We start from the raw sequence: 115343 nt of genomic DNA, 5'->3' as shown, positions 1-115343 counted from the left end.
CAGTAAAAGCATTTTTTTTATCGGCATTCATAATGATGGCGATAATTAACCCGACGAATGTAATATGACTAATAATAGCCATGGTTTTTCCGTTTTTTATTGTTGTACTATCCATAGTTCTATTATTTTAAAGCGATAATATTATTGGCAATAATACCGTAAACTTGTCCTTTTAAAGTTTCGTTTTCAAAAATAGCGTTGTTCGATTTTGAAATGATATGGTTTTTAGAAAATACGTATTCTATATTAGGATTGAATAACGCTGCATTTAAAGCATTTCCAACCGAAATTGAACTGGTTTCAATACCAAAGCGCCCTTTACCTTGGGTTAAAAGCTTAACGGTTTCTTCCGTATTAAAGATGGTTTGTAAAGCTCCAAAGGCAGATTCTAAACCAATGGTTCCGTAAGCCGCATGGTCGAATTCTACTTTTTTGTGTTCTACATCAAGTGGATTGTGGTCGCTGGTAAGCATATCGATGGTGCCGTCATGTAAACCTTCTTTTAGAGCATCAATATCGGTTTGAGTGCGTAAAGGTGGTAATACTTTAAAATGCGTATTAAAGTCGGTTAAGGCTTCATCGGTAAAGTATAGGTTATGTATAGCAACACTACAGGTAATGTCTAAACCTTTTGCTTTTGCTTCGCGAATTAATTCTACCGATTTTTTAGTTGAAATGGTAGGGATGTGTAATTTACCACCTGTATATTCCAATAAAAACAAATCGCGTACTATCTGTAATTCTTCTGCTAAAGCAGGAATTCCTTTTAATCCTAATCGCGTACTTGTAATATGCTCGTGCATCACCCCGTGACCAACAACTTGGTCTTCCTGAGGAAAAGAGAAAACTAATCCGTTGAAATTCGATGCATATTGCAAGGCAATTTTCATAAGGTTCGGATTAGAAATCGATTTTTTATAATCGTAAAATGCTACGGCACCTGCCATATTCATATCGTATAATTCGGCTAAATCAACACCTTTGCTTCCTACAGTTAAAGCACCAACAGGCAATAAAGTTGTAGCATGATTTGCTGCTTTTGCTTTTGCAAAAGTAACGTCGGCATTACAGTCAATTACCGGATTGGTATTGGCGTTCATAGCTACTGTCGTAAATCCTGAAGCTGCTGCTGTTTTTAGTCCGTTTTCAATAGTGTCGCGTTCTTCAAAACCAGGTTCACCAAAACAAACGCTACTATCAAACCAACCTTGTGAAATATGAAGGTTGTCTAATGTTATTTCTTGGTAATTTCCGGGATTTGTAAGGTTACTTTCAATCTTGGTAATGACACCATTTTCAACTAATATATCCTGAGTTGTATTGTGAAACTCGCTTTGAGGATCTATAATGGTGGCAGATTTTATAAGTATGTTCATTTAAAGTATTTTAAGATGCCCATTTCGATAATCAAAAATGCTAATGCAAAAATAACAAACCATTTCCATAAGGCATTAACTTTTGTGTCACTTTTTATGCTATCGAAAATTTCGGTAATCGAATCGCTCACTGTTATGTTTGCAGATGGTGTTAAAGTCATGTAAGTCAGATTACTTTCTTTTCGGTCGTAATTGTAACTTACGTTTTTTATGGTTTCTTTTTTATTCATAACCCCATAAATATTCGCGATATCGGGTGTTTCGGAAGTGCTGATAACCACCTTTGAGTTAAAATATTGCTGTTTCGGGATGATGTTGATATTATCTTTCACCAACGATAAAATGGCATCCTGCTGAAGTGTCGTTGCAACAGCGAATGTATTGTTCCTTCCAATCGTATAATAAAGTTCGGGTAGTTGTAAGCTGAATTTACCGATGTTGTATAAGCTAGGAACGATGAGCGGTGAATTTTTAAAATTAGAAATGTCTTTATTTAATGGTGATGTAAATACATAAGCTGATTTGTTTTGATATAGGAATGGTTTGCCATCTTCAAATTGTAAAGCAGCGGAAGTATTATTTAACGATACATCATAATAGCTTTCTGTTTTCGGATATTGAAAATTATCGACTTGCTTCTCAAAAACACCATTATTGTACAGCGGATGTGAGTAGTTAATGGTGGTTATGCGCTTTTCTGTTTTAGTTTCTGAATTAAAATTAGAACCATAATTGGCTAATAAAGTGTTATAAGAATTAAGGTTGGCTTCTTTGGATGGAATAATAAGCAAAGAACCGCCTTGGCTGGTAAATGACTTTAGAGCTGCTACTAAAGCATTAGGAATATCTTTTAATTCATTCAGTACAATTAATTGTTGCTGCTCAATATCGTTATAGTTTAACTGATTTTCTAAAACCGAAGTATATATGAATTCATCTTTGGTGTAGATACGTTTTAAAAAGTCGTCGTCACCAGCATTTATCGCTAATACTTTAATTTTAGACGTTTCGTTAATATTAAAATATAACGCGTTGTCGAATTGCAGACTGGAATCATCAATGGTGATTTTTCCGTTAATGATTTCATTCACCGGAATTGAAAAGGTCGTTTCTGCTGTATCTTCAATGGCGACTGAAGTTTTCGCTATTAATTTATCATCATTAAATAATGAAATAGGTAAGTTCTCTATAGCATCACCACTATTTTTCAATGAGACTTTAAGTGTAATAGCCGTGGCACTGGTTTCTGAAATATAAGCACTATCAATAGCTACATTATTGGTGTTTACCGAATTTAGTTTAACGAGGTGAATATTGGTTAGACTATCAGTTTCCGGAGTAAAAGTGTTTTTGGTTTCTTGAAAATCTGAGATAAACACCAGATCTTTTAAAATGCCCTTTTGTTTACTAAATAAAGTTTTGCTTTTTAGCAAAGCGGCTTCTGGTGTCAAGGTGTTTGCAGTGAAATTTAATTGCAGTAAATCGTTTTTTATTGCTTTAATCGTCGTATTTCTAAAAGTATTATCGTTGGTTAAAACCGATACCGTTTCATCTTCAGGAACATTACTGATAATATCCTGAACCGCACGCTTTAAAAGTTCGCCATTATTACCCTTAGCCTGCATACTAAAGGAGTTATCTAAGTAAATAACAGTTTCCTTTTTTGTTTTAAAATTGTCGTAGTTTGAAGTAAATGGTTGCGCAAATGCCAAAACAATACAAGCCAAAAGCAGTAACCTTGTGAGTAATACCAACCACTTTTTTATCTGTGAACTTTTACGGGTTTCAATGGTGACGCGTTTTAAAAATGCCACATTGGTAAATTCAACTTTTTGAAACTTACGAAGTTGAAATAAATGAATAATAATAGGAATGAGCAGTAAAAATAAAGCGTAAAGAAGTTCGGGGTGTTTAAACTGCATACTTGTCTATATAGGTTGAAAAGTACATAAAAGTACATGAATTTTTTGTAATTGAAAATTCAAGGAGACAAAACTAAATTAACAGAAGAAAAAATAATCGGTCATAGGGAGCATACTCTGATTTTCGAAATAAGTCTTAATCTTAATTTGCGCTTTTGGGTTGGCTACAGTAACAATGCTTTGCGACTGCTTAATGGTTTCCAAGTGTGTAAAGGGTTTCATTTCCTGTTTATAAATATGTTTCCCAATTTTTTTTGGGTTGTCGCAAATCCATTCAAAAGGGATGTTATTTTTAATAAGTGTTTTGGCAATGGTTTTTCCTTTCCACCCGGCACCCCAAACTACCAGTGGTCTGGTTTTGTCGTAATCTAACTCCAGGAAATAATGCATTTTTATGTCTAAAAAGGTATTCTCGGCATAATTATCATGTGTTCTGGAAGTCCGGGTTTGATAATCGCGCCAGTAATGCAGGAGTTTATCGCATGGAATAATTTTGTAGTTGTGCTTGTAAAATCGGAAAGTTAAATCGTAATCTTCAGGGTATCTGTTTGGGGTAAACCCGTCACAGTTTATAAAATCCTCCCTATGAATCATCCAGCAAGGTGAAGGAATCACACATTCTTTATAAATTTCAGAGTAATTATCTCCGGTTTTGGTTAATCCGTTAAGCCACGCTTCATATTTATTATACCCGTCGCTAATGCCTTCTTTAGAAAAATAATTAACCAAACCTGTAGCAACGTGCTGTTTACCGTGTTTTAAAAGATTGTTTAGTAACACCTCAAGTTTGTTTTTCGGCATAATATCATCACTATCCATGCGTGTGATATAGTCACCAGAACTTTCATTAAAACCTAACCGTAGTGCATCAATAATACCACTGCCATCATTTTTAAAGAGTTTAATTCTCGTGTCCTTTTCGGCGAACGATTTTACCAGATTATAACTGTCATCGGTAGAAGAATCATCTATAATTAATAATTCCCAGTTTGTATAACTCTGATTTATTATAGATTCAATGCAGTTTGTAAGGTATTGTTCTGTATTTTTGAAAGGCGTTAATATACTTATCAGTGGATTATGCATTTGGCGAATATACGTAAATCATCATTTTAACAAAACCTTATGAGCCGATTGTGTAACAGAAATAGTAATTTGGACGTCACTTATAAGAATTAAATAAAATCAACTTAATGAATACAAAACCTATAACCGCCTTATTAGCGGGTATTTTGATGGCAAGTTGTAGCACATCAAAAAATTCAAGTAACGATTTAGCTATAAACACCCCAATTGAATCATTCATCAATTTATCGCACGTGGTTAACGATAAAGCGCCGGTAACTATAAATCCGGGACGTTTTACAACGCAAACCGTAACCTACAGATTACCAAGAGTCGTTCAAGGAACCTATTCTGTGAGTAACTTCGGAAAATATGTAGACGATTTTAAAGCCTTCGATTATGATGGCAACGAAATGCCTGTTGTAAAAACAGATATGAATACCTGGACCATTGATAATGCAAAGAAGTTAGATAAAATTACGTATTTAGTTAATGATACTTTTGATATTGAGGAAGTAGGGGGAATAGGTGAAGAACAACCGTTTTCGCCAGCAGGAACCAACATTGAACAAACAAACGATGTATTGAATTTACACGGCTTTATAGGGTATTTCGATTCATTAAAGAATAATCAATACAAGTTAGATGTTACGGCTCCTTCTAACTTTACCAGAAGCTCAGCATTACCCGAAGTGTCTTCAAAAACCAGTGAAGACGGACGCTTTGTAACAACAAGTTATTTTGCGACGCGTTATTTCGATATTACAGATAACCCGATGTTTTATGGAAATTTAAGTGTTGAAGAGTTTCAGGTTGGTGACATTAAAATCGTTTTAAGTGTATATTCACCAAACAAAATACATTCGGCTACATCTTTAAAAGATGCGATGTATAAAATGATGAAGGCACAAAAGGCGTTTTTAGGAGATGTTAATTCGACACCGCGTTATGATATTTTTCTGTATTTATCTGAAGGTTTAGCAGAGTCTCCAAAAGGTTATGGTGCTTTAGAACACCATACATCAACAGTCGTGGTTTTACCTGAAGCATCAAGCGAAGGGGAATTGGCTGAAAGCATGGTTGATGTGGTATCTCATGAGTTTTTTCATATTGTAACACCGTTAAGTGTACATTCTGAAGATGTACATTATTTCGATTATAATACCCCAACATTTTCAAAACACCTGTGGATGTACGAAGGGGTAACCGAGTATTTTGCAACTTTATTTCAGGTAAATCAAGGCTTGGTTAGTGAAGCTGATTTTTACAATAAAATCATGCAGAAAATTCAAGGCGCTAAGAATATGGATGACGCAATGAGTTTCACAATAATGAGTGAAAACGTATTGAAAGCTCCTTATAAAGACCAGTATTTAAACGTGTATCAAAAAGGAGCCTTAATAGGTATGTGTATTGATATTACGTTAAGAGAAGAAAGTAACGGCCAGCGTGGTATTTTATCGTTAATGAAAGAATTATCTAATAAATATGGAAAAAACAAGCCGTTTGAAGATGATAAGTTAATTGATGAGATTGTGGCTATGACGTACCCGTCGTTACGTTCATTTTTCGATACCCATGTTATTGGAGATACACCAATTAACTACAACGAGTATTTTAATAAAGTTGGTTTGGAAATCGGAGAAGGCCAAATTGAAACGAACTATGTATTTAATGGAGGTTCTTTAATTTTTGCAGCCGATCCACAAGCAGGAAAAATATTTTTCAGTGAGGCAGTAACAGAAAACAGTTTCTGGAATGATAATGGTGTACAACCTGGAGATGTGTTAAAAGCAGTAAACGGTACAGAAATGACTATGCAAAATGCCAATCAGTTATTACAACTAATGTTTGGATGGAATCCAGGAGAAGACATTGAAGTAACTTTAGAAAGAAATGGTGAAGATGTTGTGGTTAAAACAACAACAACACAATCGTATACCTTTGGAGAAGGTATTATAGAGAAGCCAGATGCTACAGAGGCACAGAAGAAACTTCGTGAAGCCTGGTTAAAAGGATAATCACGATAATTAATGAATAAAAAAGCCTGATGAAATCGTCAGGCTTTTCCTATTTTATATGGATTCGTTATTGTCTTGCTGGTCGGTAAGACTATTTAAAAAAGCAATAATATCCTGAATTTCTGAGGTAGTGAGATTTAAAGCATCGGGAGGAAGTGTTTGGTTTTCTAAAGTAATGCCTAAACCTGCACCTCCGCCTTTATTATAAAAGTTCAGAACTTCTTCTAAGCTCTTAAAGACACCGTTATGCATGTACGGACCCGTTTTGGCAACATTTCTAACGGTTGTTGTCTTAAAAAAGTGTTTGCGTTCAGGGGTATGAAACAAATAATAGCGTCCTAAATCGTCGTCAATTTGGGCGTTAATAGAATCGTTGGTTTTTGGTACCCCAATCAATTCCATTTCGGTTTCTTTAAACGTGGTTGGTACCGTCCCGTTAAATAGTGGTGCAAAATGACAAGTCGCACATTTGGCTTTTCCGGTAAAGAGATTAAAGCCGTTAATTTCTGAAGCGGTTAAGCTGTTTTCTACATCATTAATATTATTGTCGAATTTAGAATTGAATGGCGACAGACTGCGAATAAAACTGGCTATGGCGTGCCTTATATAGTCTTGCTTAATAGAGTCATTAAAGGCTGTTTTAAAAGCTTCAATGTATTCAGGGTTGTGTTTTATGGCATTTTCAAATCCTTTTAAATCACTGTGAAACTCATTTTCATTATTAATTACTGAAACGATTTGCCCCTCTAAACTTCCGGCACGATTATCGTAGAAAAATCCTTTTTGTAATCCGGCATAAAGTAGGGTAGGACTGTTTCTGGTAACACCTTTTGAAATGGCTAAGCCATCGGTATAACCTTTTTCAGGAATGTGACACGTGGCACAACTTATAGATTTGGAAGCAGATAATTCCGTTTCAAAAAATAAGGTTTTACCTAATGCAACTTTAGCTGAAGTTAGACTGTCATTATAATCTGAAAAATGGTTAAGGTTGAATGTGTTTTTAGAGAATAATGAAGCAGCATCGTTATTTATAGCCTTAGTAAATGGAAATTTTACCTTCCAGTCGCTTACTGTTTTATTCCAAAGCTCCAGATTTTTATGCGTGTTAGATTTAATGAAGGCATAACGATTAAAACTATTGAAGTCTCCTGTTAACTCGCTAATGGCTTTTTCAATAGCCTCATGCCATGCCTTATAAAGTGTTTCGTCGTTAAATTCATCTTTATATATACTTAAATATGTTTCTAAAGCTGAATATGTTATTTGTCCTTCGGTAAGTGATTGTTCTAAAACGGGAGAATCAAAACCTGTAATACCTGTTAAAGCGGTTCTTATTATCTGGTCTCTAATCATCCATAAAACATGATAAGGTTTTATGTAATTAAAATTCAGATTTTTTTCAATAAGTTCTAACCTGATTTTTGTTTTTACAGCGTGATCTGTAATGGATTTAAAGTCTGGTGTTTCAGTAAAAATTTCTTCTTCTAAAACTTGAAAACCTGTTGGGTTATTAATTTTTATGTCGGTAGCATCCTCTTCTTCAACTTTTAAAATATTCGGCTGATTTAAAAACTTGTAATTTTCAGAATCAACAAAAGCTAATACGGGTTCGGCTTTTTTAAAATGTAATCTGGCATTTAAATAATGCTTTTCAGAAGCTTTTATATTATCAGATTCCGACAGACTGTCTAAACAGGCAATTGTTGATATAAGCTCATTTGAAAAAGCTTTTTGAAGTGTTTCGTTCTTGTTATTATCCCTGGCTAAATAAGCAGTTTTTTGTTCTTGTAAGCAGGAAGTGAATAACAGGGAAAAGAGGCCTATGAAAACATAAGCCTCTTTTTTAATTATAAATTTCATAAGATTCTATCTCTTTAAACCTTGAACTACATAAAGCATACTACCTTCGTTTGAAGCAGGATTTGGATTTGCTAAAGGATCTGTAAAGTTAGCATCTGTCCAACCATGGTTTTGCGTGATTAATAAAAATGTTCTGTCTACACCAACAGTCTCAGAAATATCAATCATACCTGTAATTTCCCAGTCGTTACTTGTAGAACCGTAACCAGCACCAGCAGCTAATTCCTGATCACATTCTAAAACGGTTTTTAGGTTTTTAGAAACAATATTATACTCGTATAATTGAGCAAAATGACTTTTTTCTGGAGTGTCAGGATATCCGTTTGGATCTTCCTGAATGTAAACGTAGTTTTCAGTAACAACTAAGTTGTCTGGACTATGGAATTCTTTAGCTTTTCCGTCTAAAATATCACCGTCTAAAACACAAGTGATAGTTCCAGATAACGGATTGTTTTCATCTAAAATAACGTGGTAAATTCTACCGTAGAATGATCCTTTGTTTAGTAAAGCATCTTTTTTTCGACCTGTAACAGCAAAGAAAAATTCTCTGTTATTTTCAGATGAACCTTTTCTCCAGTCAATATCTTCAACTCTCGAAAAGCCCATAATACCTTTAGCTCTTGATTCAGTTTCTAACTCGTCTAAAGTTCTTTCGCTGTATTCTTCGAAAGTAATATCGTAAGATACACCTTCTTTCATATCCATTTCAAAGTTGACACCTTCAGTAAGAACTTTTAATCCATAAAGGTTTCCGTTTTCTAAATCGGCGTGATCACCAACATACATGGCTAATTGTCCAGAAGGGATGTTGTTATCACTTGTGTCATCTCCAATTAAAACAACAGTTTTTCCAGGAAATGCATTTTTATGCATGGCTACAGCATTTTCGGTAGACCATTGTCCTAAAGCTGGTAATAAATTAGCAACCGATGCTTCGCTAGCATCTTTAAAAGGATCTGTAGCAAACACCCCTTTTGAAGCGCCTCCCCATTCTCCTCCAGAAAGGTATAAAGGACCAAATCCGTGTTCTTCAGGCGTTATTAAAGAACCTGAGCATTGTGCAGTATTAGCGGTAGCTGCGGCATTTAGAATATATTCTCCATGAACTGGCTTAAACGTTTCGTCTAAAGTAATTCTTGCAATAGAATAATCGGCTTCTATATTATTAATAAGTGTGAATGTACCGTCTTCATTTTTCATCAAAGCAGCACCATCGGCCATACTTCCGTAAACGAAATTTGGAGATTCAACTAAAACGTCTTCTGAAGATAAAATTGGATAAACAGAAAGATTTTTAAATCCTGGTTTTAACTTTAAAAAGTTAGGTGTTACTGAGTGCGCTTGTAATGCTACCTTGTTTCCTTTTAGGGACATTGATGCATTGGCTGTAGTTAAAGCTTCTTCCTGAGTTGTTAAATCGTTGTTGCAACTAAACAGAGAAGTTGCTACAACCGATGCAAGTACTAATTTTTTCATTGGTTTAATGTTTGATTAATTAACAACGTAAAATTAGGTGGATAAACCTCTGAATATGTTAATTGTACATTGGCTTTAAATGAAGATTTGGTTATAGCAACGTTACCAATGTAAAGTAAACTTCAATATTTAAAATGATTCTATATAGAGTTGTGTAAGGTGATGATTTATAGTTGATTTAAAATAAAAAAAGCGATTGATAATTTAAACCTTATCAATCGCTTTTAAATTGTTTTCTAACTTTTTTAGAAACTAATCTATTTCATATTTGGCAGCTTTTCCGTTAGATAGGGAGTTGCTGATAAATTCGCGTAAATCGTCGTTTGCAGTTTTTAAATCTTCATTTCTAATGTACATCATATGGCCACTTCGGTAACCTTTAAAAGCAAAACGGTCTTTCATTTTTCCACTTGGGTCTATTTGCCACATGGTGTATTTTGCCCCGAAATATGTTGTAGCACCATCATAATACCCCGATTGTACCAGAACTTTTAAATAAGGGTTTTGTGCCATGGCCTGGCGTAAACCGTCGCGAGTATTATCGTTACTGTCATCCCAAGGATGTACATCGCCAAACATATTGTATTTAATGTCGGTTTTAAATTTAAGATGTTCTCTTATGTAATAGTTAATAGCAGGGGTAAAGGCATGGTTCCATGTCGTTAATTCCGGGCTATAATCTGGCTTAACACCAATGTCTTTTTTGTCTAAACCAAGGTATCTGGAATCTAAACGACCAATAATGTGTCCGCTTTCATCACGAAGTAAGTCTTTCCAAAAGAAGTTTGTAGGTACATCTAAGTTATTCTGAAGGATGGCTGTTTTGCTTAATCCTGAGTATTTCGCGTATTGTTCGGCAATATTATTTTTTTCAGTTTCTGAAATAAATCCGCCTTTAGCAATGGCAGGCATTAACTTGTTGATTGCAAAATTTTCAACCTCTGGTAAAACGTCAGATAAATCTTTTTGTTGTAAATCTGAAGGTAGTTTGTCGTGATACCATGCGGTTGCCGCATAATAAGGTAAATTTAAAGCAGAGTATTCTGGTTGTCCCGTATTGTATTGTTTGTAATCGGCTGGCGATACCATAATGACACCGTTTAAGTACATCCACTGGTTGTTTTGTAAAGCATTGGCTAATCCCATGACGCGGGTACCACCATAGCTTTCACCTATAAGATATTTAGGAGATTCCCAACGGTTTTTACGAGTGACGAAGGTGTTAATCCATTCTGCAAGATATTTTATGTCTGCATTAATTCCGAAGAAGGTTTCTCTGTTTGGTAGTTTTCCTTCTTTATTTTTAATCATCCTCGAATACCCTGTGTTTACAGGGTTTACATATACAATATCAGCCACATCAAGAATAGAGTGTGGGTTGTTTTTTATACCATAAGGTTGAACCGGATAGCCTTCTTTATCAAGATTTAAAACCTTAGGTCCCGTGTAAGCAATATGCATCCAAACCGAAGCCGATCCTGGACCGCCATTAAATGAAATAACTAAAGGTCTGTTAGCTCTGTCTTTTACATCATTACGTTCATAATACGTGTAAAATAAAGTAGCAATTGGTTCGTCATCGTTGTTCCAAACGGGTTGTGTTCCAGTAGTTGCTGTGTATTGGAAACTTTTTCCGTTAATGGTAGCTGTATCAGTTGTTACAACGGTAGTATCTGTGGGTATTTTTCTGTTTTGAGCAAAAACAGTAACTATAGAAACCGAAAGAATCAGGGTAAAGAGTTTTGTCATAGATTTTAGTTTTTATTATGATTGATTATTTTTAAAAGCCTTCAAAGACTCCCAAACCGAACAAGGCAAAGTCGTATTTCACTGGATCTTTAGGATCTAATGTTCTAAGGGCTGTATCTAATTCCAGAAGGGCTTTAGCATCGTTTTGCTTTCGAGTTAATAACCCTAATTTTCGAGCTACATTTCCGGAATGTACATCTAACGGACAAGATAATTGAGCGGGTGTAATGCTTTTCCAGATACCCAAGTCTACACCGGTGTTATTTGGTCTAACCATCCATCTTAGATACATATTTATTCGCTTTGCGGCCGAATTTTTTAACGGATCGCTCACATGTTTTTGTGTGCGTTGTAAGTGGTCTATTTCAAAAAATGTCCTTTTAAATTCCGAGATGGATTTCTGAACTGAATATGGTTCGGCGTGTAAAGCAAACAGTGTTTCAAGTCCGTTATGCTTGGTGTAAATATGTTTTAAACACTTGATAAACTGAATAGCATCTTCGCCGTTAAAGGTGCGGTGTACAAAAGGTTGTAGTTGCTCTAAATCGGTTTCAGAATGGTTTATAACAAAGTCGTAGGGTGTATGGCCCATCATATCCATCAATTTATTGGCGTTATTGATGATGCTTTTTCGGTTTCCCCAGGCAATAGTTGAGGTTAGGAAAGCTGCAATTTCAATATCTTCCTTTTGAGTAAATAAATGTGGGATTTGTATGGGGTCGCTCTCAATAAATTTAGGGCTGTTGTATTCTTCAACCTTGGCATCGAGAAATTCTTTAAGTTCTGAAGGGCTCAATATTTAAAATTTGAGATTAATTATTTTTAAATGAATTCAAAAATACCAATAAATACAAAAAAAGGTTATTATAAATATGTTAAAAGCTATGGCCTTTATAAGATAAATCGCTATAAAATATCGATAAAATGCATAAAAACACTTTAAAATGTAATATTATGACGTGTTTGTATATTAAAAATGAAATTTATAACGTTAATTAGTCCATCAAAACATTGTATTATGAAAAAAATTATAGCCCCAATTTTGGCCATTTTATTAGCTAGTTGTGATGGAGAAACTGTTAAGAATACTATTGACACCGCAACAGCTATAGATGCTTTAACAGAATATTCAACGGTGAATAAGGTGTTTCAGGATGTTGGAAATAACAGTGGAGATGCTGTTTTAAGCTCAGAAGGCACTGCTTCATCTACAGCAAAATTAACCGCTACAAAAGCAGAGGGTCCCGTTATTACTATTGATCCTTTGGATTTAACAACTTTTCCAAAAACGATTACTATTGATTATGGTACAGGTGTATTATGTAAAGACGATATCACTCGCAAAGGTATTGTAACAATTGTTTCAACCAATTGGTATGGCGTAGAGGGGAGTGTTCATACTTCTACATTTACCAATTATTATCATGAAGATTATAAAGTTGAAGGAACACACATTGTTGAAAATTTAGGAGAAAATACGGATGGTAATTTAGAGTATAGTGTAAAGATTACCGATGGAAAAATTACAACAGCAACAGGTGCGACTATTAATTATACAGAAGATTCAACTAGAACGTGGATTGCTGGTAATGATACGCCTTTAAATATCTGGGATGATGAATATTTATTAGATGGTATTCAAAACGGTACCAGTTCTAAAGGTGTGGATTATACTTTAACTGTTGAAGAATCACTGCATTTTGTATTATTACCACGAAGTATTGAAGCTGGAATTTTAGATATTGATGTAGCAGATATTGAAGACATCAAATTGAATTACAATACTAAAATGGTGACTATTTTAGGTAAAAATATCCCTTTCGGGTATTAAATTAATTTTTTAAGTTATTTTAAGAAAAGGGCTTATAGAAAATTCAATAGGCCCTTTTTAAATGTTCTATTTTCAGAGTTTACTGATTTGTAATATTTCCATCAACCATAACCAGTTTTCTGTCTGCCAGATTGGCTAATTCTTCGTTGTGTGTTACAATCACAAAGGTTTGACCGAATTCATCACGCAATTTAAAAAACAGAGTATGAAGATTCTCGGCAGTTTCGCTGTCTAAATTTCCCGAAGGTTCATCCGCAAAAATTAAGTCCGGATTATTAATTAAAGCACGAGCTACTGCTACACGTTGTTGTTCTCCTCCGGAAAGTTCATTTGGCTTGTGGTCGTAACGATGCGATAAACCCAAAAAGTCCAGTAATTCTTTAGCGCGTTTTTCGGCATCTGCTTTTTTTGTTCCTTTTATAAATGCTGGTAAACAAACATTTTCTAAAGCTGTAAATTCAGGAAGTAATTGGTGAAACTGAAAAATAAACCCAATGTGTTCGTTTCTAAATTTAGCCAAGGCTTTATCTTTAAGATTGCCAATATCAATACCGTTAATAGTTAATTGATAATCTTCTTTTGATGAAGCTTTGTCTAAAGTGCTTAATATTTGTAAAAGTGTGGTCTTCCCAGCACCGGATGCACCAACAATAGAAACCACCTCGCCTTTTTTAATATGTAGGTCAACACCTTTTAAAACTTCTAAATCGTTATAGAATTTATGTATGTTTTTCGCTTGAATCATGTGTTTGAAATAGGAGCCGTGAATTTACTACTTTAAGCTGTGCTGTACAATTAAGAATTGTTTTTTATTGCCAAATGCGATTTAAGCTATATCTTTATTCTTCTAAAAAAAATTGAAATGCATTACAAATCATTCGAAGAATATAACGACGAAGCAACCGAAGGAATTAAAGATAATTACAATAAAATTATTAGCGATTTAGGTGAAGATACTGAACGTGACGGGCTTTTAAAAACGCCGGAACGCGCCGCAAAAGCCATGCAGTTTTTAACTCAGGGCTATCATCAGGATCCGGTAGAGATTCTTAAAGGCGCCATGTTTGAAGAAAGTTACAACGAAATGGTTATTGTTAAAGATATTGAGTTGTATTCACTTTGTGAGCATCATATATTACCTTTTTTCGGTAAAGCGCATATTGCCTATATTCCAAACGGACATATTGTTGGACTAAGCAAATTACCTCGAGTGGTCGATGTTTTTGCCAGACGATTACAGGTGCAGGAACGCCTAACTGAACAAATTTTAGATTGCATAAATGATACCTTAAAGCCACAGGGTGTTGCTGTCGTTATCGAGGCTTCACATATGTGTATGATGATGCGCGGGGTGCAAAAACAAAACTCTTTAACAACAACCTCAGGTTTCCGCGGACAGTTTGAAAAAATTGAAACGCGAAACGAATTTTTAAAGCTGATAGGAAAGTAATTTAGGTATGTTTTTTGTGCTTTTTCTGATATAAATTTTAATTAATGGGTAAATACAAAATATTAGTTTTAGGCATTTTATTTGATGCCATTGGTTATGTGTCATTTATAATTCCTGGAATAGGGGAGTTTTCAGATATTGTCTGGGCACCACTTTCTGGCTGGTTAATGACTAAGTTATATAAAGGAAAAGCGGGTAAAGTGGCAGGGGTTATAACCTTTGTGGAAGAAGCACTCCCTGGTTTAGATGTAATTCCAACTTTTACTTTAATGTGGTTGTATACTTATGTTCTGAAAAAGGAACCTAAAGATTTAAAATAAAAAAATCCCTTTCTGTTTAGAAAGGGATTTTTTGTAGGTTATAATTGATATTTTAATCCAATATTAATATTTCTTCCCATATTAAAAATACCGTCTGGTTTTAAACGCGACAGGTGATTGATATAGGTTTTATTCGTTAGGTTCGTACCAGAAATACTTAAAGTAGCTTCATTTTTAAATAAATTAAAACTTCCGCCAAATCCTGCACTTAGTAAGTTGTAACCATCGGTTGAGGTTTCAAAGGTGCTTACGTTATTTTGATTAAAGGTACTTGCTAATTTTACAAAGGTATATCCATTTTTAAGCCAAGGTTTTTCAAACTCAACTCTTAAAACATTGCTTAAAGAGTTCGCTGGAATTAACGGTAAATATTCGTTGTTAGCCTGTTTTCCTGTTACTGTTTCAAAGCTTGATTCTATGTGTAGCCAGTGTATAGGGTGCGGGTGAATATGTACACCTACTTCACCACCATATACCTTGGCATCATTCTGAATATAATCGTAAACCGGGGTGTCGTCTATTGTATTTCCGTTTGGCGATAAGTAAATATAGTCATTTACCTTGTTGTAAAATCCGTTTACAAAAAACTCAACGTGTTCGTTTTTAAATTCCAGTGCAATATCGGTTTGAAAATTTTGCTCGTTGTTTAAATCGGCATTACCAACTTCGTAACGATTGGATCCATGGTGAATACCATCGGAAGTTAATTCGGCTAAATTAGGCGCTCTAAACCCAGAAGCGAAATTAACGCGTGCGGTCAGGTTTTTAAAGATGTTAGTTTTAAATCCTAAGGCACCATTAAAACTATTAAAATCTCGGTTTAATCCGGAAACAACGTTAATGTTTCGGTTATCGTAACGTGCACCAAGCTGAATATCGATAGCTTCAAAATGAATATGAGAGGTTCCCATAACACCAAAATCGTTGGTTGTTGCATCTGGAATTAATTGCTCTTCACCGTAGTTGGTGTTTACCTGATTCATGCCTTGTACACCCACGATGGTTTCAAACTTACCCAACTGAGGTAAGGTGTATTTTACATCGTAATTGGCCGTTTTTAATTTCATTTGAAGCGACGGCACTAAAATTTCATGGTCTTCTTCATGTTCATCTTCGTGGTGTTCTTCTTCTTCATGTTCTTCGTGTCCTTCCTCATCTTCATCATGATGGTGCTCGTCTTCAAATTCTTTTCTGTCGTTGTAAATATAACCTAAATTAATATCTAACTTCGAGTTGTTAAGGAAGATGGTAGATTTAGAACTGAATACATGATTCGTTATATTTTGGTATCCAAGCATTGGTGTTTTTAGAGTAGATTGTACACCTATTTCTTCCGGAATACCTAGCTTAGAATTGTTTGCATTGTATCTGAATTCCGTTTTAAAGGTATTAACCTGATAACCAATTCCGGCTTTAAAATCCTGCTCTCTAAAACGTGTATTGGTTACACGATATTCGTCTGTATCGTAATCGGAATGTTCAGTAAGACTTCCTCTAAATAACAATTTAAAATTATTTTCAGATGATTTGTATCCGGCACTTGTGTTAAATCCTTGTGTGTTGCTGTAATAGTTACCACTAAAATCTCCACTTGATGTATTGTCTTGAGCAAATTTTTCTGGGTTTAAATATAAAACACCACCAAGGGCATCACTACCATAAAGTAAGGACGCCGGGCCTTTAATAACCTCGACACTTTCCACACCGTTACTGCTAACTCCAAGACCGTGCTCGCTACCAAATTGCTGATTCTCCAGACGAACACCTTGGGTGTACACTAAAACGCGGTTAGAACTTAAACCACGAATTACAGGTTTACCAATGCTTAATCCGGTAGTTACACTTTCAACGCCAGCAATATTGCTGATGCCCTCGGTTAAATTTACAGCGCCATTGGCATTTAAATTTTCAACAGAAGCACGTTCAACTTTCATAACGTTTTCACTTTGTAACTTATGAAATGGCGTAGAAATAATAATATCTTCCATTTCAATAGCTGAATATTCCAAACGTATTTCAATGTATTGCAGATTTGGGATATTAACAGTTAAGGATTTGGTCTCATACCCTAAAATAGAAACCACCAATTTATAGTTTCCTGATGGTAGATTCTCTAAGCTAAATTGTCCGTTTTCGTCTGTAATTGTTCCTTTTTCAAGGTCTGATAGGTATATGTTTGTAAATGCTAAACTTTCGTTTGTTTTGTTGTCTACAACAAGACCTTTTAACGAATGTTGTGCATAAATATTAGTCATTGCTAAAAGCAGCAATGTATTTAATAATAATCGCATGTAAAGTATGTTTTAAAAACCAATTAAGGCTTTTGTAATTTAATAATATGTTGACACTAATTTCTTTGTTAGTGTGTTAGGTTCATTATTAAATAAGGGCAGGAGGACCACGTAAAGCGGTTTGTAAGCGTTGGTAATCACTTAGAAAATGGTATTGAGAAACAATTTCTGGTGATTGTTCTTTTGGAGTAAAAATAGTGTACTCAAAAAGATTAAATGTGTATTGATGGTGAACTTTATACTTGTAAAAGTCACAATCGGTATCCAGTTTGTGAAGGTGGGTTGTTTTTTCACCTTTACAAATATCGTGTTCATGATGTGCAAAAAGATGAGCGAACTCAAATACAGCAGGCTTCAATAGCGAAATAGCCAAAAGCAATGCCATGGTTTTAAAAATAATATTTGCTCTAACTTTTTGTTCCACTAGCTTAAAAAACGCTTAAACCCGATACGTTTCAATAATTTTTTTACAAAGGTCCAAAAAAAGTCGAATTGACCAAAAATCCAACCGATAGAAACTAATAAAATCTGATAAAAAATTAATCCGATGATGATATAAAGTATCCAATAAAGAACTGAACCCAGATTTTCTTTAGTGATTCCAATAAGTTTCATTAAGGGTTTGCTGACATATAAGGAAGACGACCCGGTAACAGCAAAAACAATATAAATTCGAATAAATTCCCAACGGTAATTTATTTTCCATTTATTTTCCAGTTTTTTAAATGTAAAGAGCACAAACTTTACAAGTAGAAAATAAATAACCACGCTCAATAAAATATTGAAGATAATATGAGATTCTTTAATGAAAATATAAGATAATTTAAACGCCGAATACGCCAGAATAAGAACTCCTAAAACAGGGAAGAGGAGCTGCCAGTTATGTTGTATTTGCCAACGTTCTTTAAATTTTTGCACCATAAAAGTCTTGTACAACAAATGTAGTTAAAGCATTTAAATTCTGGGAACAAAACCTGCTAATTGTTGCTTGTAGGTTAATTGAAAATAGATGAAATAATTATAGAGTTTGTAATTTACATCATAACCGTAATCGATTTGAGGTTGGTAGTCGATTTGCATTTCGTATAAATTGGGATTATAGCGTTGAGGTTGTATGACTCTGCTATTCCATTCGGTAACGTAAATACGATTTCTGTTTTCTAAATATTCTTGAGAATAGAAGCCTTCCGGTTTTGCTCTGCTGGCTAACCAGAAATTAAAACCTGGTTCAATTATGATAATTTCATATTCTAAATCGTCATTGGCTATGGTAACGGTATCGCTGAGTTTCGTCGCATCCAATTGTTCATTGGTATTTGCAGTCGCAGCAGGTTTTGAAGTATTACATCCAATAATGAATCCAAAAGTAAGCAGTATGTATACTAGTATTCTCATAAGATGTTAATTGTTACCGTTTGTGTAATAGTCTGAATTCTTTCATTAAAATTACAAAAACTGAAAATTTAAATAGCTATAGTTTCAGGTTTTAACAAAATAAAAAATGCCAGAATATTTTATCTGGCATTTTTTATTTTCAATGAGAAATGGCTATTTATTATTTTCCGAAAAGCCCGCCAAGCATGCCGCCAAGACCACCTTTCTTTTTGTCACCACCTAAAATCATACCAGCAACATCGTCAATCACACTTCCGTCACCATCGGCATCTAAAATAGTCGTTAGAAAACTTTGCTCACTTTCAGCAGAATTTCCTCCAATTAATCCGCCTAATAGGCTGTCTAAACCACTTGAATTATTAACGTTTTGTTTTTTCGCTTGATTACCCAACATGCCCATTAAAATAGGAGCAGCTACTTTTAATATTTGTGCAACCGAACTTGCATCAATTCCGGCTTTAGCACCTAATGCATTTTCCACAGTTTGTTGCTTGTTGCCTAACACGTGGCTTAAAATTTTTCCTCCATCCTGAATGATATTGTCGTCTACGCCACCTTTAAACAAATCGCCCAGATTATCTAAAATACTACCGTCGTGTTTTCCACTGTTTAAAGCACCTAATAAACCTTCTGCACCTTGTGGAGTAGAAGCATTACGTTTCATAGCTTGCATTAAAACCGGTAGAGCCATAGTTAAAACGTCTTGTGTTTTACTTTCTGACTGATTGGTTTGGTTTGAGACACCGTTAATAATCGTTTTACCTATATCGCTGTTTAGTAAGTCTAAAATACCTGACATGTTTTTAATTTTAATATTAATAGTTATTTGGTTTTTGAAGGTACAAAAAAAAGTCCCATACATATGTATAGGACTCAGATATAACCTAAAGGTCACATTAAATTTTAACCAAGAATACTGATGATTTGCTCAGCTAACTCAGTTCCAATTCTATCTTGCGCTTCGCTAGTCGCTGCACCTGTATGAGGAGTTAACGATAAAGAAGCATTCATTAATAACTGAATTTCCGGAGTTGGTTCTTTTTCAAAAACGTCTAAAGCAGCACCAGCAACTTTACCAGATTCTATAGCGTTTACTAAAGCAATTTCATCAACCACACCACCACGAGCAGCATTAGCAATAAATACACCATCTTTCATTAATTCGAATTCTGGAGCACCAATAACGTATTCTTTTTGAGAAGGTACGTGTAAAGTAATGAAATCGGCTTGTTTTAAAACGTCTTCCTTAGAAATTGTATTGATTTCGAAGTTTACTTTTTGTCCGTCGAAAAACTCTAATTCTAAGTTCGCTTTTTCCAGGAACGGATCGAAAGCGATTACTTTCATTCCAGCTCCTAAAGCTACTTTTGCAGTTGCCTGACCAATACGACCGAAACCTAAAACACCTAATGTTTTACCTTTTAACTCAACACCTTTACCATAGGCTTTTTTTAGCGCTTTAAACTTAGTGTCTCCTTCAAGAGGCATTTCTCTGTTAGAGTTGTGTAAGAAACGTGCTAAACCATAGAAATGTGCAAATACTAATTCTGCTACAGAGTGAGATGAAGACGCAGGTGTATTGATTACAGAAATACCTTTTCCTTTAGCGTATTCTACATCAATATTATCCATACCAACACCGCCACGACCAATAATTTTAATACTTGGACAAGCATCAATAAGGTCTTTACGTACTGTTGTAGCACTACGTACTAATAAAACACTAATTTCTTTTTCGTTAATATAGTTTATTAACTGTTCTTGAGCTACGGTAGTAGTAATTACTTCAAAACCTCCTTTTTCAAGAGCTTCAATACCACTGTTTGAAATACCGTCGTTTGCTAATACTTTCATTTTATTTATTTTTTGTTTCCTTACAATCGGAAACCTTAATTGTTCGGTTTATTAATTGTTAGTCGGTGTTTATTTAAAACTTAAGCTTTGTTTTCTAATTCACTCATTACTTCAACAAGAGCCTGAACACTCTCGATAGGTAAAGCGTTGTACATAGAAGCTCTGTAACCTCCAACACTACGGTGACCATTAACGCCGCTAATACCAGCTTCTTTAAGCATAGCATCGAAAGTTTCTTTTAAATCTTCGTTTACCAGGTTAAAAGTAGCGTTCATAGGCGAACGATCTTCTACAGCAGCGAAACCTTTAAATAAAGGATTAAGATCTATTTCAGAATACATTAATGTAGCTTTCTTCTCGTTAGCTTCTTCAATAGCAGCAATACCACCTTCATTTTTAAGCCACTCTAAAGTTAACATAGATGTATAAACGGCAAAAACAGGAGGGGTGTTAAGCATACTATCAGCTCCAATGTGTTTTTGATAATCTAAAATAGCTGGAATATTACGAGATACTTTTCCTAAAAGATCTTCTTTAACAACGACTAAAGTTGTTCCTGCAGGCCCCATATTTTTTTGAGCTCCGGCATAGATTAAATCGAATTGAGTAAAGTCTAATACACGAGAGAAAATATCACTACTCATATCGCATACTAAAGGCACATTTGTAGTAGGGAACGATTTAATTTGTGTACCAAAAATGGTATTGTTAGACGTTAAGTGTAAATAATCTAAATCTGAAGGAACGTTGTATCCTTTTGGAATATAGTTAAAGTTAGCATCTTTAGAAGATACAACTTCGATAATGTCACCAATTTTTTGAGCTTCTTTAATAGCCTTTTCACTCCAAGCACCAGTATTTACATAACCCGCTTTTTTCTCTAAAAGATTCATTGCAGTCATTAAAAACTGTAAACTTGCACCACCTTGTAAAAATAGTACTTGATACCCTTTACCTTCTAAGCCTAATAATTCTAAAACTAAGGCTCTTGAGTGTTCCATAATGTCAATAAAAGCTTTACTTCTATGAGACATTTCAATTAAAGATAAACCTTCGTTATTATAATCAATTACGGCTTTGGCAGCCTTTTGCAACACTTCTTGTGGTAAAATGCTTGGTCCAGCACTAAAATTATGTTTTTTCATTTCTGTTGTAGAGTTGTTGATTTTAAGGATACAAAGTTGCTAATTAATTGATGATTTACTACTGAAAATTCAATAATTTTTTCATTAAATTGATAATAAAAATTCAACAGAATCGACACTATCCGCATAATCCCAAAGTTCCGGTTTTTGAGTCGCTCCAAAAGCAATTTCGTTTTCACTGAATCCTTTAGCAACAATACATTGAATTTGCTTTTCGTCGGCTTCTAATTTTTCCTTCAATTGTTCCAGACTCTCGTAATATTCATAAAAGACCGTAGCAATTGGCGAAGCATAACTTTGGTCTTCTTTAATCATTAAAAAACCATTTTCAAGCATATCAAACTCACTCATCAAATACACGGCTTTATTATAGTCATAATTATTAGCGTATTTTGCCTTTTCTATAATGGGATGCCAGTTGTACATGGCATTAAAAAAGGCATCAAAATCATAACCTTTTGGGATGAATAGTTTTGATACATTTCTGCAGCCTAATCCATAATATCTAAAAATGTCTTCACTTAAGCTCTTAAGTTCCTCCTCAGTTTCATTTCCAGTTAGTACGGCAACAGAATTACGATTGTTGCGAATAATAGACGGTTTGTCTTTAAAATAGTATTCAAAGTATCGCGCTGTATTATTGCTTCCGGTAGCAATAACCGCATCGAAATTTTCAACCTTTTCTTCTGTGAAAGAGATTAAACCTTTGAAATCAGGTTCAACGAATTCTAAATATTTTGACAAATAAGGAAGCAGGTGTTTGTCGTTGCTGGATTGCTTTACTAATACTTTATGACCAGTAATTAAAACCGAAATAAAGTCGTGAAATCCTACTAACGGAATATTTCCCGCCATAATAATGGCTACTTGCTTTTGAGAACCATCTTCTATTTTATAAGGTTTAAGCCAGGTATTTAGTTTTTCAGGAGTTAGTGAATCGCTCCAGCCTTTTAAGGAAAACCTGATGTTTTCAGGCGTAAACCAACCATTGTGTTCTTCGGCTAATTTTAATTGATGTTTAAATCCGTCGAAAAACATGTCGTTCAATTCAACAGTATCTTGTTTTTCGATTGTATCGTTAGAAAATTGACGTATAAAATCTCCTAATTTTACAAAAGCATTAATTCTTTGCTGTAAATTCATTCTGAATTTGGTTATGAATAGTTTTGGCGTTATTTTTGCTTTGCAAAGTTAGAAAAATGTAATGAATCAGGTTTTTTAATCACCAATTATTTGAGGATTAAAAACTGATGTTTAAAAGTTTATTGAGCAAGTTTTTTTACATTTTGAAACATTAAAATTTAATTGAACTAGAGAAAGTTATGGCTATTATAATAACTGATGAATGTATTAACTGTGGAGCTTGTGAGCCGGAATGTCCAAATACTGCAATTTATGAAGGTGCAGACGATTGGCGTTACAAAGACGGAACAAGTTTAACAGGAACAGTAGTATTAACTAACGGTACAGAGGTTGATGCGGATGACGCACAAGAACCAATAAGTGATGAAATTTACTATATTGTACCAGATAAATGTACAGAGTGTAAAGGGTTTCATGATGAGCCACAATGTGCTGCCGTATGCCCGGTAGATTGTTGTGTGCCTGATGATGATCATGTTGAAACTGAAGAGGAGCTTTTAGCTAAGCAACGCTTTATGCACCCGGAAGATTAATCGAAAGAGATTTTTATAAATAGAAAACCCAAGCTTTAAAGCTTGGGTTTTTTTATGTTGTATGGTTGTGTTTACAATTTAAAGCTCAATCTTCCAAAAAGATAAGTTCCGTCTGAACCCATTTGAACAGAATCGGCTAAACCACCCTGATCTGTCCAGCCATCAAATTGAGGTGTTGGATATTTGTTTAATAAATTGTTGGCTCCAATACTTATTTTAAGCTTTTCAGAAAGATCGTAACCAACACTTAAATCTAAGACTATGGAAGCTTTGTAAATATCGGTAGCAACTTCATATAAAGCATCGGCTTCTGCCTGAGTTGTTGCAGGAGAGTCTACCCATTGAAAGTCTTGTAATTCAACTTTACTAAATTGAGTAAGGGTAAGGTTCGCATTAAATTTAGAAGTTGCATAGCCTAAATTCAACCCAAATTTATAATCAGGTGCAGCGGCTTTCAAATAGGCTTGAGAGAATGGTCCGAAGAATGTAAACTCATTTAAATCACCATTATGGATGTCTTTAATTTTTAAGTCATTTATATTACCAATAAGTCCCACTTTAATATTACCATCACTACCAATTGGAGTATCGTAACTTAGTACAATATCAACTCCACTGGTTCTGGTATCAACACCGTTGGCGAAAAACTGCGCAGCATCTACCTTTAATGGCCCTAAAATGGTTTGGTCAGTAAAGTTGTCTGTTAAGATAATACGATCATCAACGGTAATGGAATAAGCATCAACTGTAGCAGTGAAATTACCTGCTTTAAAGGTGAATCCTAAGCTGGCATTAAATGCTTTTTCTTCGTTTAGCTGACCAATACCAAAGGCTTTGGTAACGGTACTGTTGTTTGCTGATAGAAGGGAAGGTACAGATTCTCCGGCTACAATATTGGTGAAAATAAGGTTGTAATATAATTGTGCTAGCGAAGGCGCTCTGAATCCTGTAGATATGGATCCACGAAGCGAAAAATCTTCACTTATTTTAAATCGGGTAGCTAATTTACCATTAAAAGTATTTCCAAAATCGCTATAAGTTTCGAATCTAACTGCCCCAGCCAGCATAAAGGCTTCACTGATGTTGACTTCGGAATCTAAATAAATCCCATAATTGGTTCTGCTGCGATCTACTTCGTTAGCTGGGCTGTAACCCGGAAAACCCTGAGATCCGCCAGGTAAATCGTCTCCATTGGCATCTGTTGCTACCGTTTGAAGTGCTGGATTTGTTATGACTACACCATTTTCATCATATAAGCCATATGAAGGAATTTCTCCTGAAAATATACCGAAGTTTTCGGTTCGGTATTCAAAACCAAAAGCCAAACTCACACCAGAAAAGATATCGTCATAATAATTACTAAAGTCAAGTCCTGTTGTGTTTTGTGATAAGTAATGGCCACCCGCATCAAAATCGACAGGAGAGGCATTTTTCATCGAGGCGTTATTACTGTTTTTTATGAAATAATGAAAGTTGTTTTTTCCGTAGGTGTTATTAAAATCAACATTCCAACCATTTTGCATTTCATGTCTTACACCAACGGATACTGAGGCATCGGTAATATTAGACGTAATTCTTGGAGTGAATCCATCGGGGTACAAACTGGGAACAGAACGGTTATCGCCATCGTCAAAAGAATCTCTTGAAAACGCATTGGCGTTGGTGTCTCTAAAATTTCGACCACCAAAGGCATAGATTTCGGTGTTATCATTCACTGGAATTGATGAATTAATCATAAAATTGAAGCCATCAACACCCGCACTACCGTAGCCTTTTCGCCAAGAAAATCCTGGTCTTAAGGTGTTTTCTTTTGAAAGAAATTCGGTTGTAATGTTAATATATCCGCCATCATCAGTTAAGGCTAAGCCGTAATTGGCGTCAATTTTTACAGTTTCACCATCCCAGTTTTTATCTTTTCCGTCTAAGCGATTTTTGCCTTCTACATTATATAGGGTTTCACCTGTGGCTTCTTCCCAGCCATCGCCTATAGCTGTACTGTAAGCGCCATAGGTAATTCCGCCAGAGAATCCATCGGTATTATCTCTTAGAACAATATTAATTACACCGGCAATAGCATCAGATCCGTACTGGGCTGAAGCACCATCTCTTAAAACTTCAATTCTTTTAATGGCATTGGCAGGAATGGCATTTAAATCGGTTCCTGAATTACCGCGTCCCCGAGTTCCGAAGATGTTTACCAAAGAAGATTGGTGTCTGCGTTTACCGTTAATAAGTACTAGCGTTTGGTCGGGACCTAAACCGCGTAAGGATGCCGGAACGATATGATCGGCACCATCGGATCCTGATTGCTTGCTGGCGTTAAAAGAAGGGGCGGCGTATTGTAAAATATCATTGACTTCCACCTTTCCTGTAGTTGAGGCTATTCCGGAAACATCTAAAACATCTACAGGAACTGGTGTGTCGGTAGCTGTCCGTTTAGGGCTTCGAGAGCCCACCAGAAGAACTTCGTCAAGACTAACGCCTTCCTCTAAAATGACATTTATTTTTGTTTGATTGTTAACAGGGACTTCTTTTGAGTCAAAACCTACGGAGCTGAAAACTAAAATGGCATTACCATCGACATCAATAATAAATTCGCCATTAAAATCGGAAGTAGTCCCGCTACTGGTACCTTTCACGACAATATTAACCCCCATAAGAGGTTCTCCTGAATTGTCTGTTACCGTACCTGAAACGCTGAGCTGAGCAAAAGAAAATGTTAAGCAACATAGGCTTAACAGCAGTGTAAAAATACTTTTCATATAAAACAATGGATTGGTTAGTAATATAAAGATAATCAAAAAGTTAATAGAATTGTGTGCTCTTGAAATTCCTTGTAAAAGGAGGTTTTTTAGATTTATTTAACATAATCAGAATTTAAACCATATTGTTTTTAAGATGTCTTAGGGCTTAAAAACAAACCGATGACTAACAAATACATGCGAATTATACATCGCTATTTAGGATTCTTTTTAATAGGAATCATGACCGTTTACGCCTTAAGTGGTGTGGTGTTAATTTTTAGAGATTCAGATTTTTTAAAGATTGAATCTGAAGTTGAAAAACAACTACAGCCTAATTTACCAACTAATCAACTAGGGCGGGAATTAAAAATCAGGGATTTTAAAGTAGCCAAAGAGGAAGGCGATGTTTTGTTCTTTAATAATGGGGAATATAACAAAGCAACAGGAGAGGCTAAATTCATTCAAAAAGAACTTCCATTAGTTTTAAATAAAATGACTAAGCTTCATAAGGCGAAGTCGAAAGATCCATTGTTTTATTTGAATATTTTCTTCGGGGTATCGTTGTTATTCTTCGCAATATCATCATTTTGGATGTTTATGCCTAAAACACATATTTTTAGAAAAGGTATGTATTTTACCGTTTTTGGAATGGTGTTAACTTTTATCTTGTTATTCCTTTAGTTTTAATTTTGTAGATATTGCGTCGATATTCTTAAAATAATTGAAGAATTAACTACATTTGCACTCGCAAAAACGAAGACCTAAGTCTTAATATTTTATCTAATATTTAAATACATGAAAGCAGGTATTGTAGGATTACCAAACGTAGGGAAATCAACTTTATTCAATTGTTTGTCTAATGCAAAAGCACAAAGTGCGAACTTCCCGTTCTGTACTATCGAGCCTAATATTGGGGTGGTAAACGTACCAGATCCACGTTTGGAAAAATTAGAATCTTTAGTTAAGCCAGAGCGTGTATTACCTGCAACTGTAGAAATTGTAGATATTGCAGGATTAGTAAAAGGAGCAAGTAAAGGTGAAGGTTTAGGAAATCAATTCCTTGCGAACATTAGAGAAACAGATGCTATTTTACATGTGTTACGTTGTTTTGATAACGAGAATATCGTTCACGTTGATGGTAATGTAAACCCTATTCGCGATAAAGAAACTATCGATATGGAGTTACAGTTGAAAGACCTTGAGACTGTTGATAAGAAATTAGATAAAGTGAAGCGTGCTGCTAAAACTGGTAATAAGGAAGCTCAAAAAGAAGAGGCGGTTTTATTACAAATTAAAGCTGCTTTAGAAGCTGGAACTTCAGTAAGAGCTTTAGAATTTAGCGAAGATGATTACGAAGATTTCGTTAAACCAGCGCAGTTTATTACAGAAAAACCGGTAATGTACGTTTGTAATGTAGATGAAGGTTCTGCGGTTTCAGGAAATGAATACGTTGAAAAGGTTCGTGAAGCGGTAAAAGATGAAAAAGCTGAAGTTTTAGTGCTTGCCGTTGGAACAGAAGCAGACATTAATGAACTGGAGGATTACGAAGAGCGTCAGATGTTCTTAGCTGATATCGGGTTAGAAGAACCAGGGTCTTCAAAGCTAATTCGTGCGGCTTATAAATTATTAAATCAGCAAACGTATTTTACGGCAGGTGTAAAGGAAGTGCGTGCATGGACCGTAAATATTGGGGCTACAGCACCTCAGGCAGCTGGAGTAATCCACTCAGATTTTGAAAAAGGTTTTATTAGAGCTGAGGTAATTGGTTATGATGATTATGTAACTTACGGTAGCGAAAGTAAAATTAAGGAAGCTGGAAAAATGCGTGTTGAAGGAAAGAATTACATTGTTAAAGATGGTGATGTAATGCACTTCTTATTCAACGTTTAATAGAAAAATATTAAATCATATATTATAAAATCCTGTATTGGTCTTCAATACAGGATTTTTTTATTTAAAAAGAATAAGGATCTAAATTTTATTGAAACGACGATTCATTAAATGTTTTCCATCCATATAAATTTCCATAACATACCTTCCTTCTTCTAAATGGCTAACGTCTAAATCTGTTTTGGAATCTTTTGTATTGTCAAAATCATGTTCTTCTATAAAAACGCCATCTTTGGTTAATCGCACTTTTAGTTTACATGCTTTATTGGCTGTTGTGAAAATACTCAAACTATCTTTTGTCATACGTGGATAGATGGTTACAGAATATTTTAGTGTGTTTAAATCTGTTTTGGCAGATTTGCTAACTCTGAAGGTGTAGTTCTGCTCGTAGCCAAAATCGTTTTCAAAAGCATGTAATATATTGTGATTTATATCCTTTAGTTGAAGTCTTCCAAAGCCAGCTTTTCTATTATACCAGAACTCTAAACCGTCACCAACCGTATCGGTTAGTTTTAATCTGTATTTGCCTTCAGCTAAATTTAAAGTATCGTAATACTGCGTTGCAGGTTCAAGATTATTAGGTGCTTTTTCAAAAACAATAGTATTGTTTTCGTTTACAATAGTAAGGTGGTTTTCTCCTGGATTGTTATTGGTTAAAAAGTCTACAACTAGATTGGTAGGCAGGGTTGGGATGTCATCAAATTCTGAAGTTAATGTGTTGTCTCCAGTCCATTCATCTTTTTTGCCGTTTGGATTTGTTAGTGTAACAGTAAAATGATTAAGACCTGATTTGTATTCGATATGATTAGGAATCGTTATCACTGTAGATTTGTAAAAAGGAAGATGGCCAACCCAGTCGGAGCTTTTTTCTTCAAAACCTTCCGTTTTATAAGAGATTGTAACCGATGTTAAAGGTGCTTTTCCTAAGTTTCTGATTTTAATTTTGGGTTGAAAACCTTTCGGATTTTCTCTATTGAAAGCTTCATCGCTGTTTGGTGCTATGATGTCTTCAATTTCAACATCGTTAGTATGATTTGGTGTTTTGTATTGAAAGAAATACGAGGTGATTTGTTCTTTGGGCTGGTTGATATTATTAGCTGAAAAAGGCATCATATTTAAGTCTAACACATGACTGCTTTTAGTTAAAGGCATATCTATAATATCAGGAAGTTGTAAATCGCCCGGACACCAGTCGGCGCGGTCGTAAATCCATGTGCCGCCTTGCGGGTATAACGGATTGTCGCTACATTCTTTCCATAAATCGCGCTTGTCAATTGTTTTGTTATCAAAAGTTAATTCGCGCCATCGGCTGCAAAATTCACTGCAACCACTCGGGCGATCCATGCCGTGTCCTGTATGCTGAATTCTGAAACGTCCAAAATCGGCATCATTTTGTTTTTTAATAGTTATCGGTTTTAAGCTATTTTCAATATCATTTTCTGGGTTGCCGTATTCAAAATTACCTTGCCACATCTCTTTAACGGAAACAAAATCGGCAACTGCCGGACCAAAATCTATTTTAAAGCCAATGGTTAAATCCCAGCCAGTTTCAGGCGATTCGTATCCAGAATGGACATAAGCCACCTGAATACTATCGCGTAAAAAGGGAGCAAAGTCGGTAACGTCGGTTTTCCAGGTATAGTTCCAGCCTTCGTTAAAACTGCTTCCGTAAGGGGTAAGCATACGTCCGATTTCAAATTCACGCTCGTTATTGTTTTCATCTTTACAGATAATTTTCACCCGATCCATATAATCCCAATGCGCTATTTTCATGTGCTCTGGGTAAGCCAGTGTTAGATACATGGTCACTTTCCTAATGGCTTCAGATTTTGATGGAAATGAGGCCCATTCGGTAAATGTATTAACACCTTCTTTGGGATTGGTGATTATTGCAGTTTTGTTGTGTGCAATAACATGAATGCTTTCCTTTTTCGGTGTTTTGTTACACGCTATAAACAGAAATAAAAAGCCTAGTATGGAGTATTTCATGAGGTAAAAGGATTTTTGACGTTATTCTAAAATCAATTTAAATTCTTCATTTAGCTTTTCGTCTGTTTTTATGGAGAAGCTTTGTTTAATATTGTTCTTAATATTGCTTACCACAATTTTATAGTCTGTGTCTTTTTTTAGTTTAATTTTTAAGAATTTATTCATGTCGTCGGTTGGACGAGGCGAGTAGCCAAAATCAATAATTTTATCATCTAAGTAAACATCAACTCTGCAATCTAAACGAGAGTCGCTTTGTGAAGTATTCTCATTTTTAAAAACAACAAAATTTGCTATAAGTTCATCGTCTGCAAGTTTTGAATTCTCTATAGATTCTTTGTAAAGATCAATATAACGTTGGGTAACATTTACGCCATGTATATAAGGCTTTTCGTTGTTTTCGTCAGCTTTTCTTTTCCATTCTTTTAAACTTTTCAAGGTTTTAGGGTTTAAAAGGGTTGTGTCTAAAGTTTTCAATAGGAATTTTGCAGCTCTGCCTGCGTAATAATATTGCCCTGTGGGTTTGTAGGATACCGCGTAAATCCAGTGTAGTGGGTTGTTGGGGTCTGCTTTACCGGCATCCGCTAAAAACCAGGATTTGTTTAAATCGTCAGGGTAGTATTCTATAAATTTCCATTCGTTATCAATCCAGACTTCACACCAGGTGTGGTTGCCTTTCATGTTGGTCCACATGGCTGTTCCTGCTAATCGGGAAGGAATACCAACGGAACGAAAAGCATCTGTTAATATTATAGATAATCCAGTACAAGTGGCCATATTTTCAGACATGGCTTCTTTTGGACTGGAATCAACAATCGATCGTTTTATGTTGTATTCAACATTAACCTCTTTATTAATAGGTTTGGCAATGGCGAAAATAGCATCCTTTAAATTGGTTTCGTATTCCACATATTTTGAAAAACGTTCGTAAAAGTCTTTTCGCCAAGGGTCACGGGTTTCGGCAACATTGGTATATGGTAAAACATCATTGAAAAAGATAGAATCGGGCAGCGTTTTGCACCAAGGAAAACGCTGTCGAGCTTTATAGGCGTATGCGGCATTTTCTAAAAGGAAGTCAGCTTTTAAAGTAGTTAAATCGCGCTCGGGCATATAACTTATTAAAAACGCCATACCTTCTTTTTGGTTTTTTGGAGCATCAGTTAATGCCTTTAAAATTTCGGGTGCGTTGTTATTTGCTTTAACTAAGGCGCTATCTAATAATGGATAATAGCTTTCGGGAATATCTTGGTATTTAGATTGGCAGCTTATTAAAACAGTTGCTGTAATAATTGATAAAACTAATTTTCTCATGTTTTGGGTTAATATGTGTGAATGTGTCAAATTATGAAAAAGGTAAAACTTAGGCTTTCAATTTTCGACTAACAACAGGTTTGCTTGTCTGAACATCGTAATATTTTGTTATATCTAAGAGTTGTTTTAAAATAGCGTTATACCTTCGCGCTGTGAAATGAGCTTTGCAATACATTTGAAGTTAGTAAAAATGTTACAGGCTAATTCCATCTGACAATAATATCAAATAGAAATCAACAGATGAAATCAAGACAATCTTTTATCTACGGTGTTTTAATAGGGATACTGGCGGTGATATTATTTTCTTCAAAGGCAGTAATGGTAAAATTGGCTTATCAATACAACGTTGATGCTATAAGTGTGCTATTGTTACGCATGTTGTTTTCATTCCCTTTTTACATTATTATAATTTATATCTACAGGAATGAAAAAACGTCTTTAGAAGTGACCCGAAAAGATTACGGTTGGGTAGTGTTTTTTGGTTTTGTGGGGTATTATTTAGCGAGTTATTTTGATTTTGTTGGACTGACTTATATTAAGGCAAGTTTAGAGCGTATTATTCTGTTTATCTATCCAACTATTGTATTGTTTTTTAATAAGTTTTTTTTGAAGAAACCTATAACCAAAGTGCAGACAGGAGCGATACTGTTAACATATATAGGGGTAGTTATTGCTTTTTGGGATGAGGTTGCCATTTCGGGAAACGACACCTATTTAGGAGGTTTTTTAATTTTTTTAAGCGCCGTGACCTATGCATCGTATTTGGTTGGAACCGGATGGCTAATTCCTAAATTTGGAGTGGTAAAGTTTACATCATATGCCATGTTGGTGTCATGTATATGTGTGTTTATTCACTATGGATTTATAAATGAAATTGATTTATTAAGTTTTCCTTGGCAGGTTTACGGTTACGGATTTTTAATTGCGGTTTTTGCAACGGTTATTCCGTCGTTTTTAGTGTCAATGTCCATTAAGTTAATCAGTTCGTCAAACTTTGCGATTGTTGCAGGTATTGGGCCAATATCAACAATCATTCTGGCATCCATCTTCTTAAATGAAAAATTAACATTGTTGCAATTTTTTGGAGCATTAATAGTTATCATTGGGATATTATTTGTCAGCCTAAAAAAAGAATCAAAAAATTAATTTCGAGGTTCTTAACAAAATACACCCTTAATATTGTTAATTATTTTGTCGAAATGAGGTTTCATTTTTTCGCGGAGTGTATTATATTAGCATCAAATCTCACTTAACTTACTGGAAATTTTATGGCAGAAGAAACCAATTACACCGAAGATAATATACGTTCGTTAGACTGGAAAGAGCACATTCGTATGCGTCCAGGGATGTATATCGGAAAACTTGGTGACGGATCTTCTCCTGACGACGGTATCTACATTTTACTTAAGGAAGTTCTAGATAACTCGATTGATGAGTTTGTAATGGGGGCTGGAAAGAATATTGAAATTTCTATTCAAGGCAATAAAGTTATTGTTAGAGATTTTGGTCGAGGTATTCCGTTGGGTAAAGTTGTAGATGTAGTTTCTAAAATGAATACCGGAGGTAAGTACGATTCCAAAGCCTTTAAAAAATCGGTAGGATTAAATGGGGTAGGTACCAAAGCGGTAAATGCCTTGTCATCTTATTTCAGAGTAGAATCGACACGAGATAATAAATCAGCTTCAGCGGAATTTGAAAAAGGCGAGTTAACCAATCAGGAGTTTTTAGATGAAACCTCACGTCGCAAAGGAACCAAAGTATCCTTTGTACCTGATGAAACTATTTTTAAAAACTATAAGTTTAGAAACGAGTACATCGTTAAAATGCTTAAAAACTATGTATATCTGAATCCGGGTTTAACCATAGTTTTTAACGGAGAAAAGTATTTTAGTGAGCATGGTCTTAAAGATTTATTATCTGAAAATATAAATCAGGATGATAGATTGTATCCTATCATCCACTTACGAGGCGATGACATTGAAATTGCTTTAACGCACAGCAAAACACAGTATAGCGAAGAGTATCATTCGTTTGTTAACGGACAAAATACAACACAGGGAGGGACACACTTAAATGCTTTTAGAGAGGCTTTGGTGAAAACCGTGCGTGAGTATTACGGTAAAAACTACGACGCATCCGATATTAGAAAATCGGTAGTAAGTGCCATTGCTATTAAGGTGATGGAGCCTGTATTCGAGAGTCAGACAAAAACGAAATTAGGATCGACCGATATGGGAGGAGATTTGCCAACGGTAAGAACCTATGTTAACGACTTCGTAAAAACTTATTTAGATAACTATCTACATAAAAATCCAGAGGCAGCCGATAAGCTTCAGCGTAAAATATTGCAGGCTGAACGTGAGCGTAAGGAGTTGTCTGGTATTAGAAAATTAGCGAAAGACCGTGCGAAAAAGGCTAGTCTTCATAATAAAAAATTGCGTGATTGTCGTGTGCATTTTGGAGATACCAAAAACGAACGCAATCTTGAAACCACGCTTTTTATTACCGAGGGAGATTCGGCATCTGGAAGTATTACTAAATCTCGAGATGTCAATACACAGGCGGTATTCAGTTTAAAAGGTAAACCGCTTAACTGTTATGGTTTAAGTAAAAAGATTGTATACGAAAACGAGGAGTTCAACCTGTTACAGGCCGCTTTAAATATAGAAGAGTCTTTAGAAGATTTACGTTATAATAACGTGGTAATTGCAACCGATGCCGATGTCGATGGGATGCACATCCGTTTGTTATTAATTACCTTCTTCCTTCAGTTTTTCCCTGAGGTTATTAAAGAAGGACATCTATATATATTACAAACCCCATTATTCAGGGTAAGAAATAAAAAAGAAACCATTTATTGCTATACAGACGAGGAGCGTGTTAATGCGATTGAAAAATTAAAGCCAAAACCTGAAATTACACGATTTAAAGGTTTGGGAGAGATATCTCCGGATGAGTTTAAACACTTTATTGGTGAAGACATCCGATTAGATCCTGTTATGCTGGATAGCCATATGTCTATTGAAGAATTATTATCCTTTTACATGGGTAAAAACACGCCTTCAAGACAAGAGTTTATAATTGATAATTTAAAGGTTGAATTAGATATTGTTGAATAAACAGGCTTTTAAATTATTGATAAATCATTATTTCAAGGTTAAATTAAGAATTTGATGATAAAGTTTCGTTAAAGTAGATACAGACATTATAGGTTTAGAGTTAATTTTGTAGTATAAAAATTAATAATTCCCTGTGTTGAGCAGGCTAAAAACAAAATATAATGTTATACACTTTAGAAAAATCAAGCGAGACAAAAAGAGATTATTCTTATTTACACATTGAAGAACCAAATACAGTAAATAGAAAACGAACCATTAAAATTAAAGGGCGAGTAACGATTAGTGGCAAGCCTAAAGAAAACTAACACATTTAAATGATTGAAGAAGGCGACGATTTAATTAACGAACAAGACGAACCGCAAGAAACAATTACCCGTGTAACGGGTATGTACAAGGACTGGTTTTTAGATTATGCCTCGTACGTTATATTAGAACGTGCCGTGCCTGCAATAGAAGACGGATTTAAACCCGTACAACGTCGTATCATGCATTCCATGAAGGATCTGGATGATGGGCGTTATAATAAAGTAGCCAATATTGTAGGACACACCATGCAGTACCATCCTCACGGAGATGCAAGTATCGCCGATGCCATGGTGCAAATAGGTCAAAAAGATTTGTTAATCGATACCCAAGGAAACTGGGGTAATATCTTAACAGGTGATGGTGCTGCTGCTTCTCGTTATATTGAAGCGCGTTTGTCTAAATTTGCGCTCGATGTTGTTTACAATCCAAAAATTACTGAATGGCAGGCCTCTTACGATGGTCGCCGTAAAGAACCTATAAATTTACCGGTTATGTTCCCGCTATTATTGGCGCAGGGAGCAGAAGGTATTGCCGTAGGACTTTCTACAAAAATATTACCTCATAACTTCATTGAACTTATTGAGGCTTCTATAAAGCATTTACAAGGCAAGCGTTTTACAATAGTTCCAGATTTCCCAACTGCAGGAATTGCAGATGTTTCGGGGTATAATGATGGTATGCGAGGTGGTAAAGTTCGTGTTCGAGCTAAAATTTCGCAGTTAGATAAAAATACATTGGTTATCACCGAATTGCCTTTTGGGACCAATACATCATCCTTAATTGATTCCATTCTTAAAGCGAACGAAAAAGGAAAAATTAAGATCAAGAAAATTGAAGATAATACCGCAGCACAGGTAGAGATTTTAATCCACCTGCCACCAGGTTTATCTCCAGATAAAACTATTGATGCCTTATATGCGTTTACTAGTTGCGAGAGTTCCATTTCACCATTAGGTTGTGTTATCGAAGATAATAAACCGTTGTTTATTGGTGTTAGTGAAATGCTTCGTCGTAGCACCGATAATACGGTGCAACTTTTAAAGCAGGATTTAGAAATAAAACTTGGCGAGTTTGAAGAACAATGGCATTTTGCATCATTAGAACGTATATTTATTGAAAACAGGGTATATCGTGATATCGAGGAAGAAGAAACCTGGGAAGGTGTTATTCAGGCTATCGATAAAGGGCTTCAACCACACATCAAGCATTTAAAACGTGCAGTAACCGAAGAAGATATTGTGCGTTTAACAGAAATTCGAATCAAACGTATTTCGAAATTCGATATTGATAAAGCGCAACAAAAAATTGATGCTTTAGAAGAACAAATTGCCCAAATTAAGCATCATTTAGAGCATTTAATAGATTATGCCATTGCTTATTTCACCAGACTCAAAAAGGAATACGGTGAAGGTCGCGAACGTAAAACCGAAATCCGTGCGTTTGATGATGTAGATGCCACGAAAGTGGTTATTCGTAACACCAAGCTTTACGTGAATCGTGAGGAAGGTTTTGTAGGAACATCGTTAAAGCGTGATGAGTATGTATGCGATTGTAGTGATATAGACGATGTGATTGTCTTTACTAAAAACGGTAGTATGATGATCACTAAAGTTGATTCAAAAACCTTTGTTGGTAAAGATATTATTCATGTCGATGTCTTTAAGAAAAGAGATAAACGTACCATTTACAATCTTATTTATCGCGATGGTAAATCAGGACCTTCATATATAAAACGATTTAACGTTACAAGTATTACCAGAGATCGCGAGTACGATTTAACCAACGGTAATAAAGGTTCGGCATTACTATATTTTTCAGCAAATCCGAATGGTGAAGCTGAGGTCGTGACCATTTTATTAAGACAGGCCGGAAGTATCAAGAAATTGAAATGGGATATCGATTTTGCCGATATTTTAATTAAAGGAAGACAGTCTAAAGGAAATTTAGTTACCAAATACGCCATCAAAAAAGTAGAGCTAAAAGAAAAAGGAGTTTCTACATTAAAACCTCGTAAAATATGGTTCGACGATGCTGTACAGCGATTAAATGTTGATGGTCGAGGCGAGCTTTTAGGAGAATTTAGAGGGGAAGATAAACTTCTTATAATTAATCAAAAAGGGATCGTTAAAACCGTTACGCCAGACGTTACGTTACATTTTGATAACGATATGATTGTATTGGAGAAATGGAATCCGAAGAAACCTATTTCGGCTATTTATTACAATGGAGAACGCGAGCTGTATTACGTGAAACGTTTTTTAATTGAAAACGAAGGAAAAGAAGAATCTTTTGTTCCTGAGCATGAAAATTCTCGTCTAGAAATTGTTTCAACCGATTGGTTACCTATGGCTGAAGTCGAGTTTGCTAAAGAACGCGGAAAAGATCGTAAAGATAATTTAGAAATAAATTTAGAAGAGTTTATCTCAATAAAAGGTATTTCGGCAATCGGAAATCAGTTGACAAAAGACAAGGTTAAGCAAATTAACTTGTTGGACCCTTTGCCTTTTGAAGAGCCTGAAGAAGTACATGCAGACGACTTAGAAGTTTTTGATGAAGATATTGTTGAAGGCGAGGAGGGAGACGATTCTCAAACTTCATTATTCTAATCGATTTTTCTTTGTTTTTTCTGAATTCTGAAGTTTATAAATTCAACGAATAATGAAAAGGCAATGGCGAAATACAAATAGCCTTTAGGTATAGCTCCAACCGTATTTCCAAATAATGTGGTGTGCGACAGGTGAGCAGCTTCAGTAATAAGCATAAAACCTATTAGGATTAAAAAGGCTAAGCCTAAAATTTGCATACTGGGATGTACATTGATGAATTTTCTAATCGGGTTTGCAAAGCCAATCATGATAAAAATAGAAATAATCACAGCTATAATCATTAACATCAGATTGTAGTTGTGATTATCATGTAAACCGTTTGTCATTCCAACGGCAGTTAAAATGGAATCAATTGAAAATATAAAATCAATGAGCATAATTTGAACTATTGCCTGCGATAAGCTTTTCAATTTCTTTTTATTTAGTTGGTTTTCATCGTGATGAGGTAATTCTACTTTTTCATGAATTTCAGAAGTACTTTTAAAAATTAAAAAGAGTCCTCCTCCAAATAAAATAATAGCCTGCCAGCTGATGGATATATGTAGCCACGATAATTCTAAAGTATAAAACGGTTCTTTCAAGCCAATTAAGAAGGTTACGAAAAATAACAGGATAATACGCTGTATCATGGCTAACAGTAAGCCGATAGTTGTAGCTTTCGATTGCTGTTTTTCGGGAAGTTTATTGGCGGCTAAAGAAATAAAGACAATATTGTCTATTCCTAAAATAATTTCTAAAAACGTTAAAGTAAGTAGCGCCATAATGGCATCGCTGGTAAAAAGGAAATCGAGCACGGTTTAAAGTATTTGTTTATAAATTTAAACAAAAACTCTTAACGAAATTTTTAGATTTTACCACTATATTAACTATATCTTTGCAACTGCGTTTCAATTTTTAATATAAACTATGTTATTAGACGGTATTTCATTTAAAAACACAGGATATTTTTCGAGTCTTATCTGCGACTACCTGGATGAAAACCCGCAATTGAAACCCTTTTACAATCGTTTTCCAAACCTGGAGAACTTCAAAGAACAGATAGAAGAAAAGGCGTCAAGTTTTAATATAGAGTCCAGAACAGTTTTAGTTAAAGCTTTAAAAGCCCAATATAAAACTGTTGAAACATCAGAATTAACGCTGAGTCATATTGATGCTCTGCAAAACGAAAATACGTTTACTATTACCACAGGACATCAATTAAACCTGTTTACAGGACCTTTGTATTTTCTTTATAAAATAGTCTCGACAATTAATCTTTCCAGAGATTTAAAGGAAGCCCATCCCGATTATAATTTCGTGCCAGTGTACTGGATGGCGACTGAAGATCATGATTTTGAAGAAATAAATTACTTCAATTTTAAAGGAAAAAAGGTGCACTGGAACAGAACAGCATCTGGCGCAGTAGGTGAATTATCAACCGAAGGTTTAGACGACGTTTTTAATTTGTTTGCTTTAGAATTAGGAAATAGTAAAAATGCTGAATATTTAAAGCAACTTTTTAAATCGGCATATTTAGAGCATGATCATTTAGCTGATGCGACAAGATATTTAGCTAACGAATTATTTAAAGACTATGGCTTAGTTATCATTGATGCTAACGATAAAACTTTAAAACAACAATTGGTTCCTTATATAAAAGAGGAGTTGTTTAGCAATACCTCCTTTACAAATGTTTCTGAAACAAACGCTCAATTAAGCACCGTAAATAGTGATTACACGATTCAGGTGAATCCTCGAGAAATTAATGTGTTTTACATTAAAGAAGGATTACGTGAACGTATCGTATTTGAAAACGAAAGTTTTAGTGTTTTAAACACTGAAATTTCATGGACAAAATCTGAAATAGAAAAAGAGCTTCATGAGTTTCCGGAGCGTTTCAGTCCAAATGTTATTACGCGCCCCCTATATCAGGAAGTGATTTTGCCGAACCTGTGCTACATTGGTGGTGGTGGGGAATTGGCATATTGGTTTCAGTTGAAACAATTCTTTAATAAAGTAAATGTACCGTTTCCGGTGTTGTTGCTTCGTAATTCAGTATTAATAGAAACCGAAAGTCAGCATAAAAAACTTCAGAATTTAAATATATCAACGAGCGATATCTTTTTAAAGCAATCGACGTTTATCAATAAAAAAGTACGTGAAATATCGAATATAGATATCGATTTTTCAGAACAAAAAGATACCCTTCAAAAGCAATTTGAAGACTTATATACTTTGGCAGAACAAACCGATAAATCGTTTTTAGGAGCAGTAAAAGCTCAGGAAATAAAACAAATAAAAGGTTTAGAAAGCTTAGAAAAACGTTTGCTTAAAGCACAAAAGAAGGCCTTGGTAGATCAGGTATCACGAATGACCGATTTGCAAAACGAATTATTCCCTAATCAAAGTTTACAGGAGCGTAACACCAATTTCTCTCAGTTTTACTTGGAGTATGGTGCGCAATTAATTCCTGAACTTATTAAACATCTTAATCCTTTAAATAAGGAATTTTCTCTTTTAAAATTATAAATAGTAAGCATGCATAAAATTGACATGGGACTTATTGAAATGACACTGGATGTCATGAAATATGTCATTGGACGAGTATCAGAAGTAGAGCATCCTATCGGGAAGCCTAAAAAGTATGAAGAGTTAAAAGCATTGGTAGGAGAAACCATTACCGAAAAAGGTGTTGGTGGAGAATACGCTTTTAACTTATGGAAAGAGCACTTATCTAAGGCGAATGTGCCGGTAGACCACCCGAGAAATCTGGCGTTTGTACCAGCCTCGCCAACCAGAGCAGCTATTATGTTCGATTTAATTACGGCAGCGTCAAGTATTCATGGTGCTTACTGGATGGAAGGTGCAGGAGGTATTTTCTGTGAAAATGAAGCTATGAAATGGATTGTGTCTTTAACAGGCATGCCGGAAGGCGCTTTTGGCGTATTTACCAGTGGAGGTACTTCGGCTAACCTTTCTGCAATTGTTACAGCACGTGAAAACTGGCGCACAAACGATCCGAGTCATAAAGGTCAAAAAGGATTAATCATCACATCTATCGGGGCGCACTCCTCAGTTAAGGCAATGGCTAAAGTTGCAGATTTAGATGTACACTTGGTGGATACCGAAGATCGTTTAGAGGCTTCAGCATTAAGAGCAACGATTGATGGTTTATCTCCAATTGAGCGTGAGCGTTTATTTGCAGTAGTAGGTACCGGAGGAACAACCAATGCTGGTATTGTGGATGATTTAGATGGTATTGCCGATATCTGTGCTGAAGAAAATTTATGGTTCCACGTAGATGCTGCTTATGGTGGAGGAGCTTTATTAGCCGATTCTGTGAAGCATTTATTTGTTGGAATTAATAAAGCTGATAGTGTCACTATCGATCCGCATAAATGGTTATTCTCTCCTTACGATTGTGGGGCAGTTATTTATAAAGAACCAGAATTAGCAAAACAGGCACACTCTCAACAAGGATCTTATTTAGATATTTTTAAAGATGAAGGTGCTCACGGATTTAATCCAACCGATTATCAAATACAGTTAACCAGACGTGTTAGAGGGTTGCCTTTATGGTTCTCATTGGCTATGCATGGTACCGATAAATATAAAGAAGCAGTAGAGCGTGGTGTTGAACTGGCGCAAATTGCAGGTAAAATGATTGAAGAAAGTCCGTATTTAGAACTGGTAAGAGAGCCAAGTTTATCATGTGTATTATACCGTAGAAAAGGTTGGGCTCCTCAGGATTATACCAACTGGACATACGATAACCACAAAAAAGGATTCGCTTTAGTAACTCCAACCAAATGGAAAAACGGCGATAATTTTGAAACGGTTTCACGTTTTTGTTTCATTAATCCTGATACCACCGAGCGTGATATCGAGATGATTTTAGAAACGATGGCCTAATAATTTTAAAAAAAAGCAGACACCTAATTGTCATTATAAAATCTATTATTATTTTTGCGCATGCAACACGATAAGGTATTAATTTTAGACTTCGGATCGCAATACACACAGCTTATTGCACGTCGAGTAAGAGAACTCAACATCTATTCCGAGATTCATCCATTCAACAAAATTCCAGAAGATTTAGCATCTTACAAATCGGTTATCCTTTCGGGTAGTCCGAATTCAGTAAGAGGAGAAGACGCTTTACACCCAAACTTAGACGGTATTAGAGGTGTGAAACCAATGTTAGCCGTTTGTTATGGAGCCCAGTATTTAGCACATTTTTCAGGTGGTAATGTAGCACCTTCAGACACTAGAGAATATGGTCGTGCTAATTTATCATTTATTAAAACTGATGAAGAATTCTTCGCTGGAATTAATGAAGGAAGTCAGGTTTGGATGAGCCACAGTGATACTATTAAAGAATTACCAACGAATGGTGTTTTAATAGCTAGTACTAAAGATGTTACTAATGCGGCTTACAGAATTGAAGGCGAAACAACGTATGCTATTCAATTCCACCCAGAGGTATATCATTCTACTGATGGTAAGCAATTATTAGAAAACTTTTTAGTGAATATTGCTGGTGTAAATCAGGATTGGACACCAGATTCATTTATTGATGAAACTGTTGAAGCTATTCAAGAGAAAGTTGGAAATGATAAAGTAGTACTTGGTTTATCTGGTGGAGTAGATTCTACTGTAGCTGCGGTACTTTTAAATAAAGCCATAGGCAAAAACTTATACTGTATTTTTGTAAATAACGGTTTATTACGTAAAAACGAGTTTCAAAGCGTTTTAAATCAATATGAAGGTATGGGACTTAATGTAAAAGGAGTAGATGCTTCAGAGCGTTTCCTTGAAGCATTAGCAGGTCTTGAAGATCCTGAGTTAAAACGTAAAGCTATCGGTAAAACATTTATTGAAGTTTTCGATGACGAAGCTCATAAATTAACCGATGTAAAGTGGTTGGCACAAGGAACCATTTATCCAGACGTAATTGAAAGTGTTTCTGCTACAGGAGGACCTTCAGCTACAATTAAAAGTCACCATAACGTAGGTGGTTTACCAGATTTCATGAAACTTAAAATCGTAGAACCTTTACGTGCTATCTTTAAAGATGAAGTAAGACGTGTAGGAGCAACCTTAGGTATCGATCCTGAATTATTAGGTCGTCACCCATTCCCGGGACCAGGTTTGGGAATCCGTATTTTAGGTGATATCACTGCTGAAAAGGTACGTATATTACAAGAAGTTGATGCGATTTTCATCAACGGATTAAAAGAATGGGGGCTTTACGATAAAGTTTGGCAAGCAGGAGCGATGTTATTACCTGTAAACAGTGTAGGTGTTATGGGCGATGAGCGTACTTATGAAAAATGTGTGGCGCTTAGAGCTGTAGAAAGTACAGATGGTATGACTGCCGATTGGGTAAACCTACCATACGAGTTTTTACAAAAAACATCAAACGAGATTATCAATAAAGTTAAAGGTGTTAATAGAGTAGTATACGATATTAGTTCAAAACCGCCTGCAACTATCGAGTGGGAATAATTCTCATTTCGTAAAACTAAATAAAATGGTTTGTATTGGGTTACGTTTGTTAATTCGATACAAACCATTAATTTTTTAAGTAGTTTGTCATTTTTACAAACAATATTTTTAGTTTAGCGGTATCTTATTTGTAAATACTAAACGTATATAATAGGAGTTTTATATAATATTGTTAATCACGGGTTTTCAATTTTGGCATATTATATGTGACTAAAAAGAAAAGAAGTGTATCTAAATAGAGGTATACCTATCCTTAACAAAATAAAAATAGATTAAATGTTTAAACATCTTTCCGTTTTAGGTTTTGCAGTTTTATTTGGTATAAATACGGCAAACGCACAAAATTTTAGTACACACCAGGTTAAAAAGGGAGAAACAGTAGAGGCGCTTGCTAAGCAGTATTATGTAACGCCGTCACAGATTTATGCGCTTAATCCTGATGCTAAAAAGGAATTAAAACCTAATACGATATTAATTATACCAATTTCTAAAGCCAATAAACCAGAGGTTGCGGAAACTAAAGAGTTGGTAGGGTTTAAACCGCACCGTGTTGGTAAAAAAGAGACTTTGTATAGCTTGGCTAAAGAATATGAAGTATCTGAAGAAGACATAAAAAAGCACAACAAGTTTTTATATGCCGAGCCTTTACGAAAGGGTGATAAACTTCAAATACCGGTATATAAAGTAACACGAAAAACAAAAGAAAGCGATGCTGTAACAACGTATATCGTTCAACCAAAAGAAGGAAAATGGCGAGTAGCATATAAATTTGGTATCACTTTAAAAGAATTTGAAGAGTTGAACCCTAATTTAGGCGATTCGCTTCAGGTAGGTCAGCAGGTTTATGTACCGAATATTGAAAATAAGGACCAGAAATCGGTAGATGAACAATACAGTTATTATAAAGTTTTACCAAAGGAAGGCTTTTACCGATTAAATATAAAGTTAGGATTAGACCAGGAAGCTTTAGAAACTTTAAATCCGGAACTAAAAGAAACCGGACTTAAAGAAGGTATGATTTTAAAAGTACCTTATTCGGCTACGGTAAATGGAGCATCTGCTAACGAGGTAAAACCAGTGGCTTTAAATAATAAAATATCAGATTTTAGTACTAAGCATATTGCAGTAATGTTGCCGTTTCGTTTAAATCGTGTCGATTACGATTCTGTGGCAGATACCAAGCGTAGTATTAAAAAAGATCCGTATTTAAACGCTTCATTGGATTTTCATTCTGGGGTATTGATGGCGGTTGATTCTTTAAAAAAACTTGGAGTTTCCTTAAAAGTTGATGTTTACGATACCAAGCATGAAGTAAGTGAGGTGGCAAGAATTATTAATAATAATGATTTTGAATCTGTTGATGCTGTTATCGGACCGTTAACGTCTAATACATTTGAAAAAGCAGCAACAGAATTAAAACAATATAATACACCAATTGTATCGCCAATTGGAACGGATTTAAGATTGTACGATAATGTGTTCCAATCAAGACCTTCAGATAAATTATTGAAATCGAAAATCATTAATTATGTTAAGTCAGACTCAGCTGATAAAAATATTGTAGTGATTTCTGATACTAAAAATTCTGCGATAGCTAATGAGTTGAAAAGTGAATTTACTTATGCGCGATTAGTGTTTTCGAGAAAAGATAAAGAAGGCAAAGACGCCAATTACATCATGGTTGGGGATGTGCAAAGTGTATTGAAACCAGGAAAAAACTATGTGTTTTTAGAAACGCAAAGTGAAGGTTTAGCATCTAATGCAACCAGTATTTTAGCTTCTCTTAATCAAGCTAAGAATGGAAATTCAGGCATTGAAATTATTTTAGTAACAACGAATTTCAATGAAGCTTTTGAAGGAGACGAGGTGTCTAACGACCAATTATCCAGATTACATTTTCATTATGCAACAACAGCAAAAAGTTATAGTGAAAGTGACAATAATTCTTTTGTAAAAGCGTATGAAAAGAAGTATGGCTTAACACCTAATAAACGTGCTGTAAAAGGTTTCGACTTAACGATGGATGTGGTGTTACGATTAGTAACTTCAGAAAATTTATATACTTCGGTAAACCAGTCGCCACTTACAGAATATGTTGAAAACAAGTTTGCTTATAATAAAGAACTTGTTGGCGGATATTACAATAATGCGGTTTATGTGGTTAAGTACGATAATTTAAATATTGTAGTTGTAGAGTAGTTTATAAAACGAGATTTATGCTTACAGATAACAAGTTTTTAATAGACCTGGCACATACCAAAATGCCTTACGGTAAGTATAAAGATCGCTACTTAATAGATTTACCTGAGCATTATATTGTTTGGTATCATCAAAAAGGCTTTCCTAAAGGGAAACTTGGTGATATGCTCACTCAGGTATATGAATTAAAATTAAACGGATTAGAAGAATTAATCCGAAACATTAGAAAGCAGTACCCTAAACCGTAACATTAGAGTACTGCTGACTCCACTTTAACAAAAATTGCTTGAAGCGTTCGCTTCTTGCTTTGTAGGTCAAGGCCCATACAATAGACCATACCGAACATGCTATAAAAACACCTAAACCAAGTTTTAAATCATAAAGCGAAAGAGCAATGCTTATTATAACGCCTATTATTAGGTTGAGTATAAAAGCATGTTTAAGCTCCAGTTTAATAAATCCGGTTAGGCAATTCCAGGCATTTAATTTATTAGTGATATTAACGGTTTCCTGATTTGAAAAGTCTATAGTAATAGATTGTGATAAGGGTATAGTAACCGTTAATTCATTTGTATTTCGAGTAAAGGTATAACCAAACTTTTTTAAAAAGGTTTCAGTATTTTCAATGGTCATGATTTCTGAATTTTTAGTTGTTCCTATTTGATTATAAGTAGGTTACAAGGTATTATGTAAAAATAATTCTTTTAAATTAAAGCGTTGCTAATAAGTATGTTAAGTTATTGTAATGTTTGAATTTATGAGAAATTGATGGTTTTCAACTTCAAATTTTAAGCATCCTTTAAAGAATTTTAAAATTTTTAATCAGATTTTAGTTTGCTGAAAATTGATTTCCTGATGCTGTTAATAATAAGCTGTTAAATAACTAAAAAACTATTCGGTAATAACTATTTAAATTTTGTAAATTTGCCTGCGTTTATAAGCGCATCATGACAAGTACAGCAAAATACATTTTCGTAACCGGAGGAGTTACATCATCATTAGGAAAAGGAATTATAGCAGCATCTCTTGCAAAGCTATTACAGGCCCAAGGATACAGGGTAACCATTCAAAAATTAGATCCATACATTAACGTAGATCCAGGAACCTTAAACCCATACGAACACGGTGAGTGTTATGTTACGGAAGATGGTGCTGAGACTGACTTAGATTTAGGTCACTACGAGCGTTTTTTAAACGTACCTACCAGCCAGGCTAACAACGTTACTACAGGTAGAATTTACCAAAGTGTGATTCAAAAAGAACGTCGTGGCGAGTTTTTAGGGAAAACAGTTCAGGTTGTTCCTCATATTACCGATGAAATTAAAGAACGTATTCAGATTTTAGGAAAATCTGGAGATTACGATATTATTATTACAGAAATCGGTGGTACTGTTGGTGACATCGAGTCTTTACCATACGTAGAAGCTGTTCGTCAGTTACGTTGGGATTTAGGTGAAGATAATGGTATTGTTATTCATTTAACTTTAGTACCATATTTAGCGGCTGCTGGTGAGTTAAAAACCAAACCTACACAACACAGTGTAAAAACATTGATGGAAAGTGGAGTACAGGCCGATGTTTTAGTATGTAGAACAGAGCATGATTTACCATCAGATATTCGTCGTAAACTGGCATTATTCTGTAATGTTAGAGAAGAAGCTGTAATTCAATCTATTGATGCTTCAACAATTTACGATGTACCTAATTTAATGTTGAAAGAAGGCTTAGATAAAGTGGTTCTTAAAAAATTAGGTTTAGCATCTACAACACCAGATATTTCTAAATGGAATGAGTTCTTAACACGTCTTAAAAATCCAAAAACCGAGATTACTATTGGTTTAATTGGAAAATACGTAGAGTTACAGGATTCTTATAAATCTATTTTAGAAGCTTTCATCCACGCAGGTGCTGCTAACGAAGTAAAAGTCAATGTAGAGTCAGTACACTCAGAATACATTAATAAAGATAACGTAGATATTAAATTAGGTCATTTAGATGGTATCCTTGTAGCACCAGGTTTTGGTGAGCGTGGTATTGAAGGTAAAATTGATGCGGTTCAGTATGTACGTGAAAACAATGTGCCTTACTTTGGTATTTGTTTAGGTATGCAAATGGCTGTTATCGAGTTCTCAAGAAATGTACTTGGTTTAAAAGATGCCGATTCTACTGAAATGAATCCTAACACAACAAACCCGGTTATCGACTTAATGGAAGATCAAAAAACCATTACCGATAAAGGAGGAACGATGCGTTTAGGAGCTTGGGATTGTGATTTAAAATTAGGAAGTATCGTTCGCGATATTTACAAATCTGAACACATTTCAGAGCGTCACCGTCACCGTTATGAGTTCAATGGTAAATACAAACAAGCCATTGAAGACGCAGGTATGAAAGCAACAGGATTAAACCCTGAAACCGGATTGGTAGAAATCGTTGAAATCCCGACTCACCCTTGGTTTGTTGGTGTTCAATACCACCCGGAATATAAAAGTACCGTTGCAAATCCACACCCATTATTCGTAGGATTTGTAAAAGCGGCTTTAAACCATAAAAAGAAGACATCAAGTGCCAGAATGGCACAAAAATAATATTGGTTAGCTTATTGCTATAGAATGTTGGTTGAAAGACCAACATTCTTAATATTAGACTAGATACAATCAGAATTCATGGAAGAAAAAAAATTAGATCTTAATTCGGTAATAGGTTTTATACTTATTTTCGGAATTTTAATGTTCATGCTTTGGAAAAACCAGCCAACGCCTGAAGAACTTGAAGCACAGGAAAAAGCAAAGCAAGAACAGGTAGCAGCTGAGAAGAAAGCTAAAGAAAAGGAAGCTTCATTTGTTGAAGCGGCCGAAGATTTTTCAGCAACATCAGCTTCAGATTCTTTAAAGTTAATAGCATTAAAAAATAAATTAGGTGCTTTCGCTTATTCAGCATCTAACACTTCTAATGAAGAAACTTTAGTTGAAAGCGATTTATTAGCTTTAAAATTCAGTAACAAAGGCGGATATCTTTCAGAAGTTAGATTAAAGGAGTTTGTAGATTTCAAAGGAAATCCTATCTATTTAATAAAAGATAACAACGCATCTTTTAATATCAATTTCGGAACAACCGATAGTAGAATATTAAACACCAAAGATTTACTTTTTGCACCAAGCATTACTAAAAATGGTGATGTTACGGTGGTTTCTATGAAACTTAAAGTATCAGAATCTAAGTTTTTAGAATACCGTTATGAGTTAAAAGAAGGTGATTATATGATGAATTTCACCATTCGTTCTCAAGGATTAAGTGAAATCATTAACAGTTCGCAAGACATTAACCTAGACTGGAATTTAAAAACCTACCGTCATGCTAAAAGTATTTCTTATGAAAACAGATATACAGAGGTGGTTTATGAGTACGAAGACGGTAAAGACAATTATTTAGGTCAACGTGAATTAAGTGATGATACCGCTGAAGATTTAACTTATGTAGCGTTTAAACAACACTTCTTTACTTCTGTTTTATTGTCAGAGGAACCTATTAAAACAGCAAGTCTGGAGTCTCGTAATTTAGTACAAGACGAAGATATTGATACGGTTTACACCAAAGCCTTTACAGCTAAAATGCCTTTAGAACTTAAAGGTGGCGAGTTAAGTCAGTCGATGGATTGGTATTACGGACCAACAGATTATAAAATATTAAACAAATACGACAGAAATTTAGATGAAATCGTACCGCTTGGATGGGGTATTTTCGGTTGGATTAACCGTTACTTATTTATTCCGTTCTTCGCATTTTTAAGTGGCTTCTTACCATACGGTATTGCTATTATCGTAATGACGATTTCTATTAAATTATTAATGTCGTTTGTACAATACAAGCAATTCTTGTCTCAGGCAAAAATGAAAATTTTAAAGCCGGAATTAGATGCGATTCGTGAGAAGTACAAAGACAATAAAATGAAAGCGCAACAAGAAACCTTAGCGTTACAAACTAAGGCAGGCGCGAGCCCAATGGCAGGATGTTTACCGGCATTAATTCAGTTACCTGTATTCTATGCGTTATTCCAGTTCTTCCCATCGGCTTTCGATTTACGTCAAAAAAGCTTCCTTTGGGCAGAGGATTTATCGTCTTACGATACTATTGCAGAATTACCATTTAAGATTCCATTCTACGGTGATCACGTAAGTTTATTCCCGTTATTAGCGTCTATAGCCATTTTCTTCTATATGCGTTTAACAACAGGACAGCAAGTGGCAACACAACCACAGCAGGAAGGCATGCCAGATATGGGTAAAATGATGAAATATATGATGTATTTCTCACCAATCATGATGTTATTCTTCTTTAATAACTATGCATCAGGATTAAGTTTGTATTACTTTATTTCTAACTTAATCAGTATCGGAATTATCTTAGTGATTAAGAATTTTATTCTTGACGAAGATAAAATACATGCAGAGATGCAGGAGAAAAAGAAAAAGCCTAAGAAAGAAAGTCGTTTTCAGCAAAAAATGAAACAAATGATGGAAGAAGCTGAAAAACAAAAGCAAATGCAACAAAAACGCAAATAATTAGTTTCAATTATATTAAAAAAGCTGTCATAATTTTATGGCAGCTTTTTTGTTTTATTATAGGTATAAAAACAATACTTTCGTTGTTTTGTAGTTATTTCAATAACCCCAAAATCTATTATAATAAAAATTACAACTATGAAATTATTACACTTTGGTTTAGGTCTTCTCCTGTCGTCTGTCGTTTCTGCGCAAAGCATAAATCAATTAGATGCTAACGGTAAACGCGATGGTATCTGGAAGAAAAATTTTGATGGAACCGATATTTTGCGTTACGAAGGTGAGTTTACCCACGGAAAGGAAACAGGGCTTTTTAAATTTTATAAAAATATTAGGAATAAAGCTGTTTTAACCGCTACCAAACAATTCAACCCACAGAATAATATAGCCGAAGTTATTTTTTATGCCTCTACAGGTAAAGTGATTAGTGAAGGTAAAATGGATGGTAAACTGTACATAGGTGAATGGAAGTATTATCAAAAAAATAACGATAAGCTTTTAATTCTGGAGCATTATAATACAAAAGGCGAGTTAGACGGTGAACGTGTTGTGTATTATAATAATGGAATTATGGCTGAAAAGCAAATGTATAAAGCTGGTAAACTTGATGGAGAGTCTTTATCGTATTCAGAAAATAATAAATTAATTAATCGGGCTAATTATCTTAATGGTGAAATGCACGGGGCCTATGTGGTTTATTTTTTAGATGGTACACCGGAAGTAGAAGGGCAGTTTAAAAACGGACAAAAATCTGGAGTTTGGAAGTATTATGAAAACGGCGCTTTAAAAGAACAGAAAAATTTCGATTAAAATTAAAGACCTCCTTAGTTAGCTAAGAAGGTCTTTTTAGATAATACTAAGATTATCATCATCTATCAATCAATTTGCTTAGTTTAAAGCGGGTAAAATTACTTTATCAATAACATGAACAACACCGTTTGTTGCTTGAATATCAACTAGACTAGTTATAATATTACTTACACGACCGTTAGCATCGGTTAATGTAAAAGCTGAAACATCGGCTGTAATATCGCCTCCAAGTGTTGAAACAGTTCCACTAGCCAATTGCGACGATTGTACATTTGCATTTACAATATGGTGCAGTAATACAGCGTCTACTGTACTGGTTGAAATATCAGTTAAAGCGGTTGCATTTAATTCTGTTAATAAGGATACAAAGGCATCGTTGGTAGGCGCAAAAACAGTAAATGGTCCGGCAGTTGCATCTGAAACCGTATCAATGTAAGGAACCGTTGGGTCTCCTGAATCGGCGTAAGCCAAAACATCAACAAGAGTCGATAATGCCGTATTAGAAGTTGCAAACGTAGCTATGGTTGGTAAATCAATAACAGCATCTACCACGTGTATAATTCCATTAGATGCTTCAATGTCTGGAATAGTAACCGATGAGCTCCCGTTAAACATCACTCCTGAAGTTCCGTTGTAATATAGACTCAGTTTTGTACTGTTTGGACCGTCGGCCAAAGTATTTGTGTAGCCCATATTTCCAATTAGGTCAGACGACATAATATTAGAACCGCCAATAACGTGATTTAGTAAAATTTGTGTCAGAGCGGCTGTAGGTACTGCATCTAAAGAAGCAAAGCCTTTGGCTGATAAAAACGCAGAGAATGCGGTGTTGGTAGGAGCCAGAACTGTTTTGTCGCCAGCTGCAGAGAGCGCATCTACTAAATCGGCTTTTACAACAGCTTCTACCAGAAGACTTAATTCTGGAGAGGCTTGAGCAATTTCAACAATGTTTAATGGCTCTTGTATTTTGTCATCATCGTCATCACTACACGATGAAAATACAACAACAGTCATTAATAACATAAGTACTTTTAAGAATTTTAAATTTTTCATTTTCGTCAGGATTTTAATTTGTTTAACAAATATAATAAAAGATTAAACAAAAAATATTAATCTAGTTTAACTTTTTTGTTTAAATATTAAACAAAATTATATTTCCTATTCAGACTTATGTCTTTTTATGTGTCCGTAAAATTGATAATAATACGTATCTTTGTGCCCTCATTTCTAGAAAATGAAATCGTACTATACGTACTAAGTGTAATTTATAAAAAGAAATTTTAGGATTGATGAAACGAGTTATCATAGGACTTTCAGGTGGTGTGGATTCAAGTGTTGCTGCGTATTTGTTACAGGAGCAGGGCTATGAAGTTATTGGCTTGTTTATGAAGAACTGGCACGACGATTCTGTAACGATTTCAAATGAATGTCCTTGGTTAGACGATAGTAACGACGCCATGTTGGTGGCAGAGAAATTAGGTATTCCTTTTCAAACGGTCGATTTAAGCGAGCAGTACAAAGAACGTATTGTCGATTATATGTTTCAGGAGTATGAAAAAGGCCGTACGCCAAATCCGGATGTCTTGTGTAACCGTGAAATTAAATTCGATGTCTTTATGGATATCGCTTTGGGGCTTGGTGCAGATTATGTGGCAACAGGACATTATTGTAGAAAGGGAACTATTGAAAAGGACGGGAAGGAAGTTTATCAGCTTCTAGCTGGGGTAGACAATAATAAAGATCAGTCGTATTTCTTATGTCAGTTATCTCAGGAGCAATTGGCTAAGTCGCTATTTCCGATTGGAGAATTAACTAAACCTCAGGTAAGAGAAATTGCTACAAAATTAGATTTGGTAACCGCCGAAAAGAAAGATTCTCAAGGATTATGTTTTATAGGTAAGGTGAAGCTGCCAGATTTTCTTCAGCAACAATTAAAACCTAAAGAAGGAATTATTGTTGAAGTGCCAAAAGAGCAAACTATTTTTAATGGAGAAGCACCAGAGTTCCAATCGGAGGAAGAAAAGCTTGAATACTTGTCTCGTAAAATAGATTATAAAATAGACTACGGAAAAGTAGTTGGAAAGCATCAAGGGGCTCATTATTTCACTAAAGGTCAGCGTAAAGGTTTAGGCGTTGGTGGTACAGTAGAACCTTTGTTTGTGATAGATACCGATGTACAAGAGAATGTAATCTATACTGGTCAGGGAAAGGAACATCCAGGATTACTTAAAAAAGCCTTATTTATTACAAATGAAGAACTTCACTGGATTCGAACAGATTTAGCTTTAGAAACCGATGAAACCATGGAAGTCATGGCACGAATTCGTTACAGACAGCCTCTCCAAAAAGCTATTTTGCATAAAGTAAATAGTGGCTTGTATGTCGAGTTTGAAGAGTTTCAGTCGGCAATAACAGAAGGTCAATTTGCTGCTTGGTATTTAAATGATGAGTTAGTAGGTTCTGGGGTAATTTCGTAAATTGCAGTAACTAAATTACTGCTACAATGAAAAACTACCTACTATTCTTCTTGCTGTTCGTCTATTCATTTCCTTTATTAGCACAGCAGGATGCGTGGGTTTACTTGACTGATAAAGCTAATGTTCAGGCTAGTTTAGACAATCCAATTTCTATTCTTACTCAAAAAGCAATCGATAGAAAAAACAAACATGGAGTAGCTATTGATGAACGCGACGTGCCGGTAAATGAAACCTATATTAGCAATCTTAAAACAGCCACAGGAATTACGGTTATGGCCAAATCTAAGTGGTTAAATGCTGTTCATGTTCGTGGAACTCAAACCGATATTTCGAATTTAAAATCTAATTATGCTTTTGTTGATTATATCGATTTTGCCGATAAAAGTTTAAATGCTTCTAAACAGGCCAAACAAAAAACAGCGATTAAGTTAGAGTCGGTTAATACCACTTTTGTTTATGGAAATTCTGCCAACCAGGTCAATATGATTAATACCGACGATTTGCATTTGGCAGATTATACCGGAACAGGAATGACCATAGCCGTTATGGATGCCGGATTTCCAGGTGTAAATTCGATTGGCGGTTTTCAGCGATTAAGAAATGCGAATGGTATTTTGGGAACTTACGATTTTGTAAATCGTAGTGATGATGTGTATAATTCTACAGAAAACCATGGTACATTGGTATTAAGCACTATGGCTGGCTTCATAGAAAATAGCTATGTAGGTACGGCGCCCGATGCGTCTTATTATTTGTTTATTACTGAAGATGGACCCAATGAAAACCCTGTTGAGGAAAGTTACTGGGTTGAAGCTGCAGAGCGCGCCGATAGTTTGGGGGTCGATGTCATTAACACCTCATTAGGTTATGGCGCCTTTTATGATAATGCAAATTACAATTATGCCACAACAGATTACGACGGACAAACAATCTACATTACTAAAGGTGCTAATATTGCTTTTGAAAAGGGAATGATGTTAGTGAATTCGGCAGGAAATGAAGGTTCTGCAGGATTGAATGCACCGGCTGATGCCGCGGGTGTTTTTACAGTAGGGGCGGTAAATAGCGCTGGAACTTATGCTACGTTTAGTTCGGTTGGGAGTTCTATACAACCGACTCAAAAGCCCGATGTTGTAGCCCAAGGGCAGGGTAGTGCTGTTATTACAGAAAATAATGTCCTGGCAAGTGCAAATGGCACCTCTTTTAGTTCGCCCATTTTAGCAGGTGGTTTAACGTGTTTATGGCAGGCGTTACCCAATAAAACCAATACCGAAATTATGCAGTTGGTTCGCGAATCGGCGTCGAAGTATAACTCTCCAGATTATCAGTACGGTTATGGTATTCCGGATTTGTATGCCACGTTGAATAAAGTCTTATCGGTTCGTAAAGAAGATATTAATCCTATAAAGGTTTTTCCTAACCCAGTGAGAAATATGCTTTATCTTCAGTTGCCTATTATGAATTATGATTTTGCCGTGTCGTTTTATGATGTATTAGGTAAGCTGGTATTAGAAACAACGGCATCTTCAAATAAAAATCAAATCGATGTCTCTCCATTGTCAAAAGGACTTTATGTTATGAAAGTAAAAGGAGTAGAAAAAAGCATCACACTTAAAATAATCAAACAATAATGTCGAATAGAATTACTGAATTATTTCAGATTAAGTATCCTATTATTCAGGCGGGTATGGTATGGAATAGTGGCTGGCGATTGGCTTCATCAGCCAGTAACGCAGGTATTTTAGGTTTAATCGGGGCAGGCTCCATGTATCCGGATGTTTTGCGTGAGCATATCCAAAAATGCAAGCAAGCCACAGATAAACCATTCGGAGTGAATGTTCCTATGTTGTATTCAAACATAGAAGAGCTCATGAATATTATTGTAGAAGAAGGTGTGAAAATTGTTTTCACTTCAGCAGGGAATCCAAAAACATGGACATCCTGGTTACAGGAACGAGGCATTACTGTTGTGCACGTGGTAAGTAGCGTGAAGTTCGCTTTAAAAGCGCAAGACGCTGGAGTGGATGCTATTGTAGCGGAAGGTTTTGAAGCCGGTGGGCATAATGGTAGAGATGAAACTACAACACTTACGTTGATTCCTATGGTTAAAGAACGAATACAGATTCCTTTGATTGCGGCAGGTGGTATTGCCACAGGAAAAGCCATGTTAGCAGCTATGATTTTGGGAGCCGATGGCGTTCAGGTAGGAAGTCGTTTTGTAGCCAGCGAAGAAAGCTCTGCACATCAGGCATTCAAGCAATTGGTAGTTGATGCTAAAGAAGGCGATACCCAGCTAACTTTGAAAGAACTCGCGCCTGTACGATTAATAAAGAACAAGTTTTTTAATGATATTGAAGCTCTATATAAACAATCTCCATCGGTTGAAGATTTAAAAATCTTGTTAGGGCGTGCCAGAGCCAAACGTGGCATGTTTGAAGGCGATTTGGAAGAAGGCGAGCTGGAAATTGGTCAAATCGCCGGACTCATTCATGATATAAAACCTGTCGCTACTATTGTAAACGATATTGTTTCAGAATTTGAAGAAGCTAAAAAATTGATTACTAGTTATTAATTTGAATCTTGTGTTAAAATTACTTCTTTAATTTACGATTTGTAAATAAATACGTAACAATTTGTTGTTGTTAAAAATAAGCTGTTGGACTCATATTTGATTCCAAATAGGCTTAACATTAAAAACATAACAATGAAAAAATTACTGTTTATTGCAAGTTTACTGGTTTATGGTTTAACCTTTTCACAAGAGAAAGAGGAACCATTTGTCATTAAAAAAGGGTTGTGGAATATAGGAGGTAATGTGTCTCTTACTAAGTTTAAATCGAAGGAACCTGAGAGCTTCATTCCTAATCGAGAAAGTTTTGGTTTCACCATAAGTCCAAAACTGGGCTACTTTATTAGCGATAATTGGGAACTTGGATTAGGTCTGGGGTATGGTTATTATCACTACGAACACCAAAACAATATGTATCATAATTATTCTAATAGTTATTCCGTTTCACCATTTGTAAGAAAGTACTTTTCTTTAAGTAAAACATTATTGTTTGATTCACAATTTGGTGTGAGTTATACCAAAAATTATATTCGTTCTGAAAATGAAAACGGAGAGTTAAGTAAGGACAGAGAAAGCTCTTTATTTGTTGGATTACAGCCAGGTTTCACCTATTTTTTAAATCCAAAGTTCGCATTAAAAGCAAAAATAGGGGCATTGGGGTATTCATGTTCAAAACGAGAATATAACTATACTTCTGATAATCTAGATGAATACAAAAGTGAATCATTTAGTTTTTCATTAAGTTCATCAAATATCCAATTCGGGATTTATTATTTTTTCTAAAGCTGGATTCAATTTGAATAAAATAAAAAAGGGAAACGAAAGTTTCCCTTTAATATATTGAAACGTGAAGTATTAAATTTTTTAAATCCCAATAAAAATAAAAGCTAAATGTTTCAATATGCTGTAAATTCTTAAGTGAGAGGTTCCTGTTAAGGAGGTGCTAATTTACGAAATAACAGAGGTTTAATGGAAATAAAATCACTGTAAGTTATTAACAAATGTTAAGAAATGACCTTTGTGAAAATCATATTTAAAAGTTAGTCCATCCTAATCTTAAAGAGTATTTTTGCAGCATGCAATTAAAAGACTACACTAAAGAGTTTAAATATAACTGGATGTTGGCTGCGCCTGTAATGTTGGGTATGCTCGGGCATACCTTTGTAAGTTTTATCGATAACGTTATGGTTGGGCAGTTAGGAACGGCGGAGCTTGCTGCTGTTTCTCTTGGTAATAGTTTTATGTTCATAGCCATGTCTTTGGGTATTGGTTTTTCAACGGCTATAACACCTTTAATAGCCGAAGCCGATGCAGCTAAAAATTTTGACGAAGGAAAATCGTTTTTTAAGCACGGTTTGTTTTTATGTACGGTTATTGGGGTATTATTGTTTTTGTTTCTCCTTTTAGCCAAGCCACTAATGTATCTTATGAAACAACCAGTCGAGGTTGTAGAATTGGCTATTCCATATCTGGATTTGGTGGCGTTTTCACTTATTCCTTTAATTATATTTCAAGGATTTAAACAATTCAGCGATGGTTTGTCGATGACGCGTTACCCAATGTACGCAACCATTTTAGCCAATTTGGTGAATGTGCTTCTGAATTATCTATTGATTTTTGGAAAATTTGGTTTCCCTGAATTAGGCATTGTAGGAGCAGCCTATGGAACCTTAATTTCCAGATTCGTCATGGTGGCTTACATCTATATGTTGTTAAAGCGAAATAACAAATCTAAAGGTTACGTTACCCAGATTAAATTATTTGTTTTACATAAGCTAGAACTGAAAAAACTATTAAACCTTGGTGCACCCAGTGCCATGCAAATGTTTTTTGAAGTGGCCATATTTACGGCAGCCATCTGGTTGAGTGGTTTATTAGGAAAAAATCCGCAGGCCGCCAATCAGGTGGCTTTAAACCTGTCGTCTATGACCTTTATGGTGGCGACTGGATTAAGTGTGGCGGCCATGATTAGGGTAGGAAACCAAAAAGGATTAAAACAGTATATCGATTTACGTCGTATCGCTTTTTCAATTTTCTTACTAGGAAGTATTTTAGCTATGTGTTTTGGGTTGATGTTTTTTGCTTTGCATAACCATTTACCAAAATTATACGTTGATTTTGATGATGTAAAAAATCTTGCCGATAATACCGAAGTGGTTTCCATAGCTTCAAAATTATTAATTGCAGCTGCGATATTTCAAATTAGCGATAGTGTTCAGGTTATTTTCCTGGGCGCATTACGCGGTTTGCAGGATGTTAAAATACCAACTATTATTACTTTTATTTCGTATTGGTTAGTCGGTTTTCCAATTAGCTGGTATTTAGGTAAAGAAGACGCTTATGGTAGCTTTGGAATCTGGCTGGGCTTACTTGCCGGATTAACTACTGCAGCTATTTTATTATATATTCGATTCAATTATTTAACGAAAAGATTAATTTTGTCTAATAACTAAAAACACACCATGTCACTACCAAAATTTATACTTGGCGATAATACAGAATATCCAAATGCTATTTTTGTAATTCATACCGAATTTCCTAGATTTATTATTAATCTTGAGAATGACGAAGTAGAGTGGTTCGAGGAATTTGATGAAGAAGATCAAAAAGAATTAGAAGTTGAAACAGAGAACGCTATTAAATTAGCAACCGAGTTTTACGATAATGAAATTGCTAAATACGAAGAATAATTGCGTTAAGGATAATAGCGATATCCTTTACTTTTTTAAGTAAAGATTAAGCGAATAGCCTGACGAATGTGAAGCATTGGTAACGCCCAAATACACTTTAATGATCGACAAACTTATACAATTAGATACTGAGCTATTTTTATATTTAAACAATTTAGGAACACCGGCCTGGGATGGATTATGGCTGGCGATTACGGCAAAACTAACCTTTGTGCCGTTGTATGCTATTTTATTGTATTTGTTGTATAAAAAGTTTGGTTTACGCTCGTTATTAATCTTTGTTGTGGTTATTGCTTTAATGATTACGTTTACCGATCAGGTAACGAACTTATTTAAGCGTACGTTTGAAAGGCCTAGACCTTGTCGCGCTGATGGTGTTATGGATCAAATGCGATTTATAGCCGAGCGATGCGGAAAGTATGGGTTCTTCTCGGGGCATGCTTCAAATTCTATGGCTGCTGCTATTTTTGCAGGGTTGATGCTTAGAACGTATTACAAAAATTTAATTTTTATTCTTTTATTCTGGAGTGCTATTGTGGCTTATAGTAGAATTTACGTGGGCGTACATTATCCGTTAGATCTTATTTGCGGATTAACCTTTGGAGCCATTTCAGGATTTATGTTTTATAAATTGTCACTTTATTTACTGAAGCGTTTTGGTAAGACTGAAAACTAATTTTTAGTCTTAATATTCAAGATATATTCAGCAGCGGCAAACGGCGTTGTTTTATTTTGCTCTATAAGCTTTAATTGGTTGTTTAATTCTGTTTTTACGGTTTCGTTATTAAAAAACGTATGGGTTAATTCATTCTTTATGGTTTCTAAAAGCCAGAATCTATTCTGTTCGTTTCTTTTTGTACTGAAGTATTGGTTTTTGGTTGTTATTTGGATGTATTCCTGAATAATATTCCAGATGTCACTGATGCCTTTATTTTCAATAGAACTACAGCTACTTACTTTCGGTATCCATCCAGAAGATTTTTCGTTATACAGATGAAGTATCTTTTTTAAATCTGAAACTGTTGCTTTTGCTAAGTTTATATTAGATCCATCAGCTTTATTAATTACAATGGCATCGGCCATTTCAATAATACCGCGTTTAATACCTTGTAATTCATCACCAGCACCGGTAAGTTGCAGTAACAGAAAGAAGTCGACCATACTATGTACGGCAGTTTCACTTTGTCCCACACCCACGGTTTCAATTAAAATAATATCGAAGCCGGCAGCTTCACAAAGTATGATACTTTCTCTGGTTTTTCTGGCAACACCGCCTAAAGTGTCACTGGCAGCCGAAGGTCTAATAAAAGCGTTTTTATCTTTTACCAAAACTTCCATGCGAGTTTTATCGCCTAAAATGCTTCCTTTTGATATGCTGCTGCTTGGGTCTATAGCCAGAACGGCAACACGTTTGCCAATAGAGGTTAGAAATGAGCCAAAGGCTTCAATAAATGTACTTTTACCAACGCCAGGAACTCCTGTAATACCTATTCTAATTGAATTATTAGCGTGAGGCAAACAGGCTTTTAAAAGTTTATTAGCTTTTTGAGAATGTTCAGGATTGGTGCTCTCAATAAGGGTGATACCACGGCTTAAAGCTGCAGTATCTTTATTTAAAATACCGGTAACTAAATGCTCAATATCGGGAATGACTTTTCGGTTACTTTTAATTTTGGCAACAGAAGAAGCATTGGTAATTTCAGAATTTGAAATCCCTTGACTTTCCTGTAACGCAGATGTTTTATGTTTTACCAAAATTGAAATAATTAAGGTATAAGTTACAAAAAGGTAACTAATTTCAGGTAGATTATTCTTTTAAAGGCACCTGAATTTTTACATCATCCCAGGCCATAGTTAAAAAAAGATTATCAGTAGAATTATCGAAGGCAATTGTGAATTGTTCTACTACTGAATCAATATTTTTTACAGGTACATCGATATTCACTACATCGTAATTAGGATCCCACATGGGTTTCATTTCAGAATTGACACCCCAGGAATATTGTTTTGAGTTGAAGATAACAGTCCAAATCGTGTCCTTTGGTACAGTCCATAAAGTGTATTTACCCGCGGGTAATGAAAAACCATCAACATGTAGTGCTGTGTTGGTTTCAAAGGTGGTTGCTTCGTTCGCACCTGTACGCCAAACCTGATTGTAAGGCACTAAGGCACCAAAAATTTCACGCCCTTTTTTATAGGGTCTGTTGTAAAACACTTCTAATTTTAAATCGTTAAGTTTAAATTCTACAGTATCTTTAGGACTCAGTCTTTTAGCGAAAATATTTTCAACAAATACGGTATACAGAAGTAAACCCAGGGCTATAACAGAAAAGAGAATTAGGACGCGCTTTAAAAAGGTGTTCATGAAATATATAGTATTTGAAAATCAAATATACTTTAAAAAGTAATAATTAATAAAAATTCAAACGCACATTTCTTTCTTTTAGTTTTATTTTAAGAAAAATATTTTTCGTTTTTGCAACACTTTAACTTTTGTGTCGTCTTTATAAATGAACTAACTTAAACCAAAAGTCAAAACCAGCATGTTTCAAGCCGATATCATTGAACAATGCAAACAAAACAATCGTAAAGCACAACTGCAGTTGTACAACCAGTACTGCGATGGTATGTATATTGTTGCCAAACGATTTTTAAAAGATGCCAGTGATGCTGAAGATGTGGTGCAGGAAGCTTTTATAAAGGCATTCTCAAAACTTCATCAGTATAAGGCAGAAGTGACTTTTGGCGCATGGTTAAAACGTATTGTCGTTAATAAAAGTATCGATTTTTTAAAAGCCAAAAAGCAACAATTAGTTGAATTAGAAGAAGTGCATTTAAAAGTGGTGGATACCGTAAATGATGACAAATGGTTGGTAGACGACACAATTACATTATGCAATGTAAAACAAGCAATTAGCAATTTACCGGATAAATACCAATACGTCGTGATGCTTTATTTAATTGAAGGTTACGATCATCAGGAAATTTCAGAGATTTTAAATATTTCTGAAGTTGCATCGCGCACACAATTATCCAGAGGAAAAGCAAAATTACAAGAACTGTTAACACTAAAACAAGATGGCACGAGATATTAGAGATTTATTTAGAGAAGAAGAGATTGTAAAAGAATCTATGCCTGAAAACCACGAGGCTCGCTTTTTAGAAAAGCTAGATGACGCGCTACCTGTTTCAAAACCAAAATACAATTGGTTCAGTATCGCTGCCAGTGTGATTGTCTTGCTAGGGTTTAGTTTTATGGCTTTTCAGTTTTATAATGCTAATGAAATACAAGTTGAAAATACTCCGGAAACTATGGTGAGTACAAAAACCAGTGAAGTTAAAACTTTGGGAGATGTTTCTCCAGGCCTTAAAAAAGTTGAGGATTATTATTTAGCGAGTATCAATTTAGAGTTAGCAAAAATTAAGTATACACCAGAAACCAAAGAACTTTTCGATGGTTACGTAAAACAATTGGAGGAACTGGATAAGGAATATCAACGTTTATCTGAAGAATTAACCAATTCAGGGCCAAGTGAGTTAACCGTTAATGCGCTAATTGATAATTTAAAATTTCGTTTAAATCTGTTATATCGCTTAAGAGCACAGTTACAGGAATTAAACCTTTCAAATGAATTTGAAAACAAAAATCAATCCATCTAAAAATCAAAAAATGAACAAATCAATTATAAACAAAGCCCTTTTTCTGTTAAGTTTTTTCATTGCAGGTCATGTTATTGCCCAAGAAAAGCTTTCCAGATTGTCACAATCAATTAATGTAGATAAAGACGTTACGGTTAGTTTGAATACCAGCTACAGTAACATTGTTATTGATACCTGGAATAAAGATGTTGTAGAAATAGAAGCTTATGTAGAAGGTGAAAAATTAAGCAAGGAAGATTTAGAAAAAGCCTTAAAAGCCTGGAATATAGATGTCGATGCTACTAAGAGTGAAGTAACAATTTCTACCAAAGGAAATGCACCTCAGGTATGGGCTTACAAATATAGTACAGGTGATGACGATGAGGCTATTCATACGGTTATTAAAGAATTAAAATTTGAACTGGCAGATATGCCTGAAATTCCAAAATTCGTTGTTATTCCTCAGATTCCAGAACTTCCGGAATTACCTGAGATGCCTGAATTACCAGTGTTGCCTGCAGGTGTTGGGAAAGTACATTTCGATTACGAAGCTTATAAGAAAGACGGTGAGAAGTATTTGGAAGAGTATACCAAACAGTTTGAAAAAAGCTTCGGAAAAGATTATGAAAAGAAAATGGAAGCCTGGGGAAGGAAGTTTGAAAAAGAATGGGGAGAGAAATATGCCAAACAAATGGAAGAATGGGGTAAACGTTTTGAAGAGCAAATGGAACGTGATGCCAGTAAACATGAAGCTGATGCAGAACGAATGTCGGCTGAAATAGAAAAACGTCATGCTAAACAAATGGAGGAGCGTGAGCGTGCTTTGGAAGAGCGTTTAAAGCAACGTGAAAAACACATGGAAGAACGTGAAAAATATATGGAGGAGCGTGAGCGATTGGCAGACGAAAGACGTGTGGTTATTGAAAAAATGGTTACAGATAAAAATATGTCAGGTGTTAAAAAGACCATTAAAATTAAGTTGCCTAAAAAGGCCAAATTAAAAGTGAATGTAAGACACGGAGAAATTGAATTTGCTTCAGCAATTGATAATTTAAAAGCGAATTTAGAATACACCAAGTTTAAAGCAAATAGCATTAATGGAAGCCAGACTTCCATTAATGCCTCTTATTCACCTGTTGTAGTTACCACGTGGAATGTTGGCGACTTAACCTTGAATTATGTTAAAAAAGCAACGATTAATAATGCAAAACAGTTGGTTATTAATTCGAATTCATCAAATGTAGTTATCGATAATTTACAGGGAAGCGCCATTATTAACGGATCTATTGGTGATTTGAAAATTTCAAAAATAGACGATACCTTTTCAAATTTGAATGTGATGCTTCAAAATAGTGATGCCACCATTATTTTACCGAAGGTGGAATATAGCTTGCAGTATGTAGGTAATCATTCCCGTTTTAGTCACCCCAAAAAAACATCTCAAAACAATGTGTCTACATTTTCAACAGGAAACCTAAGTAGTGGAAAAAATATTGTTGTAAATGCGAAGTACAGTACGGTAGATATGAAGTAAAGCCTGTTTACGCTTTAATTTGTTCTTCACAAGATGCTATAATCTTTTCTACAGCAGTTTCATAATCAAACCACAAAGTCTTTTCAGTTTTCTTAAACCAGGTAAGCTGTCTCTTGGCAAAACGTCTGCTGTTCTTTTTAATTTCTGAAACAGCAAATTCTAAATCCCATTTTCCTTCTAAATAGTTAAAAATTTCCTTGTAGCCAACCGTATTTAGGGCATTTAAATCTTTATAAGGTAGCAGGTTTTTAACTTCGTTTATTAAGCCTTCTTTCATCATGATATCGACACGTCTGTTTATGCGATCGTAAATGATTTCCCTATCGGCAGATAATCCTATGGTAATGGTTTTAAAGGGTCTTTCGTTTTCTTTTTTATTTAAGAATGAAGAGTATGGTTGTCCTGTACCAATGCAAATTTCCAGTGCTCGAATTACCCGATGCGGATTATCAATGGCAATCGTATTGTAGGCAACAGGGTCTAAGGATTTTAATTGCTCTTGTAAATAAGTCAATCCTTTAGTCTCTAAATCAGCGTTTAATGAATTTCGAATGGAAGCATCAACATCCGGAAAATCGTCTAACCCCTTGGTTACGGCATCGACATAAAGTCCTGAGCCACCAACCATAATAACGACATTGTGATTTTTGAAAAGGGTTTCCAGACAGGTTAAAGCATCTTTTTCAAAAGAACCTACACTGTAATTATCCCGTATGGATTTATGATGAATAAAATGGTGTTTTGCAGCAGCCAGTTCTTCAGTAGTTGGGGCTGCTGTACCAATTTGCATTTCTTTAAAAAACTGTCGACTATCGGCAGAAATAATTTCGGTGTTAAAGTAATTAGCCAGTTTAATGCTAAGTGCGGTTTTGCCAATGGCTGTTGGCCCGATTATAGAAATAAGAAATTTACTCATCGTTTAATTTATGGCCGCAATGATAACAAAAATCCGCGTCATCTCTATGTTTTTCGGTTGAACAGTTTGGACAAACTTGTGTATTCAGGTGCACAGGTTGCTTAACTTTTTCTTCTTCATTTTCATCTTTTTTAATCTGGCTAGTATATTCAGCCGAGACAATTCCTGTAGGAACCGCTATAATACCATAACCTAAAATCATAACCAAAGATGCAATAAATTGACCTAGAGGTGTTTGTGGAGCAATGTCTCCAAATCCCACCGTAGTAAGCGTTACAATACACCAATAAACACTTTTAGGAATGTTGGAAAAGCCGTTTTCTTCACCTTCAACCAAATACATTATTGTTCCCAGAATAATTGCAATAATAACGACTGTAAATAGGAATACAGAAATTTTGGCACGACTTGCCCGCAATGCCGAAAGTAAACGTAAGGAAGCACCCAGATAACGCGCCAATTTTAGAATTCTAAAAATACGTAATAGGCGCAATGCCCTGAGTGCGGCTAGAGCATGAATGCCTCCAAAAAACAGAGAAATATATTTTGGTATGGTCGATAATAAATCGATAATACCATAGAAACTAAAAATATATTTAAAAGGCTTTCTAACTGTTACAATTCTGGCAATGTACTCAATACTGAATAAGACGGTAATAATCCACTCAGATACATTAAGAATAGTATGATATTTACTGTCTATACTCTTTACGCTTTCCAACATAACCAGTAAAATACTGGCTAAAATTACGATGAGTAAAACCACATCGAATAGTTTACCGGCAGGCGTGTCGGCTTCATATATAATTTCATGAAGTTTTGTGCGCCAGTTTTTGTCTTGTGGTTTATCCATTAATTCAAAAATAAGAAAAGATTAGCTATTTGATTTTAAGACAAAAATGGAATTTTGTTGAATATCCACCAATTTGTTAAAAATCTCTTTAAGATAAGGATAAAATTCTGGGGGATATGCAGGTGATTTTAAGTTGAATTTTAAAATTAAATTTATTGAGTTGTCTACTAATTCAGATGTAAATATAAGTTGACCTGAGTTGCTTGGAAGTGAAAGATTTGTGTCTTGTGGTTTTTCAAGCAAAGTATATTTATCACCTAAATTAATTTTAAAAGAATACATATAATTTGTTCTATACCCAAAGTCAACCGGGTAGGTGCGCTCTTGAAGTTTAAAGGGATTTTCGGAAGTAAACTTATCAAAAAAGGGATTTAAATAGATGTTGTCTCCAATTTGTTCGGTTTTGTACTGGATGTTATAGGTTTCATAAAAGTTATCACTGGTTTTATCTTCAGAGATTAAATTATAGTCTGAAATTTCAGTGTTGGGTAGTGAATTGGAAAGTTCATCTACGTATGAGTTTTTATTTGGAAAATAACGCTCCTTGGAATACAAGGCATGATATCCAGACGATTTTCGTTTTACTTCTCCAATCAGGTTTTTCTCATCATCAAAATTTAGCTCGGTGTTGTACATGGTATAGGTCGTTCTTATAGGATTTATATCAATCCAGGAACTACCACTTTTAAAGTCTAATAGACGAGCATAACCATTTAAACATCTAAAAGGAATTTCACCAAAAGTTAAATAACGTTCTGTAGCATCTAAGAAGTAAGTGTTATTGTCGACAATAGCTTGAACCGTTAAATAGTTAAAATCTGAAATTACAGGTATTTCTTTTGTAGCAAAACCATTTTCGCGCGTAGACATGATTATAGGTTTTACCTCTATTCCAGAGGCATCAAGTAAATTATGAAGTAAAATATTGATAGATGAAACGTTGCCGGATTTGTTTTTAATTAATTCTTTTACAGACAACTCATCGTTATAAATACTGTACTTGCCATCCCATGTGTAATTTTCCTGAACAAAAAAGTAGATAGCTTTAGCCTTTTTTAATATATCAGTTTCATTAATAATTGTTTCTGGAAGAAATTCTTTGGCATCAATAGATTTTAGTATTTGACGACCTACACTTTTTTCTTTTTTAAGTTCATCATCAACATCATCCCAGGATTTTGTATAATGATTTACAGCTCCAGTGAAATTTTTAAAACTCTTTAATTCGTATTCAATACGAGCTAAATAATTATGTTTTGATGTCATGTAGTCTTCTTCTATGAAAGCAGGAATATCTTTCATAGCGTATTTAGATATGGTACAGTCGGCAACACCGCCATTAAAAGTTGTTAAACAATGTTTAGCAATTTTAGATTCGTTAGTCATTAATTTTTTACCACCTATGAGTTTTATGTGGTATTGCCAGTTAGCAGGAACACTTGTGTTGTATTCGCTATATAGTTTGGGAATGTCACCTTGAAAGTTCCATCCTTTATAATTAAACATGAATGGAGATGTAATTTTGTAGCTGTAAGTAATAACAGAACCTTCCTTTATGTTAGGTAAGGTGAATTTTACCAAATTGTAGTTTTCGTTGTATTCTTCGTTGTGAATGTCTTTTTTGCTTAAAGTTGTTTCTTCAATTTTATCACCAGAAATAATGTTATGCGTGGATGCTACTATATTAAAGACTTTTTGAGAATTGTCTTTGTTTTTATATAAGGGGATAACAATGGTAGCTTCATCAAAGCCCTCACGATTTAAAATCTTTAATTTGCATTCTATTTCTGTTTTTAATTCAAAATCCTCGTTGTCTACATAACTATTTCCTCTTTCATAAATAATTAAGGCATTTGCAGTTGAGTCTTTTGAAAAAGCCTCAGCTTTTACATCTTCAGGTTTTACGTTAAAACTGTAAGGGTAATAATTTTCTTGAGCAAAACAATAAAGATTTAAAAGTAAAATCAGGGCAGTTGTAAATTTTGTCATTTAGTTATAAATGTGATTGTTTTTAAACTAAAATATAAAATTATAGTTGTTTTCTTTCAAGAATAATGTTTGAATTTTCTTGAATTCTAATCAATTCATTAATAAATTCTTTAATTGATTGATAATAATCAGGTTGGTAAATTGCCTGATTAAAATTAATTTTAAAAATTAAATTTACAGAGTTGCCTATTACTTTGCTTGATAACACCATGGTTGCACTTTTGTTAGGTAATTCCAGTATTAATTTTTCAGGAATTTGCTTTATGGAATAGCTGTCATTAAAATTTAATTGAAACATGTATAGGTAATTATCTTTGAAACCAAAGTTTATGGGGTATATTCTGTTTTCTGATTTTAAAGGGATGTCATCAAGATATTTAATCAAGAATGGGTTAATAGTAACTGTATTATTGTCTGTTTGAATAGTGTAAGTTATGTTGTAAGTTTCTTTAAGATTTACATCCTCTTTTAAAGTGCTAACTGCAAAATCTGAAATTGTTTTATCAGGAAAACTTTCTGTTAAATTCTTAAAGTACGATGGCTCGTCGTTAAAATAATTTTGTTTAGAATTTAAGGCATGATACCCAGTTTTTTTACAGGCTACAGTTCCTTTTACATTCTGGTCCTTATCAATATTGATTTCTAAATTGTATAGTTGATTTGTTGTAAAAAGGGGATCGATATCTATCCATTCATTATTGTTTTTAGAGTTTAGGCGCATACCATATTGGTTAAGGCATTTAAAAGGGATTTCACCAAAGGCTAAATAGGGATTTGAAGCGTCTAACAAATACGTCTTTTTATTAAGTTCGACTTCAACAAGCAAATAATTGAAATCAGATAAATCGAAGTTGATTTTTGAAACTAACCCGTTATCTCTTGTAGATAATATTACAGGTTTAGCTTTTATACCGGCTTCATTTAATGCATTTAATAGTAATAGATTTATGGATTGAGCATTGCCAGATTTATTGTCAATAACGTTATTTAGGGAAAAATCTTCAACGATATTGTTAACTCCATTGCAATTGTAGTTTTTCTGAATAAAATTATAGATTTCTTTGGCTTTAATTAGTTTATTGGTTTCAGATAGGATTTTATCGGGTAAAATTTTATTAACTTGAGATTGTGTTAATTGTCTGCCTGTAATTTTACTTTGAATTACCTCGTCATCAAAATCTTTGTGGAATTTTGTATAATCAGTAACCTTACCAGAAACAGATGTAAATTGTTTTAATTCGAATTCAATTCGAGCCACAGAACTTCTTTTAGATAGAGTATAGGCCTCTTCTTTAAAGGCAGGAATATTTTTCATTATGTAATAAGAATCAAAACAATCGATATACAAATAAGGACTGTTAGCCAAAACCGTTGGAATGGTGTTTTGAATGGCGAAGCATTTTGGTTTAATTAAAGTGTTAGAATCGGTTAAATAGATATCTCCATAAATTTTAACGTCATATTCAAAATTTTCGGGAATACTTAACTCTAGTTTACTGTATAATTTAGGAATGTCTTCTTGAAACTGCCAACCGTTAAGATGTGTCAAGAAAGGAGATTTAATAGTATAATTATAGGTTATTACAGAACCAATTTTAACATTTTGTGGATTTAAGATTAGTGAAGACCTATGTTTATTATGTTTTTCGTTTTTAATCAGGTCCTTATTCAATTTGGTTTCAATAATTTCATTATTCTCCATATTATGGGTAATAACTCTAATATTTTCAACTTTTTCACTAGCTAGTTCGTTATTGTATAAAGAAATATAATGTATGGCGTTACTCAACCCAGATTCATTTAAAATCTTAATTTTTCGAATAACTTTTCTAATAAAATAGATACAATCTTTAAATTCAAAATCAATATCTGTAGAAACTTGAACAGATTCGTAAATGATTAAGGCATTGGCTTCAGAATCTGCTTCATAACTGGAGCCCTTTAAGTCTTCAAAGGTAACATCATACCCTTGAGTATTATAATATTCCTGAGAAAAACCACACAGACTTATAAAGAGCGTCAGGATTTTAATTAATTTTCGTGTCATAACAGTTTAATCGTTACTGTTAAAGTTCTGAAAATTAATTAATCAAACAAAATTGTTTTTAGTTTCTTATTTTTCCTTAGGTAACTCTGAATAATATGTTGAGTGTCTCTATTGTTCTGCATTGGAGTAATAATAGATTGAAGAATCTCAATATTATTAATCTGGTAGTTTAGATTATAAAAACCGATACCTTTAAATACGCCATTTTCAATTAAAATAGCACTGCGCTCGTCAATATCACGACCTCTGTCTATAATAACCATGTTTTGGTTAGTGTAACTGTTTTTAGCTATTAATTTAGAAACACGATCGTTATAATTTTCGGGAGATTCTTTGCCAATGCAAGCGCCTTCACACTGTTTTATATCGTAATTAAAACAACTGGTTTTGGTTTGGTATATGCCGGTTAGTTTCTGGCAAAGTTTATATTCTTCAACGGCGTGGTTTATAAAACTTTTACCGCTGTCTCTGTTGCTAAACGTGGTTATGGGTTTTTTACGACCGTCTGCAATATCTATTTTTAAATTAATATACCCCTTATCGTCAGTAAAGCTGTAAAGGGCATGAGTAAAACGCGTTCTACGGAGTGCACGATTAAATTTAGGTTTAATGTTTTTAATCGCTTCGCTTTCCTTTAAAAGCGCTACAAGTTCGCTACCTGTGGTTTCATAACTCACCGAATCCACTAAATTCTGAATTTGTTTAGACTTTCTATTGGTATTTGTAAAATGCTGATTGACGCGTTTTTTTATATTGTTACTCTTGCCAATATAAATGATATTACCTTCTGCATTATGAATATAATAAACACCGGTTTCCGAAGGTAAATCGGCTAAAATATCTAAATGTCTTGGTTCAAGCTGATGCTTAGGATTTAGTTTAATAGATTGCTGAATGATACTTTTAGAAGTGTCTTTATCTAATAACAGTTTAAACAATTTAAGCGTTGCCAATGCATCACCTGATGCTCTATGGCGATCGCTTACAGGAATCCCTAAAGATCTTACCAATTTGCCTAAACTATAAGAAGGTTGTCCCGGAATAAGTTGTTTAGAAAGTTCAACAGAACATAAAGAAGGACGAATATATTCGAAACCTAAACGTCTGAATTCGGTACACAATATACGATAATCAAACTGGGCATTGTGAGCTACCAAAATACAATCTTCGGTAATCTCAACAATGCGTTTAGCCACTTCAAAAAACTTAGGGGCATTGCGCAACATATTGCTGTTAATTCCCGTTAGGTTAACTACAAAAGGTTGTATTTCGCGTTCAGGATTAACAAGGCTAATGAATTGATCTACAATTTGATGTCCATCATATTTGTAGATTGCAATTTCGGTAATGCCTTCCTCGTTATACTTGCCACCAGTCGTTTCTATGTCTAATATTGCGTACAAATAATGTTCTTAAGTTTAAAGCTTGAAATGTCTTAGTTGTAGTTTCGTTCTCCAAATATACTACTTCCAACCCGAACCATTGTACTTCCGCAGTCAATTGCTAACTTATAATCACCACTCATACCCATACTTATGGTTTCTAATTTGCAGTTTGGGGTTTCAATAGCTTTTAATTCATCAAAAGTTTCTTTTAATTTGGTGAATTCCTGCTTTATTTGAGTTTCATTATCAGTAAAAGTAGCCATACCCATAACGCCAACAATTTTTATATTTTGTAAGTATGAAAAGTCATCAGATTGCAATATTTCTGAAGCTTCAGCGGTTGTCATTCCAAATTTACTGTCTTCTTCAGCTATTTTTATTTGTAGCAAGCAGTTGATGGTTCTTCTGTATCTCGCGGCTTGTCGGTTTATTTCATTCAGAAGTTTAAAATTATCGACACCATGAATTAAATTCACAAAAGACGCCATGTATTTAACTTTATTGCGCTGCACATGACCAATCATATGCCATTGAATATCTTTAGGCATCACCTCGTGTTTCTCGACCATTTCCTGAATTTTGTTTTCACCAAAAATGCGTTGTCCGGCATTGTAGGCTTCCATTAAATCAGGAACAGGTTTGGTTTTAGATACCGCTACGAGGGTAATATGTGCAGGTAAATCGGATTTTATATGATTTAAATTTTGTGGTATTGACATTTTTTAAACAATATATTATTTAGAGAATTGAATCGATATGGTTTCGGCCTTTTTACTTTCTGAATAATCGTAAAATCCTTCCCCGGATTTTACGCCTAATTTTCCGGCACAAACCATATTCACTAATAACGGACATGGTGCATATTTCGGATTTTTAAAGCCGTCGTACATCACATTTAAAATTGATAGACAAACATCCAACCCAATAAAATCGGCAAGTTGTAATGGTCCCATAGGGTGTGCCATACCCAGTTTCATCACTGTATCAATTTCAAAAACTCCTGCAACGCCATTGTATAAGGTTTCAATAGATTCGTTAATCATGGGCATTAATATACGGTTCGCAACAAACCCTGGATAATCGTTTACTTCAACCGGAGTTTTTCCTAAATCAGCTGAAAGTGTCATGATAGTTTCGGTAACCGTGTCACTGGTATTGTAACCACGAATCACTTCAACCAGTTTCATGATAGGCACCGGATTCATAAAATGCATACCAATAACTTTGTCAGGTCTGGAAGTAGCTGCTGCTATTTGGGTAATGGAAATAGATGAGGTATTGGTTGCCAGAATAGTTTCTTCGGCGCAAGCTTCATCTAACTGTTTGAAAATTTCCAGTTTTAAGTCGATATTTTCAGTCGCTGCTTCAATAACCAAATCGGTTTGTTTGACGCCTTCAGGAATGCTTAAAAATGTTGCAATATTTGATAAGGTTTCGGCTTTATCTGTTTCATTTATAACTTCCTTAGCTATCATTCTGTCTAAGTTCTTTGAAATGGTTGATAAGCCTTTTTCTAAAGACGCTTCGCTAATATCAATAAGATTCACTTTAAAACCGTTTTGAGCAAAGGTATGAGCAATGCCATTACCCATGGTTCCAGCCCCTATAACTGCAATCTGTTTCATTTTTTAAGCTATTTGTTATCTTTTAAATACATAAATAGTTTGATATTAAAAATACCAAACTATTTAAAAGTATAAAAACGTTGCTTAGTTAAAAGCAATTTATAATTTGAGTTGCTACTCGCAAGGCCTCGGTACCGTCGTGTAACGTTACTATTGGTGCTCTATCGTTATTAATGGCATCGGCGAAGGTGTTTAATTCATCTAAAATAGAATTGTTATTCGCAACAGGCGGATTATCGAAGTAGATTTGCTTTTTCTCGCCTTCGGCATTTTGTAATACCATATCGAAATCGCCAGGATGTTCCGGAGCGTCTTTCATTTTTACGACTTCACATTTTTTCTCAAGGAAATCTACCGAGATGTAAGCATCTTTCTGGAAGAAACGTGCTTTTCGCATTTTCTTAAGAGAAATTCTACTTGCTGTTAAGTTGGCCACACAACCATTTTCGAATTCAATACGCGCGTTGGCAATATCAGGAGAATTGCTGATAACAGCAACACCGCTGGCACTAATATGTTTTACTTTAGATTTTACAACACTTAAAATAATGTCGATATCGTGAATCATTAAATCTAAAACCACAGGAACATCGGTTCCTCTTGGATTAAATTCCGCTAAGCGGTGCGATTCAATAAACATAGGAGCGTTAATTTCGTCTTTAACAGCTAAAAAAGCAGGGTTGAATCGCTCAACATGACCAACCTGACCTCTTAGTTTGTTTTCGGCTAAAAGTTCACGGATATGTTCGGCTTCTTCAACCGTATTGGTAATAGGTTTTTCTATAAAAATGTGTTTGCCTTTAGCAATAGCTTGTTTGGCACAATCGTAGTGAGAAAGGGTAGGTGTTACAATATCTACCATGTCTACAGCATCAATTAATTCCTCTATAGAATTGAAAAACTTATATCCGAATTCGGCTTCTACTTTTTTACCGTTTTCCTCGTTGGCATCGTAGAAACCAACAAGTTCATATTTATCTGATTGATTTAGAAGTTTTAAATGTATTTTTCCAAGGTGACCAGCACCAAGTACACCGGCTTTTAGCATAATAATATTAGGTTTTCAACAAAAATAAGATATTTAAAGTATGAATATCATTATTATTAGTATAAATTTTCGACTAAAGAAAGGCAACGGAAATTCTATAAAAATTATTTTCAGCTTTAAAATGTTTAACTAATTTTAGCCTTTACAAACACCAGCGAATATTGAAAGATACTTTTAGACATAAGGGATTACGCCAGCAATTGGTTAATGTGTTAATTGACAAAGGAATAAAAAATGATGCCGTATTAAAGGCCATTGGTAAAATACCGAGACACCTTTTTATGGATTCTGGTTTTTTAGATCATGCGTATGTCGATAAGGCATTTCCTATTGCAGCAGACCAAACCATTTCGCAACCTTATACTGTAGCTTTCCAAACCGAATTGTTAGATGTAAAGCGCGAAGATAAAATACTTGAAATAGGAACAGGAAGTGGTTATCAAACCGCAGTTTTACTGGAATTGGGAGCTCGTGTTTATTCTATAGAACGTCAGCAGGAGTTGTTTAAAAAAACCAGTAAGTTTTTACCTCAATTGGGTTATAGAGCTAAAAGTTTTATTTTTGGTGATGGTTATAAAGGCTTACCTCAGGAAGCGCCGTTTGATGGTATTATTGTTACAGCTGGTGCGCCATTTGTGCCTAAGCCTTTGTTAAGCCAGTTAAAAGTAGGGGGTAGGTTAGTGATTCCTGTGGGTGAAGATGTACAAATTATGAACCTATTTATTAGAAAAGGTCCTAAAGAATTTGAACAACATGAATTTGGAGAATTCCGCTTTGTACCTTTGCTAGAGGATAAAAATTAATCCCATACAAATTTCCAGGAACCATTACTTTGGCGCCGCCATACCGTATGAAAGATGCCTTTTGTAATTATGTCTTTTCCAGTTGTGTCTTGATGCGTATAGCTGTATGTTCCATAAGTATAGGCTAGATCACCCGATGATGCAACATCTACAAAATCGGGCGACCATTTAAGTCCTTTTGAGTTTGAATCTACCATATATTCGGCAATGGCCGATTTACCTTTAATCAGTTTTTCATTACGAAGTAAAATAGCATCATCGGAAGCAAAATAAAGAAATGCTTTGTTCATCCCTTCGCTTTGCGCCATTTCGGAAAAACGGTGTTCGGTTTCTAAAACCTCCTGTTTCCAAAGCTCTATTTGTTCTTTATTAGGCTTCATATCTTGGTGGCATGAGATGATAGATAAAATGCATAGCGAAAGAGCGATTAAGGATTTCATCTTTTGTTAGGTTACTCTTTTGTTGCGCTTTCAAAAGCATTAAGTCCACCAACAACAGGTAAAGTTAACGTTGTTCCGTCTAAATCAACGGTTAATTCAGTACCAGGTTTTGGATGCAGTGTAAATTCTTTGTCGCTGGAAAAAATCATTAAGCCGATTTGTTGACCTGCTCTGATAATTTGATCATCAGGCATTAAATCGAAAGTCACTTCATAAAATTTACCAGGCTTTAACGGCTCGCTTTCTAGAATGGATTTGTGGTTTTGAGGATCGGCCCAACCACGAGTAATAATATTGTCGGTGATCTTTACTTTGCCTTCGTTCCAAGGTAATGACACTAACCAAACCGATAAGTTTGCCGCAGGTTTATTACTTGCCAATTTAACGGTAACTTTTGGAACACCTGAAATATGAAGATCTTTTGAAAGTTTAGGGGTGATATAAATAAGACGATTTTTTGAACTTTCAGCTTTAGCTAAAGTAGCACCGTCAAAATTTACATCATCAACTAAGGTTTCTTTGCCTTGCTTTTTTGATGTGTTTACGCTTAAACTTCCTTTTGCAGGGTTTCCTTTAACTAAATGAAGTGTTACTGGCTTAGCTTCAGGATTTGGGAAATCGGCATAAGCTGTTGGCTCAGACTGTTTGTCGTTTTCTCTAACAATCCATGCTTTGTTGCTTTCATTTTCTACTCCGTTATCAATTCCGAATAAATAATGTGTAAACCAACGGTTCATCATCCCTACTGGAGGTGGTCCGCCATGTCCATTTTGATGATAGTAGATTTGGGTTTCCAAGCCCATTTCTTTAGCTTTTTTATAGATTCTATAACTGTGCTCTGGCATGACATTCCAATCGTTAAATCCGTGAGACATTAACAACGCAGCTTTCATCGGTGCCATATCGTTTAAATAATCGCGACCTGCCCAAAAATCATTATAATCGCCGGTAATTCTATCCTGATATTTTCTAAGAATAGAATCTCTGACAAACTGATTGTTATGTGCTCTTTTTGATTCATCACCACTATGTATAAATTCATAAAGAACATCAATATCTTCACCTAAATACCCCCCTGGAGAACGTACCAATCCGTTAGAGCGGTAATAATGATAATACGATGTATTCGGCGCTACAGGGATAATGACTTCCAGTCCTTCAACACCTGTTGTTGCGGCTGCTAACGGAAGTGTGCCGTTGTATGATGTTCCTGTCATACCAACTTTTCCGGTAGTCCAGTACGCTTCAACAGTTTCATTTCCGTTAGGTTCAGTATATCCTTTTGCGCGTCCGTTTAACCAGTCTATAACTGCTTTAGGAGCCAATGACTCATTATCTCCTCCAACGGTTGGAGAGCCTTGAGATAATCCTGTTCCGGGAGATGACGAGTGGACTACGATATAACCTCGAGGAACCCATATGCCAACTTGAGAATTTGATATAATTGGACGTTTTCCTATTCGGGTAACTTCAGGGTGTACATGGTCTTTAGGTTTTTCACCTAATTCGTGATTAACATCCCAGAAGATACCATCAATATCTGGAGCGACACCGGCGTAGTATGGGCTTGATTCGTAAATAACAGGAAGTTTTAACCCCTCAGTTTCGGTTTGAGATGGTCTGGTAACATCTACATGCACACGATCCGGTTTACCATCACCATCAGAATCGAAAGTGGTTTCTACCCATAAATCATGTCGAATCCATTTGTCAGGATTACTGAAGGCTTCAATAATTTGAGCCTCACCGTTTTTAAAAACGGGTTCAGCTTTTTGACCAAAAGTAGAGGTAGCTGAAAAAAAAATGCTCATAAGAATAGAGCATTTTAAAGTGTTGTTTAATTTCAACATAAATATTAAGATTTTTGCTTTGGTAAGTATGTTCTCGGTATTGGTGTTCTTCGAGACTCGTTTGCCCAGTATATATTTATAATCCACCAACGTTTACCATCATTATATAATTGAATACTGTTGATGCCTCTCATAAAAGGCTCTTCGTCTTCTTTATTTTTATAAGCTTCATAGGTGCTGAATACTTGAGACATATTACCAAATGTATTGGAAGTACGATGAATTTCTCTTTCATGAAAACCATGTTCAACCATCCATTTTCCAGAGTTTTTAATGTAATCGCCCGGATTCATGTAGCTAACCATAGCTTCACGCATTTGGTTTTTTCCTGAAGCAATTAATTTAGCATCTTTATAGAACAGAAATTTGAATAAATCCCAGTTGCGTTCTTCTCCAGGATCTCCGGAAATCACATCATATAATGTACGAACAATATTGTCTATGGTTTGTACATTTTGTGTGTAATCAGGTTCTTTGTTTTCTTCTTTAGGAGCTTCATCCTGAGCAAAAGTTGAAATAGATAAAGTGCTTAAAAAAGCAAGCAAAATGATTTTTTTCATTCTATAAGGTTATAAAATTAAGTTTAAATATAGCCGTTTGGTTCTTAATATCTTGTTAAACGTATCTTAAACATTAATATTTTAGGTTACGTTTTTATTTGTAAGCTTTCTTTATTCTGTCTAAATCACGTTTATTATCGCGGTCTTTAATAGTATCGCGTTTATCGTGTAATTTTTTTCCACGAGCTAAAGCAATATCCATTTTAGCAAATCCTTTATCGTTAATAAACAGACGAAGTGGAACTATAGTTAGCCCCGTACTTTGCACTTCTTTATAAAGTTTTTTTAATTCGCGCTTGTTTAAAAGGAGTTTACGTTCGGCTTTTGGTCGGTGGTTGTAGTAGTTTCCAAAGGCGTATTCTTCAATAGTCATATTGATTACGAAAAGTTCTCCACGTTGGTTAAATTCACAAAAGCTTTCAGCTATAGAGGCTTTACTGCTACGTATTGATTTAATTTCGGTTCCCGTAAGCACAATTCCTGCGGTATACTTATCAAGTATTTCATAAAGGAAACGGGCTTTCTTATTTTGTATGTTAATCTTTTTCTGCATCACGCACAAAACTACACAATTTACTCGAAAATTGAGATTTGTATAAGCATCAAAGATTACCTAAAATCCAAATTATATTATCCTTTTATTTAGTTGGTTTAATATGAGGATGTTTATTATAGGTAAGCTGGTAGTGATTTTAAGGGTTCATAGTAAAGCCGACTTTTAAAGTCACTTGCCACATGGCTACCTGTCCGTCTTCAATATTGCCGCGGGTTTCAATAACTTCAAACCATCTAAGGTTATGAATTGATCTTGAAGCTTTTTCTAAAGCATTTTGTATGGCATCATCACTTGATTTTTCTGAAGTGCCAACAATTTCTATTTTCTTGTAAATATGTGCATCCATGTCTATTATTAATTTTAAAATGATTCATATAAGATACGAAAAATGGATGAATCATTCATTTCGTTAAGTATTTATACTTAATTAATACTTAGTTTTTATTGGGTTTTATTTGAAAAAAAATAGTCTGGTTATTGTTTTTTTGAAATATTAATAATTAGTGTTATAAAAATGATAAAATCACTTTATAATGAATTGTTTTTTATTGTCTTCCCATAAAACATTTGTACTTTTGTTTCTCGACTTTTAAATAAACGATTATCAAAATAATTTTATGAATTCATACGATGTAGCCGTTATCGGCTCGGGTCCTGGAGGATATGTTGCAGCTATTCGTTGCGCACAATTAGGCATGAAAACTGCCCTTATAGAAAAGTACAGCACATTAGGAGGAACTTGTTTAAATGTAGGCTGTATTCCAAGTAAAGCATTATTAGATTCGTCGCACCATTACGAAGATGCGGTTAAGCATTTCGAAGAGCACGGTATTGAAATCCCTGGAGATGTAAAAGTGAATTTAGAGAAAATGATTGCTCGTAAGCAAGCAGTTGTTGATCAAACGACAGGTGGTATCGATTTCTTAATGAAGAAAAATAATATCGATGTTTACCACGGTTTAGGAAGTTTTAAAGACGCTACGCATATTACTATTGCAGGCAAAGAAACTATTGAAATCGAAGCAAAAAACAGTATAATCGCAACAGGAAGTAAGCCAGCCAGCTTACCTTTTATAAATATTGATAAAGAGCGAATTATCACATCTACAGAAGCTTTAAAACTTAAAGAAATTCCAAAACACTTAATCGTAATTGGAGGTGGTGTTATTGGTTTAGAGCTTGGACAAGTATATAAGCGTTTAGGAGCAGAAGTATCTGTTGTTGAGTTCATGGATCGTATCATTCCAACTATGGATGGAGGTTTATCGAAAGAACTAAACAAAGTTTTAAAGAAACAAAAATTCAATATCAATACGTCTCACAAAGTGAAATCTGTAGAGCGTGTTGGTGATGAGGTTATTGTAAAGGCTGATAATAAAAAAGGAGAAGAAGTAGAATTCAGAGGAGATTACTGTTTAGTATCTGTTGGACGTCGTCCGTATACAGACGGATTAAACGCTGAAGCTGCAGGCGTTAAATTAACAGAACGCGGACAGATTGAAGTTAACGATCACTTACAAACCAGTGCTTCAAACATATATGCAATTGGAGATGTTGTTAAAGGAGCGATGTTAGCGCACAAAGCTGAAGAAGAAGGTGTGTTTGTAGCTGAAACATTAGCAGGACAAAAACCTCATATCGATTATAACTTAATTCCTGGTGTGGTTTACACATGGCCAGAGGTTGCTGCCGTAGGTAAAACTGAGGAGCAATTAAAAGAAGCAGGTGTAGCTTACAAAGCAGGTTCGTTCCCAATGCGTGCTTTAGGTCGTGCCAGAGCAAGTATGGATATCGACGGATTTGTTAAAGTATTAGCAGATAAAGCAACCGATGAAATTTTAGGTGTACACATGGTTGGCGCCCGTGCAGCCGATATGATTGCTGAAGCAGTTGTAGCTATGGAGTTTAGAGCATCAGCTGAAGATGTTTCTCGTATGTCTCACGCACATCCAACATTTACAGAGGCTATTAAAGAAGCAGCATTAGCAGCTACTGAAGATAGAGCGTTACACATGTAATTACCATTTCAAAATAAATATATAAGCCCTTTACTTTTTAAGTAGAAGGGCTTTTTTGTTTTTATCTAGGTTGGTTTTTATGTAAGATAAATCACTTATATAATGACTGTAAATTGATATATGTCAATAAATAGATGAAAAAGAAAGCAACTTTTATGGAGGTTGCATTTTTTTTGTAATTTTTTTCAAAATAGTGTGACTTATCCTCTTGGGTTGTGTCTCATTAAAAAAGAAAGTAATAAAATAGCAGCAAGCGCACCTTGAAAATCAACAATATTAGTACCAGTTTACCAGATGAGGATCTTGTTCGCGCCATTGTTAAAACCAATGACACGCTGTTGTTTGAAGTGCTCTATGATAGGTATGCGACGCTAGTTTATAACAAATGTTTAAGTTTTTCAAAAGATGAAGATGAAGCAAAAGATTTAACTCAGGATGTATTTTTAAAGCTTTTTGTGAAGTTGTCTAGTTTTAAAGGAAGTTCAAAATTTTCAACATGGTTATATGCGTTTACGTATAACCATTGTGTCAATTATATAACGAGAAATACGGCTAAAAAAATAGAAAAGCAGGCGGTAGATCATTACGATATTGAAAATATTACCGATGATCATTACGACGAGGATTTTAGCCAGATGAAGGTAGAGAAACTAAAAGATGCATTGAACTTAATTTCTCCTGATGAGAAAATGATTTTACTCCTAAAGTATCAAGATTTCTTGACAATTAAAGAAATTGAGAGTGTGTTAGGAATTGGTGAGAGTGCGGTTAAAATGAGAATTAAACGTGCCAAGGAAAAGCTTTTAACAGTATATAATGAATTTTGATAATGGATAATCCGTTTCAATATATAAATAAGCCCCTAAAAGAAGTCCCCCCGGAACTTAAGTCTAAGGTGATGAACGATATCGCCGTGGCCAAGCTACTTATGGAAATGGCGAGTTTGTTCTCTTTCGATATTGCTAAAGTTATAGAACAGACCGTAAAACAAAGAAAAAAGAAAATGTAAAAGATCACTAAACCAAATAAAACCTAACGCTAAAAATAAAACATGGATAAATTAACGGAATGGAATGATAATGTAATGCATTCATTATCAACTATGACAAATGAAGTGGCTAAAGTGGTGCCTAATTTACTCGGTGCATTGGCTGTTCTAATTATAGGATGGTTAAGTATTAAGCTTATTGTTTTTGTTGTTAGACGAGGACTCAAGTTTGCTAAAGCCGATAAGTTAGATGATAAACTAAATGAAATTCAGTTCTTGGGAAGTAGCCAATTGAATTTCGATGTTATTGGCATTATAACCAAGTTTGTGAAATGGGTGATGTATTTAATTATTGTTATCGTAATCACCGATATTTTAAATCTTACCATAGTTTCAGAGGAAATCAGAAACTTTTTGAGATACATTCCACAGTTATTTTCGGCGTTAATCATATTTACCATTGGTTTACTGCTGGCTAATTTTATTAAAAAGGGGATTCAGTCTTTTTTTGATTCTATGGATATGTCTGGTGCTAAATTTATCAGTCAGGTGGTATTTTTAGTATTGCTTGTTTTTATATCTATTACCGCATTAAATCAGGCAGGGGTAGACACAGAGATCATTACAAGTAATATTACCATGATTTTAGCGGCCTTTTTACTGGCATTTGCTATTGCTTTCGGTTTGGGAGCACAACGTGTGGTAAACGATTTACTAAGGGCGTTTTATGCCAGAAAGACTTATGAAATAGGACAGGTGATAGAGTTTAACGATATTAAAGGCGAGGTCGAGCGCATTGATAATATTTCCATTACCATAAAAACATTAACAGGGAAATTGGTAATACCTATTAAAGATATAGTAGAGAGTCAAGTAAGAATACGGGAATAACTTTAAGTTAGGGTTAAAATTTGGTTGGTTACTTTTCTGTAATCCGAACGCTCTTTACTCATCCCTTTCCATTAATTTGGGAAGGGATTTTTTTATTGGTTTTAATCGGCTAAATTAGCCCGGTAATTTATCTTTAAATGAACAGGTCGTATTTAGAATTGCATATTGCTATTATTTTAGCCGGCTTTACTGGTTTGTTTGGTAAACTGGTAATGCTTAATGAAATGCTGTTGGTGTTTTACCGTGTGTTATTTTCATCTGCAGTATTACTTATTTTGCTGAAGTATTTACAGCGTCGCAAAACCAATGTGCCATTCTGGAGTAAAACGAATGGACTCATGTTAGCTAATGGGGTGTTACTGGCTTTGCATTGGGTGTTCTTTTTCGGAAGTATTAAAGCCTCAACCGTGTCGTTGGGTATTTTGTGCTTTTGTCTCACCAGTTTTTTTACGGCTATATTGGAACCTTTAATAAACCGAAAGGGCTTCTCTATTCGGAATTTAGGCTTAAGTACCCTTAGCTTAATAGGGATTGCTTTAATTTTTGGTTTCGATAGTTCGTATCGGCTAGGTATTGCGCTGGGGGTTATTTCTTCAATATTTATATCGGTATTTACCATTTTTAATGAGCGTTTTATTCATAGACATGATACGCTTAAGGTAACTACGTTTCAAATGGTTGGCGGGTTTATAGGATTAGGATGTATTATTCTTTTGTTTACTCAGGTTACCGATTTTGTGTTTCAATTTCCTAATACCTCAGATTTGGGGTATTTATTAATCTTGTCCCTGTTCTGTACGGTATTACTATGCCTGTTGCTGAATAATGCCTTGCGCCATATCAGCTCGTTTACCGTGAACTTAAGTTTTAATTTAGAGCCTATTTATACCATTATACTTTCGGCTATTATTTTTAATGAAGCAGCCGATTTTACCTTATCCTTTTGGATTGGTTTAAGTTTCATTGTGCTATCTATTGTACTTCAAACACTTTTTGCGCGTGCGTCTCGTAAACGGATTAAAGCACAGGCTTTGTCTGAATTATCAACCTAAACCACTTTTTTTACCAATTACAAAATTAAAACTACGTATTTTTTACGTAGGCCGTAAATTTTAACAACATCCTAAAACCATTGTTTTTACTGCTATTTCGCAGGTTTTATTCATTTTCGTGTTAAAATTATTAGGATTTTTATTTGTCTCTAAGTATTTATACTTATATATTTGCGTTAGTTACGTAATAAATACGTATTTCTGTTTTAGGTTTTAAAATACATTGGTATGAAAGTAACACAAGGCGCAAATAAAACATTGTTTATTAATACTCTGGCATTTACATTCTGTTTTGCAGCGTGGCTGTTAAATGGTATTCTAGTAACGTTTCTCGCAGATAATCAGGTGTTCGACTGGAGCGCTGTAGAAATAGGATGGTTAATAGGTATTCCAGTGTTAACAGGTGCTATATTTCGTTTACCGGCAGGAATTTTAACAGATAAGTTAGGAGGTAAACCGGTATTTGCTGGCTTGCTTTTAATTTGCGCCATACCAATGTATCTTTTGTCTTATGCCAATGGGTTCTGGTCGTTTGCTTTATGCAGTCTGGGGTTTGGAATTACAGGTGCCAGCTTTGCAGTAGGTATTGCCTTTTCATCTATCTGGTATCCTAAAGAAAAACAAGGCATTGCTTTGGGGATTTTTGGAGCTGGTAATGCAGGGGCCGCTATTACAACATTGGTAGGGCCGAAGTTATTGAATTATTTAACCGATGGCCGAACAAATTTGGAAGGGTGGCGAATGATGCCACGAATTTACGCCGCATGTTTAGTATTGATGGCGATTATATTCTTTTTAACGACGACCAATAAGAAACCGGTATCAAGTACAAAAAGCCTCTCAGGCATGTTGCAGCCTTTAAAGAGTGTACGCGTCTGGCGATTTGGGTTGTATTACTTTTTAGTCTTTGGTTGCTTTGTGGCTTTCGCAGGATGGCTCGTCCCATATTACACCAATGTGTATGCTCTGGATTTGGCCACTGCAGGACTATTAGCCTCATGTTTTAGTTTACCATCAGGAGTAATCAGAGCTTTTGGTGGCTGGTTATCCGATAAGTTTGGAGCCAGAAAAGTGATGTACTGGGTGTTAGGAACATCGGTGGTGTTAAGTTCGACGTTAATTATCCCCAGAATGGATATTTACGCTGCTGGAAAAGGTATTATGGCAAAAGGCTCCGGAGAAGTTACTGAGGTAAGCGATACGCATATTGTGGTTAACAATATAACCTATCCTGTAATACAGCGTTCAAAAGAATTGGCTCATGCTGATGATGAGTTTAGGGTTTTCCCGGTTAAGGAATCCTGGCAGCAGGTGCGTGTGAAAAAGGGCGATAAGGTGAGTAAAAAAGAATTGCTGGCCGAAGGGAAAACTCATATTTACTTTCAGGCTAACGTGTGGATCTTCGCCATTATTGCCATAATTATAGGATCGGTTTGGGGAATTGGAAAGGCTGCGGTATATAAACATATTCCTGATTATTTTCCGGAAGAAGTTGGTGTAGTAGGAGGTATGGTAGGTGTACTTGGAGGTTTAGGAGGTTTCTTTTGTCCTATTTTGTTTGGGTACTTACTGGAAGGCACAGGACTTTGGTCGAGTTGCTGGATACTTATGCTCATACTATCGGCAGTTTGTTTGGTTTGGATGCACAGAGTAATACAGCAAATGACAAATAAAGCAACACCTTTATTGGTTAATAAATTTGAGAATAATGTAGATTAAAGTTGTTTCAGGTGTTGTAGAATAAAAAGTCGTCTTGTTGTTAGTCCAAGACGGCTTTTTATGTTTTAAGCAGTTGGTTGTTTTAAAAAATATCGTTCAATATTTTCGCTAAACGTATACCAGCTATTTGTAACTGACTTCTAACCGTTTTAAAATGATCGTAAGAATAACGGTATCTTAAGTTTTCGTTGGGTTCAACAGAAGCGTAGACTTTTTTAGTAATGTCGTGGGTTTCGTTCACCCAATCTATAACAGAACCTTCCTGAATGGCTTTTATTTGATTTTTAGATAATACATCGGCATTGTCAGCCAATTCATCATAGCCCATTTTATAATCTTCAATCATATCTGAATCCCAAACACGGTGCAGGTTGCTGTCTTTGTAAAACCATTGTAGTTTGAAATCATTTCCGCCTTTATCTTCAGCTAATCCTACATGCATTGGCTGGTGTAGATCACCAATCAGGTGAATAAGCATTTTTAAGTGAAAGATTTTATCCTCATCAGATGCATTTTTGTCTAATAAAACCGCTTTACAGGATTCAATACCTGTTACTAAATCACCATCAGGATTCTTCTCAGAAGTTTCATAGGTTTCATCAAAAGGCATGTTAACAAAGTGCCAGGTGTAATACTTGTCATAAGCTTTATCCGATTTAATTTCATCGCCATAGGTCGAGGCAAACGCTAAAGAATGTTGTTTCAGCAAACGGTTGACTTCACGTTTCGCTTTTCCTTTTAAATATTTTTGAGCAATTTCGCCAACCACACGATGTCCGGTAGCTCCCCAGTCGTCTACTGTTGAGGCGTTAAGATTTAAGGAGGAAATAAGAATAGTTAAAATACAAAGGTGAAGGGAGAAGGATTTCATAGATATGTATATATTTTATTTTGGTTTATTCTGGTCGCGACGGTCTTCCACATCAGATAGATGCAGACCTTTCTCACGTAAATAATAATTGTTTTTAGGACTTCCTATAATCTGCGAGGCATACACTCCGGAATGTCCTGAGAACAGGTAAGCGGTGCTGCAGGCCAGAGCGATAAACACTCCTGATTCGATTCCGAAAAGTTCTATACCCATTATCGTACACGCAATTGGGGTGTTGGTAGCTCCGGCAAATACGGCTACAAATCCCATACCGGCCAATAAGCCCATTGGTAGCGGAATGAACCATATTAATGCGTTTCCCAGTGTGGCGCCAATATAGAATAAAGGCGTGACTTCGCCACCTTTAAATCCTGCTCCCAAAGTAAATGAGGTAAACAGAACTTTTAGAAGGAAATCGTATGAGTTTAAGTCAACGCTAAACGCATCTACAATAGTCGGAATTCCTAAACCTATGTATTTGGTCGTACCCATAAAGTAAATGGTGATAGCTAATACCACACCACCAATTACAGGACGCAATGGCGGATAGCTAATGTGTTTTTTAAACAGGTCTCCCCAGAAATGTGTCGATTTTGAGAATAACATAGCTACTAAGCCAAAAATGATACCCGCTAGTAAAGCCCATAGCAGATTGATGGGGGTCATTTCGGCTACGCTATCAATGTGATAATGGGTGTGGGGTACGCCCCAAACCCGGCAAAAATAATCGGCAAATACGGCAGCCATAAAACTAGGTATGATGGCATCTAAGCGTAAACGCCCTAAAATAAGCACTTCCAACGCGAAGATTCCGCCTGCTAAAGGTGTACCAAATACCGAAGCAAAACCGGCGCTAATACCGGCAATTAAAATGATTTTTCTATCGCGTTTCGAGAGTTTTAAAATTTTGGTAAACTGGTCGGCAATGGCACCACCTATTTGTACTGCCGTACCCTCACGACCAGCCGAACCCCCGAATAAATGCGTAACAATGGTTCCGAAAAGTACCAAAGGCGCCATTTTAAATGGGATGATTTTTTTAGGGCTATGAAATTCTTCCAGTAACAGGTTATTGCCTTTTACAACACTGCTACCAAAAAGGTGATAGGATAAGCCGATAATGAAACCACCTACGGGCAGTAACCAGATAATCCATAAGTGAGATTCGCGGTAATTGGTTGCCCACTCTAAAGCGGTAAGAAAAAAGGCTGAAACGCTACCTGCCAGAGCTCCTAATACCAAACAAATAAAAAGCCATTTGATAAGATATAATAGCGATGGTATTTGTTCGAAAGCAAAAAGCTGTTTTTTAATATTGGTTAGGTTCATAAATTGCAATAAGACACAAATATAAATGAAATAATAAATTTTGTAAGCTTATGTGCACTAGGGTTTTGAAATATTTAATGGAAGTGTATGGCGAAACATGTAATTTTTGTTGAATATATGCATTTTAGTTGTTTTTGTACAAAATTGTTGTTTTCGTGTATTTTAGTTGATTATGCGGTTTTTATTCAGTTTTGTCAAATCCTGTGTTTTTAACACGGTCATACTTTAAGGTGGGCTTTGCTACGCTTTAACTACGGCTTTGCTATGCCTTTGATAGCATAAATCGAGTAATCTTAAGGTGTGAACTGTGAGCGGATATGATTAAGAATTGGTTATGGATGACTATTAATTGAAATGCTTTGTTACGAGTGCTTTATATTTTGAAACACTCTCTTTTAATCAAATCAAAAAAGAAGGATTGTTAACCGTTAACCAGACAGTTATGGTTAAGATACATGGCTTTTAAGAGCGTAAAACCTTAGTTTCTGTATTTAATTATAAGAATTTACCGTATAATATTAGCCGTTTACAGGAGTTTGATTCGAGTTTCCTTCGGGAATGGTTCGGGTTTTCTCCGTAAAATAAAGGTTTTACCGAAGAATTCCCGAAGGAATATCGAATATGACTCGAAGGAAACCTCTAAAATAGGTTTTCAATTGATTATGTATTTTCTTAAATAAAGACAATATTTTGTAGGTATTTATGTATATTTGGGTGTATATATAAAAAAAATAAACACACCAGTGTGTTTATATGCATGTTGTAAGTAATTTGAGAAATACTTCAAATAATATTAATTCTAACAATTTTCACTAATTGTAATCAAAAAATGACTGAAATTGAGAAAGCATTAAATCTGTCGGATGAAACTGAAAAAATTATTGCTATTGGAGAATTAATCGGAAACAAAATTGGGGACGATGACTCTTTAGAAGACTTAACTGAATCGGAAAAAACCTTTCTCTATGTGGATATTTTAGAAAGAGAAGTAAATAATGGTGGATTTGACCAGTTCTTTTACAATTCTTCTGGGGAATTTGCCCACGAAATACTTGATGCTTATCAGAAAATCGGAGCCGAAAAAACTGCAGACATAATAAATAGAGCGATAAAATTATTTCCAACTTTACCTGTTCCGAAAAATTGGGAAGCAAGACAAGATATTATGTTGGCTAAAGAATCAAATTCATTTCTATGGAATGAACTTGATACCGAATTTTATAAATACGAAGACAATATTATTGAACTGATAATTAAGTATGTTGAAAAAAACAAAGCGGACTTTGAATAAAAAACTACTTACAACACCGGCTATAGTTCATTGCTTCTGACTTTCCTATCGGAAAGTCCTCGCAAATTTGCTATCTTCGGTTTACGGCGGAAAATCCTCGCGGATTTTCACGCAACGAAACCATAGCCAAACCGTTGGCAACAAGTTGAAAAAGAAAATGAAAAACCTACTTACATTCATAATTCTGACATTTAGTTTTAGTTGTTTCTCGCAAACTCAAGCGGAAATGAATAAACAAGCATATGCAGAATTTAACAAGTCCGACAAAACATTGAATGAAATATATAAAACCATTTTATCTGAATATAAATCGGACACAATCTTTCTACAAAACCTTAAAAAATCACAAAGACTTTGGATTCAATTTCGAGACGCTGAAATGGAAATGAAATTCCCAAATTATTCAGATAAAATATATGGTTCAATTCATCCAACTTGTAGAGCATTTTACTTAAAAGAATTAACCGATAAAAGAATTGAGACTTTAAAAGAATGGGTTAGCGGAACTGAAGAAGGAGATGCTTGCAATGGCTCGGTAAAAATTATTGAGGAAATTGACTCTCAATATATGGGAAAAGCTTTTATCGAAAAAAACGGAACTATTTGGATGTCAGCAAATATGAAAAAGGACCATCGGATTTTCGGATATAAGGACAAAGACATTTATTCAGAAAAGATGATTTTATTATCAATATTCACAAATGAAGTCGAGAATAATCCTTTTGATTGCGAATATGGAGCCTTCTATGACACAAACGGAATGAAAGATATGGAGTTAAAGTATATCGCAACCGAAAATGAATTTTTGAAAATAGAAATAATAAAAAACGGAAAAACCATTGACCAAGTATATATGCTTAAAAAATGGTTCAAGTTTGAATAATAAAAACCAGTTGCCAACAATGGCTATAAGAAATTGCTTGTTCTCGCCTACTTCTGAAAATCCTCGCGGATTTTCAGTTTGGTGTGTACTTGCAAAGTTAAGTGCTAAACCACGCAACTACTCATAGCCGAGACCGTTGTAAAACATATCCCAAGTCTAATGAAAAAATCAATATTCATAACTTTATTTCTGTTTTCATTGTTATCTTTTGGACAAAAATTGACTGACAAAGAACTAATTGAAAAGTCTATAGAGTTTTTAAGAGTTAACGAAAAAGATTTATTAATAGAAAAAGCAACTTTAAAGACATATCAGAATGATAAAATTATTATTGTCTTACCAATTTTAACGAACAGAGATAATGAATGCGACTATTGTTACGATATTGACAATAACATTCTTGTTTGGGATAAAAAATCAAAATCATTTGAAGCTAATTACACGAAAAAATCTGAATGGACTTCAGATGCCGTTTATTTAAGTTCATTAAAAATAGATACTGCACCTTATTATTTAAATAAAAACATCAGAGCTTTTGGATTAAGATATAGTTATAGTGGAAGTTCAAGAGTAAATCCTTATGACAGTGAAATAATCAATTTATATTATTTAAAAGACAACAAAATAATTGAAGTTTTGAGCAATTTAGAAATAGAAAAAACTACTGGAGAAAATAATGGAACTTGTGAAAATGCATCTTTTGAAACTTCAAAGAGTATTTTGATTATGAATGACCAATTTGAGGATAAATTAAATGACATAAGCATTAAGACAAAGATTAAAAATTATTCACTTGATTCAGAATGCGACAAAGAGATAGTTAAAAGTGAAAGTATAAAGTACGAAACATTAATATTTAACGAAAAAGAAAAAAAATACGTTTTACAACACCGGCTATAGTTCATTGCTTCTGACTTTCCTCTCGGAAAGTCCTCGAAAAATTGCTATCTTCGGTTTACGGCGGAAAATCCTCACGGATTTTCACGCAACGAAACCATAGCCAAACCGTTGTGCGTCAGCTGAACCAAAAAAGATGAAAAACTGGAGAAATTTATTACCACTACTATTTGCTTTTCTGACATTTGAAATTGGAAGTTGTCAAAACGAAAATGACAAGTCAAAAGATGTAGAGGAAATTAAAATTTCTAGAAACGAAATTGATGCACCAGTTAACGAATATCTAACTCAAAAATTAAAACCAATTCGAGAGAATTTTAAACGGATAAATTCAACTGAAAATTGGACAGAAATAAAACAAATTGACATACTCGAATCAAGCGAAAGTGCAATTGCAGTTTTTTATTTTCAAAAAAATAAATTGGAAAAAGTAATTACTCGTCACTTTGGAGAAACAGCCCAAAAATTGACAGAATATTACTTGATAAACGGAGAACTTTCGTTTGTTTTTGAGAAATTATATAAATACAACAGACCAATTTACTGGGATTCCATAGCAAAAAAAGAAAATAATGATAATGAAGTCTTCGATTTTGAAGAATCCGAAATTATAGAAGACAAAAGTTACTTTTCAAATGGAACACTCTTGCACCAAATAAACAACCAAGATTGCGGTTCACCATTTGCATCTGACTATCTTTTAGAAGAACAAGAAAGACTGTTAGTTGAATTTAAAAGATTAATAAAATTAGAAAAGAAAAAATAAAGCCGAACGCACAACACCGTGTATAATTCATTGCTTCCGATTTTCCTCGCGGAAAATCCTCGCAACTTTATTATCTTAGTTTCTTAACCCTGAAAATCCTGCGGATTTTCACGCAACGAAACTATACACAAACCGTTGTAAACAAGCTAAGCAACCCACATAACTGAATAATGAATAAAGTAATGAATCGGAAAAAAAGAAATATTTTAATAGGCATAATTATATTTATAATAATATTATTTTTCAGTCCTATATTCTATTTTAAATCCAAAACTGACCTTACAACTCAAAATAAAATTGACAACACAAACATTGACGGATCAAGAACCAATACGGTTACTGAAACCAAGGGCATATCGATAAATGAAAAGGTTAAGGATTTAGAAAATGACCCGCGAATTAAAGTGGTAAATTCGTCTGTATTGAATTTTGGAATCTATACAATTCTAAAAAAAGAATTAATCTTAAATAGAATTGTGGATAATCAAAAAATAGAAACTATTGTCAATGCGGAGTGTGACGTTTGGGGATTAGGCAAGCTAAGCATCAAAAAAAATAGTTTCAACAAAATTCTTGAAAAAAGGATTGACGAAATATTCGAAAAAAATTAAAAAGCCTGTTTACAACAACGTGTATAATTCATTGCTTCTGATTTTCCTTCGGAAAATCCTCACGCTGAATTATTGCCAGTTTTTATTTACTAACTTAGTGCCGAACCCACGCAACGAAATCATACACCAACCGTTGGCACCAATGCAAAACCAAATCTGAATGAAAATATATGCAGAAGACACTTTAGACAATTTGCTTTCGAGTAAAAGACTTGAAGTAAAAAATCGTATAGAATCCGAAAGTGAAGACTATATATTAAATGTTGGAGAAGAACAATATATAGAATATTTGAAATCAGAATTCACACTTGATATACCAGAAATTCACACAGATAAGGTTTATGTTGATACTTATGAAAGAGATATTCCTGGTAGTCGTTTTCCAATGGAATTTATGATTTCAAATCCTCACAAAACTTTTAAAAAAGATATTGTTGTGTATCATATACCATATTCAGGTTCGATTGACTTGTTGCGATTCAGACCAAGTAGTTGGACTTCAATGGCTGGTTATGAAATAAAAATTGATAAGCAATCAAGAACAATTGTGTTAGAATATATCAACTTTTATAATGACGCTGAAAAAATAAAAAGAGCATACAACGATTCTGTAAGATATATTTTTGGTTCTTATCAGCATCTTAAAAATGATATTGAAGCTTACAACAATGGTCTTGAAAATTTTATTCGTTCAACGATAAATGCAAGAAGACAAAGAATTTCAAAAAAAACAGATTTTATAGCTTCGCTTGGTGTTCCTGTAAAGAAAAAAACGGAAACACCACAAACATTTGCTGTTCCACAACCCAAATTAAAAGACAAAATTCAAGTTAGACCTATTGTACATACAAAAGGCTTTAAACCAGAACCAACTTTAGACAACGATAATTATATTAAAATATTGAAAATCATAAATGATGTTGGTAAAAATTTTGAGCGTCTACCTTCGGTTTATTCTGGGAAATACGAAGAGCATTTGCGCGACCATATATTACTAACACTTGACCCAAATTTTGAATTTGGCAGTGCAAGTGGAGAAACTTTTAATAAAACTGGTAAGACTGATATACAACTGCGTTATGACAGTTCAGTAGTATTTGTTGCCGAATGTAAATTTTGGGAAGGAGAAAAAGCCTTTTTAGCGACTATTGACCAACTTTTAGGTTATTTAACTTGGAGAGATTCCAAAACTTCTGTAGTGATTTTTGTTAGGAATAAAGGATTCACTTCTGTATTAGAAACAGCAAAAGAAGTAATTAAAAAGCATCCAAATTTTATTAGGGAAAAACAAGCGAATGATGACAATTGGTTTAATTACATTTTTTCGATTCCAGATGATTCAAATAAAGAAATTCAACTGGCAGTTCAAATGTATCATTTACCATAAATAAAGCACAGGTGCCAACAATGGCTATAATTCATTGTGGTTTTGTGCCACACCAAAATAAAAGTATAAATCAAGCGGCTGGATTTCGGCGGAATAATCCTGCGGATGATTCCACAACGAAATCATAGCCAAACCGTTGTCGCTCATAGGATAAAACACTTCAAAGAATGAAAATACCAGACAAGAATAAAATATTTCCGCTCGACAACTATAATAGACTTTGCTTTCTTAAAAACATCATTAAAAATCCCAATATTATCGTTGGAGATTACACCTACTATGATGATTTCGAAAACGTTGAAAATTTTGAGAAAAACGTAAAATATCACTTTGATTTTGTTGGCGACAAATTAAGAATTGGAAAATTTTGTATGATTGCCTCCGACGTTAAATTTATAATGAATGGAGCAAATCATTTAACGGAATCGCTAACAACTTACCCGTTTGCTATTTTTGGTGAAGACTGGAAAACAGTAATGGACGGAAAGGAATATCCGAAAAAAGGAGATATAACTATCGGTAATGATGTGTGGATTGGGTATAATGCAACGATAATGGCAGGAGTAACCATTGGAGACGGAGCTATAATTGCAACAAACTCTACTGTTATAAAAGATGTTGAACCTTATTCTATTGTTGGAGGAAATCCTTCCAAAGAAATTAAGAAACGTTTTTCAGATGAAAAAATTAAAAAGCTATTGGAAATTCAATGGTGGAATTGGGATATAGAACGAATAACAAGAAATGTTCAGAATTTAACAGACAATAAACTTGAAAAAATAGTTGAATAAAAATACTATTCCTGACACGGTTTAATTAATTGCCGTCGGATTCTTTTAACGAGATTCTTTGCAATCAATTATCTATAGGGCAGATGAACATTTTCCGTTAGAAAAGTCTGTATAAATCATATAAAACACGTTAGCTTTAAGCCATGAAAAAAACTATTCTGACATTAATATTTCTAACTAATTTATCTGTTATGTTTTCTCAAGAAAAAGATGAGAAATTATTCTTTGAAATAAAGAGTTTTATAAAGGTAAATAATGAATCTAACTTTGAAAAAATGGTTGAATATTTTCCTGAATTTACATTTGACTCGATTTCTCGTAGAGAATTTTTGAGTCAACTAAAAGAAGTGTCATCCAGTACAATGAATGTAAACATAAAAATGGATAATATATTTGAAATTGACACTTTGATTACATTAAACAAAGTTAAATATGCACGTATTAACTTACCACAGGAAACCACAGTGAATTTCAGTGAATTTCAGGATAAAGGAGGAGCGGATTTTGCAAGTCAAATGGCTTATTTATCACTAGTAAAAGAATATGGGGAAGAAAATGTTAAACTAGATAAAGAAAAATGGACAATCACAATTGTGAACGTTTTCCCAATTTATGCAATAGAAGAGAAAAGCGGATGGAAATTTACTGTGCTGAATAAGAAAACTAAAAATTATATTCCTAAAACTATTCAGAAATCAATACAATAAAGATTTAAGAGTTTAAAGCTAAAAATGTATAAGTTTTGTTCACTTTTTTCTATAGAAAGTGTGGGGCAATTGTAGTATCTTAGTTTGTAATCTGATAATCCTGGATTTGATTGTAGAATAGTAACAAGAACCCTGTTTGCTATACATCAGTCAAGCTGTTTTATTCTGATTTTTTATACATCAAAAACATATTGTTAACCTGTAAAAGCTTTATGAAAATGGCCGAAAAGGAAAATGAAATTCAGGACATAGGAATGATTTTGCTGCGAATCGGTTCCATGTTACAAAGTTCGGGAGCTTGTACTGCACGGATTAGAATCATTTTAGAGCGTATTGCACGCGCTTATGATATGAATGCAAATGCCCTGATTACTCACAGAGCGATTATTTTAACCTTATTAAACCAACAGGAAGAACCTGTTTTTAACAGTGTAAAACGAACCGCATCTGTTGGGGTTAATTTTAAGATTGTTTCGGGGATTAGTTTGATGAGTTTGAATATTAAAAACTCTAAATGGCAATTAGTTAATATTATAAAGGAACTTGATAAACTTGAAAATGCACCTCATTATCATCGGTTTATTGTTATGAATGCGGTTTCACTGGCTGGTGCTGGTTTTTGCTTCCTTGCTGAAGGGAGTCTTTTTTCAATGTCGGTTTGTTTTATAGCTACTTTTTTAGGGCTTTTTGTTAAGCAGGAAACCACACGAATTCATTTAAATCCATATTTATGTGTTTTCTTAGGAGCATTTACAGCGACCTTTATAGCTGGTGCTTTCAGGTGTTTTTTCCCGGAAGCAGACCTTGAACACGCGTTTGCAACCTCGGTTTTATTTCTTATTCCCGGGGTTCCTTTAATTAATTCGTTTATCGATTTTATTGATGGAAATCTGTTAAATGGGATAATTCGTTTAATTAACGGTTTAGGTATTTCATTTATGATTGCCATAGGAATGATTTGTTCAATTGTAATTTTCAATTTGTAAATATGGACTATGTGCTCTTAATATTGAAAGCTTTGGCAGGAGGGGTTGCCGCTATAGGTTACGCCATTCTGTTTAATACACAATCTTCATCACTGGTTACCATATTTTTTATTGGTATAACCGGTATTTTTATAAAAGCAGGACTGATGCTTTTTGGTATTAACGTTATTATTACATCGTTTTTTGGAGCAACAAGTGTTGGCTTTTTAAGCTATTACTTGGCACGATATATAAAAAGACCACCTTTAACCATTGCTATTCCTTCAATCATTCCAATGGTGCCGGGTATTTTTTTATACCGCATGATGATTGGATTTGTGAAATTGGCTGATAGCAGGGAAATTACTGAACATGAATTTATTAAATTACTGTCGCATACGTATTCAAATGGGATAAAAGCCATATTTATACTTTGTGTTTTAGCAATTGGTATAAGCTTCCCTTATCTTCTTTTTAGAAAAAGCTCGTTGCATTATATCCACAAAAAGTAAATGTAAAGATGTGCTCAGGATATTGTTTAAAAGGCAGGTGTAAAATTGAGATTAATGTAATATATTTTAATATGGCTCTGGAAGATTTAGGATATAGTAAAACCTTAGAAGATTATAGACAACAGCATAATCTCGGAGCGTTTGAAGTGGGCAGGGTAGCGCAGGAGCATAAAGATCGGTATGTGGTAGTCACCGATGCGAAAACTCTGGACGGTGAACTTATAGGGAATTTAAGATATACGGCTACAAGTAGAAATGATTTACCTGTTGTTGGAGATTGGGTTGCTATTTCGGAATATGATGAAGGTAAAGGGTTAATTCATGCTGTTTTGCCTCGTTTTTCTGTTTTAGAACGTCAAGCCATAGGTAAATATGGAGAAGCGCAATTAATAGCCAGTAATGTCGATTATGGATTAATTATACAATCGGTAAACAGAGATTTTAATATCAACAGGTTGGAGCGTTATTTAACCTTATGTTACGCTTCGAAAATCAAACCAATAATCGTTGTTACAAAAACAGACCTGACAGATGTACAGAAGGTAAATGTCTTACTTGATGAAATAAACAATAGGATTAAAAATGTTTCTATTGTTGCTGTGAGTAATAAAACCCAAATGGGGATGGATGACCTGAAAAAACTGATTTATAAGGGTAAAACCTACTGTCTTTTAGGGTCGTCTGGCGTAGGTAAATCTTCGCTTATAAATAGTTTGAGTGGAGCATATTTGATGAAAACAGGAAGTATTAGTGAACGTATAGACAGAGGTAAACATGTTACCACACACCGAGAGCTAATATCTTTAATAAACGGAGCGATACTTATTGATAATCCGGGAATGCGAGAGGTTGGAATAACAGATGCTTCAGGTGGATTAGAAAGCACATTCGAAAAAATATACGAATTAACACAACATTGTAAATTTTCAGATTGTACGCATACTACAGAGCAGGGCTGTGCTGTAATATCGGCCATAGAAAAAGGAGAAATAGAGGAATCGTTTTTTGAAAATTATCTAAAAATGGAAAGAGAAAAAGAACATTTTGAATCGACAGTGGCCGAAAAACGTAAAAAGGATAAAGACTTTGGTAAGATGATAAAGCAGTATAAGAAGTCTAAAAACTCTAATAGGAATTAAATAACGACTCTACAAAAACATATATAGACTTTATTGAATAGTATTGTTTATTGTTTTCAGTGCATCAAAAGCTATAAAAGTTCAGATTTATGGCAATACGAGGTAATAGAAATATCGGATTGATTAAGTCTAATAACTAAATATAAATAATATTAAAGACTGTTTTAATTTCGTAAATTGTTCAATCAATTTTTTGAAAAATTAGTTGATTTTAAATCATGAGGAAATGAAACAGTTAATTTTTATACTTACAGTGTTCTTGGTTGTAGGTTGCGAACAAGGCCACAAGAAGAAAGATTTTTTAGGAACCTGGGATATTGTTTCGCAAATAGAAATTAAAACCGGAAAATTAATAGATCCGGATTCTAAAATTTTGCATGTGGCAAAATTTACAAAGGATTCCCTGTATATAGATTCAGATATAGTGCATAGCTGGAAAGTTGAAGGCGATTCTATATTTATGGATAACTCTACTCCGGGCGTTTATATAAGGGAGCTAACTTCAGATAAACTTGTTGTTGAATTTGAATTTTTCGATTTAATTCAACTGATTTTAAAAAGACGGGAGTGATAAATTGATAATTTTGTTTTAAAAATGTAAAACAAGATTTTTAGGATAATGAAACGAATAAGGGAAATAGATGCATTAAGAGGTTTTGCTTTATTTGGCATCATTATGACGCATATGTTTCAGGGGTATCTGGCGAGTTTAGTGCCTCCTCAATATAATGGTTTTAACATGTTTTTCCCTGTTGACGAATTAAGCCGTTTTATGGTTAGGAATTTCTTTGTCGGGAAGTTTTATGCCATTTTTTCAATGCTTTTCGGACTTAGTTTTTATTTAATTTTAGATGGGAAAAAAGATGCGAGCTCTAGGAAGTTTGCATGGCGTCTGGTGTTGCTTTTTGTTATCGGTTACGTGCATCACATTCACTATCGAGGAGATTTTTTAACAGTCTATGCTGTTTTTGGAATAATTTTAATTCTTTTTAGAAAAATCCCAACGAAAATAATTTTTGTGGCAGGACTGTTTTTAGCTCTTAATGGGCCTGCTGTTTTGCAAAAAGGGAGTGCTTTGTTTTTTCAGAAGACAGAGGCAGCACCACAAAATACAGGCGGAAAGACCAAATTAGAGTTAGCAAACAGTTATTTTGATTTGGTTCTTGAGGGGGAGTATAAGAAGTTATTAATATCTAATAGTACTGCAGGTTTTATTAATAAGTATAATTATTTGAAATCCAGTGGACGAATGTGGATTGTTCCCGGATTGTTTCTTCTTGGGCTTTGGGTAGGAAGAAGAAAGTGGCACGAGAGGTTGGAACACATTCCTTTGAAGAGATTGATTTTAGTATCCTTTAGTATAGGGATGCCTTTAGTTTGGATTAATTTTCATTTTTCGAGGTCTAATTATTCAGAGTTTGTACAGTTTTTAGGAGGGATATCTAAGGATGCTTCAAATATTTTTATGCCCTTATTTTATATAGGTTTGTTGCTTTTGGCTTATAAATCGAATTTCATTGGAAAATTTATAAAATATTTAATACCAGTTGGGAAAATGGGTTTGACGACTTATGTGTTTCAATCGGTATTTGGTTTATTTGTGTTTTACGGATATGGTTTAGGATTACTGTTAAAATTGTCGGGAACTGTTGCTCTTGGTTTAGGGCTACTGTTTTTTATAATGCAAATGTTGTTTGCTCAATGGTGGTTTAGCAAGTTTAAATACGGGCCTTTAGAATGGCTTTGGCGATGCGGAACCGATAGAACATGGTTATCTAATAAACTGTCGGAATCAGACAGAGTTTCTTTAAAATTTCCAGTGAGTTAGATTAAAGCAAATAAAAAGGGAACATGATTAAATGCTCCCTTTTTATTTGTTTAAGAGTTATCCTTTAAAATTATCTGGTAACAAAATCGCTTAGTGTAATGTATATGTTACCATTTAATTCGTCGTGATAGATGTTGTATTTTGTCGGGTAGTTATTTCCGGGTTCTTCAAAAGTAAGTGGCTGGGAATAAGTGCCACTAAACTCTTCTCCTGATAATAAATAATCAACGGTTATCATGGGTTCTGTAAACGTATTTTTTTGAGCATAAGACCCATAAACCATAATGTGAGTAAATGTATTGCTCCCTATAAACCAGGAAATTGGAAGCCAGTGTTTACCCATATTAGGATACGAGGCTTGAATTAATGGCGGTTTTACATAATCGTTTGGCATTTTTGTTGGATCAGGAAAAAGGTTGAAGGCATCAACAATATCTTGATTGTTTTGATCGTAGGTAGGAATTGCTAATCGTTCTTCCAAAGTAATGGCATAAAAGTGTAAATCGAAATGAGGAACGTTAAATCCGGGATCATGACCCATGGGCTGAAAGTTTAAACCAATATGTTCAAAAGGGGTTACTTCTTTGGCTTTGCTGTGTAAAGGTAAAACTGTGGCACCATCTTCAACAAGCGTTCCTGGCAAGATATTATTTTCAGGCATTACCATTTCTCCGTCTGTAGGTATTGGTAAATCTACCAAGACATCAGGTGTGAATTCAATTGCTAATTCCAGTGGAAATCCTTCTTTGTTAATACTAATCCAGGAGCGAGCTTTGCCATTAAGGTATTGTACTTCCGGACCTTTAAAGACATTGAATTTATCCGAACTGGTTTTTAAGGAGCTGTTAGTACTTGTTGATGCATTGGATAATTCATCATTAGTACTGCAAGAGCAAAAGCTAAATACAATGACAAGAGCCATTACTTTCTTTAAGTTGTTGATTAATGTTTTCATTTTCCTAAGTTTTAGTGTTAATAGAAATTATTAAGCGGTTGTATAGGAAGAAGCTCAGTTTAGTTTTGAAGACGTTATAAAATTAAATGCAATTCAGGAGAGAAAACATTAAATGAGGTGTACTATTGAATTTTGTAGATAGATAAGCAGATAAATGCGACAAATCACTTAAATCGTATTTTATGGTTAATTAAAGGGAAATAAATTTTAGTTGGCAATTATTCTAATCTTCTAAATTATAGTTGCCAGGTGCCAATTTTTGAACCATTTCTGAATAATTTTTGCCAAAAGGAATTTCAATTTTACCTATTTCCACATCATTTTTTGTGAAGGCAGTAACTTTATTGATGGAAATAATAAATGATCGGTGAATTCGAATAAATAAATTTTTAGGAAGCATATCTTCAACCGAAGACAGTGTTTGTTTGACCTTCAACGTTGTACAATCCTCTTTGTGGATGATGATATAATCTCTTAAACTTTCAATGTAAAGTATTTCTTCAAGAAAAATTTTAATCATTTTTCGATCAGAGCGGAAATATAAAAACCCTGAATCATCTATAATTTCCTCAGATTCAGTTGCATTTAACTGAGAATATTTATTAACAGCTTTCAAAAACCGTTCGAAGGAAATGGGTTTAAGAAGATAATCTATGGCATCAAGGTCGAAGGCTTCAATGGCATACCCTTTGTGAGCTGTTGTAAATATAACTTTGGGTGGGTAGCGAAGGGATTTTAATAAATCAGTGCCAATTAATTTGGGCATGTTTATATCTAAAAACATTAAATCTATTTTGTGTTCGTTTAAAAGCTCGATGGCCTGAAAGGCATTAACACAAGTTCCAACAATATCCAGCTGGTTTAAAGTTTTAATATAATTTGTTAATACTTTAATTGCGGGGGGCTCATCATCTACTATAAGACATTTGTGTTTCATAATGAGTGTTGTTTGATTAGTTTATCCTTAAATTCTTCTTGTAGTTCTTCTAACTCAATTTCCAGGTCAACAATAAAAACATCATTTAGTAAGTTGGTTTTAAATTTATATTTCCCATGGTATAGCAACTCTAATCTTCGCATTACATTTTGTAATCCCAGGCCACCGCTATGTTTTGTGTTTTTGTTAATATTATGTTCTATACTATTCACCAGTTTAAATGTCATTACAGATTCTTTTAATATCATATCCAGACGAATCCAGCATTGGTCTATTTGTTTACTCGTGCCATGCTTAAAAGCATTTTCTAAAAACGGGAGCAGAAGCATGGGGGCTATTTGGAAATTTTTAACATGGCCTGAAATGGTTATCGATATGTCTAGGCGGTCTCCATAACGCAATTGCTCTAAAGCAATGTAATTTCTGAGAAGTTCAATCTCTTTTACCAGCGGAATTCTGGCTACATCACTTTCATAAACCATGAATCGAAGTAATGAAGATAGTTTTAAAACTATTTCAGGGGCATGAATAGACTGTTCTAAAGTGTGAGAATATAAATTATTTAGTGTATTGAACAAAAAGTGCGGGTGCAGCTGCGCTTTTAAAAGTTTTAATTCTGCCTGTGATTTTTGTTTTTCGGCTTCCAAAGTTTGTTGTTTTTGTTCATACCAGTACTGTAACAGTTTTATAGAGATTACAATACCACCAACATGAAAAAAAGGCAGAACATTTTTACCTATCAATACGGTCATTCCTTTTAATTGTGAATTAATATTTATAGAGATTTGTGCCAGGGAAGTGTAAGCCCCACATAGTAATACTGTGATGATAAGTCCTGCTGTAAATGAGATGAATTTTCGTTTAAGTAAGAATTTGGGTATTAGCAAATGATCAAGAGAATAAGCCATAATCATAAATCCAGGTAAATACAAACTTGCATTTATAAACGATTTTTTAGGATTTATATTAAGCCCAAAACCCCATGCAAAATAGGTTGTAATCAGTAACCAAAACAAAGTGTGTAAACCAATGGTTTTGAGTGTCTTTGCCCATTTTATTTGATTCATAGCCATAGTCAGAATTTTATTTAAAATAGTTAATAATTCTGTCTAATTAAAATTTAATTTTTGAAATTCAATTAGTTATGGATGAATGGTGTTAATTAGTCATTTTGTCTATCTCTACAGTTTAAGATTTGTTAGGTGTTTGTCGGGGTGAAGATTTTCGTTTTTATAACTTCAATTCTGTAATATGCCCCGTAATTATTGGTATTTTAAACTTACCTTTTCTGTCTTAATCTCGTTAAGTAATTGCGAACCGGAGTATCGTAAAATTTCATGACAATCCAGCTGAAAAGTACCATCGTGATGGTTCCAAAAATGATTATGTAGGCTAGTTTTTCAGGCGAAGGGTTTTGTGTAACATAGTAATTGCCAAACCACCAGATGCCTGCATAGTGCGTCATATACAAGGGATAAGAGATGTTTCCTAAAAACACACACAATTTTTTGAAAGATTCAGATTGAATAGAACCAGCTCCCAGAGATACTAATAACGGGAAATAAAACAAAACCACTAAAGCTTCGGTTATCCAGTTTAGAGAACCCCATGGCATCACAAAAGCAGCAGTTAATAGCACAGATAATCCAATAAAACCTAATTTGTTTTTAATAATCCAACCAGATCTGTAAACAACCAACCCGGCAAGGAAAGAATAAAACATTCTTATACCACCATCTGCAAAAGTGCCACCGCTCCAGCCGCCTAGTAAATTTTCAGAAGAATAACTCACCCAAATAAGTGCAACTGCCGCAGGAATTAATAGAACTTGCAGTACTTTTTTAGATAATTTAATGAGGATGAAAGCATACAGCAAATTTGCGATGTATTCCCAGAATAAAGACCATGCAGGAGCATTTAAGCTGAATAAATTAAAGCCACGTTCTTTCATTACAGGTAGCGGAATAACAAATAAAGAGCAGATTAAAATTAAAAGTAGTTTAGCAATCGAATATCCCTCGGCATGATTTTCAAAAGGATCAATCAACAAGCCAATAAAACCAATTACAGACCCGAAAATAACTAATGGATGTAATCGTATAAGTCGGGATGTAAAAAACGATTTTAGTCCTATTTGTGGTAGCCTGTTATCGTAAGCATAAGCGATTACAAATCCCGAAAGGCAGAAAAAGAAATCTACAGCCAGAAATCCGTGAGCTATAAAGTTTTTAGAAAAGTCGTCGTAGTAAATCCACTCCATATAATGAAACACCACTACCGCTAATGCGGCAATCCCTCTTAAGCCGTCTAAAATATGAAAATGAGGTTTGCTTTGAAGTTGGGTTGAGGTTGTAGGTTGATTCATGAAAGAAGATGAGATTTGTATTTAATTGCTGTAAATCTATTAAAAAATCGATGATAGAATAGAAATTGGAGAGATTATAAGTAGTAAAAAGAAATCATGGAATTAAAAATATTTTTTTAGTATATTTCTTACATGATAATTTTCTAACCAACTCAATTAAATCATTTATGAAAAAACCTATTTATGTCGCCCTATTGTCCTTTGTTGTTTTATCGTGTAAAACCAAAGAGGTGGAAATAATGGAAATTACTTTTGAAAACCGCTATAAGTTTACCAATGAAATAGAGAAAAGTGTTCTTGGGGAAAATCCGGATTATCAAGATTCTTCAGTCGATTATTCATATGTTGTTAATCATGAAAAGGCATTGGAACATTGGGATTTAGCAATGAATGCTCAGCCTAAAGAACATAAGCAAAAGCAATTAGATTCTGTTCGTAATCTTTACAAGGTAAATGACGCCAAAGACTATATTTTAAGTCAGGCTGATCATGAAAAAATTATAATAATAAACGAAATGCATTGTAATGCTACGCACAGAATTTTCACAGAAGAATTGTTAAAAGATTTGTATGCAAAAGGATATAAAAATTTATGTGTAGAAGCTTTATATAATGATGGATCAGATACTTTATTGAATGCTTTGAGGTATTCAAAATATGAATTTGGTACGTATTTATGGAATCCACAGTTTAGCAACATGATTCGTGAGGCATTGAAAATTGGCTTTAAAATACATGCCTATGAAACTAAAGGAGATATTGGAGGGGAGGTAAGAGAAATAGACCAGGCTAATAATATGGCTAAAATTATAAAAGAGAATCCCGATGAGAAATTTTTAATTCATTGTGGAAGCGGTCATGCTCTTGAAGGATATATTAAGTTTTTTGGAGGCGCAGCGTTGGCAGGTAGGTTGCATCAATTGACAGGGATAGATCCTTTTACTATTGATCAAGTGTTTTATTCAGAAAAATCTAAAAGAGAAAATAGTAACATCTTTTCTCAGGCATTTAATTTTGAAAACTACTCAATTTTATTAGATAAGAATTCAAAACCATTTGGTTACAAAAAGGGAGAAGAGAGGATGGACTTAGTGGTGTTTCACCCAATGACTACTTATAACAACAAAAGACCGAACTGGGTTTTCGAAAGGGGAAATAAAGATGTTGAAATAAACATGAATAAGATAAATCTAGAATTTCCTGTTATGGTTCTTGCATTCAATAGTAATGAGGATTTGCATGAGGCTATTCCCATTGATATAACAGAGGTAGAGAAAAGAGATGCAGGTTGTCATCTTGGGTTGCCAAAAGGAAATTATAATATTGTTGTAACAAATAAATCGGAATCCATTTTGTTTAAAAAGGATGTTTTGTAATTTGGTTTAAATCTGTAGGTCATTGAAGGTGAATGTTTAGTATCTTAGATGAAAAAGTATAAACATGTTAGGACTTCGAACAACCATTTATAAGGTTAGTAATATTGAACAGGCTACCGATTGGTATATCAAAGCTTTTGAAACTGAGCCGTATTTTAATGAACCTTTTTATGTAGGATTTAATATTGGTGGGTTTGAATTAGGACTTCAGCCAGAAGAAGAGCCTGTTACAGATAAGGCGGAAAGTGTCGTGTCGTATTGGGGTGTGGAGGATATTTACGCGACATTTAATAGGTTGCTCGATTTAGGAGCAACAGAACATGAAGCGCCCTTTAATGTTGGAGGAGAACTCATGACGGCTACAGTAAAGGATCCTTATGGAAACATAATAGGCATTATTTACAATCCGTATTTTAAAATGGAGAAGGACGAGTAGCTTTTCGTTTACTATCTTCGTTTTATATTTATGTTTCCATGAAATTAACTTATACATTAGGTAAATCTGACTTTTTAGAATATCAGCTGTATGCTTCTTCAAAATCCAAATCGCATAAAAGCAGACGTTTTCGTTCCCGTATCATTATCCCGTTTATTTATGTGGCATTAGGAGGTTATGTTGTAAGCTTAGGTAATTTAACCGAAGGCTTAATGTTTGCTGGTATTGGTGTTGTTTGGTTTTTGTTTTACCCCAAATATTCCAAATGGCGTTATAAGAAACATTTTCAAAAGCATATCGAAGAGCATTATCAAAATAGAATTGATAAAACAGTTGAATTAACGATAGAAGATGGCAGCTTACTGACTAAAGATTTTACGGCCGAAACCAAAGTAAATGCCAGCGAATTAAAGGAATTAATTGAACTTCCAAAACATGTCTTTATCAGGCTAACAACCGAGTTGGCATTAATTGTTCCGAAACAGAAGATTAAAGATTTAGAGGTATTTAAAAATGAAATCCAGTCTTTGGGAGCGACTTATGTTGATGATATCCAATGGCAGTGGAAGTAAATATTTAAAAAGAGGAAATAAATTATGAAGACAAAAATAGCATTAGTAACCGGAGGAAGTCGTGGCTTAGGAAGAGATATGGCTATCAATCTGGCTAAAAAAGGCTTAGATGTTATTATTACTTATCATAGCAATGAAGCAGCCGCAAAGGAGGTTGTTAAGGTTATTGAAGACTTAGGTAAAAAGGCTAAGGCGTTTCAGTTAGATACCAGTTCGACAGCGGGATTTGATGATTTTTTTAAGAACATTTCCAATTATCTGAAAGAAGAGAATGGTAGTCCGAATTTCGATTTTTTAATTAATAATGCGGGTACAGGGTTATATGTGCCTTTTGAAGAAACTACAGAGGCTCAGTTTGATGAGATGGTTAACGTGCATTTAAAGGGTGTGTATTTTTTAACGCAAAAAGCGGTGCCTTATATGAATGATAAGGGCGGCATTGTGAATATATCTTCAGGTTTAGCACGATTTACGTTGCCTAAATCGTCTGCCTATGCTTCTATGAAAGGTGCTGTTGACGTGTTTACGCGTTATCTGGCCAAGGAATTGGCGTATAAAAAAATAAGAGCAAATGCTGTGGCGCCTGGAGCTATTGCTACAGATTTTGGTAATGGTGAGAATAAAAAGAACGAAGAAAAAAGAAAACTACTGTCTAATGTCACTGCTTTAGGTCGTGTGGGTGAGCCAGAGGATATTGGGAGTATTGTGGCCTTTTTATGTACAGACGAAGCGGGGTGGATTAATGGGCAACGTATTGAAGCTTCAGGAGGTGTATTTTTGTAATTGACCTTGGTGCAATTATAAACCTTTGTTTAAAAATAATTATGTAGTTTGCGGGCGTTTTAACCCCTAATCTTAAATAATGAAATCAGTTTTATTTTTTACATTCTTAACTGCAGTTGCAAAATCGGCAGTCATCGCCTGTATAGGGCTTTTAGTTAAAGACCATTTTAAAACCTTTTTAACGTTAATTACCAGGAAAGCTATTCCGGAAAGCGAGACAGAAGCTGTAAACTCTGAAAAATTTAATAATGTATTAAAATGGATAGGTATTGCTATTATAGCTTTAGGCGTATGTGTGGCTGTAACGGCATTTGCGAGTTTTATTGCCGGTATTGAAATGTCTTCAAACCGATTAAAACTTAATTTTTAATCTCATAAATGAAATATCTCCAAATAATAACGTTTAGTCTTCTTTTATTTATGTCTTGTAAACATGAGAAACATACAACAATTGAAATCGAAACAGATTTAGGAAATATTGTTTTAGAGTTGTACCATGATAAAGCTCCAAAAACCTGTGCCAATTTTTTAAAACATATTGAACAGGGGACTTTCAAAGATGCTAGTTTTTACAGAACAGTTCGTTTAGATAATCAACCTGAAAATAATGTGAAAATTGAAGTCATTCAAGGCGGAATTAATTCTGAAGAAACTCCATTTGAACCGGTACTACATGAAAATACCAAGCAAACAGGTATTTTGCATGAAGAAGGCACTTTGTCTATGGCGCGTTACGAACCCGGAACAGCAACCACAGAATTTTTTATTTGCATAGGTAATCAACCTGAGTTGGATTATGGGGGAAAACGTAATCCTGATGGACAGGGCTTTGCTGCCTTTGGTAAGGTCGTTCAAGGAATGGATGTGGTTAAAGCTATTCAGCAGTTAAAGGATGAAGATCAGATGTTGATTAAGCCTGTTCCTTTCAGCATTGTGTCTGTTGGATCTACTACCCTTTATAATACTTTATAGAGCTCCAAACGGTAGACTTTTGTGTTAGAAATGGCAATTGTTATTCTTCTTTTTGTTTTAATTTTTTACGGGTTTTCATACCATTATAAGAGCAATATACGTCCTAGAATTATAGGAGCTCGAGGAGAGCATGAGGTGGCAAAAAAGCTAAGCAGACTTAATAAACGAAAGTATCTGGTTTTAAATGATGTTTTATTAAAATTCGGAGATTCTACGACACAAATAGATCATATTGTTGTCTGTAAGTCAGGAATTTTTGTGATAGAAACCAAAAACTACAAAGGCTGGATTTACGGACACGAACATGCCGAATACTGGATGCAATCTATTTATAAATTCAAGAAGAAACTCAGAAATCCAATTAAACAGAATTGGGTACATGTTTTTGCTTTAAAGGAGATTTTAGCACCTTTCGGATTTATCGAATATTTTCCAGTTGTTGTTTTTGCTGGTAGCGGAAAGTTAAAGCATGTTACATCGTCTTTACCGGTTATAAAAACCAAAAAGCTTAGAAGAGTCATCAAGAAATCAACCCAAACGGATTATTTACCTCCTGATATCATGAAGCAGATTGCAGATACGTTATTGGAATCTAATATTACTGACAGAAAAGAAAATAAGAGGCATATAAAACGGGTAAAAAAGCAAGTTAAAGAAAAGAAAAATCAGATAGGCGGAAGAACGTGTCCTAATTGCGGAGGTAAACTCGTTATTAAAGGCGGGAAATATGGTAGGTTTTATGGGTGCTTGAGCTTCCCAAAGTGTAGATATACAATTAAGTGTTAATACTTGTGATATTCTAGTTGATTGATATAAAAAATCCCTGTTCAATTATTCTGGACAGGGATTTTCTTCTTATTTTTTCTTATTACGCTTATTGAAGTTTTTATCGCCTCGTGTTTTGGGCTTTTTGTATTTCTTTGCGATTTCACGTCGGTAAGAACCTCCTAAATTTTCTTTTTGATTTTTAGCTTTCTTTTCATGAAATGCAGGTCCTGGTGCATCTTCTTCGTTACGTTTCGTAGGATTGTTACGTTCTTTTACTTTAGTGCGTTCTTCTTCTAAAAGTTGTTCTGATATTTCAACCATGTCAGGGAACTCTAAAACAGGAATTTCCATGTTCATTAAACGTTCGATGTTTTCGCGGGCTTCCTGTTCTTTTTCAGTCGACAGTAAAATAGATTTACCTTTACGTTCAGCACGACCTGTTCTACCAATACGGTGCATGTAGTTTTCAGGGAAGTCTGGGGTGTCTAAATTGATAACATGACTTACGTTTTCAATATCCAGACCACGAGCCATAACATCTGTAGCTACTAAAATTCTGTTGTCACCATTTCTGAATTGTTCGATGCTTCGTAAACGGTAGTTTTGTGTTTTGTTCGAGTGAATTACACACAATTCTTCCTTAAAATGAAGGTCTAATTCCTCAAACAGTTTATCGGCAATCTTTTTATTCGATACAAAAACAATCACCTTATTGAATGTTTCGGCATCATTCAGAATATGAACTAACAAATTTACTTTCGTAAAAAAGTTTGGTACATTATATCGCGTTTGCTCAATATTCTCTAACGGCGTTCCTGAAACCGCAATCGATACACGCTCTGGTATGGTGAAGAAATCGTTTAGTAATTCATCGACATCTTCGGTCATTGTCGCCGAAAACATGATATTCTGACGCTTTTCCGGAAGGATATCAAAAATATTAATTAACTGGTGTCTGAAACCTAAATCAAGCATCACATCAACTTCATCAATCACAAGCTTCTGAATTGATTTCAGCTGAAGTACGCGACTTAAAGCTAAATCATATAAACGTCCCGGTGTAGCCACTAAAATGTCTAAGCCTTCGGCAACCGCCATTTTTTGAGTGTTAATATTGGTGCCTCCATAAACACCAAGCACTCTGGTGTTGATGTATTTGGTAAGTTTTTCAATTTCTTCAACCACCTGAACTACCAATTCGCGGGTAGGTACTAAAATAAGCACACGTGGATTCTCTTGTTTTGAAAATTTTAAATTCTTTAAAATAGGCAGCATGTAAGCAAAAGTTTTACCGGTACCAGTTTGTGCAATACCAACAATGTCTTTTCCAGAGCTAACAATATTAAAAGCTTCCGCCTGAATAGGTGTAGGTGTTGTAAAACCTAAATCGTCTAAGGCGTTGTATAATGGGGTATTTAAATTTAAATCTTTAAAAGTCAAAACGTATTAATTTATAGTGGGCAAAGTTACGCTTATTATTCTACTTACACTAAATGCGTGTTGTGTATTTCTATACTGTAGCTAGCTTTAAATGTTTTTCCTGATTCTAAACTTAAAATACCATCTTTGGTTTTAAAGTCCTGATTATGGGATACACTGTCGGCAATGCCTAACCAGGGCTCAATACAAACGTAATCGCCGTTTGGTTTTGCCCAAATGCCTAAATAGGGAAAATCGTGATAGGATACGGTTAGAATATCTCCGGAATGTGCACTATTTAAAGTGATTTTTCTGGATTTTAAATCTTTAAAAATTAGAGCATCTTTATCGAATAAATTGTGCTTAAGTTTTATGGTATCTGAATTATCTAAAAAAGGAATAGATTCGTCAAAAATAAGTCCGTCTGAAAGGCTAACCATATGGGTTTCTGAATTTTCAGTATGCTCAAAAACCAGGTTGTAATTTTCATAGGCTTCGTTATTGTAAACAGGACATTTAAATGCCGGATGCCCGCCTAAGGAAAAATACATGGTTTTATTGTCCAGATTTTTAATAGTATGAATAATATCTAAGGTATTTCCGTTTAGTTTGTAAGTAATCAAAAATTCGAATTTGAACGGGTATGCTATTAAAGATTCCTGATCGTAAGTAAGTTTAAAGGTTATACTATCCTGAGTTTGCTCGGCTAATTCTATTTTATCGTTATCTCTAATAAAACCGTGTTTAGGTAAAGAGTACGGTTTGTCTTCCAGAAAATAGGTGTTGTTTTTTAAGGCTCCGATAATAGGAAACAGGTTAGGAGCGTAGCCCGCCCAGACATCGGGGTTGGCATCCCACATAAACTGGGTTTGGTGTTTTATAGAACTTATTTCGCATAATTCGGCGCCGGTTTTTTTAATGCCAATTTTTAGCAGGTCGTTTTTTAATGTGAACATGAACAGAATATTTAAACTAATATACAAAACTTGTGAATTTTTAAGGATTCTGCCTAAATTTGCGCCATAATTTTTTCACTTGAGAGCAGTACAAAATCGTCATATCGAAGACATTCAGTTGTTTAAGCAAAAATTGTTGTCGTGGAGTCAGCAGTTTGAAGATGTTGTTTGGTTGGATTCCAACAATTACAAACAGCAATATGGACAATATGACGCTGTGTTAGCAGTTGATGCATTTACCAGTATTAAAACTGATTATACGCAGGCATTCGAGCAGTTAAAAGACTATCAAACTCAGGCCAAAGACTGGATTTTTGGGTATTTAACCTATGATTTAAAAAATGCTGTTGAGCCTTTGAAATCTGAAAATTTCGATGGTTTGGAGTTTCCTGATTTATACTTTTTTCAGCCAAAACGTTTATTCTTTTTAAAAGATAATCAGGTTGAAATGCTGTATTTAAATATGGTAGATGATGAAATGGATATTGACATTGAAGATATTATGTCAGTTGATATTTCTGAAAAACAAATACAAAGTGATCCTATAAAAATTCACCTTCGCATTCATAAAGATGCCTATCAGGAAAAGGTGAAAGCCATGTTGAACCATATTCACCGTGGTGATATTTATGAGGCTAATTTTTGTCAGGAATTTTATGCTGAAGACACTCAGATTCAACCGTTGGAAATTTATAATAAGTTAAACAATATTTCGAATCCGCCATTTGCCACATTTTTAAAATGTAACGACAAATATTTATTGTCGGCTTCACCCGAGCGTTACATAAAAAAAGAAGGTAACAAAGTCATTTCTCAGCCCATTAAGGGGACTGCCAAGCGCGCTAAAGATTTAGCTGAAGATGAACAACTGAAAAAGGAGTTGGTTGAAAATGAAAAGGAACGCAGTGAGAATATTATGATTGTAGATTTGGTGCGTAACGATTTATCTAAAACCGCCATTCGAGGTAGTGTTGAGGTCGAAGAGTTGTGTAAGATTTACACCTTCGATCAGGTGCATCAAATGATTTCGACAGTGAAATCGGAAGTAACACCAGAAACGCATCCGGTGGACATTATTGTAACCACATTCCCTATGGGAAGCATGACCGGAGCACCAAAGTTTTCGGCAATGAAAATTATTGAAGCTTTGGAAGAAACCAAACGCGGGCTATATTCCGGAGCTGTGGGGTATTTTTCTCCAACCGGAAATTTCGATTTCAACGTGGTGATTAGAAGTATTCTTTATAACGAAACTAAAAAATACGTTTCCTATTCCGTTGGAGGTGCTATTACAGCAAAAAGCGACCCGATAAAGGAATATGAAGAGTGCCTTGTGAAAGCCAAAGCCATGCGCCAGGTGTTGGAGGACTAATCTAAATTTGTTTCAAAGGTTTTTTTTACCCAGTTAATAATAGTGTCAATGCGTTTTTCTTCAATGTGCTTTATGGAAGCAATATCTTTTATGGTTAGTTTTCCAAAGACATACAAATCAATAATATTCGAGACATTAATAGGTAGTCGACTATAAATATTACCTATAACCTGTTGCGAATTGTTGCGTTTTGATGCTTTTGTATTAAAAGCATTGAGTATAGAGTGGTTATTATCATCATATAAGAACATGTGTTTATCATGACCGTTTTGTTGATAGGAGATATCATTAAGGTCTTCATTCATCACATAATCAAAGCCATCGTCAATGGTATACTCTTCTTCAAGCGCTTTCAATTCATCTTCTAAAAGGTTACGTGTACTAATGGTGTTTTTATGAAAGGCTTCTTTTTCGTAAATGCTGTCCAACTGAGTGTTAACCATTTTAAAAAGCTTCAGTTTTAGGGTATTGTTGTCAATATCTACATCATAGCCTTTTTCGTAAAAAGCCACGAGCGTGTCATCTACCACACCATTTGAAGAATACATTTTTCTGGGAATAATACCGGTCGATTCAGCAATGTAAAGTCGGTGTTTAACATAAGGATGAAGTTGTTGAGACGCTGAAAGAACCTTTTTGTTGAAAGCAATCTGTGTTGCTTTGTCGTTTAATTTATCAATTGTGCTCATAATCCTCACGTATTAAAATTACTCTTAAAAGATACTAAATTTCGAGATTTAAAACTAAAATTTTGTTGCATTTTAAATGCTTGTAGGATATCATTTTCAAAAGGCATTATTGTATATTTGAAACATGCTTAAAGAATTTCAAGACCATATAGAATCTCGTTTATCGTTCTTAAAGGAGAGTAAATTGCTCATTGCCATTTCCGGCGGAATTGATAGCGTGGTGTTAACACAGCTTTGTGTAAAGTCTAACCTGAATATAGCGCTGGCCCATTGTAATTTTAATTTACGAGGAGATGAAAGTGATGCCGATGAAGATTTTGTGTTGCAACTGGCAGAAGATTTAGAATTGGAAGTTTTTGTAGAAAGTTTTGATACCAAGGCTTACGCCGAAGAAAACAAGCGTTCTATACAAATGGCGGCTCGCGAGTTAAGGTATAATTGGTTTACTGAATTGTCAGAGCAGTTAAAATTTGATTATGTGCTAACAGCCCATCATGCCGATGATAACTTAGAAACCTTTTTAATCAATTTTACGCGAGGTACAGGTTTGGAAGGTCTAACTGGAATTCCGGAGGTAAACGACATTTTCGTGCGTCCGTTATTGCCTTTTTCAAACGAACAGATTGCCGGTTATGCAAAAAGCAATAAGATTAAATGGCGGGACGATAGCAGTAATAAATCCACTAAATATTTAAGAAATAAATTGCGTCACGATGTGATTCCAATTCTTAAGGAGATTAACCCAAGTTTATTGCAGAGTTTTCAGAATACACTAAGTAATTTAAATGATACGTCGCGTATTGTTGAAGATGCAATCGAAAAATTTCAGAAGGAGGCTATTGAAGATGTTTCCAATCAGCATATAAAATATAAAGTTGAAGCCTTTAAAAAACTAGCAGAACCCAAAGCGTATTTGTATGAAATTTTTAAAGATTACGGATTCACCCAATGGGATGATATTTTAAATTTACTTTCGGCGCAGCCCGGAAAATATGTCGCTTCGGCAACACATCGATTAATTAAGGATCGCGATGTTTTAATTCTAACCAATAGTTTTTCAGATGAAATTTACGAAGAATATATAGAGGTTTTAGATACGAATACAACTTTGAAAATCCCTAATGGATTTCTGGAGTTTTCTGAAGTCGATACGATAGATACGCAACATCATGAGAACTGCATTTATATAGACAAAGCGTTACTGCATAGTCCGCTTACTATCCGTCAGAAAAAACAAGGTGATGCTTTTTCTCCTTTAGGGATGAAAGGCAAAAAGAAAAAGTTGAGTAAATATTTTAAGGACGAGAAGTTTTCGTTAGTGGATAAAGAAAATACCTGGTTGTTTTGTAGTGATGATAATATTGTCTGGGTAATTGGCAAGCGTGCTGACGACCGATTTAAAGTCACCGATAAGACGAAACATATTTTAAAAATAGAATTAATTCAATAATGACTGTAGTACAAGGACAAATTGTCGATATATTAAATCAGCGAATTTTTAAAGGTGAAGTTACTATTACAGATGGGAAAATTTCATCTATTGAAGCAAAGGACCATGATGTGAATCATTATATTCTTCCGGGATTTGTCGATGCGCATATACATATCGAAAGTTCTATGTTGGTGCCAAGTGAATTTGCCCAATTGGCTGTGACTCATGGTACAGTAGCTACAGTTTCCGATCCGCATGAAATAGCCAATGTTCTTGGTGTTGAAGGTGTAGAGTTTATGATTGAAAACGGAAAACAAGTGCCATTTAAATTCAATTTTGGAGCGCCTTCCTGTGTACCTGCTACTACTTTTGAATCGGCTGGAGCTGTAATTGATTCCGATGATATTAAGGCCTTACTTGAAAACCCGGATATTAAATATCTGGCGGAAATGATGAATTATCCAGGCGTTTTGTTTGATGATGACGAAGTCATGAAAAAATTGTCCTGGGCTAAACATTATAATAAACCTATTGATGGTCATGCACCCGGTTTGCGAGGTGATGCTGTTACAAAATATATTAACGCAGGCATAACTACGGATCATGAGTGTTTTACATATGAAGAGGCTTTAGAGAAGCTGCAAAAAGGGATGAAAATTTTAATTCGGGAGGGTAGTGCAGCGAAAAACTTTGAAGCTTTAATCGGTTTGGCTTCAGAACGTTATCAAAATATGATGTTTTGCAGTGATGATAAACACCCTGATGATTTGTTAATCGACCATATAAATAAGCTTTGTGCACGTGCTGTAGCAAAAGGTGTTGGCGTGTTTAAAGTGTTACAGATGGCTTGTATTAATCCGGTGAAACATTATAATTTAAATGTCGGGTTGTTGAATGTTGGTGATGCTGCCGATTGTATTGTAGTTGAAGATTTAAAAGATTTTAAAACCATTCAAACCTATGTGGATGGCGAGTTGGTTTTCGATAATGGAACATCTTTAATTAAATCGGTAGCCTTCGAAAATCTGAATAATTTCAATTGTGATAAAAAATCAATTGAAGATTTTAAAGTAGAATCTTCTGCGAAGCAAATTCGAGTTATTGAAGCATTGGAAGAGCAGTTGGTTACCAATGAGCTAATTGAAGAAGCCAAGGTTGTTGATGGAAATCTTGTGTCGAACGTTGAAAAGGATATTCTAAAAATGACCGTGGTTAACCGATATAAAAACCAGAGCCCAGCGATGGCGTTTATTAAAAATTTCGGATTGAAAGAAGGAGCAATTGCATCTTCAGTCGGGCACGATTCTCATAATATCATTGCGGTAGGCGTTTCCGATGAAGCGATTTGTAAAGCTGTGAATTTATTAATTGAAAATAAAGGAGGTATATGTGCCGTATCAGATAATGAAGAACAGGTTTTACCTTTACCTGTGGCTGGAATTATAAGTGACGGAGATGGAAAAACTGTTGGAGAAGCTTATGCAAAACTCGATGCTATGGCTAAAGATTTGGGTAGTACGTTGTATGCGCCCTATATGACTTTGTCTTTTATGGCTTTACTTGTTATTCCATCATTGAAATTGAGCGATAAAGGGTTGTTTGATGGAACGAATTTTAAATTTACTACATTAGAAGTTAATTAATTATGCCGGTATTACATAGTACATATAGTCCATCGTTTGTTTTTAGAAACGGATTTGTTTCTACCGTTTATTCTGGGTTAATTCGTTCGGTAAAACTTGAGCAGGAACGCAAGCGTATTGAACTTAGAGATGGAGACTTTTTAGATTTAGACTGGAGTTATGCTTCAGCTAAGTCAGATAAACTTATTTTGTGTTTTCACGGTTTGGAAGGTAATGGGCAACGCCCGTATCTTACCGCAACGGCAAAGCTGTTTAATGAGAATCATGCCGATGCCATTTGTGTGAATTTCAGAGGGTGTAGTGGCGAAGATAATTTAAAATTCAGAAGTTATCATTCAGGTGCTACTGAAGATCTGGAAGATGTGCTTGAGCATGTTTTTAGTCTGAATATATATTCTGAAATTTATTTATACGGTATTAGTCTTGGGGCCAATCTTATTCTAAAATATTTAGGAGAACGCAACGATGTGCCTGAGCAGATAAAAGCTGCAGTGGCCGTGTCGGTTCCGGCAGATTTAAATGGTTCCTGCAAGGAATTGTTAAAACCTAAAAACCGCCCTTATGCGAATCGGTTCTTAAATCATTTAA

The 115343-nt window shown here is 34.7% G+C and carries 106 protein-coding genes (2 of these 106 running past the window's edge); 59 read left to right on the top strand and 47 right to left on the bottom strand.

All coding sequences use genetic code 11. From position 1 onward, the window contains the following. The 4 genes from R1X58_RS15970 to R1X58_RS15955 all read right to left on the bottom strand — a co-directional run. Positions 1-115 carry the 5' end (the start) of a hypothetical protein gene (locus R1X58_RS15970; RefSeq protein WP_240573372.1) on the bottom strand. 215 nt of this gene lie to the left of the window's left edge, so 115 of the gene's 330 nt are visible here — the first part of the coding sequence; its start codon is at positions 113-115; the stop codon falls past the left edge of the window. Positions 116-122: 7 nt separating this feature from the next. Next, complete coding sequence (locus tag R1X58_RS15965) at positions 123-1376, bottom strand: dihydroorotase (protein ID WP_240573371.1); 1254 nt, start codon at positions 1374-1376, stop codon at positions 123-125. Beyond that, positions 1373-3298, bottom strand: a complete 1926-nt coding sequence (locus tag R1X58_RS15960; RefSeq protein ID WP_240573370.1) for a BatA domain-containing protein — start codon at positions 3296-3298, stop codon at positions 1373-1375. Before R1X58_RS15960 ends, R1X58_RS15965 begins: the two co-directional genes overlap by 4 nt. Positions 3299-3376: 78 nt before the next feature. Further along, a complete protein-coding gene (locus R1X58_RS15955) occupies positions 3377-4384 on the bottom strand; it encodes a glycosyltransferase family 2 protein (protein WP_240573369.1) in 1008 nt (335 codons plus the stop codon). 107 nt (positions 4385-4491) lie between these two features. On the opposite strand from R1X58_RS15955, the gene R1X58_RS15950 reads away from it, so the two are divergent. After that, positions 4492-6384, top strand: coding sequence for a M61 family metallopeptidase (locus R1X58_RS15950; RefSeq protein WP_240573368.1), 1893 nt, complete (start codon positions 4492-4494; stop codon positions 6382-6384). 54 nt (positions 6385-6438) lie between these two features. Here R1X58_RS15950 and R1X58_RS15945 read toward each other — a convergent pair whose 3' ends face one another. The 4 genes from R1X58_RS15945 to R1X58_RS15930 form a co-directional block, all read right to left on the bottom strand. Continuing rightward, on the bottom strand, positions 6439-8247 hold the full coding sequence (locus tag R1X58_RS15945; RefSeq protein WP_240573367.1) for a cytochrome-c peroxidase: 1809 nt from the start codon (positions 8245-8247) through the stop codon (positions 6439-6441). A gap of 6 nt (positions 8248-8253) precedes the next feature. Beyond that, a complete protein-coding gene (locus R1X58_RS15940; protein WP_240573366.1) occupies positions 8254-9723 on the bottom strand; it encodes a PhoX family protein in 1470 nt (489 codons plus the stop codon). A 252-nt stretch (positions 9724-9975) separates the two neighbouring features. Beyond that, complete coding sequence (locus R1X58_RS15935; RefSeq protein ID WP_240573365.1) at positions 9976-11472, bottom strand: S10 family peptidase; 1497 nt, start codon at positions 11470-11472, stop codon at positions 9976-9978. 31 nt (positions 11473-11503) lie between these two features. Further along, on the bottom strand, positions 11504-12268 hold the full coding sequence (locus tag R1X58_RS15930) for a TIGR02757 family protein (RefSeq protein ID WP_240573364.1): 765 nt from the start codon (positions 12266-12268) through the stop codon (positions 11504-11506). Positions 12269-12490: 222 nt separating this feature from the next. Between R1X58_RS15930 and R1X58_RS15925 the strand changes: the two genes are divergently transcribed. Then, positions 12491-13303 carry a hypothetical protein gene (locus tag R1X58_RS15925; protein ID WP_240573363.1) on the top strand — a complete coding sequence of 271 codons (813 nt, stop codon included), beginning with the start codon at positions 12491-12493 and terminating at the stop codon, positions 13301-13303. 79 nt (positions 13304-13382) lie between these two features. Here the strand turns inward: R1X58_RS15925 and R1X58_RS15920 are convergent, their stop codons facing one another. After that, complete coding sequence (locus R1X58_RS15920) at positions 13383-14048, bottom strand: ABC transporter ATP-binding protein (RefSeq protein WP_240573362.1); 666 nt, start codon at positions 14046-14048, stop codon at positions 13383-13385. A 117-nt stretch (positions 14049-14165) separates the two neighbouring features. On the opposite strand from R1X58_RS15920, the gene folE reads away from it, so the two are divergent. Together folE and R1X58_RS15910 are read left to right on the top strand one after the other, a co-directional pair. Beyond that, the gene (folE, locus tag R1X58_RS15915; protein WP_240573361.1) at positions 14166-14753 is read left to right on the top strand and encodes a GTP cyclohydrolase I FolE; all 588 of its coding nucleotides are present in this window, start codon (positions 14166-14168) and stop codon (positions 14751-14753) included. Positions 14754-14797: 44 nt separating this feature from the next. Then, entirely contained in the window at positions 14798-15073 is a 276-nt protein-coding gene (locus tag R1X58_RS15910; protein ID WP_240573360.1) for a hypothetical protein, read from the top strand. Positions 15074-15111: 38 nt separating this feature from the next. Here the strand turns inward: R1X58_RS15910 and R1X58_RS15905 are convergent, their stop codons facing one another. The 8 genes from R1X58_RS15905 to R1X58_RS15870 all read right to left on the bottom strand — a co-directional run bounded on the left by R1X58_RS15905 (position 15112) and on the right by R1X58_RS15870 (position 22901). Beyond that, the gene (locus R1X58_RS15905; RefSeq protein WP_240573359.1) at positions 15112-17364 is read right to left on the bottom strand and encodes a TonB-dependent receptor; all 2253 of its coding nucleotides are present in this window, start codon (positions 17362-17364) and stop codon (positions 15112-15114) included. Positions 17365-17452: 88 nt separating this feature from the next. Further along, positions 17453-17788 (bottom strand): hypothetical protein, encoded by a 336-nt coding sequence (locus tag R1X58_RS15900; RefSeq protein ID WP_240573358.1) that lies wholly within the window; start codon positions 17786-17788, stop codon positions 17453-17455. Then, positions 17788-18285: a DUF6787 family protein gene (locus R1X58_RS15895; RefSeq protein WP_240573357.1), complete on the bottom strand. Its 498-nt coding sequence runs from the start codon at positions 18283-18285 to the stop codon at positions 17788-17790. Before R1X58_RS15895 ends, R1X58_RS15900 begins: the two co-directional genes overlap by 1 nt. A 33-nt stretch (positions 18286-18318) precedes the next feature. Then, positions 18319-18759, bottom strand: coding sequence for a DUF6146 family protein (locus tag R1X58_RS15890; protein ID WP_240573356.1), 441 nt, complete (start codon positions 18757-18759; stop codon positions 18319-18321). A gap of 160 nt (positions 18760-18919) precedes the next feature. Next, complete coding sequence (locus R1X58_RS15885) at positions 18920-19558, bottom strand: DUF937 domain-containing protein (protein WP_240573355.1); 639 nt, start codon at positions 19556-19558, stop codon at positions 18920-18922. Positions 19559-19662: 104 nt separating this feature from the next. Then, positions 19663-20613 carry a D-2-hydroxyacid dehydrogenase gene (locus R1X58_RS15880; protein WP_240573354.1) on the bottom strand — a complete coding sequence of 317 codons (951 nt, stop codon included), beginning with the start codon at positions 20611-20613 and terminating at the stop codon, positions 19663-19665. 80 nt (positions 20614-20693) lie between these two features. Beyond that, positions 20694-21758, bottom strand: coding sequence for a 3-phosphoserine/phosphohydroxythreonine transaminase (serC, locus tag R1X58_RS15875; protein ID WP_240573353.1), 1065 nt, complete (start codon positions 21756-21758; stop codon positions 20694-20696). 84 nt (positions 21759-21842) lie between these two features. Next, positions 21843-22901: an acyl-CoA reductase gene (locus R1X58_RS15870; protein ID WP_240573352.1), complete on the bottom strand. Its 1059-nt coding sequence runs from the start codon at positions 22899-22901 to the stop codon at positions 21843-21845. 179 nt (positions 22902-23080) lie between these two features. Here R1X58_RS15870 and R1X58_RS15865 point away from each other — a divergent pair, with 179 nt between their 5' ends. Next, positions 23081-23434 (top strand): 4Fe-4S dicluster domain-containing protein, encoded by a 354-nt coding sequence (locus R1X58_RS15865; protein WP_240573351.1) that lies wholly within the window; start codon positions 23081-23083, stop codon positions 23432-23434. A gap of 71 nt (positions 23435-23505) precedes the next feature. On the opposite strand, the gene R1X58_RS15860 is transcribed toward R1X58_RS15865, so the two are convergent. Further along, positions 23506-26196, bottom strand: coding sequence for a TonB-dependent receptor (locus R1X58_RS15860; protein WP_240573350.1), 2691 nt, complete (start codon positions 26194-26196; stop codon positions 23506-23508). A 162-nt stretch (positions 26197-26358) separates the two neighbouring features. Between R1X58_RS15860 and R1X58_RS15855 the strand changes: the two genes are divergently transcribed. Together R1X58_RS15855 and ychF are read left to right on the top strand one after the other, a co-directional pair. After that, entirely contained in the window at positions 26359-26859 is a 501-nt protein-coding gene (locus tag R1X58_RS15855) for a hypothetical protein (protein ID WP_240573349.1), read from the top strand. A gap of 114 nt (positions 26860-26973) precedes the next feature. Further along, complete coding sequence (gene ychF, locus R1X58_RS15850) at positions 26974-28068, top strand: redox-regulated ATPase YchF (RefSeq protein WP_240573348.1); 1095 nt, start codon at positions 26974-26976, stop codon at positions 28066-28068. Positions 28069-28149: 81 nt separating this feature from the next. Here the strand turns inward: ychF and R1X58_RS15845 are convergent, their stop codons facing one another. Both R1X58_RS15845 and R1X58_RS15840 read right to left on the bottom strand, forming a co-directional pair. Next, positions 28150-30057, bottom strand: coding sequence for a peptide-N-glycosidase F-related protein (locus R1X58_RS15845; protein WP_240573347.1), 1908 nt, complete (start codon positions 30055-30057; stop codon positions 28150-28152). Between the two features lie 21 nt (positions 30058-30078). Further along, entirely contained in the window at positions 30079-31365 is a 1287-nt protein-coding gene (locus R1X58_RS15840) for a transglutaminase-like domain-containing protein (protein WP_240573346.1), read from the bottom strand. Between the two features lie 240 nt (positions 31366-31605). On the opposite strand from R1X58_RS15840, the gene R1X58_RS15835 reads away from it, so the two are divergent. The 4 genes from R1X58_RS15835 (at position 31606) to R1X58_RS15820 (ending at position 37396) form a co-directional block, all read left to right on the top strand. Then, the gene (locus R1X58_RS15835) at positions 31606-32511 is read left to right on the top strand and encodes a DMT family transporter (RefSeq protein ID WP_240573345.1); all 906 of its coding nucleotides are present in this window, start codon (positions 31606-31608) and stop codon (positions 32509-32511) included. Positions 32512-32633: 122 nt separating this feature from the next. Continuing rightward, the gene (locus tag R1X58_RS15830; RefSeq protein WP_240573344.1) at positions 32634-34484 is read left to right on the top strand and encodes a DNA topoisomerase IV subunit B; all 1851 of its coding nucleotides are present in this window, start codon (positions 32634-32636) and stop codon (positions 34482-34484) included. 161 nt (positions 34485-34645) lie between these two features. Further along, complete coding sequence (locus R1X58_RS15825) at positions 34646-34789, top strand: hypothetical protein (protein WP_240573343.1); 144 nt, start codon at positions 34646-34648, stop codon at positions 34787-34789. A gap of 9 nt (positions 34790-34798) precedes the next feature. After that, positions 34799-37396 (top strand): DNA gyrase/topoisomerase IV subunit A, encoded by a 2598-nt coding sequence (locus R1X58_RS15820; protein WP_240573342.1) that lies wholly within the window; start codon positions 34799-34801, stop codon positions 37394-37396. Here the strand turns inward: R1X58_RS15820 and R1X58_RS15815 are convergent. Then, positions 37393-38190, bottom strand: coding sequence for a TerC family protein (locus R1X58_RS15815; RefSeq protein WP_240573341.1), 798 nt, complete (start codon positions 38188-38190; stop codon positions 37393-37395). The two genes, R1X58_RS15820 and R1X58_RS15815, sit on opposite strands and share 4 nt — an antisense overlap. A gap of 112 nt (positions 38191-38302) precedes the next feature. Between R1X58_RS15815 and bshC the strand changes: the two genes are divergently transcribed. The 5 genes from bshC (at position 38303) to R1X58_RS15790 (ending at position 45330) form a co-directional block, all read left to right on the top strand. After that, positions 38303-39904 carry a bacillithiol biosynthesis cysteine-adding enzyme BshC gene (gene bshC / locus R1X58_RS15810; protein ID WP_240573340.1) on the top strand — a complete coding sequence of 534 codons (1602 nt, stop codon included), beginning with the start codon at positions 38303-38305 and terminating at the stop codon, positions 39902-39904. A gap of 9 nt (positions 39905-39913) precedes the next feature. Continuing rightward, complete coding sequence (locus R1X58_RS15805) at positions 39914-41287, top strand: pyridoxal phosphate-dependent decarboxylase family protein (protein WP_240573339.1); 1374 nt, start codon at positions 39914-39916, stop codon at positions 41285-41287. 60 nt (positions 41288-41347) lie between these two features. Continuing rightward, the gene (gene guaA / locus R1X58_RS15800) at positions 41348-42883 is read left to right on the top strand and encodes a glutamine-hydrolyzing GMP synthase (protein WP_240573338.1); all 1536 of its coding nucleotides are present in this window, start codon (positions 41348-41350) and stop codon (positions 42881-42883) included. 276 nt (positions 42884-43159) lie between these two features. Then, positions 43160-45082, top strand: coding sequence for a PBP1 and LysM peptidoglycan-binding domain-containing protein (locus tag R1X58_RS15795; protein ID WP_240573337.1), 1923 nt, complete (start codon positions 43160-43162; stop codon positions 45080-45082). A 17-nt stretch (positions 45083-45099) separates the two neighbouring features. After that, positions 45100-45330: a DUF3820 family protein gene (locus R1X58_RS15790; RefSeq protein WP_188222363.1), complete on the top strand. Its 231-nt coding sequence runs from the start codon at positions 45100-45102 to the stop codon at positions 45328-45330. On the opposite strand, the gene R1X58_RS15785 is transcribed toward R1X58_RS15790, so the two are convergent. Then, entirely contained in the window at positions 45320-45715 is a 396-nt protein-coding gene (locus R1X58_RS15785) for a hypothetical protein (RefSeq protein ID WP_240573336.1), read from the bottom strand. The two genes, R1X58_RS15790 and R1X58_RS15785, sit on opposite strands and share 11 nt — an antisense overlap. Before the next feature lie 314 nt (positions 45716-46029). Between R1X58_RS15785 and R1X58_RS15780 the strand changes: the two genes are divergently transcribed. The 3 genes from R1X58_RS15780 (at position 46030) to R1X58_RS15770 (ending at position 50454) form a co-directional block, all read left to right on the top strand. Continuing rightward, positions 46030-47670, top strand: coding sequence for a CTP synthase (locus tag R1X58_RS15780; protein WP_240573335.1), 1641 nt, complete (start codon positions 46030-46032; stop codon positions 47668-47670). Positions 47671-47748: 78 nt separating this feature from the next. Beyond that, the gene (yidC, locus tag R1X58_RS15775) at positions 47749-49644 is read left to right on the top strand and encodes a membrane protein insertase YidC (protein ID WP_240573334.1); all 1896 of its coding nucleotides are present in this window, start codon (positions 47749-47751) and stop codon (positions 49642-49644) included. A gap of 138 nt (positions 49645-49782) precedes the next feature. After that, the gene (locus R1X58_RS15770) at positions 49783-50454 is read left to right on the top strand and encodes a toxin-antitoxin system YwqK family antitoxin (protein WP_240573333.1); all 672 of its coding nucleotides are present in this window, start codon (positions 49783-49785) and stop codon (positions 50452-50454) included. 78 nt (positions 50455-50532) lie between these two features. On the opposite strand, the gene R1X58_RS15765 is transcribed toward R1X58_RS15770, so the two are convergent. Continuing rightward, positions 50533-51507 (bottom strand): fasciclin domain-containing protein, encoded by a 975-nt coding sequence (locus R1X58_RS15765; RefSeq protein ID WP_240573332.1) that lies wholly within the window; start codon positions 51505-51507, stop codon positions 50533-50535. Positions 51508-51743: 236 nt separating this feature from the next. Here R1X58_RS15765 and mnmA point away from each other — a divergent pair, with 236 nt between their 5' ends. The 7 genes from mnmA to R1X58_RS15730 all read left to right on the top strand — a co-directional run bounded on the left by mnmA (position 51744) and on the right by R1X58_RS15730 (position 58866). Then, a complete protein-coding gene (gene mnmA / locus R1X58_RS15760; RefSeq protein ID WP_240573331.1) occupies positions 51744-52931 on the top strand; it encodes a tRNA 2-thiouridine(34) synthase MnmA in 1188 nt (395 codons plus the stop codon). A gap of 26 nt (positions 52932-52957) precedes the next feature. Further along, complete coding sequence (locus R1X58_RS15755) at positions 52958-54562, top strand: S8 family serine peptidase (protein ID WP_240573330.1); 1605 nt, start codon at positions 52958-52960, stop codon at positions 54560-54562. Next, positions 54562-55503, top strand: coding sequence for an NAD(P)H-dependent flavin oxidoreductase (locus R1X58_RS15750; protein ID WP_240573329.1), 942 nt, complete (start codon positions 54562-54564; stop codon positions 55501-55503). Before R1X58_RS15755 ends, R1X58_RS15750 begins: the two co-directional genes overlap by 1 nt. A gap of 132 nt (positions 55504-55635) precedes the next feature. After that, positions 55636-56283 carry an outer membrane beta-barrel protein gene (locus R1X58_RS15745; protein ID WP_240573328.1) on the top strand — a complete coding sequence of 216 codons (648 nt, stop codon included), beginning with the start codon at positions 55636-55638 and terminating at the stop codon, positions 56281-56283. 293 nt (positions 56284-56576) lie between these two features. After that, a complete protein-coding gene (locus R1X58_RS15740; RefSeq protein ID WP_240573327.1) occupies positions 56577-57953 on the top strand; it encodes an MATE family efflux transporter in 1377 nt (458 codons plus the stop codon). Between the two features lie 9 nt (positions 57954-57962). Then, entirely contained in the window at positions 57963-58190 is a 228-nt protein-coding gene (locus R1X58_RS15735) for a hypothetical protein (RefSeq protein WP_240573326.1), read from the top strand. A 100-nt stretch (positions 58191-58290) separates the two neighbouring features. After that, on the top strand, positions 58291-58866 hold the full coding sequence (locus R1X58_RS15730; RefSeq protein WP_240573325.1) for a phosphatase PAP2 family protein: 576 nt from the start codon (positions 58291-58293) through the stop codon (positions 58864-58866). Here R1X58_RS15730 and meaB read toward each other — a convergent pair. Both meaB and R1X58_RS15720 read right to left on the bottom strand, forming a co-directional pair. Beyond that, positions 58863-59945, bottom strand: a complete 1083-nt coding sequence (meaB, locus tag R1X58_RS15725) for a methylmalonyl Co-A mutase-associated GTPase MeaB (protein ID WP_240573324.1) — start codon at positions 59943-59945, stop codon at positions 58863-58865. The two genes, R1X58_RS15730 and meaB, sit on opposite strands and share 4 nt — an antisense overlap. A 52-nt stretch (positions 59946-59997) precedes the next feature. Continuing rightward, complete coding sequence (locus R1X58_RS15720; RefSeq protein ID WP_240573323.1) at positions 59998-60555, bottom strand: DUF2911 domain-containing protein; 558 nt, start codon at positions 60553-60555, stop codon at positions 59998-60000. A 178-nt stretch (positions 60556-60733) separates the two neighbouring features. Between R1X58_RS15720 and R1X58_RS15715 the strand changes: the two genes are divergently transcribed. From R1X58_RS15715 to R1X58_RS15705, 3 genes are read left to right on the top strand one after another with little or no spacing between them, the layout of a single operon-like run. Beyond that, on the top strand, positions 60734-61285 hold the full coding sequence (locus R1X58_RS15715) for an RNA polymerase sigma factor (protein WP_240573322.1): 552 nt from the start codon (positions 60734-60736) through the stop codon (positions 61283-61285). Then, positions 61269-61850 carry a hypothetical protein gene (locus R1X58_RS15710; RefSeq protein WP_240573321.1) on the top strand — a complete coding sequence of 194 codons (582 nt, stop codon included), beginning with the start codon at positions 61269-61271 and terminating at the stop codon, positions 61848-61850. The genes R1X58_RS15715 and R1X58_RS15710 overlap by 17 nt, the downstream gene beginning before the upstream one ends. A 10-nt stretch (positions 61851-61860) precedes the next feature. Then, entirely contained in the window at positions 61861-63363 is a 1503-nt protein-coding gene (locus R1X58_RS15705; RefSeq protein ID WP_240573320.1) for a hypothetical protein, read from the top strand. A gap of 7 nt (positions 63364-63370) precedes the next feature. On the opposite strand, the gene miaA is transcribed toward R1X58_RS15705, so the two are convergent. The 8 genes from miaA to R1X58_RS15665 all read right to left on the bottom strand — a co-directional run bounded on the left by miaA (position 63371) and on the right by R1X58_RS15665 (position 73226). Then, the gene (miaA, locus tag R1X58_RS15700) at positions 63371-64279 is read right to left on the bottom strand and encodes a tRNA (adenosine(37)-N6)-dimethylallyltransferase MiaA (RefSeq protein ID WP_240573319.1); all 909 of its coding nucleotides are present in this window, start codon (positions 64277-64279) and stop codon (positions 63371-63373) included. After that, on the bottom strand, positions 64272-65132 hold the full coding sequence (locus R1X58_RS15695) for an ion transporter (protein WP_240573318.1): 861 nt from the start codon (positions 65130-65132) through the stop codon (positions 64272-64274). Before R1X58_RS15695 ends, miaA begins: the two co-directional genes overlap by 8 nt. 21 nt (positions 65133-65153) lie before the next feature. Next, complete coding sequence (locus tag R1X58_RS15690) at positions 65154-67121, bottom strand: transglutaminase domain-containing protein (protein WP_240573317.1); 1968 nt, start codon at positions 67119-67121, stop codon at positions 65154-65156. A 40-nt stretch (positions 67122-67161) separates the two neighbouring features. Then, positions 67162-69168 carry a DUF3857 domain-containing protein gene (locus tag R1X58_RS15685; protein WP_240573316.1) on the bottom strand — a complete coding sequence of 669 codons (2007 nt, stop codon included), beginning with the start codon at positions 69166-69168 and terminating at the stop codon, positions 67162-67164. Positions 69169-69206: 38 nt separating this feature from the next. Beyond that, positions 69207-70571, bottom strand: a complete 1365-nt coding sequence (locus R1X58_RS15680; RefSeq protein ID WP_240573315.1) for an exonuclease domain-containing protein — start codon at positions 70569-70571, stop codon at positions 69207-69209. A gap of 32 nt (positions 70572-70603) precedes the next feature. After that, positions 70604-71272, bottom strand: a complete 669-nt coding sequence (locus R1X58_RS15675) for a YggS family pyridoxal phosphate-dependent enzyme (protein ID WP_240573314.1) — start codon at positions 71270-71272, stop codon at positions 70604-70606. Positions 71273-71287: 15 nt separating this feature from the next. Next, a complete protein-coding gene (locus R1X58_RS15670) occupies positions 71288-72178 on the bottom strand; it encodes a 3-hydroxybutyryl-CoA dehydrogenase (RefSeq protein WP_240573313.1) in 891 nt (296 codons plus the stop codon). An 88-nt stretch (positions 72179-72266) separates the two neighbouring features. After that, positions 72267-73226 carry a Gfo/Idh/MocA family protein gene (locus R1X58_RS15665; RefSeq protein ID WP_240573312.1) on the bottom strand — a complete coding sequence of 320 codons (960 nt, stop codon included), beginning with the start codon at positions 73224-73226 and terminating at the stop codon, positions 72267-72269. Between the two features lie 161 nt (positions 73227-73387). Between R1X58_RS15665 and R1X58_RS15660 the strand changes: the two genes are divergently transcribed. Beyond that, positions 73388-74029 carry a protein-L-isoaspartate(D-aspartate) O-methyltransferase gene (locus tag R1X58_RS15660; RefSeq protein WP_240573311.1) on the top strand — a complete coding sequence of 214 codons (642 nt, stop codon included), beginning with the start codon at positions 73388-73390 and terminating at the stop codon, positions 74027-74029. Here the strand turns inward: R1X58_RS15660 and R1X58_RS15655 are convergent. From R1X58_RS15655 to R1X58_RS15635, 5 genes are all read right to left on the bottom strand, one after another. Then, complete coding sequence (locus R1X58_RS15655; protein WP_240573310.1) at positions 74026-74469, bottom strand: YybH family protein; 444 nt, start codon at positions 74467-74469, stop codon at positions 74026-74028. The two genes, R1X58_RS15660 and R1X58_RS15655, sit on opposite strands and share 4 nt — an antisense overlap. An 11-nt stretch (positions 74470-74480) precedes the next feature. Beyond that, on the bottom strand, positions 74481-76280 hold the full coding sequence (locus R1X58_RS15650; RefSeq protein WP_240573309.1) for a Xaa-Pro dipeptidyl-peptidase: 1800 nt from the start codon (positions 76278-76280) through the stop codon (positions 74481-74483). 44 nt (positions 76281-76324) lie between these two features. Next, positions 76325-76879, bottom strand: coding sequence for a hypothetical protein (locus tag R1X58_RS15645; protein WP_240573308.1), 555 nt, complete (start codon positions 76877-76879; stop codon positions 76325-76327). Positions 76880-76973: 94 nt separating this feature from the next. Further along, positions 76974-77432 carry an SsrA-binding protein SmpB gene (smpB, locus tag R1X58_RS15640; RefSeq protein WP_240573307.1) on the bottom strand — a complete coding sequence of 153 codons (459 nt, stop codon included), beginning with the start codon at positions 77430-77432 and terminating at the stop codon, positions 76974-76976. A 139-nt stretch (positions 77433-77571) separates the two neighbouring features. Next, a complete protein-coding gene (locus R1X58_RS15635) occupies positions 77572-77781 on the bottom strand; it encodes a dodecin (protein ID WP_240573306.1) in 210 nt (69 codons plus the stop codon). 271 nt (positions 77782-78052) lie between these two features. Here R1X58_RS15635 and lpdA point away from each other — a divergent pair, with 271 nt between their 5' ends. The 5 genes from lpdA (at position 78053) to R1X58_RS15610 (ending at position 84103) form a co-directional block, all read left to right on the top strand. Next, a complete protein-coding gene (gene lpdA, locus R1X58_RS15630; RefSeq protein WP_240573305.1) occupies positions 78053-79453 on the top strand; it encodes a dihydrolipoyl dehydrogenase in 1401 nt (466 codons plus the stop codon). Between the two features lie 260 nt (positions 79454-79713). Beyond that, a complete protein-coding gene (locus R1X58_RS15625) occupies positions 79714-80280 on the top strand; it encodes an RNA polymerase sigma factor (RefSeq protein WP_240573304.1) in 567 nt (188 codons plus the stop codon). A 224-nt stretch (positions 80281-80504) separates the two neighbouring features. Next, entirely contained in the window at positions 80505-81332 is an 828-nt protein-coding gene (locus R1X58_RS15620) for a mechanosensitive ion channel family protein (RefSeq protein WP_240573302.1), read from the top strand. Between the two features lie 137 nt (positions 81333-81469). Next, positions 81470-82384, top strand: a complete 915-nt coding sequence (locus R1X58_RS15615) for a DMT family transporter (RefSeq protein ID WP_240573301.1) — start codon at positions 81470-81472, stop codon at positions 82382-82384. Between the two features lie 228 nt (positions 82385-82612). Continuing rightward, positions 82613-84103, top strand: coding sequence for an MFS transporter (locus tag R1X58_RS15610; RefSeq protein ID WP_240573300.1), 1491 nt, complete (start codon positions 82613-82615; stop codon positions 84101-84103). Positions 84104-84185: 82 nt separating this feature from the next. Here the strand turns inward: R1X58_RS15610 and R1X58_RS15605 are convergent, their stop codons facing one another. Then, positions 84186-84974 (bottom strand): S1/P1 nuclease, encoded by a 789-nt coding sequence (locus tag R1X58_RS15605; RefSeq protein ID WP_240573299.1) that lies wholly within the window; start codon positions 84972-84974, stop codon positions 84186-84188. A 15-nt stretch (positions 84975-84989) separates the two neighbouring features. Beyond that, positions 84990-86303 (bottom strand): voltage-gated chloride channel family protein, encoded by a 1314-nt coding sequence (locus tag R1X58_RS15600; RefSeq protein ID WP_240573298.1) that lies wholly within the window; start codon positions 86301-86303, stop codon positions 84990-84992. 829 nt (positions 86304-87132) lie between these two features. On the opposite strand from R1X58_RS15600, the gene R1X58_RS15595 reads away from it, so the two are divergent. The 13 genes from R1X58_RS15595 (at position 87133) to R1X58_RS15535 (ending at position 98080) form a co-directional block, all read left to right on the top strand. After that, positions 87133-87594 carry a DMP19 family protein gene (locus R1X58_RS15595; RefSeq protein ID WP_240573297.1) on the top strand — a complete coding sequence of 154 codons (462 nt, stop codon included), beginning with the start codon at positions 87133-87135 and terminating at the stop codon, positions 87592-87594. Between the two features lie 157 nt (positions 87595-87751). Further along, positions 87752-88477 carry a lysozyme inhibitor LprI family protein gene (locus tag R1X58_RS15590; protein WP_368734526.1) on the top strand — a complete coding sequence of 242 codons (726 nt, stop codon included), beginning with the start codon at positions 87752-87754 and terminating at the stop codon, positions 88475-88477. Between the two features lie 159 nt (positions 88478-88636). After that, positions 88637-89377: a PA3715 family protein gene (locus R1X58_RS15585; protein WP_240573295.1), complete on the top strand. Its 741-nt coding sequence runs from the start codon at positions 88637-88639 to the stop codon at positions 89375-89377. Between the two features lie 133 nt (positions 89378-89510). Next, entirely contained in the window at positions 89511-90140 is a 630-nt protein-coding gene (locus R1X58_RS15580; protein ID WP_240573294.1) for a hypothetical protein, read from the top strand. A gap of 170 nt (positions 90141-90310) precedes the next feature. Next, complete coding sequence (locus R1X58_RS15575) at positions 90311-90751, top strand: hypothetical protein (RefSeq protein ID WP_240573293.1); 441 nt, start codon at positions 90311-90313, stop codon at positions 90749-90751. 160 nt (positions 90752-90911) lie between these two features. Beyond that, positions 90912-92138: a hypothetical protein gene (locus R1X58_RS15570; RefSeq protein WP_240573292.1), complete on the top strand. Its 1227-nt coding sequence runs from the start codon at positions 90912-90914 to the stop codon at positions 92136-92138. 167 nt (positions 92139-92305) lie between these two features. Next, entirely contained in the window at positions 92306-92929 is a 624-nt protein-coding gene (locus R1X58_RS15565) for a CatB-related O-acetyltransferase (protein WP_240573291.1), read from the top strand. Between the two features lie 143 nt (positions 92930-93072). Further along, on the top strand, positions 93073-93636 hold the full coding sequence (locus R1X58_RS15560) for a hypothetical protein (protein WP_240573290.1): 564 nt from the start codon (positions 93073-93075) through the stop codon (positions 93634-93636). Positions 93637-93848: 212 nt separating this feature from the next. After that, a complete protein-coding gene (locus R1X58_RS15555) occupies positions 93849-94622 on the top strand; it encodes a threonine/serine exporter family protein (RefSeq protein WP_317292998.1) in 774 nt (257 codons plus the stop codon). Positions 94623-94633: 11 nt separating this feature from the next. Next, positions 94634-95113 carry a threonine/serine exporter family protein gene (locus R1X58_RS15550; protein ID WP_317292997.1) on the top strand — a complete coding sequence of 160 codons (480 nt, stop codon included), beginning with the start codon at positions 94634-94636 and terminating at the stop codon, positions 95111-95113. Positions 95114-95184: 71 nt separating this feature from the next. After that, entirely contained in the window at positions 95185-96252 is a 1068-nt protein-coding gene (gene rsgA, locus R1X58_RS15545; protein WP_240573287.1) for a ribosome small subunit-dependent GTPase A, read from the top strand. A 226-nt stretch (positions 96253-96478) separates the two neighbouring features. After that, a complete protein-coding gene (locus tag R1X58_RS15540; protein WP_240573286.1) occupies positions 96479-96823 on the top strand; it encodes a hypothetical protein in 345 nt (114 codons plus the stop codon). A 48-nt stretch (positions 96824-96871) separates the two neighbouring features. Beyond that, positions 96872-98080: a DUF418 domain-containing protein gene (locus tag R1X58_RS15535; protein WP_240573285.1), complete on the top strand. Its 1209-nt coding sequence runs from the start codon at positions 96872-96874 to the stop codon at positions 98078-98080. Between the two features lie 70 nt (positions 98081-98150). On the opposite strand, the gene R1X58_RS15530 is transcribed toward R1X58_RS15535, so the two are convergent. From R1X58_RS15530 to R1X58_RS15515, 4 genes are all read right to left on the bottom strand, one after another. Further along, positions 98151-99035, bottom strand: coding sequence for a hypothetical protein (locus tag R1X58_RS15530; protein WP_240573284.1), 885 nt, complete (start codon positions 99033-99035; stop codon positions 98151-98153). Between the two features lie 223 nt (positions 99036-99258). After that, positions 99259-99972 (bottom strand): LytR/AlgR family response regulator transcription factor, encoded by a 714-nt coding sequence (locus R1X58_RS15525; RefSeq protein ID WP_240573283.1) that lies wholly within the window; start codon positions 99970-99972, stop codon positions 99259-99261. Beyond that, on the bottom strand, positions 99969-101039 hold the full coding sequence (locus R1X58_RS15520) for a sensor histidine kinase (protein WP_240573282.1): 1071 nt from the start codon (positions 101037-101039) through the stop codon (positions 99969-99971). Before R1X58_RS15520 ends, R1X58_RS15525 begins: the two co-directional genes overlap by 4 nt. Before the next feature lie 212 nt (positions 101040-101251). Then, entirely contained in the window at positions 101252-102337 is a 1086-nt protein-coding gene (locus tag R1X58_RS15515) for an acyltransferase family protein (protein ID WP_240573281.1), read from the bottom strand. Between the two features lie 167 nt (positions 102338-102504). On the opposite strand from R1X58_RS15515, the gene R1X58_RS15510 reads away from it, so the two are divergent. The 7 genes from R1X58_RS15510 to R1X58_RS15480 all read left to right on the top strand — a co-directional run bounded on the left by R1X58_RS15510 (position 102505) and on the right by R1X58_RS15480 (position 107262). Further along, the gene (locus R1X58_RS15510; RefSeq protein WP_240573280.1) at positions 102505-103713 is read left to right on the top strand and encodes a hypothetical protein; all 1209 of its coding nucleotides are present in this window, start codon (positions 102505-102507) and stop codon (positions 103711-103713) included. Between the two features lie 64 nt (positions 103714-103777). Continuing rightward, entirely contained in the window at positions 103778-104149 is a 372-nt protein-coding gene (locus R1X58_RS15505) for a VOC family protein (RefSeq protein ID WP_240573279.1), read from the top strand. 38 nt (positions 104150-104187) lie between these two features. Next, a complete protein-coding gene (locus R1X58_RS15500; RefSeq protein WP_240573278.1) occupies positions 104188-104721 on the top strand; it encodes a hypothetical protein in 534 nt (177 codons plus the stop codon). 24 nt (positions 104722-104745) lie between these two features. Then, entirely contained in the window at positions 104746-105504 is a 759-nt protein-coding gene (locus R1X58_RS15495; RefSeq protein WP_240573277.1) for an SDR family NAD(P)-dependent oxidoreductase, read from the top strand. Between the two features lie 79 nt (positions 105505-105583). Continuing rightward, a complete protein-coding gene (locus tag R1X58_RS15490; protein WP_240573276.1) occupies positions 105584-105874 on the top strand; it encodes a hypothetical protein in 291 nt (96 codons plus the stop codon). Positions 105875-105924: 50 nt separating this feature from the next. Beyond that, entirely contained in the window at positions 105925-106476 is a 552-nt protein-coding gene (locus R1X58_RS15485) for a peptidylprolyl isomerase (protein ID WP_258228402.1), read from the top strand. 30 nt (positions 106477-106506) lie between these two features. Beyond that, positions 106507-107262: an NERD domain-containing protein gene (locus R1X58_RS15480; RefSeq protein ID WP_240573274.1), complete on the top strand. Its 756-nt coding sequence runs from the start codon at positions 106507-106509 to the stop codon at positions 107260-107262. Positions 107263-107331: 69 nt separating this feature from the next. Here the strand turns inward: R1X58_RS15480 and R1X58_RS15475 are convergent, their stop codons facing one another. Continuing rightward, a complete protein-coding gene (locus R1X58_RS15475) occupies positions 107332-108684 on the bottom strand; it encodes a DEAD/DEAH box helicase (RefSeq protein ID WP_240573273.1) in 1353 nt (450 codons plus the stop codon). 44 nt (positions 108685-108728) lie between these two features. After that, positions 108729-109619 carry an aldose 1-epimerase family protein gene (locus R1X58_RS15470; RefSeq protein ID WP_240573272.1) on the bottom strand — a complete coding sequence of 297 codons (891 nt, stop codon included), beginning with the start codon at positions 109617-109619 and terminating at the stop codon, positions 108729-108731. A 79-nt stretch (positions 109620-109698) separates the two neighbouring features. Here R1X58_RS15470 and pabB point away from each other — a divergent pair, with 79 nt between their 5' ends. Further along, on the top strand, positions 109699-110991 hold the full coding sequence (gene pabB, locus R1X58_RS15465) for an aminodeoxychorismate synthase component I (RefSeq protein WP_240573271.1): 1293 nt from the start codon (positions 109699-109701) through the stop codon (positions 110989-110991). Here the strand turns inward: pabB and R1X58_RS15460 are convergent. Then, positions 110988-111680: a hypothetical protein gene (locus tag R1X58_RS15460; protein ID WP_240573270.1), complete on the bottom strand. Its 693-nt coding sequence runs from the start codon at positions 111678-111680 to the stop codon at positions 110988-110990. The genes pabB and R1X58_RS15460 overlap by 4 nt on opposite strands. A 124-nt stretch (positions 111681-111804) precedes the next feature. On the opposite strand from R1X58_RS15460, the gene tilS reads away from it, so the two are divergent. The 3 genes in view from tilS to R1X58_RS15445 are tightly spaced (at most 2 nt apart) and all read left to right on the top strand, a layout consistent with a single transcriptional unit that may run on beyond the window. Then, positions 111805-113130, top strand: coding sequence for a tRNA lysidine(34) synthetase TilS (tilS, locus tag R1X58_RS15455; RefSeq protein ID WP_240573269.1), 1326 nt, complete (start codon positions 111805-111807; stop codon positions 113128-113130). Continuing rightward, positions 113130-114755, top strand: coding sequence for an adenine deaminase (gene ade / locus R1X58_RS15450; protein WP_240573268.1), 1626 nt, complete (start codon positions 113130-113132; stop codon positions 114753-114755). The genes tilS and ade overlap by 1 nt, the downstream gene beginning before the upstream one ends. A gap of 2 nt (positions 114756-114757) precedes the next feature. Beyond that, positions 114758-115343 carry the 5' portion of a YheT family hydrolase gene (locus R1X58_RS15445; RefSeq protein ID WP_240573267.1) on the top strand. Its footprint extends 371 nt past the window's final position, so 586 of the gene's 957 nt are visible here — the first part of the coding sequence; it begins with the start codon at positions 114758-114760; its stop codon lies off the right edge, out of view.

This window comes from Aestuariibaculum lutulentum (genome assembly GCF_032926325.1).
GTDB classification, from domain to species: domain Bacteria; phylum Bacteroidota; class Bacteroidia; order Flavobacteriales; family Flavobacteriaceae; genus Aestuariibaculum; species Aestuariibaculum lutulentum.
This window is presented reverse-complemented; position numbering and strand designations above follow the sequence as displayed.

Coding starts and splice junctions, on each gene's coding strand:
- R1X58_RS15965 (WP_240573371.1), bottom strand. CDS start 1,376: ATGAACATACTTATAAAATCTGCCACCATTATAGATCCTCAAAGCGAG.
- R1X58_RS15960 (WP_240573370.1), bottom strand. CDS start 3,298: ATGCAGTTTAAACACCCCGAACTTCTTTACGCTTTATTTTTACTGCTC.
- R1X58_RS15955 (WP_240573369.1), bottom strand. CDS start 4,384: ATGCATAATCCACTGATAAGTATATTAACGCCTTTCAAAAATACAGAA.
- R1X58_RS15950 (WP_240573368.1), top strand. CDS start 4,492: ATGAATACAAAACCTATAACCGCCTTATTAGCGGGTATTTTGATGGCA.
- R1X58_RS15945 (WP_240573367.1), bottom strand. CDS start 8,247: ATGAAATTTATAATTAAAAAAGAGGCTTATGTTTTCATAGGCCTCTTT.
- R1X58_RS15940 (WP_240573366.1), bottom strand. CDS start 9,723: ATGAAAAAATTAGTACTTGCATCGGTTGTAGCAACTTCTCTGTTTAGT.
- R1X58_RS15935 (WP_240573365.1), bottom strand. CDS start 11,472: ATGACAAAACTCTTTACCCTGATTCTTTCGGTTTCTATAGTTACTGTT.
- R1X58_RS15925 (WP_240573363.1), top strand. CDS start 12,491: ATGAAAAAAATTATAGCCCCAATTTTGGCCATTTTATTAGCTAGTTGT.
- R1X58_RS15920 (WP_240573362.1), bottom strand. CDS start 14,048: ATGATTCAAGCGAAAAACATACATAAATTCTATAACGATTTAGAAGTT.
- folE (WP_240573361.1), top strand. CDS start 14,166: ATGCATTACAAATCATTCGAAGAATATAACGACGAAGCAACCGAAGGA.
- R1X58_RS15910 (WP_240573360.1), top strand. CDS start 14,798: ATGGGTAAATACAAAATATTAGTTTTAGGCATTTTATTTGATGCCATT.
- R1X58_RS15905 (WP_240573359.1), bottom strand. CDS start 17,364: ATGCGATTATTATTAAATACATTGCTGCTTTTAGCAATGACTAATATT.
- R1X58_RS15895 (WP_240573357.1), bottom strand. CDS start 18,285: ATGGTGCAAAAATTTAAAGAACGTTGGCAAATACAACATAACTGGCAG.
- R1X58_RS15890 (WP_240573356.1), bottom strand. CDS start 18,759: ATGAGAATACTAGTATACATACTGCTTACTTTTGGATTCATTATTGGA.
- R1X58_RS15885 (WP_240573355.1), bottom strand. CDS start 19,558: ATGTCAGGTATTTTAGACTTACTAAACAGCGATATAGGTAAAACGATT.
- R1X58_RS15880 (WP_240573354.1), bottom strand. CDS start 20,613: ATGAAAGTATTAGCAAACGACGGTATTTCAAACAGTGGTATTGAAGCT.
- serC (WP_240573353.1), bottom strand. CDS start 21,758: ATGAAAAAACATAATTTTAGTGCTGGACCAAGCATTTTACCACAAGAA.
- R1X58_RS15870 (WP_240573352.1), bottom strand. CDS start 22,901: ATGAATTTACAGCAAAGAATTAATGCTTTTGTAAAATTAGGAGATTTT.
- R1X58_RS15865 (WP_240573351.1), top strand. CDS start 23,081: ATGGCTATTATAATAACTGATGAATGTATTAACTGTGGAGCTTGTGAG.
- R1X58_RS15860 (WP_240573350.1), bottom strand. CDS start 26,196: ATGAAAAGTATTTTTACACTGCTGTTAAGCCTATGTTGCTTAACATTT.
- R1X58_RS15855 (WP_240573349.1), top strand. CDS start 26,359: ATGACTAACAAATACATGCGAATTATACATCGCTATTTAGGATTCTTT.
- ychF (WP_240573348.1), top strand. CDS start 26,974: ATGAAAGCAGGTATTGTAGGATTACCAAACGTAGGGAAATCAACTTTA.
- R1X58_RS15845 (WP_240573347.1), bottom strand. CDS start 30,057: ATGAAATACTCCATACTAGGCTTTTTATTTCTGTTTATAGCGTGTAAC.
- R1X58_RS15840 (WP_240573346.1), bottom strand. CDS start 31,365: ATGAGAAAATTAGTTTTATCAATTATTACAGCAACTGTTTTAATAAGC.
- R1X58_RS15835 (WP_240573345.1), top strand. CDS start 31,606: ATGAAATCAAGACAATCTTTTATCTACGGTGTTTTAATAGGGATACTG.
- R1X58_RS15830 (WP_240573344.1), top strand. CDS start 32,634: ATGGCAGAAGAAACCAATTACACCGAAGATAATATACGTTCGTTAGAC.
- R1X58_RS15825 (WP_240573343.1), top strand. CDS start 34,646: ATGTTATACACTTTAGAAAAATCAAGCGAGACAAAAAGAGATTATTCT.
- R1X58_RS15820 (WP_240573342.1), top strand. CDS start 34,799: ATGATTGAAGAAGGCGACGATTTAATTAACGAACAAGACGAACCGCAA.
- bshC (WP_240573340.1), top strand. CDS start 38,303: ATGTTATTAGACGGTATTTCATTTAAAAACACAGGATATTTTTCGAGT.
- R1X58_RS15805 (WP_240573339.1), top strand. CDS start 39,914: ATGCATAAAATTGACATGGGACTTATTGAAATGACACTGGATGTCATG.
- guaA (WP_240573338.1), top strand. CDS start 41,348: ATGCAACACGATAAGGTATTAATTTTAGACTTCGGATCGCAATACACA.
- R1X58_RS15795 (WP_240573337.1), top strand. CDS start 43,160: ATGTTTAAACATCTTTCCGTTTTAGGTTTTGCAGTTTTATTTGGTATA.
- R1X58_RS15790 (WP_188222363.1), top strand. CDS start 45,100: ATGCTTACAGATAACAAGTTTTTAATAGACCTGGCACATACCAAAATG.
- R1X58_RS15785 (WP_240573336.1), bottom strand. CDS start 45,715: ATGACCATTGAAAATACTGAAACCTTTTTAAAAAAGTTTGGTTATACC.
- R1X58_RS15780 (WP_240573335.1), top strand. CDS start 46,030: ATGACAAGTACAGCAAAATACATTTTCGTAACCGGAGGAGTTACATCA.
- yidC (WP_240573334.1), top strand. CDS start 47,749: ATGGAAGAAAAAAAATTAGATCTTAATTCGGTAATAGGTTTTATACTT.
- R1X58_RS15770 (WP_240573333.1), top strand. CDS start 49,783: ATGAAATTATTACACTTTGGTTTAGGTCTTCTCCTGTCGTCTGTCGTT.
- R1X58_RS15765 (WP_240573332.1), bottom strand. CDS start 51,507: ATGAAAAATTTAAAATTCTTAAAAGTACTTATGTTATTAATGACTGTT.
- mnmA (WP_240573331.1), top strand. CDS start 51,744: ATGAAACGAGTTATCATAGGACTTTCAGGTGGTGTGGATTCAAGTGTT.
- R1X58_RS15755 (WP_240573330.1), top strand. CDS start 52,958: ATGAAAAACTACCTACTATTCTTCTTGCTGTTCGTCTATTCATTTCCT.
- R1X58_RS15750 (WP_240573329.1), top strand. CDS start 54,562: ATGTCGAATAGAATTACTGAATTATTTCAGATTAAGTATCCTATTATT.
- R1X58_RS15745 (WP_240573328.1), top strand. CDS start 55,636: ATGAAAAAATTACTGTTTATTGCAAGTTTACTGGTTTATGGTTTAACC.
- R1X58_RS15740 (WP_240573327.1), top strand. CDS start 56,577: ATGCAATTAAAAGACTACACTAAAGAGTTTAAATATAACTGGATGTTG.
- R1X58_RS15735 (WP_240573326.1), top strand. CDS start 57,963: ATGTCACTACCAAAATTTATACTTGGCGATAATACAGAATATCCAAAT.
- R1X58_RS15730 (WP_240573325.1), top strand. CDS start 58,291: ATGATCGACAAACTTATACAATTAGATACTGAGCTATTTTTATATTTA.
- R1X58_RS15720 (WP_240573323.1), bottom strand. CDS start 60,555: ATGAACACCTTTTTAAAGCGCGTCCTAATTCTCTTTTCTGTTATAGCC.
- R1X58_RS15715 (WP_240573322.1), top strand. CDS start 60,734: ATGTTTCAAGCCGATATCATTGAACAATGCAAACAAAACAATCGTAAA.
- R1X58_RS15710 (WP_240573321.1), top strand. CDS start 61,269: ATGGCACGAGATATTAGAGATTTATTTAGAGAAGAAGAGATTGTAAAA.
- R1X58_RS15705 (WP_240573320.1), top strand. CDS start 61,861: ATGAACAAATCAATTATAAACAAAGCCCTTTTTCTGTTAAGTTTTTTC.
- miaA (WP_240573319.1), bottom strand. CDS start 64,279: ATGAGTAAATTTCTTATTTCTATAATCGGGCCAACAGCCATTGGCAAA.
- R1X58_RS15695 (WP_240573318.1), bottom strand. CDS start 65,132: ATGGATAAACCACAAGACAAAAACTGGCGCACAAAACTTCATGAAATT.
- R1X58_RS15690 (WP_240573317.1), bottom strand. CDS start 67,121: ATGACAAAATTTACAACTGCCCTGATTTTACTTTTAAATCTTTATTGT.
- R1X58_RS15685 (WP_240573316.1), bottom strand. CDS start 69,168: ATGACACGAAAATTAATTAAAATCCTGACGCTCTTTATAAGTCTGTGT.
- R1X58_RS15675 (WP_240573314.1), bottom strand. CDS start 71,272: ATGTCAATACCACAAAATTTAAATCATATAAAATCCGATTTACCTGCA.
- R1X58_RS15670 (WP_240573313.1), bottom strand. CDS start 72,178: ATGAAACAGATTGCAGTTATAGGGGCTGGAACCATGGGTAATGGCATT.
- R1X58_RS15665 (WP_240573312.1), bottom strand. CDS start 73,226: ATGCTAAAAGCCGGTGTACTTGGTGCTGGTCACCTTGGAAAAATACAT.
- R1X58_RS15655 (WP_240573310.1), bottom strand. CDS start 74,469: ATGAAATCCTTAATCGCTCTTTCGCTATGCATTTTATCTATCATCTCA.
- R1X58_RS15650 (WP_240573309.1), bottom strand. CDS start 76,280: ATGAGCATTTTTTTTTCAGCTACCTCTACTTTTGGTCAAAAAGCTGAA.
- R1X58_RS15645 (WP_240573308.1), bottom strand. CDS start 76,879: ATGAAAAAAATCATTTTGCTTGCTTTTTTAAGCACTTTATCTATTTCA.
- smpB (WP_240573307.1), bottom strand. CDS start 77,432: ATGCAGAAAAAGATTAACATACAAAATAAGAAAGCCCGTTTCCTTTAT.
- R1X58_RS15635 (WP_240573306.1), bottom strand. CDS start 77,781: ATGGATGCACATATTTACAAGAAAATAGAAATTGTTGGCACTTCAGAA.
- lpdA (WP_240573305.1), top strand. CDS start 78,053: ATGAATTCATACGATGTAGCCGTTATCGGCTCGGGTCCTGGAGGATAT.
- R1X58_RS15620 (WP_240573302.1), top strand. CDS start 80,505: ATGGATAAATTAACGGAATGGAATGATAATGTAATGCATTCATTATCA.
- R1X58_RS15615 (WP_240573301.1), top strand. CDS start 81,470: ATGAACAGGTCGTATTTAGAATTGCATATTGCTATTATTTTAGCCGGC.
- R1X58_RS15610 (WP_240573300.1), top strand. CDS start 82,613: ATGAAAGTAACACAAGGCGCAAATAAAACATTGTTTATTAATACTCTG.
- R1X58_RS15605 (WP_240573299.1), bottom strand. CDS start 84,974: ATGAAATCCTTCTCCCTTCACCTTTGTATTTTAACTATTCTTATTTCC.
- R1X58_RS15600 (WP_240573298.1), bottom strand. CDS start 86,303: ATGAACCTAACCAATATTAAAAAACAGCTTTTTGCTTTCGAACAAATA.
- R1X58_RS15595 (WP_240573297.1), top strand. CDS start 87,133: ATGACTGAAATTGAGAAAGCATTAAATCTGTCGGATGAAACTGAAAAA.
- R1X58_RS15590 (WP_368734526.1), top strand. CDS start 87,752: ATGAAAAACCTACTTACATTCATAATTCTGACATTTAGTTTTAGTTGT.
- R1X58_RS15585 (WP_240573295.1), top strand. CDS start 88,637: ATGAAAAAATCAATATTCATAACTTTATTTCTGTTTTCATTGTTATCT.
- R1X58_RS15580 (WP_240573294.1), top strand. CDS start 89,511: ATGAAAAACTGGAGAAATTTATTACCACTACTATTTGCTTTTCTGACA.
- R1X58_RS15575 (WP_240573293.1), top strand. CDS start 90,311: ATGAATAAAGTAATGAATCGGAAAAAAAGAAATATTTTAATAGGCATA.
- R1X58_RS15570 (WP_240573292.1), top strand. CDS start 90,912: ATGAAAATATATGCAGAAGACACTTTAGACAATTTGCTTTCGAGTAAA.
- R1X58_RS15565 (WP_240573291.1), top strand. CDS start 92,306: ATGAAAATACCAGACAAGAATAAAATATTTCCGCTCGACAACTATAAT.
- R1X58_RS15560 (WP_240573290.1), top strand. CDS start 93,073: ATGAAAAAAACTATTCTGACATTAATATTTCTAACTAATTTATCTGTT.
- R1X58_RS15555 (WP_317292998.1), top strand. CDS start 93,849: ATGAAAATGGCCGAAAAGGAAAATGAAATTCAGGACATAGGAATGATT.
- rsgA (WP_240573287.1), top strand. CDS start 95,185: ATGGCTCTGGAAGATTTAGGATATAGTAAAACCTTAGAAGATTATAGA.
- R1X58_RS15540 (WP_240573286.1), top strand. CDS start 96,479: ATGAAACAGTTAATTTTTATACTTACAGTGTTCTTGGTTGTAGGTTGC.
- R1X58_RS15535 (WP_240573285.1), top strand. CDS start 96,872: ATGAAACGAATAAGGGAAATAGATGCATTAAGAGGTTTTGCTTTATTT.
- R1X58_RS15530 (WP_240573284.1), bottom strand. CDS start 99,035: ATGAAAACATTAATCAACAACTTAAAGAAAGTAATGGCTCTTGTCATT.
- R1X58_RS15525 (WP_240573283.1), bottom strand. CDS start 99,972: ATGAAACACAAATGTCTTATAGTAGATGATGAGCCCCCCGCAATTAAA.
- R1X58_RS15520 (WP_240573282.1), bottom strand. CDS start 101,039: ATGAATCAAATAAAATGGGCAAAGACACTCAAAACCATTGGTTTACAC.
- R1X58_RS15515 (WP_240573281.1), bottom strand. CDS start 102,337: ATGAATCAACCTACAACCTCAACCCAACTTCAAAGCAAACCTCATTTT.
- R1X58_RS15510 (WP_240573280.1), top strand. CDS start 102,505: ATGAAAAAACCTATTTATGTCGCCCTATTGTCCTTTGTTGTTTTATCG.
- R1X58_RS15505 (WP_240573279.1), top strand. CDS start 103,778: ATGTTAGGACTTCGAACAACCATTTATAAGGTTAGTAATATTGAACAG.
- R1X58_RS15500 (WP_240573278.1), top strand. CDS start 104,188: ATGAAATTAACTTATACATTAGGTAAATCTGACTTTTTAGAATATCAG.
- R1X58_RS15495 (WP_240573277.1), top strand. CDS start 104,746: ATGAAGACAAAAATAGCATTAGTAACCGGAGGAAGTCGTGGCTTAGGA.
- R1X58_RS15490 (WP_240573276.1), top strand. CDS start 105,584: ATGAAATCAGTTTTATTTTTTACATTCTTAACTGCAGTTGCAAAATCG.
- R1X58_RS15485 (WP_258228402.1), top strand. CDS start 105,925: ATGTCTTGTAAACATGAGAAACATACAACAATTGAAATCGAAACAGAT.
- R1X58_RS15480 (WP_240573274.1), top strand. CDS start 106,507: ATGGCAATTGTTATTCTTCTTTTTGTTTTAATTTTTTACGGGTTTTCA.
- R1X58_RS15470 (WP_240573272.1), bottom strand. CDS start 109,619: ATGTTCACATTAAAAAACGACCTGCTAAAAATTGGCATTAAAAAAACC.
- R1X58_RS15460 (WP_240573270.1), bottom strand. CDS start 111,680: ATGAGCACAATTGATAAATTAAACGACAAAGCAACACAGATTGCTTTC.
- tilS (WP_240573269.1), top strand. CDS start 111,805: ATGCTTAAAGAATTTCAAGACCATATAGAATCTCGTTTATCGTTCTTA.
- ade (WP_240573268.1), top strand. CDS start 113,130: ATGACTGTAGTACAAGGACAAATTGTCGATATATTAAATCAGCGAATT.